Origin of the sequence: Aeromonas sp. 55A, from assembly GCF_051919665.1 — a bacterium.
In the GTDB taxonomy this organism is placed as follows: domain Bacteria; phylum Pseudomonadota; class Gammaproteobacteria; order Enterobacterales; family Aeromonadaceae; genus Aeromonas; species Aeromonas veronii.
Window position 1 is genome coordinate 4,078,660 of record NZ_JBQBEH010000008.1, and the last position, 115,343, is coordinate 4,194,002.

Here is a 115,343-nt window from a genome sequence, read left to right on the forward strand (position 1 = left end):
TAGCCGGAGAGCTTGCCCTTGGCGGTCAGGCTCCCTTTGTCCAGCCGATAGCTCGGCTCATCTTTGGCTGGCTTGTGAAGAGGCCAGCCGAGGCTCTTCCAGTCGAGGGCCACATCAAAAGGGAGATCCGGGTCGAGGGCGGCTAGCGAGCCCTTGAGACTGGCGGCGACCGGCCCTTTGGCCGACAACGCCAACCCCAGCTTGCCGACCGAACCGCTCAGCGCCAGCGTGGCCTGCTCACCCTGCAGCTCGCCATCCAGCAGCGCTTTGCGGGCCTTGGCATCCAGGGTCACCGCCAGCGGGTAGTCGTCACTGAGCTGGATGTGCCCCTTGAGCGCCAGATCGGCCATGGCGTGGCGCAGCGAGAGCTCGCGCACCTCGATGCGATCGTCGGCAGCAGTGGCCGACAGCAGAAGCTTGTCGAGCCCTTCAATCAGCTCGCCCTGCTTATATTGCACCCGGGTCGCGCTGACCCCTTCCAGCTGGATGGGGAAAGGAAGGTGAATGGCGGGCAGGAGAATGGGGGCTGCCTTTGCCGTGTTCGCAGCTGGCGCCCCTTTGCCCTGTTTGGCTGTCTCGGCGCTGGCCTTGTCGTTGCGCGCCACCGCAGCACCGGCTTGCTTCTCGTTAGCGGCCGGCTGCTTGGCGGATTTGGCTGCGCTGGCGGGTGCCGCGTCATCCAGCGTCACCGTCAGGTTATCGAGCACCGGGCCGCGTACAATCAGCCCCTTGCGGTTGAGGGTGGCGCCGATATCGAGGGACCCCAAGGTCACAGCCACACCGGGCACCGCCAGATCGAGATCGGCCACCTTGAGGCTGTCGACCTGAATTTTGAGGGGGAGCGGATGCCAGACAAAAGGCTCCGACGGCTCTTCCGGCGCAGGTTCGGAGTCGGCTACCTTGACCACCGGATGGGTCACCGCCAGGGATTTTATCCAGAGCTTGCCCTGCAGCAACTTGCCCAGATCCCAGTCGAGCACGGCGCGATCCACCGTTACATCCACCAGCTCATCCTGCCAGCCGGCCCCTTCCAGGGTCCAGCCATAGCCAAGCTGACCGGCAACCAGCTCCCCCTTGAGGGAAGGCAGCGCCCCCTTGGCCTGTTGCCACAACCACTTGTTGCCCTGATGGGTAAAGCCCAGCAGGCTGACGCCGATGAGCAGCAGGAACACCAGCCCCATCAGCCAGAGAAAGATGCGTTTTAGCCAGATCACAATGCAGACCCCCGCGCAAGATACAGCCGCAGCGGCCAAAGAAAAAAGCGTTTAGACAACATCATAATTCAGGCCCCAATGCGAAATGCAGCCGCAAGGGCTTGTCCTCCTCCGATACCCCGACCGCCAGATCCAGCCTGACCTGACCGATGGGGGTGACCCAGCGCACACCGACGCCGGTACCTATTTTCCAGGGCTCGCTGTAATCGGTGGTGGAGGTACCGCCATCCACAAACATGGCCCCCAGCCACTTCTCGCTGAAGCGGTAGTTGTATTCCAGACTGGCCACGCTGGTGTAGCGGCCACCGGTCAGCTTGCCATCCGGCCCGGTGGGGGAGATGCTCTCGTAACCAAAGCCGCGCACTGTCTGATCGCCACCGGTAAAGAAGCGCAAAGACGGCGGCACCAGCGAGAAGCTGTCACCTATAATGGCCCCCTGCTCTGCCCGCATCAGGAATCTGTGGTTATCGCCGAGGGTACGCAGCCACTTGCTGCGCCCCCACACCCGCATAAAGCTGATGTCGGAACCCCATCTGGGATCGGAGAACTCCAGCGTCAGCTGCTGGCGATCCCCCCAATCGGGCACCAGGGTGCCGCGCACCCGCAGTCGGGACCAGGAGACCCCGGGGATCAGCAGCAAGCTGTTCCCCTCGTCGGCGCCCTGGGTATAGATCTCGTTCTCCAGGCGGATAAAGACGTCCCGATCCCAGCTCTCCGGCCGCCGCGTCCAGCGGTGCACACCGATGGTAGTGAGATCGGAGCGGGTATCGTTGTTGTCCTTGTACTGGTAGCCGGTCTGGATGGAGTAGTAGTCCCGCAGCGGGTTGCCCACCGGGATCTGATAGTCGAAGCTGAGCTCGGCCTCCGGCGCCGACACCTTGGCGGTGGCAAACAGGCGGTGGCCGTAGCGGTTGACCCAGGGCTTCTCCCAGGTGGCACTCATCCGCGGCCCTACGTCGGTGGCATAACCGATACCGGTCTCGATTTCGTGATCGACCCGGTTATCCAGCGTCACCGCGATGGGCACCCGATAGTTGCTCGCCTCGCTCAATACCGGCTTGATATCGACCTGACGGAACAGCTTGGTGGAGGAGACATCCTGCGACATCTCGGCCAGACGGATGGCAAGATAGGGATCGCCGCTCTTGATGTTGATAAGCGGGCGAATAAGGTGAAGCGCTTCGGGGGTGGCATCGTAGCGGATCTCGCCAAAACGGTAGCGATGGCCCGATTCGAACAGAATAAAGATCTCCGCCGTCCCCTTGTCCGGGAACACCTTGACCTGACTCTTGCTCAGCTTGGCATCAAAGTAACCGCGGGCCAGCCCGAGGCTGCCCAGATCGGCCTTGATGGATTCATATTTGGCGTGGTTGAGGGGCTCGCCCTCTTTGAGGGGCAACTTGTCCAGCAGGGCGCTGTAGAGCTCGTCACTGCCCGCATCCCCCTCCAGCAGAATATCGAGGCGGGAGACGATGACCGGCTCCCCCTTGTCCACCTCAATCACCACTTTGGACGGGGTTTTCTTGTCGCGACTCAGGGTGATTTTCGGCTGGTAGTAGCCATAAACCTGCAGCGCCTTTTGCACGCTCTCGGTAATTTTTGCGCGGGCCGGGCGGTATTGCCGCTCCTGATAGACCGGCAGGGCATTGAGGTAGGCTTCAACGTTATCCTTGTTCTCCCCTTTCAACCCCTTGACCTGATAGGTGAGCTTGGCGGCAAACGCGGGCGAAGCCAGCAGCGACAGCAACAGGCCCACCCCCAGTACCCGCAGGCCGCGGCGAAACGCAGGGTCGGACAGTGAACACCCTGCCAGCAGGGATGAAATGCATCCTGTCAAAGGTCAATATTCCTGAATCTGTGGTGAAGGAAACCAGCGCCCTTTCGGGCCAACCCCGAATGCGGCGCAGCACGCCATGCCGTACATGGCCGTGACACAAAAATGCGCGCCAGAAAAATGGCGAACCTTATCCTAACATAGGCATCCGCCAGCGACAGCGCAGCTCCATTGGCAAATTCACCATATCTTTTAAGAGGTTGACCACAAATCACACATTTTGGTGACAATGACGCCGCCCGCTTTCCCGATGGAAGCGAATTGACCTGCCCTGAACAAGGCTCACCCCACCATCAGGCACCATTTATCACCTCTCCCCCTCTCTCTTTACCACCAGAAACCCACCACGACAGAGTTTGTCGGCATCACCCCCCCCTCACCGTTTAACAGGCCCGGCACACGCCAAAGCCCGCCGTAGCGGGTGATTAAGAATTGCTCGTTCAGCGCAATCGAATTATCCCGCTGCCTTTGCGAACGTCCCTCCCTCACACTTGAACCATCAACTGAAGGAGACACATCATGCATGCACGTAGCGAACAGATGGCTGACTATATTGCCGATCGTCTCGAGTTCATCACCTTTCTCGCCTGTTGCAGCGCCCTGCTGGCCCTGCTGACTGGCATGAGTGGTCAACAGGCGTTGGCCTTTACTGCCCTGAACCTGCCGTTTGGCCTCGGCATTCTGCTGGCGATGGCGATGCTGGCCCCCCTGCCCGTCCACTGGCGGCTGCCGGGCATCACCTTGCTGCTGGCAGGTTGCGCCCTGATGACCCTGCAACTGGGGGGTGAGTGGCTCAATCCGCTGGCCATCTGGAGCCTCTACGCCCTGCTCGGGCTGGAGATCATCTGGCAAGCGCGTCCCCGCGCCATGCAGGCCACCCGCGCTCGCCAATAATACGACCGATAAAGGGCGGGCTGTGATGGCTGACGCCGGTGGCAAATTGGGGTACTCTTGCGCCCCGATTTGCCACCACCCTTGGCGTTAACAACCTTCGCCATCACTCCCAGGAGCGCCCCGATGAAAAAAGCCTGTGCCCAGCACATTTTGGTCAAGACCGAAAAACAGTGTCTGGAGATCAAGGAGAAGATCGAGAAGGGAGCCGACTTCGGCCAGATGGCCAAGCGCTTCTCTACCTGCGCTTCTGCAAAACGCAGCGGCGATCTGGGGGAGTTCAATAAAGGGGATATGGTCAAGCCCTTCGACGATGCCGTCTTCAAGGGCGAACTGCTCAAGGTGCTGGGGCCGGTGCGCACCAAGTTCGGCTTTCACCTGATCAAAGTGCTCTATCGCAACTAAGTCATCGCAACTGACCATCTTCTCGGTGAAGCTCCCGTCAGGCGGGCTTCACCGACCTCTGCATCTTCCTCGCAAAACTGGCCAAAACCACGCCAAACTCTCATCAATTTACTAACGTTATCAGGCAATTAAGTTTATCCTTCTCGGCATTGTCCACATTCGACGATGGATCCCGTGCTATGCCCCGCTCTTGCTTGTGGCCCCTGCTGGCCTGGTTACTCCCGCTCGCTGGCGCCCTCGGCAGCCGCCTTCATCTCTGGCCATGGTGGATCGGTTTTGCGATCTGTCTCATCGGAGCCCTTGTCTCCCTGATCTTGCTGGTACGACTGCCCTGGAGCCGTAACCGCTACGCCAGCGGCCTTGGCGCCTTGCCGCTACTGCTACCCCTGACATTTGTGGCACAGGCGCTACGCATGCCGCTGAGCAACGATGTGAGCACAGATCCCTACAATCCCCCCCAGCTACGCTGGGCGGCAGAGCTCAGAACGGCGCAGGATCTGCCAATAAATAGCGCTCCGCTGAAAGCAGTTGAGGCAAAACCCGGTCCTCTCTTTACCAGGGCCTCTCCTGCCGAAGTGTTGATTGAAGCCAGCGAACTGATGCAGGAGCTGGGCTGGCAGGTACGACCCAGCCCGGATGGTCTGGATGCGGTGGTTACCACCGGCTGGTTCGGCTTTCAGGATGATGTGGCGCTGCGGGTCTTTGCTGGCCCCAAAGAGACCCGCATCGATATGCGATCAGCCTCCCGTCAGGGGCAAAGCGATCTGGGCACCAACCGGGCGCGGATCGAGGATTTCCTGACCCGCCTGAACGAGCGCCTCGGTCAGGCCTACAAACCCAACTTGAAACCGTAAGAGTGAAACAACAAGAAGGTAACTGATGCGCGTTGAGGTCAAACCCGACCGGGAATATGCCTGGTTTATCCGCCCCTTTTTCTGGCTGCAAAAACGCAACTATGGTCAGGTGCTTATTCCGGGCAAATGCTGGGGCCGCTCGCCGCGTCTCTTTGCCGCCGTCGCCACCCTCTACGGGGTCATCAACCGCAAGCGCTCCCCCATCGATCCCGTGCTGCGCTCGCTGGTGACGGTGCGGGTCTCCCAGCTCAACTGGTGTCGTTTTTGCGTCGACATCAACGCCATGACCCTGGTAAAGAGAGCAGGTTCAAGCGAGAAGGTGGAGGCGCTGGCCAACTGGCGCGAAAGCCCCTTGTTTGACGAGCGGGAAAAAGCGGTGCTCGACTACACAGAAGCGATGACTGGCCTCGATGGGGTGAGCGATGAACAGGCGGCCCGCCTCAAGCCCTGGTTAGACGACGATGCCATGGTGGAGCTGACCGGCCTTATCGCATTCCAGAACATGTCGGCCAAGTTCAACGCCGCCCTCGATATCGCGCCGCAGGGCTTCTGCCAGCTGCCGGTGCAACCGGAACGTCCTGCCCAGCCCGACAGCAAGGACGCCTGATGAACCGGACCCGCCTGCTGCTTGCACTGGTGATGGGGAGCCTTATCGGCACCTTTTTTGCCCTCGATCTTGGTCGTTACCTCAGCCTGGACGCCTTGCAGGCCCAGCAGGCGGCAGTGGCGCAATGGGTCGACAGCCACTTTGTCTCGGCCAGCCTGCTGTTCGTGCTTATCTATGTGCTAAGCACCGCCCTCTCCCTGCCCGGCGCCAGCCTGCTCACCCTGGGTGGCAGCGCTGTGTTCGGCGTCGCCTGGGGGCTGCTGCTGGTCTCCTTCGCCAGCACCATAGGCGCAACCCTGGCCTTTCTCAGCGCCCGTTTTCTGCTGCGTGACTGGGTCACCGCCCGCTTTGGCGACAAGCTGGCCACCTTTCAGTCCGGCATGGCGAAGGAAGGGGCCTTCTATCTGCTGAGCCTGCGCCTCATCCCCATCTTCCCCTTCTTTCTGGTCAATCTGCTGATGGGGCTCACCCCCATCAGAGTCAGCACCTACTACTGGGTCAGCCAGCTTGGCATGCTGCCCGGCACCTTCGTCTATGTGCTGGCGGGCAGCGAGCTTGGCCAGTTGACCAGCACCGGCAATATCCTCTCCCCCGGACTGATGGTCGCGCTGACCCTGCTGGGGCTGATGCCCTGGCTGGTCAAGAAATTAACCACACACCTCGCCCAACGGCGCCTGCTCGCCCCTTACTGTAAACCCGCTCGCTATGACTACAACCTGCTGGTGATCGGTGCAGGTGCAGGTGGGTTGGTCACCAGCTATATCGCGGCAGCGGTGAAGGCCAAGGTGGCGCTCATCGAGAAGCACAAGATGGGGGGCGATTGCCTCAACAGCGGCTGTGTCCCCTCCAAGGCATTGATCCGCAGCGCCCGCTTTGCCGCAGAGCAGCGCAAGGCCGACGAGCTGGGCTTTAGCCAAAGCCACTCCCGCGCCGATTTTGCCGCCGTGATGGAGCGGGTGGCTGAGGTGATCAAGGAGGTCGCGCCCCACGACTCCATCGAACGCTATCAGGGGCTTGGAGTGGAGTGCATCGAAGGAGAGGCGCGGCTGGTCTCTCCCTGGGAGGTGGAGGTTAACGGCCAGCGCCTCGCCAGCCGCCATATCGTTATCGCCACCGGCGCCCGGCCGCTGGTGCCCAAGCTGCCGGGGCTGGATCAGGTGCCTTACCTCACCTCGGATAGCCTCTGGCAGTTGCGCACCCCGCCGCGCCGCCTGCTGGTGCTGGGCGGCGGCCCCATCGGCTGCGAGCTGGCCCAGAGCTTCGCCCTGCTCGGCATTCCCGTGACCTTGGTGGAACTCTCGGAGCAACTGCTGCCCCGCGAAGAGAGAGAGGTAGCCGACGCCCTGGCCGGGCAGATGAGCCGCGATGGCGTGCAGCTACTCACCGGCTGGCGCGCCGAACGAGCCGACTATCTGCCCGCAGCCGATGGGGATCTCCCCATCCGGCTGCAACTGCGCCGGGGCGATGAGACACAAGTGGTGGAAGGGGATCAACTGCTGCTGGCACTGGGTCGGGTCGCCAATGTGAGCGGCTTCGGGCTCGAGGAGTTGGGAGTCGAGCTTGCCCCCCGCAGCACCATCGCAGTCGATGGCTTCCTTGCCACCAACTTCCCCAGCATACTGGCGGTGGGAGACGTAGCGGGCCCTTACCAGTTCACCCACTTTGCCGCCCATCAGGCCTGGTATGCGGCAGTAAATGCCCTGTTTGGCCAGTTCAAGCGCTTTCGGGCCGACTATCGGGTTATTCCGGCGGCCACCTACACCACGCCGGAGATTGCCCGGGTCGGCCTCAATCGCAAGGAGGCCGAGGCGCAAGGCATTCCCTTCGAGGCGACCCGCTTCGAGCTGGCCGAGCTGGACAGAGCCATTGCCGATGGGGAGCGCCAGGGTTTTGTCGAGGTGCTGACCGTCCCGGGCAAGGATACTATCCTTGGCGCCACCATAGTGGGCACTCACGCCGGTGAACGGATCGCCGAGTTCGTGCTCGCCATGCGTCACCGCCTCGGCCTTGGCAAGATCCTCGGCACCATTCACGCCTATCCCACCCTGATGGAGGGGAACAAATATGTGGCGGGTGAATGGAAACGGGCCCACCAGCCCACCCGGGTGCTGGCGTTGCTGGCCCGTTATCACCGCTGGCGCCGTGGCGCCTGACAATCAGGGAAACGTTTATGCTCAAGCCATTCTCACTGCTCGGCTCACACCTCAACTCTCGGCTCAAACAGCGGCTAAACGCCCTGCTGTGCGCCCTGCCACTGCTGGCCAGCGGCCCGCTGTTAGCCACTCCTGACGACAACTGGCAACAGACCCTTGAGGAGGCGAAGGGGCAGACCGTCTACTTCAACGCCTGGGGCGGCAGCCCGGAGATCAACGCCTATCTGGTGTGGGCCGGGCAGGAGCTGGCGCGCGACTATCAGGTCAAGCTGGTGCAGGTGAAGGTGGATGACATCGCCCAGAGCGTCAGCCAGTTGCTGGCCAACAAGCAGGCGGGCAAACAAGCTGGCGGCCCCATCGACCTGCTCTGGGTCAACGGCGAGAACTTCAAAGCGCTCAAGGAGCAGGGGCTGCTCGGCGCTCCCTTTACCGCCGAGCTGCCCAACATGGCGCATGTAGATAGCACTCTGCCGGTGAGTGAGGACTTCACCCTGCCGGTGGAAGGGCTGGAAGCCCCCTGGGGCATCGGCCAGCTCAATCTGATGGTCGATACCGAAGAGGTCGCCAGCCCGCCCACCTCGGCTGCAGCCCTGCTGGCGTGGGTCAAGGCCCATCCCGGTCGCTTCACCTATCCCAAGCCGCCCCAGTTCCATGGCTCCAGTTTTCTCAAGCAGATCCTGCTGGAGTTGACGCCAAACCCCGCCCCCCTCTATCGGGAGGCGACCGAGAGCGATTTTGCCCAACTCACCGCCCCGCTCTGGGCCTGGCTCGATGAGCTGCATCCGGCACTCTGGCGCAAGGGCAAACTGTTCCCCACCAGCGCCGCCGAAACCCGCCAGTTACTCGATGATGGCGAACTGGCCATGGCCATCAGCTTCAATCCGCAGGAGGCGCAGAGCGCCGCCCAGATTGGCGCCCTGCCCCCCAGCGTGGAAGCGGTAGCCATGGAGAAAGGGGCGCTCACCAACAGCCATTTTCTCGCCATCCCCTTTAACGCCAGTGCCCGTGCGGGTGCCAAGGTGGTGGCCAACTTCCTGCTGAGCCCGGCGGCGCAGGCGCGCAAGGCCAATCCGGCCTTCTGGGGTGATCCCAGCGTGCTGCGGGCCGATGCCCTGCCTGACCCCGCCAAGGGGCAACCGGCACTGCGCTTCAAAGCGGTGGCCGAGCCTCACCCCAGCTGGCAGCTCAAGCTGGAAGCGGCCTGGGCCGAGCGTTACGGTCACTGATGAGTGCCGCTGGTCACCCGCTTTCCCGCTCCCGACCGTGGCGCCAGTTGACACGCCACCCCACTATGAGTACGGGGATGGCGGTCATTTATCTGGCACTCTTCGTCATCCCATTGCTGGCGGGGCTGTGGCAACTGCTGGCGGAGGGGATGGCCGCCTCTCATCTCGCCTTGCTGCTGGCCCAGCCAGGCCTGTGGCACTCCGCTGCGCTGAGCCTGTGGATTGGCGCCGCCTCCACCCTCGGCAGCCTGCTGTTGACCTCCTTGCTGCTGGCCCACAGCGACAGCCGGGCTTTCGGGCTGCTCCGCCGCCTGCTCTCGCCCATGCTGGCCATGCCCCACGTCGCCTTTGCCATCGGTTTTGCCTTTTTGCTCGCCCCCTCCGGTTGGCTGCTGCGGCTCATCTCGCCAGCTCTGACGGGGTTTGATCTCCCCCCCGATTGGCAGACCATCCGCGACCCTTGGGGGCTCGGGCTGATTGCACTGCTCGTTTTCAAGGAGACCCCCTTTTTGCTGCTGATGGCGATGGCCGCACAACAGCCCATCTTGCTGGCACGCCAGCAGTGGCTGGGGGCAAGCCTTGGCTTTAGCGCCCCACAGATCTGGTGGCGCCTGCTGCTGCCCGCCCTCTGGCCCGCCCTGCGCCTGCCCATCTATGCGGTGGCAGCCTATGGAGTGGCGGTGGTGGATCTGGCCCAACTGCTCGGGCCTGACACCCCCGCCCCGCTGGCGGTGCGGTTGTGGCTCTGGTATCAGGACCCGGATCTGCTCTGGCGCGGCGCCACCGCCAGCGGCGCCCTGCTGCTGCTCGTCATCACGGCGCTGCTGATCGCCCTGCTCAGATTACTGGAGTGGCTTCATCAAGAGATGGGCAAAGGCTGCTGGCTCGATGGCAAACGGGCTGCGTCCCACTCCTTTGCCAACCGGCTCGCAGCAGGCTCTGCACTCACTCTGATCACCCTTAATCTGGCGGTGCTGGCGGCCCTGCTGCTCTGGTCACTGGCGCGCCGTTGGCCCTTTCCCTCCCTCTGGCCCAGCCAGTGGAGTAGTCACTACTGGCTGGATCTGCTGCCAACCCTGCTGCCGCTGCTGGCAACCAGCGCACTGCTGGCACTGGCGAGCGGCTTGCTGGCACTGGTGATGGCGGTGCTGAGTCTGGAGGCGCAAGCCGGCCGCCGCCCCTGGCCGCTCTGGCTTATCTGCTTGCCGCTGTTGCTGCCGCAAGCGAGCCTGCTGTTTGGCATCCGGCTCGGGCTAGACTGGCTTGCACATGACTCGATAAGCAGCGGCATTGGCTGGGGATGGGTGCTCTGGAGCCAGCTGTTGTTTGTCTTTCCCTATGTCTATTTGTGCCTGCACGGCCCCTATCGCCAGTTCGATCCACGGATCACCCAGAGCGCCCTGCTGCTGGGGGCAACGCCATGGCGAGCCTGGTGGCAAGTGAAAGCGCCGCTGCTGGCGCGCCCGCTGCTGTTTGCCTTCAGCGTCGGGGCGGCGGTGAGTTTGGCCCAGTATCTGCCGACCCTGCTCTTTGGTGCTGGCAGAGTGGTCACCATCACCACGGAAGCAGTGGCCATCGGCAGCGGCCTCAACCGGCGGCTGGCGGGGCTCTACGGCCTGCTGCAACTGCTGCTGCCACTCGTTATCTATTTGCTGGCGCTCTGGCTGCCAGCGCGGATCAATCCGGCGCTCAAGGGGGGCGGCTCACGATGAACTCTCACGATGGAAACAGCCATATGCTGAGCACCACGCCTCTTCGGCTTTACCTTGATGAAAATCTGCTGCTTTCGCTGCCCGCCCTGCAAGTGGCCCCCGGCGAGGTATTGACCCTGATGGGCCCAAGCGGCTGCGGTAAAAGCTCCCTGCTAGCGGGGCTGGCTGGAGTACTACCGAGCGCGCAGACAGATAGCGGCCCGATCCGGCTGGAGGGGGAGGTAAGGCTCGGCGAGCGGCCACTCAACGCCTTGCCACCGCAGGCACGGCGCATCGGCATGCTGTTTCAGGATGATCTGCTGTTTGACCATCTGACGGTGGTGGAGAACCTGATGTTCGGCATGCCAGCGACCATCAAGGGAAAACGTGCGCGGCGGGAAAAGGCACTGACAGCGTTAACGCAGGTCGCGCTGGCGGATCAGGCTGACAAGCTGCCGCAGCTGCTGTCAGGGGGTCAGCGAGCGCGGGTCAGTCTGCTGCGGGCACTGTTGGCCGAACCCGACACCCTGCTGCTGGACGAGCCCTTCTCCCGCCTCGACAAGCCGCTGCGGGCCGCCTTTCGCGAACTGGTGTTCGCGCAGATCAAGGCGCTGGCCATCCCCGCCATCCTGGTGACCCACGACGAAGAGGATGCGCCGGGCACCATACTCAATCTCACCGAATCCTGTTTTTAACCGAGGAGTTCACCTTGTTTGACCGCCACCTGATCCCTGTGATCCGCAGCCCCCTCACCCGGCTCGCCAAACCGCTCTGCCACGCCGGGATCAGCGCCAACCAGATAAGCCTCACCGGCTTTGCCATCGGCATGCTGGCGCTGCCGCTGCTGGCCTTTGGCTGCTATCAATGGGCGCTTGCAGCGATCCTTCTTAACCGTTTGTTGGACGGGCTCGACGGCGCCGTGGCGCGGGAAACCGGCATCACCGACTGCGGCGGCTTTCTCGACATCACGCTCGACTTTATTTTCTACGCCGCCGTGGTGCTGGGCTTTGCCCTCGCCGCCCCCGCCAATGCGCTACCCGCCGCCACCCTGCTGTTTGCCTTTATGGGCACAGGGTCGAGCTTTCTGGCGTTTGCCATCATGGCGGGCAAGCGGGGCATCGACAATCCGGTCTACCACCACAAATCCCTCTACTATCTGGGCGGCCTCACCGAGGGGAGCGAGACCATTGCCCTCTTTGTGCTGATGTGCCTTTGGCCCGCCGCCTTCGCCCCGCTCGCCTACGGCTTTGCCCTGCTCTGCGCCATCACCACCCTGACCCGGCTCTGGAGCGGCTACCACACGCTACGTCACCCCAAGCGCGAAACAGCACAGCCCTCACAGAAGGGCTAATCCATCGCACGATGAATTGGCGGCAAACAAGGCGCACGGAACACTTGCACGGAGATGGCAATGTTTTACCATGACGACACTTTTATCAGTCTCTTTGAGAACCCTATGCGTCGCCTTGCCTCTCTTCTCACTCTGTCGTTATTCCCCCTGCTCGGTGGCTGCAGCAGCGCCCCAGCGCCAAAGCCCGTTGTCGTCCCCCAGCCCAAGAGCGCCTTTATCAATCAGGCGCCATCGAGCAAACCCGTTTATACACAAGGGGTTAGCAAGGGGGACTTCGCCAACCGCCCCAACGTGGACCGGTTCGTCCAGAAGATGGTCGAGAAGCACGGTTTTGACAATGCCCAACTGCATCAGGTGCTGGCACAGGCAGAGCGTTACGACTGGATCATCCGCCTGATGGATGCCCAGGCGCCGACCACCGCCAAGCCCACTGGCCCGACCGGTGCCTGGAACCGTTATCGCGCCAAGTTCATCACCCCGGACAACGTACAGAACGGCGTCAACTTCTGGCGTGAATACGCAAGCGAGCTGAACCGGGCGGAGCAGATCTACGGGGTGCCGCCGGAGATCATCGTCGGCATTATCGGGGTCGAGACCCGCTGGGGCCGGGTGATGGGCAAGACCCGCATTCTGGATGCGCTGGCCACCCTGGCGTTTGATTACCCGCGCCGCGCCGAGTTCTTCACCAGCGAATTGGAAGCCTTCCTGGTGATGACCCGCGATGAAGGGATGGATCCCACCGAACCCAAGGGCTCCTATGCGGGCGCCATGGGCTACGGCCAGTTTATGCCCTCCAGCTTCCAGCGCTATGCGGTGGACTTTGACGGCAACGGCCACACCAACCTGTGGGATCCGGTGGATGCCATCGGCAGCGTCGCCAACTACTTCAAGGCCCATGGCTGGGAGAAAGGGCAACCGGTGGCGGTGCGTGGTCAGGGCCAGCTGCCCGGCTATGAGCACGGCTTCCAGACCCGCTACCCGGTCGCTACCCTGCGCCGCGCAGGGCTCACCCCCACCAGCACCCTCGGCAACCACAGCGAAGCGAGCCTGCTGCGCCTCGATGTGGGCACCGGCTACCAATACTGGTACGGTCTGCCCAACTTCTACACCATCACCCGCTATAACCACAGCACCCACTACGCCATGGCGGTATGGCAGTTGGGGCTGGCGGTGAAGGCGGCGCGCTGACAACTCGCTGGCATAAAACAGACAATGAAAAAGGAGCCATTATGGCTCCTTTGTTATATCCAACGTTCCACCCCATCAGGGGCTCAAGGATGGCTACCTGATTTAGACGCCTGCCTTGGCCAGTGCCGCGGAGACGATCTGCTGGGCCTCTTGCTGGATGAGGTCGAGGTGCGCGTCGCCCTTGAAGCTCTCCATGTAGATCTTGTAGATGGACTCGGTGCCGGAGGGGCGCGCCGCGAACCAGCCGTTCTCGGTCACTACCTTGAGACCGCCGATGGCGGCATCGTTGCCCGGCGCCTTGGTCAGCTTGGCGATGATGGGCTCACCCGCCAGGGTGGAGGCTTCTACCAGTGCCGGATCCAGCTTGGAGAGCACCGCTTTCTGGGCGCTGTTGGCCGGGGCGTCGATACGGCGATAGCTGGAGCGGCCAAACTTGGCTTCCAGTGCGTCGTAGTGGGCCTGCGGATCCTTGCCGGTCACCGCCAGAATTTCCGCAGCCAGCAGCGCCAGAATGAAACCATCCTTGTCGGTGGTCCAGACGGTGCCATCTTTGCGCAGGAAGGAGGCGCCCGCGCTCTCCTCGCCGCCAAAGCCGAACTCGCCGCTGTAGAGGCCATCCACGAACCACTTGAAGCCGACCGGCACCTCTTTCAGGGTGCGGCCAATCTCACCGGCAACCCGGTCAATCATGGAAGAGGAGACCAGCGTCTTGCCAACGGCTGCATCGGCAGACCAGCCGGTGCGATGGGTAAACAGATACTGGATTGCCACCGCCAGATAGTGGTTCGGGTTCATCAGGCCGGACTTGGTGACGATACCGTGACGGTCGTAGTCAGGGTCGTTGCCAAGGGCGATGTCGAACTTGTCTTTGAGGGCAATCAGGCTCGCCATGGCGAACGGGCTGGAGCAGTCCATCCGGATCTTGCCATCTTTATCCAGGGTCATGAAGGAGAAGGTCGGGTCGACCTTGTAGTTCACCACCTCGATGTTCAGGCCGTAGGTCTTGGCGATAACGTCCCAATAGGCAACGCCGGAGCCGCCCAGCGGATCGACACCGATCTTGATGCCTGCGTTCTTGATGGCATCCATATCCAGCACGTTCTTCAGATCATCCACATAAGGGGTGACATAGTCGTGCTCGACCACGAACGGGCTCTTGAGCGCCTCGGCGAACGGCATCCGCTTCACACCGGCCAGACCCGCTTCCAGAATGGCGTTGGCACGATCCTCCACCCACTTGGTGATCTCCCCTTCGGCGGGACCACCGTGGGGCGGGTTGTACTTGAAGCCACCATCTTCCGGCGGGTTGTGGGACGGAGTGATCACCACGCCGTCGGCGCGCGCTGCAGGCTTGCCTGCATTGTGGCGCAGGATGGCGTGGGAGATGACCGGAGTCGGGGTAAAGCCCATACCGGCTTGAATGCGAGTTTCAACGCCGTTGGCCGCCAGCACTTCGACGGCGCTGGCAAAGGCGGATTCGGACAGGGCGTGGGTATCCATGCCGACAAACAGCGGGCCAGTGATACCGGCCTGCTGGCGATACTCCACCAGGGCCTGGGTCACCGCCAGAATATGGGATTCGGTAAAGGCGCTGTGCAGGGCGCTGCCGCGGTGGCCGGAGGTACCGAAGGCAACTCGCTGCTCGGGGCGGCTCATGTCCGGCTTGTTGAGGTAGTAGGCGCTGACCAGACGGGGGATGTTGGTCAGATCGCTTAAACGGGCCGGTTGACCGGCGTGGGAATGCTGAGCCATGGCGTTTTCCTTGCGTAATGGCGGCCTTGCCGGGCAAGGCCTGAGTCTTGAAGAATCGTTAAATTGCGCCACACACCTGCGCGACCACCTCTTCGCCATAGCCCATGCTGGCCATCAGCTGGGCCACCATGTTCTGCTTGCGGCTGGTGTTGGTGTTGGTGATCACCCAGAACGGGGTCTCCGGTACCGGCTTGGGCTTGGTGGTGCTACCGCTGGCACGCAGAGCCTCGGGATCCTGCGAGAAATAGACGCGCTTGCGCCCCTTGATTTCGGTGGCCTGGGTAAAGCCTTCCGGGTTATCCCGGTAGAGGGTACTGAGCACCAGCATAAAGCGGTTGATGGACTTCTCTTCTTTTTGCAGCTCACCGGAATCGAGCAGGGCTTGCAGCCCTTGTTGGGTGGCTACCGTACTGGGCTGCGCGACGGCAACGGGCTCGGCAACCGGCACACCTTGGTTAGCAGGCTGTTCCAGCAGACGGCGCAGAATATCGGAGGCACTCTCACCAATGTGCCGGGTCTGGCTGGCGATATAGAAGTAGAGATCGTCATCAAGCTCGATGGTTTTCATAGGGATGCGCTGGACTCGTCGAAATTCGGATGCGGCGATTATACATAGGCAAACCCGACAGCCCAAGCAAGGGGCTGGCAGATGTACATGAATCTCATCGAGAATACGGCATAATAGCGGGCCAAGTGTGTGATCAGCCGCACTGATAGCCGATCCGGACAGGATTTTTTAGAAAAAAAACCACATAAAATCCCAATCCATTGGACGAAATCCTTTTCTTTCCAGTGCGTTAAATAAAACAGCGATACGCACCCACGACCGACAAGGTGTCATTTTGCAACAAAACAGCATATTGAACTTCAAGGAACAGGGTCAGGGCCCGGCGGTCATTCTGATCCACGGCCTGTTTGGCAGCCTCGACAACCTCGGCCTGCTGGCCCGTGCCCTCGGCGAACACTATCGGGTGGTCAGCGTCGATCTGCGCAACCACGGCGCCTCCTTTCATAGCAGCGAGATGAGCTATCCGGCCCAGGCAGCCGATATCCTGACCCTGATGGATCGGCTGAATATTGCCAAAGCGACCCTGATTGGCCACTCGATGGGAGGCAAGGTGGCGATGCAGGTCGCCAAGCTGGCGCCTGAGCGGGTGACCAAGCTGGTAGTGGCCGACATGGCGCCAGTCGCCTATCCCCATTCCCGCCACCAGAATGTGTTCGCCGGACTCAACGCCACCCTGCATACGCCGCCGCAAAGCCGCAGTGAAGCGGAAGCCATGCTGGCGCAGCATATTGAGCTCGCCGGGGTGCGCCAGTTCCTGCTCAAATCGTTCGCCAGAGGCGAGCATGGCTGGGGTTGGCGCTTCAATGTGCCCGCCCTTGAGCAAAACTACGCCAACATCATGGGCTGGCCAGAGGATGAGCATCGCTTCGAGGGGCAGGTGCTCTTTATCAAAGGGGGGGATTCTGACTATATGCAGCCCCAATACAGCGAGACGGCACTGGCCCAATTCCCGGCGGCAAAGGTGCGTGTCATCGCGGGTACCGGCCACTGGCTGCATGCGGAAAAACCGGCTCTGTTCAACAAATTGGTTGTGGATTTCCTGTCGACAGGCGGTTAACAGTTTCAAATCCTTTGTGATATAGTGCGCCGGTCATAAGGAGTGTGCGCAATCCATGCTAAGTGAACATATCGACCTGATCGAAAGTTTGGGCCTCAAGTTATTCTTTGTGGCCATTTTCATATTGATTGGCCTGGCCATTCAGGACGTGCTCAAGCGCGGCAACGTGCCCCGTTTCGGTCGTTTTATCGTCTGGTTGGTACTGTTTCTGGGTTGTGCGGGTTTTGTCGCCAAGGGGCTGATCGAACTGGGCTGGGAAGGCTCAGGACTCGGCTAACTTATTTTCATCTGTGATGTATGGCCAAACAGCAAACTGATCGAACAACACTGGATCTGTTCGCAAATGAGAAGCGCCCCGGCAGGCCAAAGACCAATCCACTCCCCCGCGAGACCCAGCTCAAGATCAACAAGCGTAACCAGCTTAAGCGCGATCGGGAAAATGGGCTGAAGCGGGTAGAGTTAAAGGTGGAGGCCGAGTTGCTGGAGCGCCTGAACCAACTTGCGTTACAACAGAACATCAGCCGAGCCGAGCTGATCCAATCTATCCTGAAACAACAGATTGAGTCCGCCTTTGCGGTGGACATTGCAGTCTGAGCGTTGAGCATTAACACCAAATACGGGTAACTAAACACTATGGCAAGTGTAGGTCTGTTTTTTGGCAGCGATACCGGTAACACCGAAGCTGTCGCCAAGATGATCCAGAAAGAGCTGGGCAAAAACCTGATTGAAGTCCGTGACATCGCCAAGAGCAGCAAGGCCGACATCGAGAGCTTTGATCTGCTGATGTTCGGCATCCCGACTTGGTACTACGGCGAAGCCCAGGCCGACTGGGACGACTTCTTCCCCGATCTGGGCGAAATCGACTTCACCAACAAGCTGGTCGCCATCTTCGGTTGCGGTGATCAGGAAGACTATTCCGAGTACTTCCTCGACGCCATGGGCACCCTGCGCGACATCGTCGAAGCCAAAGGCGCCATCATCATCGGTCACTGGCCGACTGCTGGCTACGAGTTCGAAGCCTCCAAGGCACTGGTCGATGACAAGCACTTTGTCGGTCTGGGTATCGATGAAGATCGCCAGCCGGAGCTGACCGCCGAGCGCGTCAAGGGCTGGTGCAAGCAGCTGCACGAAGAGATGTGCCTGGGCGAGCTGGAGTAATCCGCCTCCCCTCATACCTCTGACAACAAGGGCCCCGACGGGGCCCTTGTTGTATCTGCTTGTTGCGATGCCTGCCTTTATTCTTCCCTGTTATTCACCTCTGTGCTCCGGTTTGGCCCGCACATAGAGGGTGCGCTTGACCTGCGCCACCAGCTCGCCGCTCTTGTCTTGTACCGTCACCTCGAATTCGGGGAAGTGCTTGTTGCCACCTTCAGTCGCCGCCACGATTTCGGCCAGCTTGCCCTCGGTCAGGTTGAACTCGGCCACCAGCTTGCCCTTGCCCGGCTTGATGTAGTTGATGCTGCCCGCCTTGTCCCAGACGTAGTAGCGATTCTTGAAGTAGCCCATCAGCATCAGCGGATAGATGGGGTCCGTCATGGCAAACATGCTGCCGCCAAACTGGGTGCGGTTGGCATTCTTGTTCCACCAGCGGGATTTCAGGGTCACCCGGCAGTAGCGAAAGTCATCGCTCAGGGTCTCAATCTTGATACCGGCGCCCCAGAAGGGGGGCCAGGCGTTGAGTGCGCGGCGCACCCAGGCCGCATTGTCAAAAAGCCAATCCATGGATCTCATCCGACCAGAATGTGAAAGTTACATCTTATCAACATCTGCCATGCCAGCAAGTCGGACGACACGATTGATTATTTCAATCCAACCGGCCATTTATGGCTAAACCCCTTGAATTGCTGGGTTTATTTTTAGGGAGGCTACGACCTATAATGACAGGCCAAGCGAGTTCAAGGTTGCCATTCCTGCGGCAGTCCATCAGAATAACCCCACCTTCGAGAATGCGAATAAGTAGAATATGGCAGACAACAACCAAGCGTTAAAAAAGGCCGGGCTCAAGATCACCTTGCCCCGGGTCAAAATCCTGGAAATCCTGCAACAGCCGGACTGCCAGCACACCAGCGCCGAAGATCTCTATAAACGACTGATCGACCTGGGTGAAGAGATTGGTCTCGCTACCGTCTATCGCGTTCTCAACCAGTTTGATGATGCCGGTATCGTTACCCGTCACCACTTCGAAGGTGGCAAGTCGGTATTCGAGCTGGCCACTCAGGAGCACCACGACCATCTGGTTTGCCTGGACTGCGGCAAGGTGATTGAGTTCTCCGACGAAGTGATCGAACAGCGTCAGCGCGAGATTGCCAAGAAATTCAATATCCGTCTCACCAACCACAGCCTCTACCTCTACGGTCATTGTGCTACCGGTGAGTGCAAGCACGACGAATAAGTCGCCCGCGACTTGCAGATAACGGACAATAAAAAAGCCAGCTGATGCTGGCTTTTTTATTGTCCGGCGCAGGCCGTTGGCAGCACACAGGGCAGGGTCTCCCCTGCCCCATCGGCTTAGCCTTCGACTTTGCCCCAGGAGTCGCGCAGGGCAACGGTGCGGTTGAACACCAGATGCTCCGGGCTGGAGAGCTTGTTGTCGGCGCAGAAATAACCTTCACGCTCGAACTGGTAAGCCTGCTCCGGCTTGGCGTTCTTCAGGGAAGCCTCGACACGGGCACCCTCGATGATCACCAGGGATTCCGGGTTCAGCGCAGCTTCAAAGTCATCCTCGGCGCCCGGGTTCGGCACCTTGAACAGACGGTCGTAAAGACGCACTTCCGCTGGCAGGGAGTGAGTGGCGCTGACCCAGTGGATCACCCCTTTCACCTTGCGGCCATCGGCCGGATCCTTGCCCAGAGTCTCGGGGTCGTAGGAGCAGTAGATGCAGGTGACCTTGCCATCGGCATCTTTCTCGATGCGCTCGGCCTTGATCACATAGGCATTGCGCAGACGCACTTCCTTGCCCAGCACCAGACGCTTGAACTGCTTGTTCGCCTCTTCTTTGAAGTCCGCTTCATCGATGAAGATCTCGCGGGTGAAATTCAGCTCGCGGGTACCCATCTCGGCATTGCTCGGGTGGGCCGGGGCTGTCAGCACTTCGTCGGCAGCCAGGTTCTCGATGACCACTTTCACCGGATGCAGCACGGCCATGGCGCGCGGCGCATGCTCGTTGAGGTCTTCGCGGATGCAGGCTTCCAGCATGCTCATCTCGACGATGTTGTCCTGCTTGGTGACGCCGATGCGCTTGCAGAACTCGCGGATGGAGGCCGGGGTGTAACCACGACGACGCAGACCGGAGACGGTCAGCATGCGCGGGTCATCCCAACCATCGACGTGCTTCTCGGTCACCAGCAGGTTCAGCTTGCGCTTGGACATGACGGTGTATTCGAGGTTCAGACGAGAGAACTCGTACTGACGGGGGTGGCAGTCGATGGTGATGTTGTCCAGCACCCAGTCGTACAGACGACGGTTGTCCTGGAACTCCAGAGTACAGATGGAGTGGGTGATCCCTTCCAGCGCGTCCGAGATGCAGTGGGTGAAGTCATACATCGGGTAGATGCACCACTTGTCACCGGTCTGGTGGTGGTGGGCAAACTTGATGCGGTAGATAACCGGATCACGCATCACCATGAAGGGAGATGCCATGTCGATCTTGGCGCGCAGGCAGGCGGTGCCTTCGGCGAACTCGCCGTTCTTCATCTTGGCAAACAGCGCCAGGTTCTCTTCCACGCTGCGATCGCGGAACGGGCTATTCTTGCCCGGCTCGGTCAGGGTGCCACGGTACTCACGCATCTGCTCGGGCGTCAGCTCGTCCACATAGGCCAGACCCTTTTCAATCAGCTCGATGGCGTAGCCGTGCAGCTTGTCGAAATAGTCGGAGGAGTAGCAGATCTCGCCGTTCCACTGGAAGCCGAGCCACTGTACGTCCTGCTTGATGGACTCTACGTACTCGATATCTTCCTTCACCGGGTTGGTGTCATCGAAACGCAGGTTGCACTGGCCCTGATAGTCGCGGGCGATGCCGAAGTTCAGGCAGATGGATTTGGCGTGGCCGATATGGAGATAACCGTTCGGCTCGGGCGGAAAACGGGTATGCACTCTGCTGTGCTTACCGCTGGCCAGATCTTCATCAATGATCTGACGAATAAAGTTAGTTGGGCTGTTCGCCTGACTCATGGCTCACCTCAAAAAAGCGTCACTGGCGGAAGTTGTGCCGGCTGGCACCCTCATCCCCCCGCCGTCAAGCCGGGTATGATCCCTTATTACGGGCGCTGTCTCAACCTGAATTTGGCACTTCCGGGCCATTTCCCGACCATTGCGCCACTAAAAACGGCGTGGCTTGGCACATTGCACCCCAAATGAATAAAAAAGCCCCGCACGAGGCGGGGCTGAAAGTGATGAAAAACACAAAACAGACAATTACACACAACAAAGGCTCACACGCACAGTCAACCTTTCCCAAACCCGATGCGCCATCGCCCTTGGGAAAGGCGGGTCTTGCGACCCACCTCATGTTAACGGTTGACTGCTATCAGTTCAGTTCGGTGACGCGGCTGGTGCGCTTGCCATCAAAGCTGGTGGTACGCAGGTAGACCTTGCCATTCACGCTCGGCTTGGCCGCGGCGTCATAGGCACTCCAGTTGGTACCGTCCAGGCTGTACTGGATGGGCAGACCCGGCAGATCCACGTTCGCTTCCAGCACACCGTTCACTACCTTGGCACCCGGTACGGAGAGGCGGTATTCAACACCGGCCTGATCCAGTTTCGGCAGCACGCGCTGACCCAGTACGTTGGCAAACTGGTTCCACTCTTTGTTGAGGGTGGCCTTGTTGACGAACTTGGTCTCGCCGGAGAACTCGCGGTTCTTCACGTAATCCAGCTCGAAGCCACCTTTGTGCCAGGCACGCTCGGCCACGGAGAAGATACGCGGGTAGACCATGTACTCGTACTGAGCATCGGTACGCACGGTTTCACTCCACTGCTGACCGGAGATCCCCTTGAACTTGACCGGATCCTGGTCACCCTTGGCCACGAAGGCGTTGCCGTCGCGGTCAACCGAGGTCTCGGCGTTCTGCGGCAGGTTTTCCGGGGCGAAGGCAAACACCTTGCGAGTGTCGTTGAAACGGGTAGCCCAGTAGTAGCCACGCTCGGCCGGGTGTACTTCGTTCGGGAAGTCGAAGTAGAGGTAATCCGGGTTGGACAGCACAACTTGGTAACCCTTGTGAGCCCACTTCATCGCTTCATTGAAGCCACCCCAGTAGAGGGTTTCCCAGAAGTTGACACGGGTGTTGTCGGTGGCGAAGTCCTTGGCACCGCTGGCGTACTTCAGACCATCTTCCCACGCCTGCAGGGTAGAGAAGCCGCGGTCTTTGACCATCTGGCCCACTTCCTTGGCGAAGTAAACCGGCAGCTCGCCCACTTCCTTGATCTTGCCTTCGTCGATCATCTTCTGGCACATCGGGGACTTGCCAAACGGCTTGTCCTGCTTGCTGGAGTCGACGTTGCCTTTCCAGGCGACCAGCTCTTCTTTCTTGGTGACGGCCGGATCCTGATAGCCACCGCCCTGCATGATGTTCTTCGCCTCATCACCACCGTAGTGCCATGCGGTCAGCGGCTGACCGGCGGCCTGGTGCATCTGGGCAACTTCATCCATTACCTTGGCCACGAAGGTGGCAGCACCCGGCTGGCAAGGGTTGATGAAGGACATCTTGTCGTAGAACTGGACCGAGGTGACGTTGGAGGTGTCAGCCGGATCAGTCAGACGGAACTGGTTGGCTTCCGCTTCTTTGCCTTCCGCCATCAGACGCTTGTAGCGCGCTTCCATGGATACCACGGCAGCACGGGCGTGGGCCGGCATGTTGATCTCGGGGATCACGGTCACACCGCGGGCCTTGGCATAACGCACCAGATCCACGTAGTCAGACTTGCTGTAGAAACCGGAACCCTGGTTGTCGCTGGTCGGGCCGGAACCCAGTTGCGGCATCAGGCACTTGGTTTCGGACTCGTCGTGGCAACGCTTGCTACCGACCTGGGTCAGCTCCGGCAGACCCGGGATCTCCAGACGCCAGCCTTCATCGTTGGTCAGGCCAAGGTGCAGCACGTTGAGCTTCATGGCAGACATCTGGTCAACCAGCTTCTTCATGGTATCCAGACTGCGGAAGTGGCGGGCCACGTCGGTCTGCATGCCACGGTATTCAAAGCGCGGCGCATCCTCGACGGTCATCGGGCTCACCAGCTTGTCATCAACACCCAGCAGGGAGATCAGGGATTGTGCCCCCCAGAAGGCGCCATCGATGTCGCGACCCTGGATCACTGTGCCCTTCTGACCGATGGTCATGTCATAGCCTTCAGCCTGCTTGAGCTTGCTGCCGAGCTTGATGGTCACCGGGTAGCCGGTGTCGGAGAGGGTAACACCCAGCTTGGTCAGTTGAGCCTTCAGGGCCTCGGCGCGATCGCTCGGCAAGTCCAGGGCATTGAGTTTGATGGTGGAGAAGTCAACCTGCGGGCCAGCTTTGACTACCTGCTTCATCGGGGTCGGCAGGATCTGGTTGTCAATCTTGCCAGCCGGCAGCAGGGTGCTGGTCTGGTTGGCCGCGAAACGGGTCTCGCTGTTCATCAGGATGTTCTTGTCATCCTTGGTACGCTTCCAGCCATCAGCCGGCATCGGCTTCTCGTAGGTGCTGGCATCATTGATGTTGCTCATGCTGGCCAGTACTTTCGGCTCGGCACCTTCGCTGGCGACATACCAGTTCGGCATGATGTCAGATTCGAACAGTACCCAGTATTCCACCACCAGCGGCACTTCGACCGTAGCATCCTTGGCAAAGCCCTGGAACTTCTCGGTTGGCGTCAAACGATAGAGATCGCCGGTCAGGTGAGTGATGGTGAACTGGTCGTTATCCACACGCTGGATACGACGGATGGAGGAGACGTAGATGCTCCAGTCTTTGGAGGTGACGTCCGCACCGGTATTGGTCAGGTGCAGCTTGGCAACGCCACAGCTCGCCCACTCGGAACCCAGCGCCTGGCAATCGAGGCCGGCACCTGCACCGTCGTTGGTGACCACTTCATACTTGACCACCAGGTTGTTGGCGAGGGAGTCGACCACAGCCTGCTTGGCGGCATCGGCTGCCTGGACCTGGCTGACAAAAACGGTAGACATGGCAATGGCTAACAGAGAATGTTTCAAGTTCATAACTGCTGCTCTCATTTGAAGTAAAGGTTGGATTTTCTTGGCTTTTTTATATAGGGCCCCTGAGCGGGGCCCTTAGTTATGTCAACAATGGACTTAGACTTGAGGTGAGCGAGTCGCTCGATTAACGCAGGGCTTTCATCTCACCGGCGATGATTTCGGCCAATGGGCCCAGAATCACCTGCAGGTTCTGCTCACCGAGTTTGACCACACCGGCAGCACCCAGGGCTTTCAGCTTGCGCTCATCGACGATGCTGCGGTCTTTCAGAGTCAGACGCAGACGGGTGATGCAGGCATCGATGGAGACCAGGTTCTCTTGACCACCCAGCACTTCCAGGTATTGCTTGGCCAGCTCGGTACGGTTGGTAGATTGAGCGGCAGCCGGAGCAGTATCTTCGTCATCTTCACGACCCGGGGTTTTCAGGTTCAGCTTGGCAATCACTACGCGGAACACTGTGTAGTAGAGGCCGAAGAAGACCAGACCCTGAGGGATCAGCATGTACCAGTTGGTCGCCAGCGGGTTACGGCTGGAGAGCACCATATCCACCAGACCGGCACTGAAACCGAAACCGGCCATCCACTGCATGGAGGCAGCGATGAACACGGAGATACCGGTCAGTACGGCGTGGATGACATACAGTACCGGCGCCACGAACATGAAGGAGAACTCGAGCGGCTCGGTTACACCGGTGAAGAAGGAGGCAAAGGCAGCTGCGATCATGATGGAGGCAACTTTCTCTTTGTTCTCTTTCTTGGCGGAGTGGTAGATGGCCAGAGCGGCACCCGGCAGACCGAACATCATGATGGGGAAGAAGCCAGCCTGGTACATACCGACCACGCCTTTCACCTGCTCCAGGCTCTTGCCAGCGGCCAGAGCGGCATCGATGGTAGCCTGACCACCCAGGAAGTTCGGGATGTCGTTGATACCGGCCACGTTGAACCAGAACACGGAGTTCAGGGCGTGGTGCAGACCGATCGGGATCAGCAGACGGTTGAAGAAGGCGTAGATACCGGCACCGGTTGAGCCCAGGCTCACGATGGACTCACCGAAGGAGACCAGACCACCGTAGATTGCCGGCCATACGGCCATCAGGATGAAAGATACGACGATCATCACCACGGAGGTTACGATCGGTACCAGACGACGACCGGAGAAGAAGGAGAGTGCCTTGTGCAGTTCGACGCTGCTGAAGCGGTTGTACAGCTCAGCGGCGATAACACCACACAGGATACCCACGAACTGGTTGCTGATCTTGGCAAACGCGGCAGGAACCTGCTCCACCGGGATGCTCTTGATCTGGGCCACAGCGCCCGGGCTCAGCAGGGTGGTAACGACCAGGAAGCCGACCAGACCTGCCAGAGCAGCAGAACCGTCTTTATCCTTGGACATACCGTAAGCAACACCGACTGCGAACAGTACGGACATGTTATCGATAATGGCTGCGCCCGCTTTAATCAGGAAGGCAGCCAGCGCACTGTCACCACCCCAACCATTCGGGTCAATCCAGTAGCCAACCCCCATCAGGATCGCGGCGGCAGGCAATACCGCTACCGGCACCATCAGGGCACGGCCGATCTTTTGCAAATAACCGAGAATGTTCACGGTTCCTCTCCTTAGTTAATGTTTTTCTAGAAATTAAGTGCTTATCACGTTTGACGCATAAGCCAACAAGGCTTGATTGGCAGTCTAGGGCTTTTATTTCGCTGCGCAAATTAATAAACCGATAATCGTGATCGTTATCACCCAAACAAGATAAAGGTGGTGGATAGATGTGGCTTAGTTCGCAATCTTTATTTACGCTATAAAACAACTTGAATCCGTCTTAGCCAATTGCCACCGCCAAACCGGTCGCAACCCGACACAGAGGTATCCCATATGCGCCTGATCCCGTTGAAATCTGCCAGCCAAGTAGGCCTGTGGTCTGCTCGTTACATTGTTGACCGCATCAACGCGTTCAAGCCGACCAGCGATCGCCCGTTCGTACTGGGCCTGCCCACCGGTGGCACCCCGCTCAACACCTACAAGCGCCTGATCGAGTTGCACAAAGCCGGTGAAGTGAGCTTCCAGAACGTGGTCACCTTCAACATGGACGAATACGTCGGCCTGCCGGAAGATCACCCGGAGAGCTACCACAGCTTCATGCACAACAACTTCTTCAGCCACATCGACATTCGTCCCGAGAACATCAACATCCTCAACGGCAATGCCGAGGATCTGGTGGCCGAGTGCAAGCGCTATGAAGACAAGATCAAGTCCTACGGCAAGATCCACCTGTTCATGGGTGGCGTGGGTAACGACGGCCACATCGCATTCAACGAGCCGGCTTCTTCCCTCTCCTCCCGCACCCGGGTCAAGACCCTGACCGAAGATACCCGTATCGCCAACTCCCGCTTCTTCGGTGGCGATATGGAGCAGGTGCCCAAACTGGCCCTGACTGTGGGTGTCGGCACCCTGATGGATGCGGAAGAGATCATGATCCTGGTGACCGGCCACGGCAAGGCACTGGCCCTGCAGGCCGCAGTGGAAGGCAGCGTCAACCACATGTGGACCATCTCCACCCTGCAACTGCATCCGAAGGGAATGATGGTGTGCGACGAGCCCTCCACCATGGAGCTCAAGGTCAAGACCGTTCGCTACTTCCAGCAACTGGAAGCCGCCAACATCGGCCGTCTGTAAGGAGTCGTCATGTACGCATTGACCAACTGCACCCTCTACACCGGCAGCTGCGTGCTGACCGGCTACGGGGTGCTTATCGAGGGCGACAAGATTGTCGCCATCTCTCACCTGGCCGAGCTGCCTGCGGGCATCGAGCAGATTGACCTCAAAGGCGCCAACCTGACCGCCGGTTTTATCGACGTGCAGCTCAACGGCTGTGGCGGTGTGATGTTCAACACCGACATCACCACCGAAACCCTGGCGACCATGCAGGCGGCTAACCTCAAATCCGGAACCACCAGCTTCCTGCCGACCCTGATCACCAGTCCGGATGCCGACATGAAGCAGGCCGTTGCGGTGACCCGTGACTACATGGCTGCACACCCCAACGAGGTGCTGGGCGTCCATCTGGAAGGGCCTTACACCAACCTCAAGCGCAAGGGGATCCACCCTGCCGCGCAAATTCGCCAGCCAGCGGACGAGATGATCGACTTCTTCTGCGCCAACGCGGATGCCATCACCAAAATCACCCTGGCTCCGGAGCGCAACGAACCGGCCCATATCCGCCGTCTGGTGGAAGCGGGCATTCTGGTCTCGGCCGGTCACACTGCCGCCAGTTACGATCAGGCCATGGCCGGGTTCGATAACGGTATTCGCTTTGCGACCCACCTCTACAACGCCATGACCCCGACCCTCAACGGTCGCGAACCGGGCGTCGTGGGCGCCATCTATGATCGCAAGGATGTCTACGCGGGCATCATCGTCGATGGCCACCATGTGCACTGGGCCAACGTGCGTCTTGCTCACAAGGCGCTGGGGGAGCGACTGGTGCTGGTCACCGATGCCACCGCAGCAGCCGGAGCGCCGGAAGGCTTTGAGAAATTTGATTTTTGTGGCACCACCGTCTTTTTACGCGATGGTCAGTGTGTCGACGAGAATGGTACACTCGGCGGTTCCTCCCTCACCATGATTGAGGGGGTGGAAAATCTGGTCAAGCAGGTCGGATTACCGCTCGATGAAGCACTGAGAATGGCCAGCCTCTACCCCGCTCGCGCCATTGGATGGGACTCATGTCTCGGTAGTATCCAGGTCGGTAAAGTAGCCAACCTCACTGTCTTCGATCAGGACTTCACGGTCCGTGGGACCGTGGTTAACGGACACTACACACAACAGTGACATCATGACTGGCGGACAAATAGCAAACGTAGATCTTATCAAGCAGGTCAACAGTGCAGCCGTGTATCGGCTCATCGACCTGCAAGGCCCCATCTCCCGGGTCAAGATTGCCGAGTTGAGTCAGCTGGCCCCGGCCAGCGTGACCAAAATAACCCGGCAACTGATCGAGCATGGCCTGATCAAGGAGACCTCTCCGCAAGCCTCAACCGGCGGGCGGCGTGCCATCTCCCTGACCACCATCAAACATCGCTTTCAGTTTGTCTCTGCCAAGCTGGGCCGCGGCTACCTGCAACTGAGTCTCTATGACCTCGATGGCAAGGAGCTCGACCAGCACGTCATTCAGGTGACCGAGATCGACCAGCAACCCGTGGTCGACATGCTGCTGCGTGAGATTGGCGCCTTTATCGATGCCAACCGCGAACGTTGTCGCAACCTCATCAGCATCGCGCTGACCATGCCGGGTCTGGTCAACCCGGAATCCGGCATGGTCATCTACACCCCCAAGTACCACATCCGCAATCTGGGACTGGCGAAGCTGCTTGAGAACCACTTCAACCTCCCCTGCTACGTGGGCAACGACACCCGCTCGCTGGCGTTAGCCGAACACTTCTTCGGCGAGTCCCGCGACTGCATGGACTCCATTCTGGTGAGCGTCCACCAGGGGACGGGCTCGGGGATCATCACCAAGGGTCAGGTGTTCCTCGGCCAGAACCGCAACGTCGGCGAGATCGGCCATATCCAGGTCGAACCGCTCGGCAAGCGCTGTCACTGTGGCAACTTCGGCTGCCTCGAAACCATCGCCTCCAACGAAGCGATCATCGACAAGGTGAAGGAGCTCATCAGCCGCGGTCATCAGAGCGCGCTGCAGGAGAAGCACATCACCATTCAGGAGGTGTGCAAGGCGGCGCTGGCGGGCGATGAACTGGCCCGCAGCGTCATCGAGAACGTGGGTGAGCATCTGGGACGGGCGGTGGCTATTACGGTCAACCTGTTCAACCCGCAGAAGGTGCTGATCGCCGGTGAAATCACCGCCGCCGAAGAGATCCTCTTCCCGGCCATCCGTCGCTGCGTCGAGCATCAATCCCTGCCGAGCTTCCACCGTGGCCTGCCCATCGTGAAAGCCCGCTTCCAGAACCAGCCGACCTATGGCGGCTTTGCACTGGTCAAGCGCGCCCTGCTGGAGGGAGATCTGCTGCAGATCATCATGGAGCAGAAGTAAGACACTGATCTTGCGAGATAACCAAACGGCAGCCACTGGCTGCCGTTTTCTATTGTGTGCTTGCTGGCGATTTAGCCCGCACGACATGGCTTGAACAGATCCAGCTTGTTGTCGTAAACACTCGTCTGCACATCCATGATCCCCAGCATGGAGTGAAAGAGGTTGTCATGGGAGAAGCGCTGGCTGCTCGCCTCCGCCGCCAGGCAACCCATATCAAGCTGGCGATCGGCCTGTAACTGAGGCGAGAACCAGGTCAGCAGCGGCACCCGTGTCTGATCATCCGGCGCAAACTTGTATGGCGTGCCATGCAGATAGAGCCCCATGGCCCCGAGGGATTCACCGTGATCGGAGAGATAGACCAGTCCCACATCATACTGGCTCTCCAGCGACTTGAGCTTGTCGATCAGCAGCCCCACCACTTTGTCGGTGTAGCGGATGGTGTTGTCATAGGTATTGACCAGCTCTTCGTTGCTGCAGTTTTCAATGTCGCTGCGCGGGCAGTCCGGCATAAAGACGCGCTCGCTGGCAGGGTAACGACGGAAATAGGTCGGGCCATGGCTGCCCATCAGGTGAAAAGCCACCAGCTTGTTGCCCTTCATCTCGGCAATCTGCTGATCCAGCCCCTCCAGCAGCACCTCGTCATAGCAAGACTCCCCCTGACAGAGCGCAGGATAGGACTTGGGAAGGATCTCGATGGTCGGCACATTGCGGCACACCCCTTTGCAGCCGCCATCGTTCTCTTTCCACAATACCGAGACTCCGGCATGTTGCAGCACATCGAGCAGGCCGTCACGGGAGCTGGCAAGCTGGTCATCGTAGCCACGGCGCGTGAGGTTGGAGAACATGCAGGGCACCGAAACGGCGGTTGCTGTACCGCAGGAGCGCACATCCCTGAACGACACCACTCCCTGCTCTTTTGCCGTAAAGCTGTTGGTCGCCTTGCCATACCCGTTAAGGGAGTAGTTCTGGCTGCGCGCCGTCTCCCCCACCACCAGGAACATCAAAGTCGGCTTGCTTCCCCGGGCCACCACCCTGGCATCGGTCCCCAGATGCTGGTAGGGGAGCGGCGTGGCAAACAGCACATCCCGCCCATATTTGTAGAGGCCGTGCACATAGTTGGCAGGCACAATCTCTTTGGCCAGCGACTTGTTGTTGCGACCGACCGAGGCGTAATCCTGATAGTAAAGTGCCGCGACGCCCCCGATAAACAGCAGAGAGATAGCCAATACACCTGCCCGCAACGCCAACCCCTGATACCAGCGAGCCGGATAGCGGATCCGCAGTGACCAGAGCACCAGAACAGGCAGCAGCCCGGTCAGCAGAAACCAGAGCGCAACCGAGCCATTCAAATAGGCCCCCGCCTCACCACTGTTGGTCTCCACTATGTTCTGGATCATGCCGGCATCGAAGATGACGCCGTATTTGAGCATGGCGTAACTTACGATGGAGCCAGTCAGAATGAGCACAGTAAAAAAGGGCTTGAGCACAAACCGGAACGTGAAGGGAATAAACACGGCATTGAGCGCCGCGATCAGCACCAGCGGGATCGAGATGGCAAATCCGGCTTTGACATGGGTCAGGGCGCTGAGCACCGTATAGAAATGCAAAAAGATTGGCCAGTTCAGTACCAGGGCGAAAAAGAGCACCAGCAACAGATTGGTTTGCAGTACACCGAGAGTTACACGCATAAACAACTCCTACATACCGGCCTGCAGTGCAGCGGGCCGGCCAAGCCAACAAAAACGACGGGGCCAGCGTAGGAAGTAAAACTTAAGCGCGAATTAAGAAGAGAAGCACGGCGCTCGTGCGCCCCATCACAGCACGGGGTGCTCCGCTGCCCCGAAATGGATTTTTAGTTGTCTATCCATCGGATTTTGCTAGCTTGTTGAGTAGGCATTCATGAAATGCAGGTTAACCGATGGCACTGATCCAAGCCTCGATAGAGCAATTGAGAGTAGGCCACTATATCCATCTCCCCACGGGATGGACTAACCACCCGTTTATGTTCAATACCTTCAAGATCAAGGATCAGCAGCAACTCGACATTCTCCGTCATCTTGATCTCACCCTGCTGATGGTCGACCCCGACAAGAGCGATCTGCCTATCGAGCCACTGTTGCGTGGCGATATCCCCGATGCCGGGCCCGATCTCGAAGAGCTGGAGTCCCTGATTGATGCCGGCCCGCCCCCCTTTGACGAAAAGGCCTTTCGCCGCTCCATGCGCGCCGCCGACAAGGCCTTTGGCCAATCCATGAGCGAGCTACGCGATGCGCTCGGGGCACTCAACCTCAAACCGGATGAAGGGCTGGCCAACACCGCACAGATCGTCCGCAATGCCGCCTTCACCCTCAGTCAGCACGAGGGCCCCCTCGGGCTCCACCTGATCCGCAGTCCCCACACCGATGTCCTGCTGCAGCACAGTCTCAATGTGGCTTTCATTGCCATGTTGATGGCGCGCGAACTGGGGATGAATCCCATCGAGCTGGAAGAGACCGGGCTTGCGGGACTTATCCACGACATCGGCGAACTGAAAATTCCCAGCCAGATCACCCAAAAGCGTGGTGAGCTAAACAAGGCCGAGCAGAACTTCCTCAAGATGCATCCCCAGTACGGATTTGACATGCTGAACCAACTCAATGCCTTTGAGCCCAAAATTCGTCAGGTAGCCCATCTGCACCACGAACGGCTCGACGGTAGCGGTTATCCGCTGGGGATCAAGGGGGGGAGATCCCGCCGCTGGCGCGGCTGATCGGACTGGTCGACTTCTACGACGAGCTGCTTCATCCCCGCAACAGCGGCACGCCGGCGGCACCGAGTCAGGCCATCAGCCAGCTCTACAAGTTATCCCAGAAGAAGTTCGACCAGAATCTGGTCAAGTTGCTGGTCAAGGTGCTGGGGGTCTACCCGCCGGGATCCCTGGTGAAACTCTCCGACGAGAGCATTGCGCTGGTACTCTCTACCGAACCCACCATGCCCCTCAAGCCGAAGATCCTGCCCTATATCAAGGCCCAGCGGCCGGAAGCGGTCGCCATGATCGATCTGCGGGAAGATGAACGCACCATCAGTGCCTTTATCAAACAGGAGGAGCTGGATGAGGGACAGCGGCAGTTCTTCAATCTGACCCGCCGCTTCTGTTACTACTTTGCATTCTGAGTTATCCCCAGAAGCTGGGGATAACTCATTGGACAAACCGGAATAATTGCACGAATCCCCACCAACAGGTTGCCATCTGATCATGTATAAAAAACGCCCAGCCAGGGGGCCGGGCGGAGCATGCCACTTCCATGTGGCGTATCCGACGGATACATTCATGCTCTATCCATCAATAGCAATCTGTCGCCTCTTACACAAATATCAATTTAACATGCTGATTTAATGTAGTTTTATCCATTTGTTCTGGCAAACTGGCGGTCCGTTGCGACCCGCAGGGCCAACCGAACAAGATCTTGATCACACTTATTCACGGGCTGGTTGTTTTTTAGGCTGGCTGATGAGGCGCGTTTTTTATGCAGTTGGTTCTCTCTTTGTTACAGCAGATGAGCGTCAGCCTGGTGATCGCCTATCTCTTCTCGAAAAGCCCGCTGCTTCGCCCGCTTGCCAACTATTCAGTGAGGATTCCTCACAAGGTACTGATATACATAATATTTTCATGTTTTTGCATCCTCGGAACCTATGTGGGCCTCGATATCGACGATGCCATCGCCAACACCCGGGCGGTCGGCGCCGTCTTGGGGGGATTATTGGGGGGACCGCTGGTGGGCTTTCTGGTGGGGCTGACCGGCGGTCTGCACCGCTATACGCTGGGGGGATTTACCGATCTCGCCTGCGCCATCTCCACCACCTGCGAGGGGTTGCTCGGGGGCATAGTGCACTGGCGACTGATGCGCTCGGGGCGAACGGATGCCCTGTTTGAACCACGCATCGCCTTCTTTACCACTCTCTATGCCGAGATCATGCAGATGGTCATCATCCTGCTGGTGGCGACCCCGTTCGACAAATCCCTGCTGTTGGTACGCACCATCGCCACCCCGATGATTCTGGCCAACTCCTGTGGCGCGGCGCTCTTTATCAGCATGATCCGCGACCAGCAGCGGATGTATGAGAAGTTCTCCCGGGTCTTCTCCGCCAAGGCGCTCAATATCGCCAACCGTACAGTGGGGATCATGAGTCAGGGCTTTACCCCACAGGCAAGCAACAAGATTGCCCGCATCATTCAGGAGGAGACCGGCGTTGGGGCGGTCGCCATCACGGACACCGAGCAGATCCTCGCCTTTATCGGCACCGGCGAAGATCACCATCTGCCGGGCACCCCCATCGCGTCAGCCATCACCATGCAGGCCATCGCCCAGAACAAGGTGCTGTTTGCCGATGGCAACAGCCAGCCCTATCGGTGCAGCCTCTCCTCCGCCTGCCAGCTGGGCTCGGTGCTGGTGATCCCGCTGCAGGGGGACAAGGGGGTGATCGGCACCATCAAGCTCTACGAGCCGAAGAAGCGGCTGTTTCTCAAGATCAACCACACCCTGGGGGAAGGGATTGCCAACCTGCTGTCACAGCAGTTGCTGGCCGGTCGGCTGGAGCAGCATCAGCGGCTGCTGGTGCAGTCCGAACTCAAGCTGATCCAAGCCCAGATCAACCCCCACTTTCTGTTCAACACCCTCAACACCATCAGTGCCATCACCCGGCGCGATCCGGACAAGGCGCGGGATCTGCTGCTGCATCTGTCGCTGTTCTTTCGCAAGAACCTCAAACGCCAGAGCGGCCTTGCGACTCTGCAGGAGGAGCAGGAGCACTGCCAATCCTATCTGGAGATCGAGCTGGCCCGTTTTGGCGATCGGCTGACGGTGATAAACGAGATCCCGCCCCATCTGGCCACACTGCGACTGCCCAGCTTCACCCTGCAACCGTTGATCGAGAATGCCATCAAGCACGGCATCTCGACTCTGCTGGAGCAGGGGCGTATTCACCTCTGGACCGATGAGCATCCCACCAGCGTCACCATCCATGTGGAAGATAATGCAGGCACCTGGCAAGCACATCCCGCTGGCGACGGTCTGGGCATGACCATCGTAGACCGGCGACTGAAAAGCGCCTTTGGCGAGCGCTATGGCGTGACTATTGCGTGCGAGCCGGAACAGTGGACCCGGGTGTCGTTCACCATCCCCAAGGAGCAACCATGATCCGCACTCTGATAGTCGATGACGAACACTATGCCCGCGAAGAGCTGAGGCAGCAGCTGGCCTGCGATCCTGCCATCGAGATCGTGGGGGAAGCGGCCAACGCCATCGAGGCGCTGCCGCTTATTCAGCGCCTCAAGCCCGACGTGGTGTTCCTCGATATCCAGATGCCCAAGCTGAGCGGCATGGAGCTGGTCGCCATGCTCGACCCCCTGCCCCGCATCGTCTTTGTCACCGCCTTTGACGAATATGCCATTCAGGCCTTTGAAGAGAACGCCTTCGACTACCTGCTCAAGCCGGTGGAGCCCGCCCGGCTCGCCAAGACCCTCGCTCGCCTCAAGCAGGATATCTCCCCGCAGCCCATCGAGCGGCTGGCCCCGACTATCGAACATATTCCGGGCTATCTGCACAATCGGGTCAGGTTGCTGCCCATCGCGCAGGTGGAATATGCCTTCTCCGATCTGGGCGGGGTCCATGTGGCCTGTCAGGGCGAGCTGTTCCACACCCAGCTCACCCTCAAATCGCTGGAAGAAAAGAGCCCGCTGCTGCGCTGTCACCGCCAGTATCTGGTCTCCCCCAACGCCATCTTCGAGATCCGGCTGCTGGATAACCAGCTGGCAGAGATTGTCACCCCGAGCGGCGCCCGGGTGCCAGTCAGTCGTCGCTATCTCAAGGAGCTCAAAGATCAGCTGGGGCTGGACTGAGCCGCGGAGTGTGCGCCTGATCACAGCCGCCGACCGCTCGGCGCGCCAAAGCGCCGCTCGGGGAGTTTCACCTGCCAGTCAAGCGCAACCGTTTTAGACTCGCTCTGCACACTAAAAAATAACAATGCAGGAGCGTAGCAATGATCTGGTTCTTCCTCTGTGTCGGCTTACTTGTGGCCGGCTACTTCATATACGGCAAATTCATCGAACGGATATTCAGCCCGAAACCCGAGCTGAAAACCCCCGCCATCACCATGGCTGACGGGGTGGACTATGTCCCGATGTCGGACAAGAAAGTCTATCTGGTTCAACTGCTCAACATCGCAGGTGTCGGCCCCATCTTCGGCCCCATCCTGGGTGCCCTCTACGGCCCCGTCGCCATGCTCTGGATCGTCTTTGGCTGCATCTTCGCCGGTGCGGTACATGACTACTTCTCCGGCATGCTGTCGGTGCGCGCCAAGGGAGCCTCGGTGCCAACCGTGGTCGGTGAGCATCTGGGCACCGCCGCCAAGCACTTCATGAACCTGTTTGCCGTGGTGCTGCTGATGCTGGTGGGCGTGGTATTCGTGCTGAGCCCGGCAGGGCTGCTCGCCAACCTCACCTCCACCGATCTGGTCTACTGGATCGTGGCAATCTTTGCCTACTACATCCTCGCGACCATAGTCCCCATCGACAAGATCATCGGCCGCTTCTACCCCATCTTCGGCGCCCTGCTGGTCTTCATGTCGGTCGGCCTCATCGTTGGCCTGATCGCCTCCGGCAAAGGCTTCTACAATACCGGGATGGACTTCTCCAACCTGCACCCGACCGAACTGCCACTGTGGCCGCTTCTCTTCATCACCATCGCCTGTGGCGCGGTATCAGGCTTCCACGCCACCCAGTCACCGCTGATGGCGCGCTGCATGCAGAACGAAAAATCCGGCCGCTTCATTTTCTACGGTGCAATGATCGGTGAAGGGATCATCGCCCTTATCTGGTGCACCCTGGGTCTCTCCTTCTACGACAGCACCGAAGCGCTCAACGCTACCATGGCCAACGGCGGTCCGGCAGCCGTGGTGCACGAAGTCTCCACCAGCCTGCTCGGCACCGTGGGCGGCATTCTGGCCATCCTCGGCGTGGTGATCCTGCCCATCACCTCTGGTGACACCGCGTTTCGCAGTGCTCGCCTGATCGTGGCGGACTTCCTGAAGATGACCCAGAAGCCGCTGGCCAAGCGTCTGCTGATCGCCATCCCCATGTTTATCCTTGGCTTCATCATCTCCAAGGCTGAATTCGGGGTGATCTGGCGCTACTTCGGCTGGGCCAACCAGACCACCGCCGTCATCATGCTGTGGGCTGCGGCTGCCTACCTCATCAAAGAGGGCAAGCTGCACTGGATCTGCACCATTCCCGCCATGTTCATGACTGCTGTCGTGATCACCTATCTGGCCAACGCCCCCATCGGGTTCGGGCTGGAGATGGGGACCTCCACCATTATCGGCCTGACGGCAACGGCAGCCATTACCGTGGCCTTCCTGATGAAGTTCCGCCAACCATTGGTTAGCAATCCCAGTGAAGGGTGATGTCTGACTTGATGTGGTAAAAAAGGGGCCAAAAGGCCCCTTTTAAATTGACAAAAAAACCAATAAAACAACTCGTTATTCCCTTAAGCTCCTATACAGCACAAGCCCTTAAGATTCCGTGCGACCTGACGATAAATATGTGATTTTAAATTGCTTTCCCGAATATATGAATCAATGATAAAGCTGTGCTTAAAGCCAGTGGAGGTTATACATGTTCCTTGATTACTTTGCCCTTGGCCTGCTCGTCTTTGTCGCGCTGGTCATCTTCTACGGAATCATCGTGATCCACGATATTCCTTACGAAATCGCCAAACATCGGAATCATCCCCATCAGGATGCCATCCATGTTGCCGGCTGGGTCAGCCTGTTTACGCTGCATGTGTTGTGGCCTTTCCTCTGGATCTGGGCAACCATCTATCGCCCCGATCGCGGCTGGGGCTTTAACCAGCGCCTGCAAAAAGATGAAGATGATATCGCGGCCCTCAGAGAAGAGCTGGCTGAACTGAAGGGCCGTCTCAACCATATCGAACAGCAAGAGCAACAGGGATAAATCATGGACCTGCTACTGATCCTGACCTATACGGCACTCTGTGTAGCCATTTTCAAAATCTTCCGCATCCCGCTCAACAAGTGGACTGTTCCGACTGCCGCGCTGGGTGGTGTGGTGCTCATCGGCACCCTCATCATGCTGATGAACTACAACCACCCCTACTCCGAGATGGCGCGCAACTACTACCTCTCCACCCCTATCGTACCTCTGGTCAAGGGCCGGGTAGTCGAGGTACCGGTGCAAGCCAACCAGCCGGTGAAGAAGGGCGATGTGCTGTTTCGCCTCGATGACGAGCCTTTCAGACTGAAAGTGGAGAGCCTGAGCGCCCGACTTGATGCCAACAAGGATCAACTCAAGTCCATTGACGCCAGACTACGCTCCGCCAAACTGGACAGAGATCGCGCCAGTGACCTGATGCGCCGTGGCGTCGGCAAGCAGCGTGACCTCGACGTGACTCAGGCGAGCGTAGACGAGATCGCCGCCCAGATGGATCAGCAACGCGCCACGCTGGAAGATCTGCAGGCCCAGCTCGATGAAGCCAAATACCAGCTGGCCCAGACCGTGGTCTATGCCCCGAGCGATGGCCATGTGGTGCAGCTTGCCCTGCGTCCAGGCATGATCGCCACCCCGTTTATGTACCGTCCGGTGATGACCTTCATCCACAAAGATGAGACTGCCTATGTTGGCTGGTTCTGGCAGAACAGCATGCAGCGTCTGGCGGTGGGTGACGAGGCCGAAGTGGTGATTGACGGTATCCCCGGCAAGATCTTCAAGGGCAAGGTAACCGCCGTGATCCCGGCCATCGCCGCCGGCAACGTGCAGGCCAACGCCATGCTGCTGGATCAGACCAGCGCTATCCGCCCGGGCCGCATGCCGGTGCTCATCTCCATCACCGACCCCGAGTGGGCTAAGTATCAGGTGATTGCCGGTGCCAGCGGCCAGGCCGCCGTCTATACCGAGTATTTCCACCATGTTTCTGTAATGCGCAAAGTGCTGCTGCGCATGGCAAGCTGGATGAACTACCTCTTCCCCTTTCACTAAGCACGCAATGTATTCAACGGGCCGGCATCATGCCGGCCCGCTGTTTTTGTGACGGCAAGCACCCTATAATGGCGCCACCCTGCGCCGCACCATGCCCAAACGCCACGCCCCCATGTTCGTTCTCAGACCCTATCAGACCGACGCCGTCAACGCCGTGATCAGCCACTTTCGCAAACACCCGGATCCCGCCGTGGTGGTGCTGCCCACCGGGGCCGGCAAGAGTCTGGTGATTGCCGAGCTGGCCCGCAAGGCGCGCGGTCGGGTGCTGGTGCTGGCCCACGTCAAGGAGCTGGTGGAGCAAAACCACGCCAAGTACGAGGCGTGGGGGCTCAAGGCCGACATCTTCGCCGCCGGTCTGGATCGCAAGGAGGCGAGCGCTCAGGTGGTGTTTGGCTCGGTACAGTCGGTTGCCCGCAATCTGGATGCCTTCGACAGCGCCTTTTCGCTGCTGATCATCGATGAGTGCCATCGGGTCTCGCTCGATGATGACAGCCAGTACCATCAGGTGATCGACCACCTCAAGGCCGCCAATCCGGCCCTCAAGATCCTCGGCCTCACCGCCACCCCCTATAGGCTGGGGCTGGGCTGGATCTACCGGCGCCACTACCACGGCATGGTCAAGAGCCACGGCGAGCGGCTGTTCGGCGACTGCGTGTTCGAGCTGCCGCTACGCTTTATGGTCAAAAACGGCTACCTGACGCCGCCACGCATGGTGGATGCCCCCATCGTCCACTACGACTTCAGCAAGTTGGTGCCGCGGGAGAACGGCCTCTTTAGCGAGGCGGATCTCAACGGCGAGCTCAAGCGCCAGCAGCGGGTTACACCCCATATCCTGAGTCAGGTGCTGGAGTATGCCGCCGACCGGCAGGGGGTGATGATCTTTGCCGCCACCGTCGAGCATGCCCGTGAAATTCACGGCCTGCTGGGCGCCAGAGGCCAGCAGGCAGCCCTTATTACCGGCGAAACGCCGGGGCCGGAGCGCGATGCCCTCATCAACGCCTTCAAGGCGCGCGAGCTCAAGTTTCTGGTCAACGTGGCGGTGCTCACCACCGGCTTCGACGCCCCCCACGTCGATCTTATCGTGATGCTCAGACCCACCGAGTCGGTCTCCCTCTATCAGCAGATCGTGGGGCGGGGCCTGCGCCTCTCGCCGGGCAAGGAGGATTGTCTGGTACTCGACTATGCGGGCAACAACTTCAACCTGTTCGCCCCCGAAGTGGGGGAGCCTCGCCCCCACGCCGGCACCGAACCGGTGCAAGTGCCCTGCCCCGCCTGCGGTTTTGCCAACACCTTCTGGGGAAAAACCGACGAGGATGGCAAGGTGATCGAGCACTACGGCCGCCGCTGTCAGGGGCTGTTTGAAGATGACGAGGGCAACCGCGAGGAGTGCGACTACCGCTTTCGCGCCAAGATCTGCCCCGGCTGCGGTGCGGAGAATGACATCGCCGCCCGCCGCTGCCAGAGCTGCGATCAGCTGCTGGTCGACCCTGACGACAAGCTCAAAGAGGCGCTCAATCTCAAGGATTGCATGGTGATCCGCTGTGCGGGGCTAACCCTCACCGCAGGGCGCGGCAAACAGGGGGAGCGGCTGGAGGTGACCTACCACGATGAGGATGGGCTGACCCTCAGTGAATACTTCGGATTTCACTCCCCGGGCGCACGGCGCTTGTTTCAACAGCACTTTGTGCGTCATCATTGGCCCGCCCCGGGGCTGGAGCCTGAATTTGCCACCCTGGCGAGCGTGCTGGCCGCGCAAAGCCAGTTCCGTCATCCGGATTTTGTCATCGCCCGCAAATCGGGTCGCTTCTGGCAGATAAAAGAGAAAATTTTTGATTATGAGGGTCGCTATCGTACCGCCAACTCGCTGGCATGATGGCGACCGGCATACATGGCATGAATTGCGTTATCCCGTCGATCCCGCATCGGCTGGTTGAATTATCAGGGTCGGCACCACTGCCGGGCCCTTCGTCACGTTAGAGGATGTTATGCAGCGGCTGTTGATTGGTTTTTGTGCTCTCTTTTCTTCTCTGGCGGCTCATGCCGCCCCGCTGACGCCCCCTCAGGGTGGCCAGTACGCCATCATGGTGCAGGGCAATAACGGCGTCGAGTTCGCCCGCCACGCGGATCAAATGATCGCTCCAGCTTCCACCATGAAGGTGCTCACCGCGCTGGCGGCCCGCCTCGAGCTGGGTGCCGACTTCCGCTTCGCCACCGACATTCAGGCCCAACCCGGTGCCAAACAGGGTGACACCATCAACGGCGATATCTGGATCAACTTCGTCGGCGACCCCACCCTCTCCCGCATGGATCTGCTGGCCCTGTTCAAGCAGCTCGGCGTCACCAGCATCAAGGGGAATGTCTACGTCAACACCGGCGCCTACAACGGCTACGAACGCGGTAACGGCTGGTCGTGGGGGGATCAGACCCTCTGCTTCGCCGCGCCCGTCTCCTCGGTCATCATCGACAAGAACTGCGCCTACGGCACCATCACTGCCACCCAGATTGGCAAACCAGCGGTCGGCAACGTGGCCACCGGCGTGCCCATCGGCATCGGTGCCGACAACGTGGAGGTGATGAGCTATGGCGATATGGCACGCCAGTTCTGCGCACTGGAAGTGGACATGGCCAAGGGCAACTTCTACGAGCTCAAGGGCTGCATTACTCCGAACAAGGAGCCGCAGGGTCTGCGTTTCGCCATTCACGACGTGGAAGCCTGGGGCTGGGACAACATCCGCTGGGCGATGAACCGTGCCGGTATCAAGCATGATGGCCTGCTGCGGGTCACCCACAAGGCCCCGGAAGGGGCAGAGACCCTCGGCACCCACTACTCGGTCTCCCTGCCGGTAATGCTCGCCAAGATGCTGAAGAAATCGGACAACCTCTACGCCGATACCTTCCTCAAAACCGTGGGCCGTCACTACTACAACAAGCCGGGCAGCTATCGCAGCGGCACCATGGCGGTGCGCGCCATCCTGACCAAGAACGGCATCGATCTGGGCAATGCCACCCTGGCAGACGGCTCCGGTCTCTCCGCTCACAATCTCATCAGCGCCCGTCAGATGATGTCGGTGCTGAACTTCATCCAGAAAAATGATGCCGAGCTTGGCCTGATCAAGCTGCTGCCAAGCTCCCAGGTGGATGGCACCCTGGCGTGGCGGCGAAGCGTCACCGCCCCCATGATGAAGAACAAGGTACATGCCAAGACCGGCACCATCACCGGCACCTCCAATCTGGTAGGCTTTATCGACACGGCAGGCGGCCAGCGCAAGGCGTTCGTGATGTTCCAGCGCGGCCTGTCCCAAGATCCGGCCACCCATGAGCGCTACCGTGCCAGCAAGGCGCCGTGGCCCTGGACCGTATTCGAGAAGGGGGTGCTGGAGAGCATCTATCAGCAGCAGCCGATCCAGATCGCCGATGAGAGCTGAGCCAATAGGCCCACTCGAATCACGGTATCGATAATTTCGGCTTCAAGTCGCCACGAGGCAGGGCTATGCTGTTGCCTGCCTCATTTCAACGGCCATACATAAACGGCTTAAAAAACGGAGAGAAAATATGTTTGCAGTGATTTTTGGTCGCCCGGGTTGCCCCTACTGTGTCCGTGCCGTACAGATCGCCGAGCAGCTGACCGAACAGCGCGATGACTTCAAATTCCGCTACGTGGATATCCATGCCGAAGGGATCACCAAAGAAGATCTGGCCAAGAGCGCCGGCAAGCCGGTCAACACCGTGCCGCAGATCTTCCTGGACGAGCAGCACATCGGTGGCTGCACCGATTTCGAAGCCTACGCCAAAGCGAATCTGGGTCTCTACCAGTAATTCCAGCGGGTCATCCCTAGCGGGTTCGGGTTGACCGCCAGAGCGTAAAAAAATCCGGCGCCATCAGGCGCCGGATTTTTTTATTAGCGGAACTCGCACCATCCCTTGTCAGGAAGTCACAGACTGGGGTCAGGGAGTCACAGACTGGGCGGCAAAGCGCGCAATGATGGGGTTGTGATCCGAGCTGTCGGTGGCCGGTGAACTCACCTCGACCAGGTCCAGATTGCGGTAGTAGAGGTGATCCAGCGGGCGACCGAAGGCGGTGCGGCGCAAGTCAGGCACCGGCACGGCCTCTTGCAGCCCCAGCTCGTCCACCAGTTTGCTTAACCAGAACTGGCGCTTGTCGCTCCAAGTGTTGAAATCACCGGCCAGAATAACCGGCCCCTGATGGCGACGCACCAAGGCAGTCAAATCGTTGAGCTGCTCGCGGAAGGTAGCCATCCCCAGCTCGAAGTTGACCGCATGGATATTGATGACCATGACGCCATCAGGATCGCCCTGCAGCGGATAGAGGCTCACCAGCCCGGATTTGGGAATGCGCAGCAAGGGCTCGGGAGAGCGCACGCCACAGACGAACGCCTGCGGGGTCTTGGCCACCGTCATCACCCCGAACGACACGCCGCCCTGGGTGAAGGCTTGCAGCTGTTGCCAATGGAAATCACCGGCGCGCAGCCAGTCGAGCATATCGGGACGAGTGGCCGACTCTTGCAGCAGCACCAGATCCTGCCCCTTGGCATAACTGTCCATCCCTTCGCGCCAGTTTTTGCGCTGGCCCTTGTAGAGATTCCACACCGTCACCCCGAATTCACGGGGCAGCGCCGTGGTCGCCAACGCTACCAGCGGCGGACGCTGGCAGTCGAGTCCCGGCACAATCCCTTGAGCTGTGACCAGATGGTTCTGATCCGGCACCTCAAAACAACCTACCAACCCCAGGGTCAGCAGGGAGGTGCCAAGAATGCGATAACTATTTTTCATTGGCTAACAACCGCCCGCCTTTGCTTTTTGTTGCGACCATCACAAACGTCATCCACGCCGACTAAGCTGATAGTCCCTGTTCCACCCAACCAGAAGGACCTTGTCTCATGGCGAAAGAACTTCGGTACAACGTGACGTTTTATGATCAACAAGGAAATTGTCATCAAGTGGAGCTGTCCACCGTCTATCAGATAAGACGGGACCCTCAATGCGATCTCTGCCTGTTCGACACCCTGCAATATGTGGGCTCGGAAGAGATGCTGGAACGCATGATACGGCAAAAAACCGGGCTTGAGCAGGAAATATCCATCATCAATGCCCGGCTGATTTAATCAGGCACTCACCGGAACCGGGCGGGATTTGCCCTGTTCGTCGATGGCGACATAGGTGAAGATCCCCTCGGTCACGCAGTAGCGCTGGGCGTCGTTTTCCCGCAGTACCGGCTTGACCCACACCTCCAGCTTGAGCTTCATGGAGCTGCGGCCGATCTTCATGCAGCGGCCGTAGCAGCAGACCACATCACCCACCTTGACCGGACTGTGGAAGGTCATGCCTTCGACGGATACGGTACAAATACGTCCTTTTGCCAGCTCCTTGGCCATAATGCCCCCACCTATATCCATCTGGGACATGATCCAGCCACCAAAGATGTCGCCATTGGGGTTGGTATCGGCTGGCATTGCCAGGGTTCTCAGCAACAACTCCCCATCGGGGTGACGTTTTGTATCTACCATCATTACCGCCTCTCTCTCATGGATGGCGGCATGATAGGGGGCGATCACCCCCTTGGCAAACCTCAATTACCCGAGGCAGCGAGCTCGGCAAACCAGTGGGCCGGATCGGGCCAGCGATAGTTGAATCCCATCTGCTGACAAATCAGCTGACCGTCGATGGGCTGAAATTCACCGGCAGGCTCGATAAAGACCGGCACGGGCAGCCCCTGCTGACGCGCCGCAAAGGGGTAGAACTGCTCGCGGCGCGGATGCACCGGCGCGCTCAGGTTGAAGACATCTCCGTCCTTGCCCCGCTCCAGCAGCAAGATGCAGGCCGCCACCACATCGTCCAGATGGACCAGATTGACCGACTGGGCGCCGCCATCGAGAGTCTTGCCCGCCAGGAAACGGCCGGGATGGCGATCCGGGCCATAAAGGCCGGAGGGACGCACTATCATCACCGTCTCGAAACCGGCCGCCAGCACCGCCCGCTCCGCCGCCAGCATCCGCTCGCCACGGGCATGGCGGGGTTGGGGCTCTTCCCCCTCCTGCTGTCCTGCGCCCCATACCGAGGTGGCGCTGACAAACAGCACCCGCCGGGTGCCATTCGCTTTGGCCAACGCGCAGGCCCTTGCCACCGCCTGCGGATAGTCATCGGTCTTGCTGGGCGGTACGCAGATAACCAACGATTCGCAGGGGATGGGCCACGCATCCGACATATGGGCAGAAATCGTCAGCGGATGGGCGTTGATCCCCTCTCCCTGCAGACGTGCCGCCTTCTCGGCGCTGCTGACCGTCACCGCTACCTGCTTGCCTGCCGCCAGCAGAGCCCGCGCCAGCGGCAACCCCAGCCACCCCGCCCCCAGAATGCCGATCGTCCCGGCGAAATGTTGTTCTGTCATCGTCCCTTACTCCTGCTTAACGCTATTTGCCCCGCAGCTTACCTGCCACAGCATAAAAGGAAAGCCTCTCTACTGAACTTAAAAAGCCAATGCCTACTTTTACTTCGTTGTTCAACCTCCCATTAGAAGTTGAATGCAAACGGCCCTATGCTTTCAATAAAATACTTGTGGTAACGTTCGGTAAATTGCGGCCAAACCAACAACACCTAAGATTAAAATCAAAGAACACATAATATATGTGACAATAAATCCAACCTCACCTCTCTTAACTCTACACCACTCCAATTTCAATATATCCCCAGCAGGGTTAATTATTTTATCATTCATGATGTCATGATTCGGACATCTATTTTCGTTCAACGCTAACACAGCATCATCCAGTGACTTTAACAATTCGCAATTCAACTTTTTCAATCTTTTGTCAGAGTCATTCTTGTTAAGTCTTAAATGAATCATAATTTTATTCTGCAACAACAATCCATACGTATCGTAAAACTGCTGATCTAACTCCTTTCTCATGACTTCCTCATTCTGATCTCTGCTTCTGTCTCTTTTTTTCTGAAGAAATACACATTTATTAAAGTTGCTAATAAAGTTAGAAACTTCAGCGCGTAAATTGTTTATCCAATCCTGTCTAAAATCAGATATTTTTGAATGCTTGGAATTTAATTGAGAGAAAAAAGCAAACGCAGCAGTAAGCCATGCTGCGGCTAATGCAGCAGTCGCAACATATAGCGTATAAGTGTTTTGCATACCAACCTCTTTTCCAGTATTGAATTAACCACATAAAACAAAGCCATTAGATTTTATTAAAAGAATCCTGCCCAGCTTCTTCCAACATATCAACACCTTTCTTCACTACACATATTATGATGGTGATCAGATTGCAGAAATAGGCATCCATGACCTGCTAATAAAAAGCGGGCCAATAGCCCGCTTGGTTATATTTCACTCACCCTATCCTCACACCGGCGGATGGAAATGGCTGGCTTCGCGGGTGGCCATCTCCTCGTAGGTGGCCCACTTCTGCCACGCCACTTTTTGCGCTACCAGCATCAGCCGCTCGGCCTCCTCCGGATGGCTCTGGGCCAGCACCCGATAACGGGTCTCCTCCTGGCGGTATTCAGCGAGGGGGATGGAGGGGCGCAGGCTGTCGAGACTGAAAGGGTTCTGCCCCGATCTGCGCAATACCGGGTTGTAGCGCATCAGCGGCCAGTGACCGGAGGCCACGGCCCGTTTTTGCTGGGTCAGACCAAACTCCATATCGATGCCGTGGGCGATACAGTGGCTGTAGGCGATGATAAGCGACGGGCCCGGATAGGCTTCGGCCTCACGCAAGGCCTGCAGCGCCTGCTGCGGGTTGGCCCCGAAGGCGATGCGGGCAACATAGACGTTGCCGTAGGAGATGGCCTGCAACGCCACATCCTTCTTGGCCAGCGTCTTGCCCCCTGCCGCGAACTTGGCGACGGCACCGAGCGGGGTCGATTTCGACATCTGGCCGCCGGTGTTGGAGTAGACCTCGGTATCCATCACCAGCACGTTCACATCGCGCCCGGAGGCGAGCACATGATCGAGCCCCGATGAGCCGATGTCATAGGCCCAGCCATCGCCGCCGATGATCCAGACCGAGCGGCGTACCAGCTGATCGATAAGCGACAGCAGCTCGCGAGCCTTGCCGGATTTCACCTCTTCCAGCCGCTCCCGCACTTGCGCCACCCGGGTGCGCTGGGCGCGGATCTCCGACTCCAGCCGCTGCGGGGCATTGATAAGCGATTCGACCAGCGCCTCCCCCAGCTCCCCCTTCATCGCTTCGAGGGCCGCCACCGCTTGACCGTGATGCTGATCGGCGGTGAGACGAAAACCAAAGCCAAACTCGGCGTTGTCCTCAAACAGGGAGTTCGACCAGGCTGGCCCCTTCCCTTCGCCGTTCTTGGCCCAAGGGGTGGTCGGCAGGTTGCCGCCATAGATGGAGGAGCAACCGGTGGCGTTGGCCACCAGCATGCGATCGCCAAACAGCTGGGTCAGCAGCTTGAGATAGGGGGTCTCGCCACAGCCGGCGCAGGCACCGGAGAACTCGAACAAGGGTTCGAGGAACTGGGCACCGCGCACCGTGGAGAAATCCACCCGCTCGCGGGCAGGCCAGGGCAGGCTCTCGAACCAGCGCAGCGCCTGTTTCTGGCCAGCCAGATGGGGCGCCTTGTCCATCATGGTGATGGCACGCTCGCCCTCGTGTTCCTCATCGGCCCCGACCCGCACCGGACAGGCCTGCACACACTGACCGCAGCCGGTGCAATCTTCCGGATAGAGCTGCAATGTGTAGCGGCTATCGGGGAAGCCCTTGGCGGTGATGGGCACCGACTGGGCCGCCTCGGGGGCGGTCGCCAGCCAGTCCTGATGGTAGAACTTGGCCCGCAGCGCCGCGTGGGGGCAGACAAAGACACAGTTGCCACACTGGATGCAGATGTCCGAGTGCCAGATCGGGATCTCGCGGGCGATATCCCGCTTCTCGAAGCGACTGGTGGCGGTGGGATAAGTGCCATCCACCGGCAACATGGAGACCGGAATAAGATCGCCGCGCCCCGCCAGCATCTCGCCAGTGACCCGCTGGACAAACTCGCTGCCACCCGGTGCCAGTGGCAACGGATAGTCGCTGATCTGCTCGTCACCGGCCGGGATGGCCACCTTGCTCAAGTGAGCCAGGGTATCGTCCACCGCCGCGAAGTTGCGCGCCACCACCTCGGGTCCCTTGCGGGCATAACTCTTCTCGATGCTCTCCTTGATCAGCGCAATCGCTTCGTCCCGCGGCAAGATGCCAGCCAACGCGAAGAAGCAGGTCTGCATAATGGTGTTGATGCGATTGCCCATGCCGTTTTGCTCGGCCACCCGATCCCCATCGATGCAGTAGAGCTGGATATTGAGAGCGCGAACACGGGCGCGCAGCCGCTCGGGTAGCTGGCCCCACACCTTGTCCGCCTCATAGGGAGCATTTAGCAGCAGGGTCGCCCCTTCTGCGGCGTGTTCCAGCAGATCGACCGATTCAACAAAGCCCCACTGGTGGCAGCCGATAAAGCTCGCCTGCTCGATAAGCCAGGGGGCGTCGATGGGCTCGGGGCCAAAGCGCAGGTGGGAGACGGTGCGCGAGCCCGACTTCTTGGAGTCGTAGACGAAGTAGCCCTGGGCGTGGAACCCCTCCAGCTCGCCGATGATCTTGATGCTGTTCTTGTTGGCACCGACTGTGCCGTCGGCACCGAGGCCGAAGAAGAGCGCCCGCACCCGGCTGGCGGGCTCCAAATCGCCTATGGGGTGCCAGGCCAGACTGAGGCCCGACACATCATCGACGATCCCCACGGTAAAGCGCGGGCGCGGCGCATCTGATGCCAGCTCCTCGAACACCGCCGCGCACATGGCAGGGGTGAACTCTTTGGAGGAGAGGCCGTAACGGCCGCCACTGAGCCACGGCAACCGCTTGATAAGGCCGCGCTGCAAGCCGTCGATCAGCGCGCTCTGCACATCCAGCAGCAGCGGCTCGCCACCGGCGCCCGGCTCCTTGGTGCGATCCAGCACCGCCATGCGCCGCACGCTCTCGGGCAACGCATCGAGCAGCGCCTGTACCGGGAAGGGGCGATAGAGGCGAATGACCAGTACCCCGGTCTTGCGATCCTGCCGGTTGAGCCAATCCACTGTGGTGCGGGCGGTGGCCGCCCCCGAGCCCATCAGCACGATGACGTCGGTGGCATCGGTTGCGCCGTGATACTCCACCAGCCGGTAGTGGCGACCGGTCAGCTCGCCGAGATTGTCCATACACTGCTGCACCCGCGCCGGTACCGCTTCGTAGAAGGGGTTGACGCTCTCGCGGGACTGGAAATAGGTATCCGGGTTCTGGGCGGTGCCGCGCATCACCGGATGATCCGGGTTCAGCGCCCGGGCACGGTGGGCCCGTACCCAGTCGTTGTCGATAAGGGCGCGAATTTCATCCCGATGCAGGGCGGTGATCTTGTTCACCTCATGGGAGGTACGAAAGCCGTCGAAGAAGTGGATAAAGGGCACCCGGCACTGCAGGGTGACGCTGTGAGCGACCAAGGCCAGGTCCTGCGCCTCCTGCACCGAGCCGGAGGCGAGCATGGCAAAGCCGGTGCTGCGCGCCGCCATCACGTCCTGATGGTCGCCAAAAATCGACAGCCCCTGCGCCGCCAGCGAACGGGCCGCCACATGGAACACCGCCGAGGTCAGCTCACCGGCGATCTTGTACATGTTGGGCAGCATCAGCATCAACCCCTGGCTGGCGGTGAAGGTGGTGGCGAGCGCCCCCGCCTGCAGGGCGCCGTGTACCGTGCCGGCCGCCCCCCCTTCACTCTGCATCTCCACCACTGTGGGGATGTTGCCCCACAGGTTGGTCTGCCCCTCTGCCGCCCAAGCATCGGCCAGTTCGGCCATAGTCGAGCTCGGGGTAATGGGGTAGATGGCACACACTTCACTCAGCTGGTAGGCCACCCGGGCCGCGGCTTCGTTACCGTCGACCATGATCAGTTCATGTTTCATAGGGACTCCTCCGGTTGGCGCAGCTCGATGGCGTGACAAGGGCACTGATCATGACAGGCACCGCAGCCGGTGCAGCGCTCGGCATCCACCTGATAGCCTTTGCCCGGCCCCAGCTTGGCTATGGCCTGCTCGGGGCAACTGCCATAGCAGCCGTCGCACTCGAAGCAGTTGCCGCAGGAGTAGCAGCGCGCCGCCTCGTAGCGGGCGGCCACCTCATCCAGCCCGCCGATGATCTCGCCAAAGTCATCCCGCGCCCACGCCGGTTTGACCGGCTGACTGCTGGCGGGCGCGTAGGTCTGGAACCAGAGTTGCAACTGCTCCGGCCCCACCAGCGGGTAGGAGAGCGGTTTGTGGTAGTGGCGACCGCGCAGCCAGGCATCCATATGGCGTGCCGCCTTCTTGCCGTGGCCGGTGGCAATGGTAACGGTGCGCTCGGAGGGCACCATGTCGCCGCCCGCAAATAGCCCCGGCACATCCGTCATCAGGTTGCCCGCCACCTGTACGACCCCCTCCTTGTTGACCCGCACGCCGGGAATACTCTCCAGCACGCTCAAGTCCACCTCTTGGCCCAGCGCCAGAATAAGGGAGTCCGCTTCGAGGGTTTCAAACTTGCCGGTGGGCACCGGCTTGCCCTCGGCATCCAGCGCCATCACCTCCACTTCGATATTGGTGCTATCGAGCTGGCGGATAGTGCGCAGCCAGTTGATCTTGATCCCCTCCTCCTCGGCCTCGTCGGCTTCAAAGGCGTGGGCCGGCATATGGTCCCGGTCGCGGCGGTAGATGATCATTGCCTCTTCAACGCCCAAACGGCGGGCGGTACGGGCCGCATCCATAGCGGTATTGCCACCCCCATAAATCGCTACCCGCCGTCCCAGTTTGGGGGGCGGCAAGCCCTGCTCTTCGGCCAGACTGGCCTGCTCTAGGAAACTCACCGCATCGAGGATCTTGCCCGCTTCCCGGGCCGGAATATCGACCCGCTTGGCCAGATGGGCGCCGATGGCCATAAAGACGGCGTCAAAGCCCCCCTCGTCGCGCTCGCGCAGCACATCCTCCACCTTGTGGTTGAGGGTCAGCGTCACTCCGGCCGCCACGATACGGGCTACCTCCCGATCCAGCACATCGCGGGGCAAACGGTAGGCGGGAATACCGAAACGCAGCATGCCGCCAGCAAGCGGCCCCGCTTCGCGGATCTCCACCTGATGGCCGAGCCGGTTGAGGTGCCAGGCGCAGGAGAGACCGGAGGGGCCAGCGCCAATTACCAGCACCTTCTTGCCGCTGGCAGGGGCAGGTGGCGCAGGCTGCCAGCCACGGGCCAGCGCCTCGTCGCCGAGGAAACGCTCGATGGCATGGATGGAGACGGATTCATCCACCTGCCCGCGATTGCAGGCGCTCTCGCAGGGGTGATAACAGACCCGGCCATGAATGGCGGGCAAAGGGTTCTCTTCGATCAGGGTCTGCCAGGCCGCCTCAAAACGGCCGGCCTGCGCCAAAGAGAGCCAGGCCTGGATATTTTCTCCAGCCGGGCAGGCGTGATTGCAGGGTGGCAGGGCCGGCCGCCAGACGGGTAGCCGGGTACGCACCGGGCCTGTTCCCGTTTTCAGGGAGAGATCCGGCAATGGGGTCATGTCCAGTTGTTTGCTCATACATTGCTTTCTTCTTTTTGTGTGACAGGCCCCACCCGATGGCGCTTGATACCGTGTAGCCGAAGCGGACGGTGGCCGGATGGGGAAGAAGCGAAAGCGTTAGAAACTGGGAACTGAGTCGATAATGGCCGCTTTTTTGTACTGATTAGCGAATCAGGATCAAAAAATGTTGCATTTTATGGTTCATAGAGACCAGAACGTGACTCAAGTAACATCTTCTCCAGCTGACCGCTGGCTTTCAGTTTGGCGAGCCCCCGATTGAAGGTTTTGATCAGCTCGTCAGCGTTGGCACGCTTGCGGCTGATCAGCAGGTGACCTTCAACTTTCATGACCGGTTTTGAATGGGTTGCAAAGAGATCGACCGTACTGGCCGGGTAGAACTGACGCAGGGAGTAGTAGCCGACATCGATGTTCTCCAGCGTCAGGTCGGCGCGGCCGGAGAGCAGCAGATCAAAGCTCTGGCGCAGCCGGGTGACGAACTGCACCTGCAGCGGCACCTGCGCGATGGCTGCAAAAAAATCTGCATTGTAGGTATAGCCACTGACCGCAGCCAGCTTGCGATCCGCCAGATCCTGATAGCCGTGCCATTCCAGCGGATCGGATTTGAGATAGAACCAGACGTAGGTCTCGCTCAGGATGGGATCGCTGTAGAGATGGGTTTTGCGCCGCTCGCTCGACTCATACCAGTGGACTGTGCCATCCACCACTCCCTCCTCCGACAAGCGAAAGGCCCGCTTCCAGGGAAGAAACTGGAACTTGACGCTCACCCCTTCACTCCTGAATGCCTCGCTCACCACATGAGGGATCAGCCCCTGATATTTCAGCGTCTCGGAGCAGTAAGGGGGATACTCTCCCGTGGTCAGGGTCAGCTCCTGCGCCCAGAGCCCGTGGCAAAAAAGGCTCCCCGCCAGCAACCAGCTTATTTTCATCCCGATGCCCTCTTGTTCTGTTTTCCCAACTATAGACCGCCCCCTTGAAAGGATTGCCGGATCGCCGGGGAACCGTTATGTTCCACTTTTTCCAGGCGATCACGCCGCGTCACAAGGATATGAAGATGCCCAGGCTAGACAGCATTCACCTCTACCCCATCAAATCGACTGCAGGTATGCCGCTGGCTCGCGCCCGGGTGACCGAAGAGGGACTGGCAGGGGATCGCCGCTACATGGTGGTCAAACCGGACGGCACCTTTATCACCGCCCGTACCCATCCCCAGCTGCAACAGGTCGTGGCCACCCCCATCGAAGGTGGCTTGCAACTGCGCTATCCGGGCTTTGAACCGCTCACCCTGCAAGAGGTCGACTTCAGCCGCGCCCCGCAAGCTACCGGAGTCTGGAGCGACCGTTTCACCGCCCTGCACACCGACCCCAAAGCCGATGGGTGGCTGAGCCGGGTGGCAGGGGAAACGGTGCAACTGCTCTGGCTGGGTGAAACCTCTGATCGCTTTCGTGAAAAGACCGGCACCCGGGTCAGCTTTGCCGACGGTTATCCGCTGCTGCTGATAAGCCAAGCCTCCCTTGAGGATCTCAATCTGCGCTCCGATGCGCTGCATCAGATGAGCCAGTTCCGCACCAATCTGGTGGCAAACAATACCCAGCCCTTCGAGGAGGACAGCTGGGTGCGCATCCGCATCGGTGAGGTGGAATTCAAGGTGGTCAAGCCCTGCAGCCGCTGCATCATGACCACGGTGGAAGCAGGCACCGATCGTTTCAACGCCCTGAAAGAGCCGCTGGCCACCCTCACCCGCTACCGCCGTGGCGAGGATGGCGAGGTCTACTTCGGCCAGAACCTGATCGCCCTGAACGAAGGGTGGATTGAGGCTGGCAGCGAGATCGAGGTGCTGGAGCGCACCAGACCGGTGGTCTATCCCGCCGCCGCACCGAAGAAGCGGGAGCTGGTCTGCGTGGCCCGCGAACCGCTGGCGCGGGATCTGGAGACCTTCTGGTTCGAAGCCGCCGATGGCGAGCCCCTGCCCGACTACCTGCCGGGCCAGCATCTGCCCATCAGTCTCGATATCAAAAATGAACGGATCCAGCGGCGCTATACCTTGAGCTCCACGCCAGATCATCCGGAGCGTTACAGCATCAGCGTCAAGAAGGTAGAGGGGGGTCGCATCTCCCACTGGCTGCACCAGCAACTGCAGGTGGGCGACCGGCTGCTGGCCGCCAACCCCGCTGGCGAGTTTCACTTAGGGTCCGAGCGCAACCTACTGTTGCTCTCCGCAGGCTCCGGCGTCACCCCCATGCTGGCGATAGCGCGCACCCTGGCGCTACGCGGGGAACTGGAAGAGGTTCACTTTATGCACCTGTGCCGCAGCGAAGCGGACATACCCGCCGCCAGCGAACTGCATGCCATGGCGCAGCAGGGGATGACCCTCACCCTGATCCTTAGCCAGCCAGATAGCCACTGGCAGGGGCTGCAAGGACGACTCAATGATGAGCATCTGCAACGGATCAAAGGGCTGGCCGAAAAAGAGGTCTTTATCTGTGGCCCCCACGGTTTTATGGCCGATGCTGCCGCCAAAGTTGCGGCCCTCGGCGTTCCGACCGCACGGATCAGACAGGAGAGTTTTGGCGGCGCCATTCTCTCGGTGGCCCGCCCCCATCAGGCGGTGCAACTGCGTATCGGCGCCCAAGCCTTTACCGGCAACAATCAGGGCACAGTGCTGGATCAGGCCAACAAGCAAGGTGTAGAGCTGCCATGGAGCTGCCGCGCCGGCATCTGCGGCAGTTGCAAACAGACGCTGATCTCGGGCGAGGTGGATCACCCCGACGCCCCCGCCATCACCGCCGCCGAGCGGGCAGAGGGCAAGATCCTTGCCTGCTGCGCCGTGCCGCTCACAGACATCGTCATCAAATAAGGTGATCGAGCCACGAAAAGGCTGGCTGGGCCCCGATCCTGGCCGACCTTTTCCCCCCTGTCGACCCGCGGTTCCTCCATTCTCGTCTCTTTCTCGCCCCGCCTGCGCAACCATGCCGACGATGACTTCTATACTCACAGCAATAACAACAAAACCCCTCCGACGTAGCGGCCTTTGCCGTCTGACCAAGGGGGTTACCCGGTGAGAATAAGGACGCTCAAACCATGGAACAGAACAAACCCGCCTTTCAACTCAACCTCTTGCTCTCCGTCATCACCCTGATCCTGCTGTCACTGGTGTTTTTCGCCTACAGCTGGGCGGGTAAACAACTGGAAGAGAGTTATCGACAACAATATCTCTCCTACCTGCTGGCCGACGAGCTGCGCCAATCCTCCGATGACCTGACCCGACTCGGTCGCACCTACGTCATCACCAAGGATCCAGCCTACGAGCAGCAGTACATGCGGATACTGGCCATTCGCAACGGCGAACAGCCGAGACCGGATGGCTACAACCGTATCTATTGGGATTTTGTCGCGGCCAACGGCCAGAATCCTCGCCCCGACAGCAATGTTCGCCGCGGCCTGATCGATCTGATGAAGGATGCCGGTTTCACCGATGCTGAACTCGCCAAGCTCAACGAGGCCAAAAACAACTCGGATGCGCTGGTCAACACCGAGGTCGCCGCCTTCAAGCTGGTGCAGCAGACCGATGGCGATCCGGTTGCCAACCAGCAAAAAGCCATCGCCATGATGCATGACAAAGCCTATCACCAGAACAAGGGGCGCATCATGTCCCCCATCGATGACTTCTACGTGATGATGGAGCAGCGCAACCATGAGGCAGTCGAGAGCGCCATCGCCAATACCGACATGCTGCGCTATCTCTTTATCGCCCTCGGTCTGGTGTTGATGTTCTTCCTCTGGCGCACCTATCGCTCCCTGCTCGATCTGGTGGGCACCTCGGTCGAGCAGCTCAAGACCGATCTCCATATGATGGCGGAAGGGGACTTCTCGCGCCCCATCAAGGTGCCGCCAGGATCGAAAGAGAGCCTGATCGGTCTGCTCGGCAGTATGCAGACCACCCTCAAGGGGATCATCGCCAAGGTCTCCCACTCCACCGAGGAGTTGTCCCACTCTGCCGACAGCATCGCCCAAATTGCCGAGCAGACCGCCCAGTTTGCCACCGATCAGCAAACCAGCACCCAGACCATGGCCGCCGCCATCGAGGAGCTGGTGGTGAGCATCAGCCACCTCTCCGACAACGCCACCCATGCCGACGAGCTGAGCAAGGTCTCCGCCAATACCCTGGAGGAGGGTTCGGGGGTCATTAAAGAGACTCTCGGCAGCATCGAGAATATCTCCACCACAGTGGGGGATGCGGCCAGCACCATTTCCGAGCTCAACGGCCATACCCAGCAGATTTCGGAGATCATCGGGGTGATCCGCGGCATCGCCGATCAGACCAACCTGCTGGCCCTCAACGCGGCCATCGAGGCGGCGCGGGCCGGTGAACAGGGTCGCGGCTTTGCGGTGGTGGCCGACGAGGTGCGCAATCTGGCCAGTCGCTCGGCGGCCTCAACCCAGCAGATCACCGGGATGATCAGCAAAATCCAGAGCGGGGCCGATGCCTCCATCCGCAGCATGGAGAACACGGTCAACAACGTCTCTCGCGGGGTCACGCTGGCCAACCAGACCGGCGAGGCGATCGCCAGCATCCAGAGCCACGCCTCCAACCTCACCGGCCTGATGGGGGAGATCAGCCACACCCTGCGCGAGCAGTCCACCGCAGCCAACGAGGTGGTCTCTACCGTCGGCAACATCACCTCCCTCTCCGAGCAATCGGGGGATGCCGCCCGCCACGTGTCCCAAGAGGCGGCCAAGCTCAAGCAGCTGTCACGGGTACTGCGCCAGGAGATGGGACACTTCAAGCTTTAAAGAACGCTGAAAAGCAAAACGGCTGCCCGAAGGCAGCCGTTTTTTATTCGGGGTGATCCCACGTCATTCAGTATCTATCAACCACGCAGGGCGGCGATACGCTGCTCGATGGGCGGGTGGCTCATGAACAGCTCGCTCATGGAGCGCTTGCCGTTGATGCCAAAGGCCATCATGGAGCCTTCCAGCTGCGGCTCGGCACCGCGGGAGAGGCGCTCAAGGGCGGCAATCATCTTGTCGCGACCGGCCAGCTTGGCGGCACCGGCATCGGCACGGAACTCACGCTGACGGCTGAACCACATGACGATGATAGAGGCCAGAATACCGAACAGCATCTCCAGCACGAACACGGTGATCATGTAAGCAAAACCGCCGGTGCTGCTGCTCTCTTCCTCGTTGTTGGAGCTGAAGAAGTTGCTGATCACGCCAGCCACGATACGGGCGAAGAACATCACGAAGGTGTTCACTACACCCTGGATCAGGGTCAGGGTCACCATGTCGCCATTGGCCACGTGGCTAACCTCGTGGGCCAGTACAGCTTCCGCCTCGTCACGGCTCATGCTGTAGAGCAGGCCGGAGGAGACCGCCACCAGCGAATCATCGCGGCGGGCGCCGGTCGCAAAGGCGTTCATCTCGGGAGAGTCGTAGATCCCCACTTCCGGCATCTTGATACCCGCTTCGCGGGCCTGACGGGCCACAGTACTCACCAGCCAGTGCTCGGTCTCGTTACGGGGTTGCTCGATGACCTGGACGCCATAGCTGCGCTTGGCCATCCACTTGGACATCAGCAAGGAGATAAAGGAACCCCCAAAACCGAACACGGCACAGAACACCAACAGCCCGGAAATGCTGGACTTGTTGATCCCCAGAACCGAGAACAGGATATTGAGTACCACCCCCAGCACCAGCATGACGGCCAGGTTGGTCACCAGGAATAGCATAATTCGCTTCATATAGACTCCTTGTGAAGATAAGGGACATGACCGGGGATCACTCGGGATCCCCACCTGATCATGTTAATGTCGACATTCTAGGGAGATTCGATGAATGTTCGCTGAATATGCCGTCAAAGTAGCGGCGAGATATCGAGACGCCCCTGCAAATCGGCTTCAAGCGGATTGTTTATAAACGGAATTTCGCCGAGGAAGGGGGCTGGCAGCAAGCCCCTCAGGGTGTCCAGATTTTCCTGATAATGGCTCATGGAACCATGGAGCCGATTAATTACCCACCCCGCTACCGGCAACTGATCATTGCGAATGGCGGCAAAGGTGAGCAGCGCATGGTTGAGGCAACCCAGCTTGGCCCCCACCACCATGATCACCGCCATGTTCTCCTGCTTGACCCAGTCCGACAGCAGATGCTTGCGATCGAGCGGCAGATACCAGCCCCCTGCCCCTTCCACTACCGCCAGTTCGGCCCCGGCCTGTTCAATCTTGCGTAGCCCCTCGCTCAACCCCTGCATGGTGATAGGCTGGCGCGCCTCGCTGGCGGCTATGTGGGGCGCAATCGGCGGCTCATAGGCGAACGGATTGACCACCTCATAGGGCAGCGGCAGACTCGCCGCCTCCTGCAACAGAACGGCATCCAGGTTGCGCAGCCCGTCCGGGGTGCGGGCACATCCGGCCGAGACCGGCTTGTAACCCGCGCACTTGATTCCCTGTGCGCTGAATTCGCGCAGCAGGGTGCGCGCCACCAGCGTCTTGCCCACATCGGTATCGGTGCCGGTGATAAAGAATGATTTCATACGGTTCTCTCCTTGGCAGGGAGTGGCACACTGCCCTGCACACACTGCGATTCCTGGCGCTCAGCGAGGCTTGCTGAGACGGCCGAGGCACACCCGATAACTGGCGACCAGCCTGCCATCGGGCTGGCGAAACGCCTCATACGCCTGAGCCAGCTGCTGCAATCTGGCGCGACCACTCAGACCGGCCGGGGCGGCACTCCCCTGATTGTCGTTGACCTGATTGGCCCCAATCCCCTTGAGATCGCGCAACAGCTGCGGCAATTCAAGATAGGCGAGATCCCAGGTGATACAACGCAGCTCGGGAGCAGATACCCCAGCGCTAGCCAGCGCCTGCTCCAATTGTGGCAGGCTGAGGAAGCGATTGACATGGGCGCGACCATCAAGCTGCTGCCAGGCGGCTCGCAACTGCCAGAGCGACTCATCGAGCAGGGTCGAGAAAAAGATCTGGCCGCCCGGTTTGACCACCCGCAGCAGCTCGCCGAAAGCCTGGGCCGGACGCTCGCACCACTGCAGCGCCAGACTGGAGAAAATCCAGTCGAACGCGTTATCGGCGAAAGGAAGCTGCTCCGCATCGCCGCAGAGCAGGCGAGCACCGCTGCCACGCAAGGCGGCCTGCGCCAGCATGCCGGGGGCGAGATCCAGCCCCACCAGCTGGTGACAACGGTTCGCCAGTTGGGGCAAGAAAAAGCCGGTGCCGCAGCCCAGATCCAGCCCACTCACCGTCAGATCAGTGCCAACCAGCCTGTCTGGCATCCATTCCAGCAGCGCCTGACCCACCTCCTGCTGAAAGCGGGCGTGGGCATCGTAATGACGAGCGGCGGCGCCGAAACGGCGAGCAAGCTGCGCCTTGTCCACCGTTTGAAAACGCTCAGTCATGGTGAGCCTCCCCAAGCGTTGTAACTGCAGGGCAGACCCCCAAGGCATCGAGCAAGCGATCCACATCCTGCTCGCGGTGAGCCGCGCTCAGGGTAATACGCAGCCGGGCCGTACCGACTGGCACCGTGGGCGGGCGAATGGCGCCAGCCCAGACACCGCGATCCCGCAGCCGCTCGGCCAGTTGCAAAGCAGCAACGCTCTCCCCCACCAGCAGCGGCTGGATGGGGGTGTTGCTCGCCCCAAGCTGCCAACCCAACGCCTGTGCCCCTTGCCGGAAGCGAGCGATCAGCTGGCCAAGATGGGCGCGGGCCTCATCGGCGGCACGTACCAGTTCGATACTCTTGCTGACCGCACAGGCCTGCGCGGCGGGCATATGGGTGCTGTAGACATAATGGCGGGCGAAGTTGACCAGATACTCCACCAGTTCGCGACTGCCGCCGACAAAGGCACCGGCAACCCCGAGCGCCTTGCCAAAAGTGCCCATCTGGATGTGTACGCTGGCAGGAGCAACCCCCTGCGCCGCCAGCGTGCCGCGCCCCTCGGGCCCCAGCACGCCGAGGCCGTGGGCATCGTCGATCATCAGCCAGTTGCCGCTCCGGGCTGCGATCGTTGCAAGCTCGCGCCAGGGGCCTTGATCCCCGTCCATACTGAACACCCCTTCCGAGACAATCAGTCCGCGATTGGGCTCAAGCTGCCGTTCAAGGGCCGCCATATCGTTGTGGGCAAAACGCTTCATCTTGCAAGGGAGCTGGCTGCCCATCTCCTGCAAAGAGGCGTGGTTGAGTTTGTCCTGCCACAGCAGGTGTTCCTTGCCGAGCAGGGCTTTGAGCACCGCCTGATTGGCGGCAAAACCGCAATTGAACAGCAGTACCGCCTCCACCCCGAGCCACTCGGCCAGGGTCTCCTCAAGCTCTTGGTGGGCACGGCTATAACCGGTCACCAGCGGCGAGGCGCCGGAGCCCGCACCATAGCGCTCAATCCCCGCGTTGAAGGCGGTCTTGATGGCGGGATGATCTGCCAGCCCCAGATAGTCGTTGGCGGAAAAATTGAGGTAGTCGCGCCCCGCAACCCTGAGCCGCCCGCCACTCGCCCCGTCGGTCGCGATGCGGCGACGCAGCAGACCCACCTGCTCGCGCTCGGCCAGCGCCGCGCCCAACCCAAAGGGGCCCGTTACTGCAGGGCCGTTCATGACCGAGCGCCCCCTGCACGGGGGCGGGTGGCGTCATAAAACATTTCGGCAGGTTCGCTCTGGCGGCTCACCTCGGCCAGCAGCTCCTCTTCTTGAACCTGATCCGGCTTCTGGGCCCGCTGAGCGGGGCGAATGCCGAGTCGCTTGAACAGCTGCATATCGCTGTTCTCGTCCGGGTTGGGGGTGGTCAGCAACTTGCAGCCATAGAAAATGGAGTTGGCCCCGGCCATAAAGCACATGGCCTGCATCTGCTCATTCATCTTCTCCCGCCCGGCGGAGAGGCGCACATGGGAGGCGGGCATCATGATCCGCGCCACGGCGATGGTGCGGATAAATTCAAATGGATCGAGGTTTTCCTGATCCTCCAGCGGCGTCCCCTTTACCTTGACCAGCATGTTGATGGGCACACTTTCGGGGTGGCGCGGCAGATTGGCGAGCGCCATCAACAGGCCCGCCCGATCTTTCGCCTGCTCGCCCATGCCGACGATACCACCGGAGCAGACCTTCATGCCGGCGCTGCGCACATGCTCCAGCGTATCGAGCCGATCCTGATAGGTGCGGGTGGAGATGATCTCGCCGTAAAACTCCGGCGAGGTGTCGAGGTTGTGGTTGTAGTAATCGAGCCCCGCGGCCCCCAGACGCGCCGCCTGATCGGCGGTGAGCATCCCTAGCGTCATGCAGGTCTCCATCCCCAGCCCGCGCACCTCCTCGATCATCCGGATGATGTAGGGCATGTCCTTCTCTTTGGGATTGCGCCAGGCGGCCCCCATGCAAAAGCGTGACGAGCCGTTGGCCTTCGCTTCGCGGGCCCGCTCCAGCACCTTTTCCACCTCCATCAGCCGCTCGGCCTCAAGACCGGTGTGGTAACGGGCGCTCTGGGGGCAGTATTTGCAATCTTCCGGGCAGGCGCCGGTCTTGATGGAGAGCAAAGTACTCACCTGCACTTCATTCGGGTCAAAGTGGGCGCGGTGGACGGTCTGGGCCTGAAACAGCAGATCGTTGAACGGCAGGGCAAACAGGGCCTGAACCTCGGCGAGGGTCCAGTCATGACGAAGGGCGTGACCGCCCGCGGTGAGAGCATTCATACATGGCTTCCGGTTGTTATTAGTGGGATCCTGCGCCCGCCATCTTGGGATCGACGGCCACAAAACCCGCCGCCGGGCCCGCGCGCTCAAGGTGATGCGCAGTGCCAAGTGGCTGAAATTGTTGGCTAGTGTAGAGAGCACGCGTAGACTGTCAACACCGACCAGATCAAACCAATTGACAACAGAACAACAAATGACCAACCAAGAATTCGACCTGCACCACATCTGGCACCCCTATACCTCCCTCACTCACCCCCTGCCCTGCTATGAAGTAGCCAGCGCCAAAGGGGTGACTATCACCCTCAGCGACGGCCGTGAACTGGTGGATGGCATGAGCTCCTGGTGGGCTTGCGTGCATGGCTATCAGGTGCCGGAGTTGGACGCCGCCGCCACCGCCCAGCTCGGCAAGATGTCCCACGTGATGTTTGGCGGCCTCACCCACGCCCCGGCGGTCGAGCTCTGCCGCAAGCTGGTGGAGATCACTCCGAAGGGGCTTGATCGGGTATTTCTGGCCGATTCCGGCTCGGTAGCGGTGGAAGTGGCGCTCAAGATGGCCCAGCAGTACTGGCACGCCAAGGGGACGCCCAGAGCCAAATTTGTCGCCCTGCGCAGCGGCTATCACGGCGACACCTTTGGCGCCATGAGCGTCTGCGATCCCGATGGCGGCATGCATGAGCTCTACAAGGGATTCCTGCCGGAGCACCATTTTGTCGACGCGCCCAGCTGCCGCTTCCACGCCGAGTGGGACGAGCAGTGCGTGGTGGAGCTGGCGACGCTCATGGCGGATCATCACGAAGAGATCTCCGCCATCGTGCTCGAACCCATAGTGCAAGGCGCTGGCGGCATGCGCTTCTATCACCCCCGCTATCTGCAGTGGGTACGCGCCCTGTGCGACGAGTTCGGCGTGCTGCTGATTGCCGACGAGATTGCCACCGGCTTTGGCCGCACCGGCCAGCTGTTTGCCTGCGACTGGGCGGGGATCAGCCCCGACATCATGTGTCTGGGCAAGGCGCTCACCGGCGGCTACCTCACCCTCTCGGCGACCCTGACCACCGAGCAGGTCGCCCGCACCATCTGTGACGGCAAGGCGGGGGTCTTTATGCACGGCCCTACTTTTATGGGCAACCCGCTCGCCTGCGCGGTGGCCAACGCCTCCATCGAGTTGCTGCTGGCCTCACCGTGGCAAGAGCGGGTGCGCGCCATCGAGCATCAGCTGCGTACCGAGCTGGTGGAGCTGACCCTGTACCCGGCGGTCGCGGATGTGCGGGTGCTCGGCGCCATCGGGGTGGTGGAGATGAAAGAGCGGGTGGATGTGGCGCGCATCCAGCGCAAATTTGTCGAACTGGGCGCCTGGATCCGCCCCTTTGGCAAGCTGGTCTACCTGATGCCCCCGTTCGTCATCACCCCTGAAGAGCTGCGGGTATTGACCGGCGCCATCCGTCAGGCCATTTCCGAAGGCGAGTTTTAAGGCATGCAGCGGGCGGCCATCGCAGCCGCCCGTTTGACTACCGGCATTTGATATATAAAGAGGGCAACTTTATCCACTTCAGTGCAGTTTCACTTGCCGTAATGTGAGCAAAACACCAGACCTGAGGCCCCAAGAGGGGTAAACTGCTGCGGTTTTACCATCAAGAAAGACTGCTCATGCGCCTCTCCATTGCTGCCAAAATCAACTTTTTCCTGCTCTTCATCTTCTCCATGGTACTGGTCTTCTCCGCAGCCTATCAGGCGGTGCGCGAGCGCGATCTCATCCTGACGCTCATCAAGGAGCAGAGCCGCGAGCAGACCGAAGCCTACTTTGATGGCCTCAACATGCTGATGCTGATCGGCAAGATGGATGCCCGCGATACCCTGCGCGGCAAATTTCTCGACCACGCCCATGTGGAGGATGCACGCATCGTTCGTGGCGACGCGGTGAGCAAACAGTTCGGGCCGGGACGGGAGACAGAACAGGTAAAAGATGAGTTTGATGAGCTGGCTCTGGCGGGCAAAGGGAGTCTGGAGGTGGTGCACAACGGCATGCACAGCCGTCTGGTGGTCACCCGACCGCTGCTGGCCAAGAAGGATTTTCGCGGCACCGACTGCACCAGCTGTCATCTGGTGCCGGAGAACACCGTGCTTGGTGCGGTGCGCTTTGACTACTCCCTCGATTCGCTGTTTACCCGGGTCGAGCAGAATATTCTCACCTCGGCGCTCATTCTCACCGGCATCTTCGGGATGGGACTGCTGCTGACCCTCTGGGTCATCCGCACCTGGATCGTGCGCCCTCTCAACCAGTTGACCCGCTCCATGGAAGAGGCCACCGACCTGCACGACTTCGGCCACCGGCTGGAGGGAGATGACGGCGACGAGATTGGCCGGGTGGCGGTGGCCTACAACCAGATGCTCGACAGTGTGGAGCGCCAGCTCGGCAAGCGCACCAAGGCCAGCAGGCAGGAGCCGGATCAGCCCCGCTGAGGCGGGCGCTTAACCGACGTAGTAGAAGAGCAAGCTGGCGATCAGCACCAATAGCAGGATGGCCAGATTGACATGCCGGGAGTCATCCTGACGGCGGCTGCGCTTGCGCTCCAGCAGCAACACCGCCAGCGTCAGGGCGCAGCAGCTCCAGAGCCCGTAGACCAGCCAGGGGGTAAGGGCCGGGTCCCAATAATCGCGCACCTCGATCCCGCCATAGACCAGAAAACCGTAGGCAATTTCGGGACGGGCATAGTGGTAAAGGGAGAGCAGCACGATAAAGCCGCCCCAGCAGAGCATCACCAGCCCCTGCAACACCCGTGTCAGCCAATCTGGCCCATGCCGCCGATCTTTCACCCACCTCTCCTGCGCCCGTGACACTCTTGTTGAGTGAACCATGCCGAAAACCCCACCAGAGTCCGACATTTTTGCTTGTTTATCAAACCCGCGCGGGTAAGATTGACGGCTTAGTCTGCCATGGTGGGCCATCTGTGCCCGGGCCAGACTCCCTAGTGTTGCAAATAGCGCTGCAAGAACAAGCTGGAGACAATATTTCGATGACGCACGCATCCGTAGTAGATGTGCTGGCCGGTAAGTATCCGGTCGGCACCACCCAAACTGTCAAAGGGTGGATCCGGACTCGCCGTGATTCCAAGGCGGGGATCTCATTTTTGGCCATTTCCGATGGCTCCTGTTTCCATCCGGTACAGGCAGTTGTCCCCAATACCCTGGCCAATTACGAGAATGAAGTGCTGCGTCTGACCACTGCCTGCTCCGTGGAAGTGACCGGCGTGGTTGCCGCCTCTCAGGGCAGCGGCCAGGCTTTCGAACTGCAGGCGACCGAGGTGAAGGTAGTCGGTTGGGTCGAAGATCCGGACACCTACCCGATGGCTGCCAAGCGCCACAGCATCGAATACCTGCGTGAACAGGCCCACCTGCGCCCGCGCACCAACATCGTTGGCGCCGTGACCCGCGTTCGTCACTGCCTGGCGCAAGCCATCCACCGCTTCTTCCACGAAGAGGGTTTCCTCTGGGTTGCGACCCCGCTCATCACCGCCTCTGACACCGAAGGTGCCGGCGAGATGTTCCGCGTCTCCACTCTGGACATGGAAAACCTGCCGCGCACCGACGCCGGCAAGGTGGACTACAACGAAGATTTCTTTGGCAAAGAGGCTTTCCTGACCGTATCCGGCCAGCTGAACGCCGAAACCTATGCCTGCGCCCTCTCCAAGGTCTACACCTTCGGCCCGACCTTCCGCGCTGAAAACTCCAACACCAGCCGCCACCTGGCCGAGTTCTGGATGGTTGAGCCGGAAGTGGCCTTCAACGATCTGGAAGATAACGCCGCACTGGCCGAAGCCATGCTGAAGTATGTCTTCAACGCCGTACTGACCGAGCGTCGCGACGATCTGGAGTTCTTCGCCCAGCACGTGGACAAGGATGCCATCGGCCGTCTGGAGCGTTTCGTCTCCTCCGACTTCGCCCAGATCGACTACACCGACGCCATCGAAGTGCTGAAAAACTGCGGCAAGAAGTTCGAGTTCCCGGTCTCCTGGGGTATCGATCTCTCCTCCGAGCATGAGCGCTATCTGGCCGAGGAGCACTTCAAGTCTCCGGTGGTGGTGAAGAACTACCCGAAAGATATCAAGGCCTTCTACATGCGCCTCAACGACGACGGCAAGACCGTTGCCGCGATGGACGTACTGGCACCGGGCATCGGCGAGATCATCGGTGGTTCCCAGCGTGAAGAGCGTCTGGACGTGCTGGATGCCCGTCTGGCCGAGATGGGCCTGAACAAGGAAGATTACTGGTGGTATCGCGACCTGCGTCGCTTCGGCACAGTCCCGCACTCCGGCTTCGGTCTGGGCTTCGAGCGTCTGGTGGTCTACGTGACCGGCATGGGCAACGTCCGCGACGTGATCCCGTTCCCGCGTACTCCGCGTACCGCCGAGTTCTGATCAGCGGCATCTTGCCACTGCATTGCACAAGCCGACCTGTGGGTCGGCTTGTTTATTGTCACCGTTATGGGTGATACTCAGGATCAATCGGCACAAGGAACTCGTCGCCTATGGGATATCGCCTGCTGCTTTCGCTATTGCTGTCCTGCATGCCTGTTCAACTGTGGGCCGAGCCCGTTCGTCTGACCACCCTGGAGTGGCCCCCCTACACCAGCCAGAGCCTGCCCGATGGCGGCCTCACCGGTCATATCGTCAAACGTGCCTTTGCCGAGGCGGGACTGGAGGTGACGTTCGACTTCTACCCCTGGCAGCGGGCGGTACGGCTGGCGGCCGACCCGACCCAGCCTTATAGCGGCTATTTTCCAGATTACCTCTCCGACACCCTGCCGACCTTGTGGCGCAGCTCCCCCAGCGTAGGCGACAGCGTGCTGGGCATGGCGCAGCGCTCAGGCCCACCCATCCCCTGGCAGCAGCTCACGGATCTCGCCCCCTACCGGATCGGCGTGGTGGAGGGGTACGTCAACACCCGTGAATTCGATGCCCTGATGGCCAGCAAGCGCCTCAACACTGCCGCCGTCGATTCCGACCTGCTCAACCTGCGCAAATTGCAGCGCGACCGGCTCGATCTGGCGGTGATCGATCGGGATGTCTTTCACTGGCTCATCAACCATGATCGCAAGCTGAGCAGCGCCGGATTGCAATTTCACCCGAAGATCCTCGAACACAAGAGCCTGCACATCATGTTTCGTCCCGACCAGCAGGCGTTGCAGCAACGGGTGGCACAGGCCATTGCCAGATTGGATATTGCCAGGCTGAGCGAGGATTATCAGCGCCGCTATCTGCAGCAAGCCCCTGCGGCCAAGTGAGCAGACCCGCCGAAGTCAGCCCTTGCTGGCCAAAATAGCCTGAGCGCTGGCTTTTTCACCCTCTTCTGCCGCAATCGAGCCCTTTTTATGCCCCTCCCCTGCAGCCCTGCTGCTACTCTGTGCTGCCACCATGACCACCCGATGGCTTGGCCCCGAGTGATACCACTTGGTGACAAAAATGATGTTTTTGTTAGTACGTGGTTTTTAAGTGGTTTAATCAAAAATTCATCGAGTTATTGAAGTAACTCAATTTTTTCACTTTTTCAGGGGAGCAGAATAGTAACTAACCCTTTTGGGCTAAATAAAACAGACAATGACAATTCATGGTTCAGGCTACCCGCGGCAATATGGGTTGAATCACACGAGGTAACGGAATGATCTTGATGGAATTTTTGGTGGTACTCGGCTGCTTGCTGCTGGGTACCCGCTTTGGGGGCATGGGACTCGGTCTCATCAGTGGTATCGGTCTCTTCCTGCTGACCTTCGTCTTCGGCCTGGTGCCGGGCGAACCGCCTGTTCAGGTAATGCTGACCATTCTGGCGGTGATCGGCTGTGCCGCCACCCTGCAGACTGCCGGTGGCCTCAACCTGATGATGCAAGTGGCCGAGCGTCTGCTGCGCCGTCACCCGCAATACATCACTATCCTGGCGCCGCTCACCACCTGGACCCTCACCTTCCTGTGCGGTACCGGCCACGTGGTCTACACCATGTTCCCCATCATCGCTGACATCGCGCTGCAGAAGAACATCCGCCCCGAGCGCCCGATGGCCGTGGCCTCCGTTGCCTCCCAGATGGCCATCTGCGCCTCCCCGGTCTCCGTTGCTGTGGTCTCCATGGTTTCCATTCTGGCGGCCGGTCACGGTATCGGTCAGGCTTACGGCCTGCTCGACATCCTGATGATCGCCATCCCCTCCTCCCTGACCGGTGTCATCGTGGCTGCCCTGTGGAGCCTGCGTCGCGGCAAGGATCTGGACAAGGATGAAGAGTTCCAGGCCAAGATCAAAGACCCGGAGCAACGCGCCTTCATCTACGGTGGTGGCGAGACCCTGCTCAACACCAAGTTCCCGAAAGAGGCCTACTGGTCTACCTGGATCTTCTTCGCCGCCATCGCTGCCGTGGTATTGCTCGGCGCCAACGAAGGTCTGCGTCCGGTGTTCACCATCAAGGACAAGACCGGCCCGCTCTCCATGAACCTGGTGATCCAGATGATGATGCTGATCGCCGGTGCCATCATCCTGATGCGCTGCAAGGTCAAGCCGGGCGAGATCGCCAACGGTGCCGTCTTCAAGGCGGGCATGGTCGCCATCTTCTCCGTATTCGGGGTGGCATGGATGAGTGAGACCTTCTTCCAGGCTCACATGCCGCTGCTCAAAGAGACTCTGGCCCATGTGGTACAGGCCCAGCCCTGGACCTACGCTCTGGTGCTGTTCCTCATCTCCAAGCTGGTAAACAGCCAGGCCGCCGCCCTCACCGCCATCGCCCCCATGGGTCTGGCGCTGGGTGTGGAGCCAAAGCTGCTGATCGCCTTCCTGCCGGCGAGCTACGGCTACTTCGTGCTGCCGACCTACCCGAGCGATCTGGCCTGTATCGGTTTCGACCGCTCCGGCACCACCCGCATCGGCAAGTTCATCATCAACCACAGCTTCATCATTCCGGGGCTGATCGGGGTGGTGACCTCCTGCTCGCTGGGCTTTATCCTCACCAGCATCCTGCTCTAATCGCAGCGGCGTTTACCACGCTATTGCAATACAGGCCCCCGCTTCGGGGGCCTGCTTTTTCCCCGCTCCGTTACCTCAACCACTTCCCCGCCGCCATTTCCGGACACAATACCTTTACCTCTGCCCCCGCCGCTGGGTAGCATGCCCCCTCGTTCACCACCGGAATCTCATCCATGTCTCGCGTCATCCTGCTCTGGAGCGGTGGCAAAGATGCCATGCTGGCCCTCTGTCATGCCCGTCAAGCGGGCCATCAGGTGGTGGCACTGGCCACCTTTGCGCCGCCAGAGCCCCGATTTCTCGCTCACCCCTTGCCGCTGGTGCGCCGTCAGGCGGAAGCCCTCGGGCTGCCCCATCTGCTGGTCACCATAGAAGCGCCGTTCGCTCTCGGTTATGAGCGGGCACTGGCACGGCTCAAGGAGGAGTGGCAACTCGATGGCGTAGTCACCGGCGATATCGACAGCGTGGGGGGCGCACCAAACTGGATCCGCGAACGCTGCCAGCCGCTGGGGCTCACCGTCCACACCCCGCTCTGGCAGCAATCTCGTCAAGCCTTGCTGGCGGATCTGCTGGCCCGCGGCATCGTCGCCCACCTCTCCTGCGTCGATACCCGGGTGCTGGCTCCCGAGTGGACTGGACGCACCCTCGATGCCGCCACCCTCTGCGAGCTACAACAACTGGCAGAGCGCGAGGGCTTCGATGCCTGCGGCGAGCAGGGGGAGTACCACACCATGGTGACCGACGGCCCGGGCTTTGCCGCCCCGCTGCGCCTCGATGACTGGCTGGTGGCGCGGCAGGATCACCTGGCCTATCTGGCCGAACCGCAGGGGTAACGGCCGCAAGCAAGCAGCCAACTCACTTAGCGCGCGAAAAATCGAGATAAAAAAACGGGAGGCAACAGCCTCCCGTTTGGATTTGAGCGGACCAGTTTTGAGCGGGCCATGACGACCCGAACAAGGGATAGACCGGCTTATTTTGCCAGCTTGCCCAGCACCCGCTGCAGCAGGCGGATGCGCGGCTCGATGCTCTCCAGCAGCAGGAACTCCGCCTCCGAGTGGAAGCCGCCCCCCATGGGGCCGAAACCATCGAGGGACGGCACACCTGCGGCGGCGGTGAAATTGGCATCCGAGCCGCCACCGGCCTCCAGCCAGTTGAAGGGGATCCCCTCCTCTTTGGCTGCCGCCTCCACCAGCGCCATCAGCGCCTCGGTATCACCGCTCGGGCGCATCGCTGGCTTGAAGGTCTGGCGATCCACCTCGACCCGGCAGCCCGCGAGGAAGGGGTTGTTGGCCATAAAGGTGAGCCGATCGTGTACCGCAGCGGCCTCTTCGTTGCTCCAGAAGCGCAGATCGACGATCGCCTCTGCAAAGTCCGGCACCACGTTGACACCGGTGCCGCCCTGTACCACGCCGACGTTCATGGTGGTGCCCGTGGTCATGTTGACCTGCTCGTTGATGGCCAGCACCCAGTGCGCGAGTTCGGTGATAGCAGAGACACCTTCGGTCAGGGCCGAACCGGCGTGGGAGGCCTTGCCGTGGAAGGTGATGCGGTACTTGGCATTGCCCTTGCGGGCGCTGATGAGATCCCCGTTGGGACGGGCTGCCTCGGCCACCAGCACGCAGCCGCTCTGTTTGGCCTTCTCCACCAGCCAATCCTTGGACCAGGGAGAGCCAATCTCTTCGTCGCAGTTGTAGCAGACCAGCACCTTGAGCTTGGCCAACTGCGCCGGATCCATCTCTTTGAGGGCATACCAGATAGAGAGCAGGCCGCTCTTCATGTCCGAAACGCCGGGGCCAAAGGCTTGATTGCCTTCGATTTTCAGCGGGCGCTTGGCCGCCGTCCCCTCGGGGAAGACGGTATCCATGTGGCCGCACAGCATCACGTCGTAGTGATCGGCACCCGGCGCATTGGTGATCTCGAGGCAGGGACCGCACTCGGCAGCAAACTGGTGGCGAGTCACCTGCCAGCCGATGGCCTCATATTTCTCGGTCATGATGTCGGCCACTTTCGCTACCCCGGCCGGGGTGCGAGTACCGCAATCGAGGTTGATGAGCGGGGCCAGATCTGCCAGGTAGGCATCCAGAGAAAAAGCGTTGCGAGAGTCTGTCATTGTCATCTCCTGGGACGGGAGGGCAGGCCTCCCGTCCGACAGCCGAGTGAAAGGGGCGGACAGCTCGTGGCCGTCCGCCACCCGCTTACATAAACAGCAGATAATTTAGGGTCAGCGCCGTCACCAGCGCCCCCGCCATCGGCACGCTGGTGCGCTTGACCACGGTAAAGGGCGATACCTTGGCAATCCCCGCACAGGCGATCAGTACCGCTGCGATGGGAGAGACGGTGCGGCCGATACTGGAAGCGAGCTGCATCGGCAGCAGCATGGTCACCGCAGGTACGCCAAACTTGGCCGCCACCGCCGGTGCCAGGGTCGAGAAGCTGAGGAACGCCGCGTTGCCGGAGCCCATGATGACCGCCGCCACCATGATCAGCGCCACCATCACCAGGGTCATCAGACCGCTGCCGATACCGGCATTGCTGGCAGAGTGCAGCAGGGTATCGATGGCACCGATGGCCTTGAGGGATTCGGCAAACAGCTCGGCACAGACGATGAGCGCCACCACGGGGCCAAACACCTTGCCCATGCCATCGAGGAAGCTCGACAGCCCGGCAAACGCGGTACGCACCGAGCGGCTACGCAGCAGCTCGCACAGCATGCCGATAAAGACCGACAGCAGCATGGCCACCTCCACGCTCATCTTGATGTCGCTCACCAGCAGCTTGGAGAAGGTCATCATCAGCACGAAGGGGATGATCGGCAACAGGGCATACCAGGTGGGCGCCTGCACGCTCTCGGTGCCCTGCTCGTCCAGCTCGGCGTGATCGCCACGATGGAGCGCAGGATCCCAGCCATCCTTGCGATCGCAGTGACGCTGCCAGAAGAAGTGCAGCACCATGGTCACCAGCAGCATGGGGGCCACCAGCCAGATCTGGTAGTCAACAAAATAGCTGGTCGGATCCATGCCGGATTGACCGGCGGAGAAGATGGCGTTGGTCTGGGTCGGGCCAATTTCAAACGCCTGGGAGGTGGCGATGACACCACAGGCGGAGGCCGGGCTGATGCCGAGATTGCGCATCACCGGATACATGGTGACCATCAACAGCAGGCCAAGGCCGGTGGCGGAGGTGACGAACAGGGAGACGAATACCGCCACCAGATAACAGATAGAGAGCATCAGGTAGCTTGACTGGATGCCCGCCACCGGCTTGACCGCCACCCGCACCAGCGCCTGGGAGGCCCCGATATGGGACATGTAAGTGGCAAAACCCGCCACCGCCATGATGGTGAGGCCGAGGCCCGCCGCGCGGTAGGAGAAGATCCCCTTGAACACTTCGAACAGGTCGAACAGGGCGAAACCGGTGCTCTTGTCAGCGGGGAGAATAGGGTGCAGCCCCAGCCAGTAGGCCACTGCAAAAATGGCCATGCCCGCCAGCGCCAGCACCGCCTGCGGGTTGTAATCCTTGATAATGCCGTAGACCACGGCGACCAGAACGAGCAAGACGAATAAAAGTTCCAATATTCACTCCTGATAAATTTATCGAATAGCGAAATCTAGTGATCTGACCACTGTTTGCCTTTGATCCCTATCAATAAAGGTGCCGTCACCGTGATTCATTAGCATAATATGTCGGCCATGTAACAATTTTTCGTTATTTCAACTGCCGGAAAACCTTTATCACCCCATATCCGGGAATTGTGTGACGCGACTCCCCTCTTTTTTGCGTTGGATCAACATATGACGGCGCCGAACTGGCGAAGATGCGCTTCGACATATAGCGACCATTTCGCGCCGGAGAGAGTTATGACAAGCCAAGCCACCGCAGGTGCTTCGACCTGCGACTACAAGCTGTGGGACATCCTCGTCGAGTCTGCAAAGGAACGCACTACCATTCGTTACTCCAAACTGGCCAAGCAGGCCGGGCTGGAGCAGTGCCAGGATGAACTGCGCACCCTGCTGCAACGCATCCGCATGTACTGCACCGAAAACAACCTGCCGATCCTCTCCGCCATCGTGGTGGACGACGTGGGCAAATACACTGGCCTCTCTTCCAGCCTGCCTGATGCACCCTGGGAACGGGCCCGGGTCTTTGACCATGAGTGGACCACCCTGCACTGATTGAGGTGCTTGATAATGCCGACCAAAACGCGCCCGCTGGCGCGTTTTGGCTATCTGGCGTTTGCCCCCTTCTCTTTTTCTCCTGCAATAGTCGATCTTCTCCCGCAATAGCCGCCCCATTGGGCACGCCCGCCCCACTGCTTCTGACCTTGTGCTCAAAATCGCCGTTCAAGTGTGACCAGTTCCGGTAAAACCCGCGAGCCGGACCATCGGCGTTGCCATGGGATTGCCACAATGCCAGAATCGGGCCCTTGCACTGCGTTGATTCGGATTTTCGGGACGCGGCCCACGGCCAGCGCCCACAAGAGAAGGACTCCCCATGGCCATCACCCTCTATGGCATCAAGAACTGCGACACCATCAAGAAAGCCCGCAAGTGGCTGGATGAGGCCGGTATCGACTACCGCTTTCACGACCACCGCGCCGACGGCCTGAACCCGGACGATCTGGACAGCTGGCTGGCAAAACTCGGCTGGGAAGCCCTGCTCAACAGCCGCGGCACCACCTTCCGCGCCCTGCCGGATGAGGCCAAACAGGGGCTCGACACCGCCAAGGCGCGCGCCCTGCTGCTGGAACATCCGGCCATGATCAAGCGCCCGCTGCTCGACCGTGACGGCGAACTGACCCTGGGTTTCAAGGCTGATCACTACCAATCCCTCTTCTCCCGTTAAGGACAACTAAGGACAACTGATGTCGGATGTCATCGCACTGGCCAAGGATCTGATCCGCCGCCCCTCCGTTACCCCCCTCGATGAAGGGTGCCAGACCCTTATGGCGGAGCGCCTCGCCAGGATCGGGTTCGTTATCGAGCCCATGGTGTTTGAGGACACCACCAACCTCTGGGCCCGCCGTGGCAGCGAGGGGCCACTGTTCTGCTTCGCTGGCCACACCGACGTGGTACCCGCCGGGCCGCTGGACAAATGGCACACCCCGCCGTTCGAGCCGACCATCAAGGATGGTGTGCTCTACGGCCGTGGCGCCGCCGACATGAAAGGCTCGCTGGCTTCCATGGTGGTGGCGGTAGAGCGCTTCGTGGCCGAGCATCCGGATCACACCGGGTCCATCGCCTTTCTGATCACCTCCGATGAAGAGGGGCCCTTTATCAATGGCACCACCCGGGTGATCGACACCCTGGAGGCCCGCAACGAGAAGATCCGCTGGTGCATCGTCGGCGAGCCCTCCTCCACCGCCGTGGTCGGGGATGTGGTGAAGAACGGCCGCCGCGGCTCCATCACCGGCGATCTGCTGGTGCGCGGGGTGCAGGGCCATGTGGCCTATCCCCATCTGGCGGACAACCCCATTCACAAAGCCGCGCCAGCGCTGGCCGAACTTGCCGCCACCGTGTGGGATGAGGGCAACGCCTACTTCCCCCCCACCAGCTTCCAGATCGCCAACATCTCGGCCGGCACCGGCGCCTCCAACGTCATTCCGGGCGAGCTGAAGGTGCAGTTCAACTTCCGCTTCAGCACCGAACTGACCGACCTGGATATCCGCGAGCGGGTCGAAGCGCTGCTGGATAAACATGGCCTCGATTATCAGCTGAACTGGACCCTCTCCGGCCAGCCATTCCTCACCGACACCGGCGCGCTGCTCGATGCCGCCGTGGCGGCCATCGAGGCGGTGAACGGTCAGCGACCGGCCCTGCTCACCACCGGCGGCACCTCCGACGGGCGCTTTATCGCCCCCACTGGCGCCGAGGTGATTGAGCTTGGCCCCGTCAACGCCACTATTCACAAGGTGAACGAGTGCGTGAAGGCGGACGATCTGGATCTGCTGGCGGACATGTATCAAGGGGTGCTCGAGAGATTGCTGGCATGACGCAGGAACAACTACTGGGGCTCGACGAGAGCCACCTTATTCTGGTGGGGCGCGGCCCCCATCGTCTGACTGCCGCCACCGCCGCGGCCTTCAACGACATGCAGGTGGCAGCCGCCTATGAGGGGTTCAACCTGCAGGCGGCCTCCAGCTGGCGCAGCTTCGAGCGCCAGCTCGCCATCTGGAATGGCAAGTGGCGCGGCGAGCGGCCGCTGCTCGATGCCAACAGCCAGCCCATCGATGCCCTGCAACTCTGCGAGACAGAGCGGCTGCACGCCATTTTGCGCTGGAGCGCCCTGCCCGGCACCAGTCGTCACCACTGGGGGACCGATCTCGACATCTACGACCCGGACTGTTTGCCTGCCGATACCAAACTGGCACTGGAGCCCTGGGAGTATGAAGCCGGGGGCTGGTTTGCGGATCTCAGCGAGTGGCTCAGCGACCATATGAGCGACTTCGGCTTCTTCCTCCCTTATGCCAAACCGGTCGGGGCACAGAGCGGGGTCGCCTACGAGCCCTGGCATATCAGCTTCTCGCTGGAGTCCGACGAGCAGCGGCTCGATCCGGCGGCACTGGCGCTTTGTCTGCAACAGGCGGATATTGAAGGCAAGTCGACCATATTGGCCAACCTTGATGAAATTTTGGCCCGTTATGTCACCACCTGTCCTGACGAAAGGAAAATCCCATGAATCTCTGGCTGTGGATAGGGTTGCCGCTGCTGTTCCTGCTCGGGCTGTTTCTCAATGCCATCAAAGACATGAAACGGCTGGAGAAGCAGTTGCCCAACTACAAGGACAAGATCCGCGAAGTGAAGGATGACGAGGACGACTGAATCCCGCCCCATCCCGTGGGGAGCGCCCTTGTGCTCCCCTCTCCCTCTGCTGTGCCGTTTCGCTTTTCCCCGCCCTCTCCTCCCTGCGCATCCTTAAATCGACGCTCCTTTGACTCCGCTTTCGTTAACCCCTTCACAGTCAGAATATGGCGCGGCCATGCTGAAAAAAGGGATGAAAAATGTAAGAAAGTGCAAATTGATGCACAAATAAGCCACACAAGGGGGGCCTAACTGCATATAATGTGCCTACTTTGCACATTACCAGGAAGGAGTTCGCCCTTGGATGCCGCTACCATCAACAGTTTCTTTTTTGTCGCTGCCCTGTTGGTGGGAGCCAGCGTACTGTTGAGCGCCCTCTCTTCCCGCCTCGGTATTCCCATTCTGGTTATCTTCCTCGCCGTCGGCATGCTGGCCGGTGAAGATGGCCCCGGTGGCATCCACTTCGCTGACTACTCCATCGCCTATCTGGTGGGCAACCTGGCGCTCGCCATCATTCTGCTCGACGGCGGCATGCGCACCCGGGTCTCATCGTTCCGGGTGGCGCTCTGGCCTGCCCTGTCGCTGGCGACGGTCGGTGTGGCCATCACCACCGGCCTGACGGGGCTCGCCGCCGCCTGGCTGTTTGACCTCAACCTGATGCAGGGGATGCTGATCGGCGCCATCGTCGGCTCCACCGATGCGGCGGCGGTCTTCTCCCTGCTTGGCGGACGCAGTCTCAACGAGCGGGTGAGCGCCACTCTGGAGATCGAGTCAGGCAGCAACGACCCCATGGCAGTGTTTCTTACCGTCACCCTCATCGAGGTGCTCGCCACCGCCCAGCAAGGGCTGGATGGGGGCTTCCTGCTGCTGCAACTGGTCAAGCAGTTCGGTCTTGGCGCCGGGATCGGCCTTGGCGGCGGCTGGCTGCTGTGGCGCCTCATCAACACCGCCCGCCTGGCGCCGGGGCTCTATCCGCTGCTCACCGTCAGCGGCGGCCTGCTGATCTTCGCCCTCACCACGGCGGTCGGTGGCAGCGGCATTCTCGCCATCTATCTCACCGGTCTGTTGCTCGGCAACCTCGCCCTGCGCAGCCGCAGCACCACATTGTCGGTGCTGGACGGTCTGACCTGGCTCAGCCAAATCGGCATGTTTCTGGTGCTGGGGCTGCTCGCCTCACCCCACAAGCTGCTGCCCATCGCCCTGCCCGCGCTGGCGCTGGCGATGTGGATGATCCTGTTTGCCCGCCCGGTGTCGGTCTGGATCGGGCTGCTGCCGTTCAAGAACTTCGCCCCCCGCGAGCGCTGGTTTATCTCCTGGGTCGGCCTGCGCGGCGCCGTGCCCATCATTCTGGCGGTGTTCCCCATGATGGCGGGGCTGCCCAACGCCCAGCTCTACTTCAACGTCGCCTTCTTCGTGGTGCTGGTTTCGCTGATTTTGCAGGGCAGCTCGCTACCGCTGGCCTCAAAACTGGCGCGGGTGGAGGTACCAGCACCACCGTCGCCCATCAACCGCTCGGGGCTCGAGATCGATCTCGACAGCCAGTGGGAGACCTTCGTCTACCAGCTGGGGGAGGAGAAGTGGTGCATCGGCTCGCCACTGCGGGATCTGCAGATGCCCGCCGGCACCCGGATCTGCGCCCTGTTTCGTGGCCGCGAGCTGCTCCACCCCTCAGGCAGTACCTGTCTGCAGGCCGATGACATCCTCTGCGTCATCGGTCACGAACGTGACCTCCCCGCCCTCGGTCAGCTCTTTAGTCAGGCACCGGAGCAAGATCTCGGCCCCCGCTTCTTCGGTGACTTCCTGCTGGAAGCGGCGGCACGGCTGGTGGATCTCGCCCCTCTTTACGGGCTGGATGTGAGCGAGGTGGCGGATCAGACACTGGGCGATTTTATTGCCAGTCAGTTGGGCGATAATCTGGTGGTCGGTGACAACATCGAATGGCAGGGCCTGATCTGGACCGTGGCCGAAATGGACGAGAGCGTGCCGAGCAAGATCGGGGTGCGCTTTCAGGAAGAGGACCCGGTCTGACTGACCGTCCCGTATCAAGTCCCCAGCAAGAAGGGAGAGAGTTATGCCATATCAAAGTTTGCTGTCCGGCCCCCTGCCCCCCGCTGCCAATCTGGGGGTCATTGAAGGCTTTTTTGGCAAGGGATGGAGCTGGCAGGCCCGCGCCCGCTACGCCCAGTGGCTGCCACGCCACGGTTACGGTTTCTATATCTACGCCCCGAAAGAGGATGGCTATCTGCGCAAGCACTGGGCCCTCCCCTGGCCCGAGCAGCAGCAGGCCGATCTCGCCGAACTGGCGCGCCAGTGCCGCGCCAACGGCCTCGCCTTCGGGGTGGGCTTGAGCCCCATGGGGGCTCATCACGACTACGATCGCAAACGCTCGGCGCTGCTTGAGAAAGTGCGCCTCATCGACGAGATGCTGCAGCCTGACATTCTGGCAGTGCTGTTTGACGACATGAAGGGGGATACCCCGGATCTGGCGCACCATCAGCTCATCATCGCCCACGACATCGCGGCTCACAGCAAGGCGACCCGCCTCATCTTCTGCCCCAGCTACTACTCGACCGATCCGGTGCTGGAGAAGGTGTTTGGCGCCATGCCTCCCCACTATCTGGAGGAGCTTGGCGAGCGGCTCGATCGCCGTTTCGAGATCTTCTGGACCGGCCCCAAGGTCTGCTCGACCGATTATCCGGCGGTACACCTCAAACAGGTGACCGAACTGCTCGGCCGCAAGCCCTTCCTGTGGGACAACTACCCGGTTAACGATGGCAGCAAGGCGAGCAGCTACCTGCACCTGCGCGCCTTCGAGAACCGCCCCGCCGAGCTGGCGGAGCTGGTCTCTGGCCACGCGGTCAACCCGATGAAACAGGCGGCGCTGTCAGCCCTGCCCCTCGCTACCCTGCCAATGAGCTACCGACTCGGCAAGCAGTATGACCCCGACAAGGCGCTGCATGCCGCCCTCAACGCCACCTGCGGCCCGCAGATCTCGGCGATGATCGAGGCCGACCTGCCGCTGTTTCAGGATCTGGGGCTGGCACAGCTCACCCCCGAGCAGATTGCCGCCCTCAAGGCGCGCTATCTGCCGTTTCGTGACCAATCCTGCGTTGACGAAATCGTGCGCTGGCTGGACGGGGAGTATGTGTTCGACCCCGACTGCCTGACCGACTAACCCCCCCCTGCGGGGGCAGAAAGGAGGTTGTATGGATGCACACCTGCTTTACCAGAATCTGGCGGTGATCGCCGCCTTCTTGCTGGTCTACAGCCTGATCGCGGGGCGCTTCGAATCAAAACTGGTCAACGGCCCCCTGCTCTTTCTGCTGACCGGCTGGCTACTGGGGCCGGGAGGGCTGGAGCTGCTCTCCCTCTCTATCGACAGCGCTGGCATCAAGCTGCTGGCCGAGCTGACGCTGGTTATCGTGCTGTTCAACGATGCCGCCAACACCAACTGGCAGGTATTGCTGGCCAACCGCCAGCTCCCCATCCGGCTGCTGCTGATTGGCCTGCCCCTCACCCTGCTTTGTGGCGCCCTGTTTGGCCACTGGATCTTCCCCGACCTGCCACTGCTGGAGATGGCCATCCTCTCCACCATTCTTGCCCCCACGGATGCGGCGCTCGGCAAGGCGGTGGTGAGCAACCCCGCGGTGCCTGCACCTGTGCGTGAAGGGCTCAATCAGGAGAGCGGCCTCAACGACGGCATCTGCGTGCCGGTACTGCTTCTACTGCTGGCCCTTATCGCCCCCACAGAGCAACACGCAGGCACCGCCACGCTGGCCATCACCCTGATGCTGGAGGAGATCGGCATTGGCCTGCTGGTCGCCTTTGTGCTGACCAGCCTCACCATCCGGCTGTTGAAAATCTCCTATCTCAATGGCTGGCAACTGCCACTCTGGCGTCAGCTCACCATGCCGGGCCTGGCCCTGCTCTGCTTTGCGCTGGCCCAGACTCTGGGGGGCAGTGGCTTTATCGCCGCCTTTGTCGGCGGCCTCTTTATCGGCCACCGCCTCGGCGAGCACAAGCACGCCTATATGGACAGCTGCGAAGGCTACGGCGACCTGCTCTCCGTGGTGATCTGGATGGTGTTTGGCGCGACCCTGATGCCCATTCTGCCGGAGCTGCTGCACTGGCAATACTGGCTCTATGCCATTGCCAGCCTCACCCTGCTGCGGATGGTGCCGGTTTGGCTGAGCCTCATCGGTACCGGCCTCAAGCCGGAGCTCAAGCTCTTTATCGGCTGGTTCGGGCCGCGTGGCCTTGCCAGCATCGTCTTTGCGGTGATGGTGCTGCAAAACGAGCCAGCCCTGATTGGCCAGCGTCCCATCATCGCCACCGTGCTCTGCACCATCATATTGAGCGTCATCCTGCACGGCCTCACCGCCAACCCCTGGGTCGAGCGTTTCAAGCCTCGCTAAGCCACCCGGCGCCCATTAAAAATGCCACCGACCGGTGGCATTTTTCTTTTCTGGCGAGAGTCACTGACAGCTCTTACCCGAGCGCCAGCCAGACCCCCACCCCCAGCATCAGGGTACCGGCGATACGGTTCATCAGGGTGACATTGCCGCTCTTGGCAAGGAAGTGGCGCAGGGTGCGGCCACCGCTGGCGTAGAGCAGCAGACAGGAGAACTCGATGACCAGGATCAGCGCCACCAGCGCGCTGATCTGCGGCGCCATCGGCTTGTCGGCAGAGATAAAGGGGGGCAGCAGGGAGATCATGAAGGCCCACCCCTTGGGATTGGCGATGGCGGTGACAAAGCCCTGCAGCGCCAACCCCATGGCGCTGGTCTGCTGACCGGCCGAGAGATCCGCCGGAATGGCCATCTTCCCCTTGGCCTGCCACATCTGGATGCCGAGCCACACCAGATAGGCCCCCCCCACATATTTGAAGGCGGCGAAGATCCCCGGATAGTTGAGCATGATGGCTGCCACCCCGATCACCGACAGCACCGAGACCAGCCCGACACCGATCAGCTCCCCCCACATCATGTGCAGAGTACGGCGCACCCCCAGGCTCATCCCCAGCGTCATCGACAGGGTCATGCACATGCCGGGGGTCACCGAGACAAAGAAAAAGGTCGGGATAAACAGAGCCAGAATGGCCGGATCGATCCAGCTGGACACAACACACCTCCATATGACGAGAGCGGGAAATCACGAAAACGGGACAGGATTGACACAACCCAGCCAGTTGTACCACATATTCATGGGATAAAGCGCTCAATCATGCCTAAACGGCTCCTTTCTCACAAGAAAAAACCTTTTCTTCAGCACATTTCAGCAATAAAAGCCTGTGACAGCTCCTGACGTGCATGTGTAAGATGTCGGCTCCTCCAATTCCGGATTAGAGTCATTTATGTCATTGAATAATCTATCAATACGTGTCCAGGTCTTGATACCTTTGCTGCTGGCCAGCCTGCTGATGATGGTGATGATCGCCATCAGCAAACAGGGTTTGGATGAAGCCATCAATGACATAGATGAGACGACCCAGAGCGTGGTCCAGCACAAGGACGATATTGCCAAACTGATCCACGCCACCTACCGGCTACGCACCAGCGCCATCTATGGCCTCTACGATGCCAAGCTATTTGCTGCACTGCCCGCAAACCTCAACAGCGCCGAGCAGGAGATCAACGCCATCCTCGGCCGTCTGGTGCTCCCCGGTGCCGAGCAGGATAACCGTCAGGTCGCTGCCGCCCTGCAGGCCTACCTCAGCCATACCCGCAGCAACATGCTGCCGCTGCTGGCGCAAAAACATCAGGGTGGCGGCGATACGGTCGCCTACGAGGCGGCTCGCCTCCATTTCCGCGAGCTGGGTGAACAGCTGATCAAGCAGATCGACAGCATGTCCGCCCACATCAACCAGCTGATCCAGCAAGAGCTGGCCGAAGAGCAGGCCCACTACGACGCCACCCTGCTGCGTACCCTGCTGCTCACCGCCGGTACCCTGCTGGCGGCGCTGATCTGCGGCTGGGTCCTCTCCGGTCGCATCGTCAGCCCCATCGGTCAGCTGCAAGAGGTGATGCACGCCGTGGCGCAAGGGCGCTTCAACATGCGCGCCAAAGCGGAGGGCAACAACGAGCTGACCCGTCTGGCCAAAGATATCAACCTCACTCTGGGGCAACTTGGTAGCACCATCGAGAACCTGACCGGGATCAGCAACAGCGTCGCCTCCGCGGCCACCGAGCTGGCCGCCGTGATGACCCAGTCAGAGGCCAATGCAAAGCAGCAGCACAGCGAGATCGAACAGGTCGCCTCCGCCGTGACCGAACTCTCCAGCACCGCTGACAACGTCAACCACAACGCCGCCATCGCCGATGAGCTGGCGCGCGATGCCAACAGCCGGGTTGAGCAGGGGCTCGCCCTCTTTACCGAAAGCATTGCCGCCAACAGCCGGATGGCGGGCAGTCTGGAAGATGCCGCCGCCATCGTCGCCCGCCTCAAGACCCAGTCCGAGCAGATCGGCAAGGTGATTGAAGTGATTCAGGGGATCTCCGAGCAGACCAACCTGCTGGCCCTCAACGCGGCCATCGAGGCGGCCCGTGCCGGTGAAACCGGGCGCGGTTTTGCCGTCGTCGCCGACGAGGTGCGGATGCTGGCGGCCCGAACCCAGGCCTCCACCAAGGAGATCCAGGCCATCATCGAGCAGCTGCAGAGCCAGTCCCAGTCCGCCAACCAGGGGGTTCAGGAGACGCTGGAGATCCTCGAGAACAACCAGCGCCTCTCCGCGCAGGTACAGGATCTGCTGAGCGGTATCACGGGGGCGGTGCGCCAGATCAACGATGCCAACGCCCAGGTGGCCACCGCCGCCGAGGAGCAGTCCTGCGTCACTGCCGACATCAATCGCAACATCACCAACATCCACGAGATCGTGAGCCAGAGCTCCGCCGGCATCAGCCAGAGCGCCAGCGCCAGCCACGAACTGTCGGAGCTGGCCGAGCAGCAGCGAAAGCAGCTCTCTCACTTCCAGCTCTGACACGCTGCCGGAAAGATAAAAAGAGGCCTTCACAGGCCTCTGGATAGCAATAAAGCCCCTTATTTTATAAATAAGGGGCTTTATTTATTCGGCCACATATCCCTTCGCACACTCCCCTTACGCCTCCATACAGTGTCAATCAACACGTTTTTCCCCTCCTCCGGTAACCGTCCGAACAACGCATTGCGACAGGTTTAACCACGAAGCATGGTGCAGGAGGCAGTTGTTTTAAACGCCATTTTTTGGCAGTTGGTGCCATAAGGGGCTGGGCTGTGGGGGCAAATGTGAGTATGGTAGAGGCACGTCACTCCCCCTCACGTGAGACCATCATGAGCCTGAGATTCAAGAAACCCGCTTTTATCGCCCTGGGGCTCATTGCCCTCGTTTCCGCCACCTGGCTCGACTACTACCTGCCGGAGCACACCATCGCCACCATCACCGGGGTCGAGGTGAAACGCACCGACAAGGATGGCCCCATCAGCCAGAAGAACCCGGCTGACGGCCCCACTACCGATGTCTACTACATCTACACCGAGCGCCCCGGCGAGAAGATCCGGGTGTTCCGCAACGAAGATACCGAGTGGGGCTGGCCCTTCTACTTCAAGTTCAACGCCGCCGACGTACAGGCCAAGGCCAAGTCGATGGAGTTTGAAAAACGGCTCGCCATCATCACCTCCTACGGCTGGCGCATCAACATGTTCTCCATGTTCCCCAACGTCACCAAGATTGAGAGCACCGAGCCTGACGCCTCCACCTGGAGCTTCTTCCGCTGGTTCTGGTTCGGCCTCTGGGCACTGGTGATGGGGAAAGCCGCCATCGCAACCTGGCGCTACTTCGATCGTCTCGAGGACGAGCTATGAGCGAGCCGAGCAAGACCCGCACCAGCTTCTACCGCCGCCTCTACGTGGCCTGGCTGATCAGCCAGGGCACGGATACGGTGCCCGCCATCATGGAGGCGACCGGCATGCCACGCCGCACAGCGCAGGATACCCTGACGGCGCTGGCCGAACTCGATATCAGCTGCGCCTTCGAGCAGACCGAGGGGGCTCGCCACCTGCAGGGACACTACCGCATCAGCGACTGGGGCCCCATCAATCCGGCGTGGATCAAGGCTCAACTGCCGCTTATCAAAGAGACGTTGAGCTATCCCTGATCCGAGTGTTATGCGCTTCACATAAACAAATCAGCTACATCTGCAAAAATTTAAAAGGATGAAAATTGAGCAAGGTGATTCTAAAAGGCTTCATTGTTGTGCCACAAGCTGAGTTAACTGCTGTTATCAATGAGCTAGACAATCATATTCGTTTGACGAGATTAGAGGATGGTTGTCTGATTTTTGAAGTCACGCAAAACGAAGAAAACCAGTATCGGTTCGATGTATATGAAGAGTTTAAAGATCAAACTGCTTTTGATAGGCATCAGCTAAGAGTTAAATCGTCTAAGTGGGGTAAAGTTTCTGTTAATGTTGAACGTTATTATGAAGTTACTGTGAGTTGAACATAACAAACACCTCGAGAAGGAATGCCAACGCGTGCCGTGCCAGCCCCTTAGGCAGGCGAAGGGGAACAAAATAGAGGGGCCAGCCGGCAAGGCTGGCCCCTCTATTTTCAGGCCGATGGCGTGACAGGTCACCCTACTCGGGCATGACCGAATCCTCAAGCTCCCCGTCAGACTCGCCGCGGGTGCAGTCGATGATGGAGCGCTTGGGGTTGTTGGGATCGCGCAAAAGCAGAGGGGCTGAGCCCTCGTTGTGCTTCTGCTCGTCGCTAAACTCGCTGCCGTAGGCGTTGTGGGTCAGCCGGCGGGCATTGGCGATGGGGGTATCAACAAAGAGGGCGTGCACTTCGAAGCTGGAGGCGGGCACGATAAAACCGACCACCGGCAGGCCGTGCAGCTCCTCGTGCACCTTGTACCAGGCAAAGCCGTCGCTCACCTTGTAGGGGGTGTAGTTGGCCAGTTGTAGATTGGCGGGCCTGCCCGTCTCATCCACATAGAGATCGGTAAATTCACAGGTCGCCAGCCCCTGCCACATCCGCTCGAACGGCGTCGCACAGCCTGTCAGTTGCAACCCGGCCAGCAGCACCAAGCCTCTCTTCCACATTCCCCGCCCCTTCTTGCAAAAATGAACCGGCGCTCAGTCAAACGCCCGCAGCCGCGTCACCAGCAGATCGATAAAGCCCGGACGATCCAGCCCCAACAATACCAGCGCATTGGCTGGCTTGCCGGTCAGGCCATAACGATCCACCACCGTCATCCCCACGGTATGCTCCCCGCTGGTCTCGATATCGACCCAGCACTCGACCCCGTGGAACAGCTCGGGAGCCAGCAACCAGGCAATGGTACAGGGGTCGTGGAGCGGCGCACCAGCAAATCCCCACTTGGGATCCCGATGGTAGATCATGAAAAAGTCGAGCAGACCGGCCACACACTGGGCCACCGGATTGGTGATGGCGCGTACCCGTTCGATATCCTCGTCCATCACCTGCGCCTCATGGGTCACATCGAGGCCGCACATGGTGATGGGGATACCCGACTTAAAGACCATATCGGCCGCTTCCGGGTCCACATAAATATTGAATTCCGCCGCCGGCGTCCAGTTGCCAGCCCCAGCGGCGCCCCCCATCAATACGATGCGGGCAATCTTGGGTTTGAGCTCGGGATGAGCCGCCAGCAGCAGGGCGATATTGGTCATCGGCCCAGTCGGCACCAGAGTCACGGGCTCCGGGCTCTCGCGCAGGCACTTAGCCATCAATTCAAGCCCAGTCATGGCCTGCGGCGCAAAGGCAGGATCAGGCAGTTTGGGGCCATCGAGCCCAGATTCGCCATGGACGTTGTCGGCGATAATCAGCTCGCGGGCCAGTGGTTTCGGCGCCCCGGCCGCCACCGGAATATCGTCCCGTCCCAGCAGGGTGAGAATGCGCAGGGCATTGTTGAGGGTCTTGTCCGGCGTCTGGTTGCCCGCGCTGGTGGTAACCGCCAGCACCTTCAGTTCAGGGCTGGCCAGCGCCAGAATCAGGGCGATGGCATCGTCGTGGCCGGGATCACAATCGAGAATAACGGGCAGTGCCATGGGATGAGTCCTTACAACATAACAGGGAGCCATACCTTAACAAGCAAGCCTCGGATTAACTCGGGAGGGGGTCACAAAACGGGGCCTTGTTGCTGACCTGGGCGGTTTGCACGGCACGCCACCTAGCTCAACACAGCTCACTATCAAAAGTTTGTATGGCGTCATGCCGTTCATTTTCCGAGGCAGCACACCGCCCATTCGCCCGGCCGCGCCGGTTCGGGTATGATCGCACCCCATTTCCAGCCTGTGCCACCTATGTCCGTTATCGTCGACACCTTTATTGCCCCGCCCTGCAATGCCGCCATCGAGATCCTGTTCGAGGATGAACACCTGCTGTTCATCAACAAGCCGAGCGGCCTGCTGAGTCTGTCAGGCAAAAATCCGCAGAACCTCGACTCGGTGCACTATCGCTTGGTGCAGGATTACCCCGGCTGCACCCTGGTGCATCGCCTCGATTTTGGCACCTCAGGCATCATGGTGGTCGCCAGAAACAAGGCCATCAATGCCCTGCTCTGCCAGCAGTTCAGTCAACGGGCGGTGAGCAAGGCCTACAGCGCCCTGCTCTGCGGTCATCTGATTGACGACGAAGGAGTTATCGACGCCCCCATCGCCAAGGATCCGGCCCTCTTTCCGCTGATGAAGATTTGCGCCGCCAGCGGCAAACCCGCCCGCTCCCGCTATCGGGTGACTGAGCGGCTGACACAGCAGATGCAGGGGCAAACCGTTCCCCTGACCCGGGTGAGGTTGGTGCCAGAGACCGGCCGCACCCATCAACTGCGCATCCACAGCCAGCTGCTGGGCCACCCCATCCTCGGCTGCGATCTCTATGGCGGCCTGCTGCCACCCGGCTGCGAACAGGCGCCGCGGCTGATGCTGCATGCCAGCGAGCTGGATTTTGCTCATCCGGTGAGCGGCGAGCCGATGCAGATCCGCTGTGCAGCGCCTTTTTAGGGGCAATAGGTAGAGGCTGCCAGCAGAGACAACCAGCGCAAGTGCGACGGGATCAGTGAAAGGGGTGACGGAAGAGGAAAAGCGGTAAACGGCAGATAAAGATAGGGGCCGCGCTTTCGCAACGGCCCCCACCCCCCACTCGGTACTCTTTGTTACAAAGAGGGCTATCAGATCAGCTTGCGGGCAGCGCCCAGTACGATCTTGATGGCATCAGATTCGGTCTTCGCCATGGTTTCGGCGTTCGGAATTTCCTGCTGGGTACGGTTGACGATAACGCCAGCCACCATACCGGCACGCAGGCCCTGGCTGGAGCACATGGTCAGCAGGGTTGCGGACTCCATCTCATAGTTCAGCACGCCCATGGCTTGCCACTCTTTCATGGAACCTTGGAAACGGCTCACTACGCGGCCGGATACGGTGTCGTAACGCTCCTGACCCGGGTAGAAGGTGTCAGAGGAGGCAGTCACACCGATGTGCAGCTTGGAGCCCATCTCTTTGGCGGTGTTCACCAGCGCAGTGGTGCAGTCGAAGTCGGCAACAGCCGGGAACTCCATCGGAGCAAAGTGCAGGCTGGCACCGTCGAGGCGCACGGAACCGGTGGTCACGATCACGTCACCCACGTTCAGGTGCGGCTGGATGGCGCCAGTGGTACCGATACGCAGGAAGGTGCGGATACCCAGCTGGGCCAGCTCTTCTACTGCGATAGAGGTGGACGGGCCACCGATACCGGTAGAGCAGATGATCACGGCCTTGCCGTCCATCTCGCCGCGCCAGGTAGTGAATTCACGATGGCTGGCCAGGTGCACCGGGTTATCCAACAGCTCTGCGATACGCTTCACGCGCTCGGGGTCACCGGGGACGATCGCCAGGGTGGCGCCTTGCAGATCCGCTTTCTTCAAACCCAAGTGAAATACATCAGACATATTGGACTCCTGGTTGCCCCCTGCCAGCATGGTCAGGGCACAAGTTAAGATGATTCTTTATGATACTTTCAAGCCTTTACCCCCCTCTTCGGGGAGGCGCCAACTATGGTCGAAAGCGCTTTCCAATTCCTTGAAGCGCCTCACACTTCCACGCATTGACAGTGACAAACATTGCGCAAAACGTTTGCTAACTCAATGAAATAATTGACAAACGTTTTTCTGCAAATCGAGTTGGATGCGGGAAAGTCAAGCCTGGTTCAGCGCTTAATTAACGACTCGTGATCGACCCCGTAAAGTTGTAAACAAGATGCTTTTGTATCCCTTTCTAGATGGTAGCCTAGCTCTTAACTACCACTTAATGGCTAACTATAGGAAGTCCATCATGGCTACATTCAAGTTCTATATTCCCGCTATCAACCTGATGGGTGCCGGCTGTCTGCAAGAGGCTGCCGCCGATATCAAGGGTTACGGCTATCGCAAGGCGTTGATCGTCACCGACAAAATTCTCAACCAGATCGGCGTGGTCGCCAAGCTCACCACCCTGTTGGCTGAACATGGCATTGAAAGCGCAGTTTTCGATGAGACCAAACCTAACCCCACCACCAGCAACGTTGAAGCGGGTCTGGCGATGATCAAGGCCAAAGGCTGTGATTGCGTCATCTCGCTGGGTGGCGGCTCGCCCCACGACTGCGCCAAGGGCATCGCGCTGGTCGCCGCCAACGGTGGCAGCATCAAGGATTACGAAGGGGTGGATCGCTCCGCCAAGCCGCAGTTGCCGCTTATCGCCATCAACACCACCGCCGGTACCGCTTCCGAGATGACCCGCTTCTGCATCATCACCGACGAAGCGCGCCACGTGAAAATGGCCATCATCGACAAGCACGTTACCCCGCTGATGTCGGTCAACGATCCCGAGCTGATGCTGGCCAAGCCAGCTGGTCTCACCGCCGCCACCGGTATGGATGCCCTGACCCACGCCATCGAGGCCTATGTCTCCACCATCGCCACCCCGGTGACCGATGCCAGCGCCGTGATGGCCATCGAGCTGATTGCCAAGCACCTGCGCACCGCCGTCAACCACGGCGATGACCTGTATGCCCGCGAGCAGATGGCCTATGCCCAGTTCCTGGCCGGCATGGCCTTCAACAACGCAAGCCTGGGCTACGTGCACGCCATGGCCCACCAGCTGGGCGGCTTCTATGACCTGCCCCACGGTGTCTGCAACGCCGTGCTGCTGCCCCATGTTCAGGCGTTCAACGCCCAGGTGAGCGCGGCTCGTCTGAAGGATGTGGCCCGCTACATGGGGGTAGACGTGAGCGCCATGAGCGACGAACAAGGCGCCGCCGCTGCCATTGCCGCCATCAAGCAGCTGGCGCTGGATGTGAAGATCCCGGCGGGTCTGGAGCAACTCGGCGTCAAGGCCGATGACTTCGATACCCTGGCCAGCAACGCCCTGAAAGATGCCTGCGGCTTCACCAACCCGAAACAGGCGAGCCACGAAGAGATCGTCGCCATCTTCCGCGCGGCGATGTAAAGGCCACCGGATTGCCAGAAAGGGTCGCAGTGCGGCCCTTTTTATTGGCTGATGGATCAATGGCTTTTTACTTCCGTGGAGGGAGTCGGTATGATTTGCCGAGCCAAAAAGACTGTATGGATGATCTGAACTCGATATGCGGATGAAACACCTGATTGCCGCGGCTTTGACCGCCCTCACCCTCTCCGGTTGCAGCCTGGTCTATCGTATCGATATTCCCCAGGGCAACTATGTGGAACAAAAACAGGTCGACAAACTGCGCCAGGGGATGACCCGCGAGCAGGTCAGCTATGTACTGGGAACCCCCATGCTGCGTGACGGCTTTGACCCCAACACCTGGTACTACCTCTATGAATTCCAGCCGGGCCACGGCGACAAAGAGCGCAAAGAGCTCACTGTCACCTTCGCCAACGACAGGCTGACCACAGTGACGGGTGACTTCCCGCTGCCAGCAGCTTTCAATACCCCGCTCTGATATCCCGCAAAACCGGCCTCGCGCCGGTTTTGTTTTATCCAGCCCCGCGTAATTCATCCTGCCCGACAACACTGCGTCATTTCTCCCCATTGCAGCTGCCTGCAAATTGCCTGATGCTGATGAGCAGCCACCATGGCATCAACACCATCGAATGACACAGGGAGAATCCCCATGAGCCGGATCCTGATTGCCGGAGCCAGCGGCCTGATCGGTCGCGAACTGGTGCAGCAACTGCCTGCCGAACATGAACTGACCCTGCTCTGTCGCAAGCCGGGCAAGGAGGCGCACCACTGGCTACCGGTCAATTTTGATGATCTGGCCAGCGTTACCCTCTCCCGCCCGGTGGATATCGCCTTCTGTGCCCTCGGCACCACCCGCAAGGAGGCGGGCTCTGCCGAGGCGTTTCGCCGGGTCGATCTCGACTATGTGGTCGCCTTTGCCGAGCTGGCCCGCCGTCACGGCTGTCAGCGCCTTATCGTGGTCTCGAGCATGGGGGCCAGCGCATCGTCCCCGGCTCTCTATCCGCGTACCAAGGGAGAGATGGAGCAGGCCCTGCAGGCCCAATCCTGGCCACGGCTCGCCATCGTGCGGCCCGCCATGCTGCTCGGGGATCGCCAGCCACCGCGCCTCTCCGAGCAGATCTTTCAGACCATCTATCCGCTGTTTCGGCCACTGCTGGTGGGCAAGCTCGCCCGCTGGCGCGCCATCGAGGCCAGTCAGGTGGCTCGCGCCATGATCGCCCTCTCGAAACTGCCCGCCGGGTGCGAGATTGTCGAGAACGAGCAACTGCTGGCCCTCTGAACTAGGCCTTCCCCACTACTTACGCACAGTGCTGCAAAAACAAAAGAGCAAGCCAATTGGCTTGCTCTTTTGTTTATCTGTTGGCGAGGTACCCTGCCAGCCTCTTGCCATCACAGGCCGCGCTCGACTGTCAGGGCAACATCCATCAACCGCGAATATGGTCGATAAAGGCGTCGATCTGCTCGCGAGTGCAGGCAGGGTTCATAAATACCGCCTTCTCCCCGGCGATGTAGGAGTACTTGCCGCGGGCGTCATAGTCGGAGTGAGCCACCGCCTCCACCCAGTTGGTGTAGAGCCCCACCTTGCCGCGCCCCTTGAACAGGCTGCGGTGGTAGTCGGTGTTGCGCTGCAGTCGCGCCTTGTAGGCAGGGTCGCTGGAGCGGGCCAGCTCGAAGGCGAACTCGGCCTCTGGATCGCTCACCCACTCGGGGTTGTAGATCTTGAAGCCGACGCTCGGCCCCTGGTTCTCCTGCGCCACCAGCTTGACGTTGCCAAGCTGGCTCAGGCGATAGCGGAAGTAGTTGGCATTTTGCAGGCAGTGGGCCAGCACGGTGCGATACCCCTCGACCCCCATATAGTTGAGCGCCGCATAGGCACCAAACAGACCGCTCGCGCCGCGGGAGCACTCGATGGTGGATTGCAGGTGGGTCTGGCCCTGAATGTCCCGCTCGAAGTAGGAGAAGTTCTCCGGGTCATTCTCCATCGCCTTGAGGTCATCCTGCTCTTTAATCATCACCAGACTGGAGGTGTAGGGTACACAGCCCCACTTCTGGAAGTCGACGGTGAAGGAGTCGGCATATTTGAGCTCGGCAAAGCGCGCCACGTTGCGCTCGATCCCCGCCAGAGTCGCGCTGTTGATGGCGAGCGGGTTGGCGGCAAAGTCGTAACCCAGGAAGAAGATCATCGACCAGCCGATGGCGGCATCGACGTGGATGTGAGGTTTGACCGCCACCTCAAACTGCTCGCACAAGCGATTGCGCAGCTCGAACACGGGTTTCACCTGATCGACCCCGAAGGTATCGGTGGTGCCCATGGTGAGCATGATGGCGGGCACCACGTGCTTCAGGGCAAAACAGGCGGTCAGGGTGCGCTCGAGGTGGTCGAGATCGATGTCATTGTTCTCGCCGACCTGAATGCGGATGGTCTTGTTCTCGATATCGACCCCGAGCAGGGAGAGGTTGGTGATGTTGGAGTAGTGACCGCCCTGGGAGTTGATGATGCGGTAATCCTGATAGTGGCCTAGCCCCTTGTGCTTGGCCTCCGGCAAGGTTTTGCGAATGCCGAGCAAGTAGCCATAGAGGTTACAGAAGGTCCCCCCCTGGGTGAAGATGCCGGTGGCCCGCTCGGGGTCATAGCCTGCCAGCAGCGCAATCTGGCGCACTACCTTTTTCTCCAGCTCCTCGGCCACTCCGGCATATTCGGAGTAGACCAGATTGGGGTTGGCCAGAATGCCCAGCTGGGCGCCGTAGATGGCGGGATCTGCCGACATGGTGATGACGTTCTCGACGCTGGAGGGGTTCTCCCAATCCTTCGATAGAGCAGCGGCAAACAGCAGCTCGGCCATCGGCTCGCCCGGGGTGCGCATGGTGGCGGGCACCGGCATGGTCTCGCAGAGATCGGCCAGGCGGGCACGGCCATCAGGCCAGGCATTCAAACGGGCATCGGGGGCCAAGCCACGGGCCCGAAATTCGTTGAGGGTGGCAAATCCGGGTTCGCGAAAAACGGGCCAGAGATCGGGATTACGCGAGAAAAAGTTGGCTTTGACGGTGGCGAAACGGGCGGAAAAATCGGGGTGGACGGCATTGACGCTTTCGTCTTGCAGATAAACTAAGTCACTCATTTTTATACCATTAGTACAGCAAATGTGCGGCCGTTATACCCCTGTACCAGCGGGGTAGACAGCGACAATATCTAATGGCCTACCCTACTTTTTGTCATGTATCAGCCATCACAAGGGCTGGCAAAAAGGCGCCTTTGAGGCGCCTCTTTATATTTCGTGATCTTGCTCCCATCATGGCTGACAGCGCCCTCACTAACGAACCGCCATCAGTGCAGTGCCCCCTCAACGCAGGGAGGTCAACAGCCACTCGGCAAACTCCCCCAGCTCGCTCTGCTGCTGCGGGTAGGCCGCCAGCCAGGGCTGCAGGCGCGCGGCGACAGCGTCCAGTCGATAGCCGCAACCCGCCAGCTCGGCCGCCAGCCGATCAAACGGGGCCGGCTCCAGAGTATCGCTAAAGAGCTGCGCCCGGGTGATGACCCCTTTCTCCACATCAAAGTGCAGCTCCACCCCGCCCCAGCTGAACCGCTCCTCCAGCAGATGGCTGAACGCCGGGGCATGACCGTAGTTCCACTCCCAACTGCGCTGACGGGCGAAGGTCTCGGCAAAGCCCGGCAGATCCGGCATCAGCTCGGTGGAGATATGCTCGGGCTCAACTCGCGCGCCGTAATGGTGGAAAAAGGCCTCCTGCAGCGCCTCGCTCATCTGTTGATGGTCGATCCCCGGTAGCAGTTCGCACAGATTGGCCACCCGGCTGCGCACCGAGGTGATCCCCTTGGCCGCCAGCTTCTTGGGGTCGGGGTTGAGGTAGTTGGCAAGGCGGCCGAGATCGGCGTCCAGCAGCAGGGTGCCGTGGTGAAACCCGCGATCCAGAGTCTCCCGATAGGCCGACCCCGATACCTTGCGCTCCCCGTCCGGGGTGGCCACCAGCAGATCGTTGCGACCGGAGGCAAGCGCCTCGATCCCCAATCGCTTGAGCCCGTCCAGCACGATGGCGGTGGAGACGCTCTTGTCATACTCCGGCTTGCCCGCCATGAAGGTGAAGCAGCTGTTGCCAAGGTCGTGGAACACGGCGCCGCCACCGCTGCTGCGACGCGCCAGGGTCACCCCGTCCTCTTCCATGCGGCGGGTGTTGCACTCCTTCCACGGATTCTGGGCACGACCGATCACCACGGTATTGGCGTTGCGCCAGAGGAACAGCACCCGCTGGCCGGGGTCCATCTGGCGGAAGATGCACTCCTCAACGGCCAGATTGAACAGGGGATCGTGAGAGTCGGAGACAAGCAGACGCAAGCGGGACATAAAAAGACCTTATCCGGAACTGGGGACAGCATGATAACACTGACGGGGTACCATCACTGAGCCGTTGTACATTAACCGGTGCGCAGCAGCCGCGATACATTTGCGTCACACCTGACTGCCCCATAAAAGTATCTATTGATATAACGACACAGCTTGACGTGAAACCACGAAAAAAATGCAGTCAAGCCACAATGACAACGATAAAAACGGGAAAAAGTGGCTAGAATGCGACCACTTCGATAGGCCATATGACTCTCTTATTGGTCACATAACTTGCAAAAAAACGGCATGTATCCATCCCGTGTGATGAACGACACAAAAATGACTTCCCAACCCCCCTATACCCCATTGCAAACGCCTTTTCTCCCCTTGCAGGTGACACAAAATTGCTTGAATCTAGCCTAGACACCGCTCCCGAGAGAAACGTTGTATGACGGAGAACGCAGCCCCCCGCCAGCCCTTCAGCTGGTTTATGCCAATGCTGGTCGGTATGGTCATCGCGACCCTGACCTCTTCCCCCGTGCGAGCCGGCGAGCAGGTCATCGTCCAGTTGCCGTGGCAACACCAGTTCCAGTTTGCCGGTTACTACGCGGCTATCGCCAAAGGGTTTTATCGGGAGGCCGGTCTGCATGTCACCCTGCGCGAAGCGGACTCCCGCACCGATGTGGTCAGCGAGGTGATCTCGGGAAAGGCCCAGTTTGGCATCAGCGGCAGTGACCTGCTGCTGGATCGGGCTGCCGGTCGCCCGGTGGTGGTGCTCGCCGCCCTGCTGCAGCACTCGCCGCTGGTTCTGCTCACGCTGGATCGGCCAGATATTCGCAACCCGGCCGATCTGGCCAACAAGCGACTGATGCTGGAGCCTGGCTCCAACGAGCTGCTGACCTACCTTTCTCACCAGACCCGCAGCCGCGACTGGGTCACCCTCCCATACAAACAGGGGATACAGGCACTGCTGGCGGGCAAGGTGGATGCCATCAGCGCCTACAGCACTACCGAGCCCTTCTATCTGCAACAAAAAGGGATCCCCTATCGGGTTTTCAGTCCGCGCACCATCGACTTCGACTTCTACGGCGACAACCTGTTTACCTCCGAACGGGAGCTGATCACCCGACAGGATCGGGTCTACGCCTTCCAGCAGGCCAGCCTCAAGGGGTGGCGCTATGCGATGGACCACCCCGACGAGATGATCAACCTGATCATGGAGCAGTACCCGACCGGGGCTGGCCGTGAACAGCTGGAGTTCGAGGCTCGCGAAACCAGAGAGCTGATGCAGCCAGATCTGATCGAACCTGGCTACATGCAGCAGGAGCGCTGGCTGCAGATCGCCAAAACCTATCTGGAGGCGGGCATGCTCACGGTATTGCCCAACCTCGACCGCTTTATCTACGACCCGGCGCAGGAGCGGCTGCGCCAGCAACGGCAACTGCTCGACAAGAGCGTGGCGGTGGCCATGCTTATCACCTTTACCCTGATGACCCTGCTCGGCATCTTCTTGCACCTCTATCTGCGCCTGCGTGAGGAGGCGCGGGATCGCCAGCGGCTGACCCGTGAACTGGCCCAGAGCGAGCAGCACTATCGCTTCGTGGCGGAGAACAGCGCCGATGTGATCTGGACCATGGATGCCGCCAGCTTGCGCTTTCGCTACGTCAGCCCGGCTATCGCCCCCCTGAGCGGCTACGAGGCCCACGAGCTGTTTGCCCTGCCCCTCAAACAGCTGCTGCCGGATGCCTCAAGGCAACTGCTGCGCGAGGAGATCTCCGCCACCCTGGAGGCATGGCAGCGGGGAGAACATGACCAGACCCGCCGGGTCATTCGCACCCAGCTGCGCCACAAGGATGGCCATCTGGTGGCGACCGAGACCATCACCACCCTCCATGGCAACCACAATGCCCAGCCGGAGGCGATCCTCGGGGTCACCCGGGATATCACCGAGCGGGCAGCGCGAGAGGAGATGATGCGCCGCCTCGCCTTCTACGACCCCCTCACCGGGTTGCCCAATCGCCGCTTGCTGCAGCAACGGCTCAAGGAGCTGATGGAGCAGGAGACGCCCCGTCCGCTGGCATTGATGTTTATCGATCTCGATCACTTCAAGCCGATCAACGACACCTTCGGCCATGAGACCGGGGATATTCTGCTCAATATGGTGGCCGAGCGGATGAGCCACTGCGTGCGCAAACAGGATCTGGTGGCACGGCTGGGGGGCGACGAGTTCGTTATCTTGCTGCCGGAGAGTGGCGACGAAGTGCTGGCGGTGGCCGACAAGCTGCACCAGCAGCTGCGCCATCCGTTCCAGCTGGAGGGGCAGGAGCTGCTTATCTCCAGCAGTATCGGGCTGGCGCTCTATCCCGAGCACGGGGAGGATGCCAAAACCCTGATGCACCACGCCGATCAGGCCATGTATCAGGCGAAGAATCGCGGCCGCGGCCGGGTCTGCCTCTATACCGAGGGCCTTGATCCCGAGCAGGGCGCCCTGCTGTGGCAACCCGGCCACGAGTGCGGTCACCCGCGCATCGATGCCGAGCATCGCCAGCTCTTCGTATTGACCAACCGGCTGCTGGAGCGGATGAAAGATCAGCACGAGGATCCGGCCCCGTTTCTGGAGAGTCTGGAGAGCCTGTTCGACATGGCCCGCCATCACTTCGCCTTTGAAGAGCAGATGCTGGCGGAGATCGACTATCGGGAGCTCGTCAGCCACCGTCAGGATCACCAGCGCCTGCTCAACAAAGCAGGCCAGCTGCTGCACGCCGCCAAAGCGGGGACTCTGGGCAACGACGAGCTGCTCAACTTCATCATTCAGGAGCTGGTGGTCGGCCACATGAGTCAGGCCGATCGCCGCTACTTCCCTCTGTTCAGATCTGAGCGCAGCCTGTCGGTTGCGGAGGGGGTCACCTAGTCCCCCCTGTTCAGCCCCGAGCGTAATGCGCCTCTTGCGAAAGGGGCAACCTAGTCACCGCGCAGGGCAACCACGGGGTCGAGACGCACTGCCCGCAGCGCGGGGGCGACCCCGGCCAGCAGACCCACCAGGGCGCTGCAACCGAGCGCCAGCAGCAGATAGAGAGGATGGAGGGTGAGCGGCAAGCCGGCCGCCAGCAGGGTAAGCAGCAGCTTGAGCCCCCCGAGCAGCGCCAGCCCCATGGCCCCGCCCAGCAGCGCCAGCACCACGGCTTCGAGCAGGAACAACAATAGAATGCGCCGCCGTGGACAACCCAGCGCCATCAGCAGACCCACCTCGGGGATCCGCTCCTGCTGGGCGATGCTCATGATGCTGAAGATACCGACCGCCCCGATCAGCAGCGAGATAATGCCGAGCCCGCCAACCGCCAGCTTGATGATGGAGAGGATCTTGTCGAGGCTGGTCAGCATGTCCTGCTGGGAGGTGAGGGTGAAATCCTCGGCGCCGTGGCGGGCGATCAGCAGCCGCCTGATCTGGGCGGTGATCTCGGCCTCCGTCTGCCCTGCGCGATAGATGACGTCGATCTCCTGCAGCCCCTCCTTGTTGAACAGCGCCTGAGCGTGAGCAGCGGGCAGATAGATCATGTCGTCCAGATCAAAGCCGAGAAATTGCCCTTTGGGAGCCAGCACCCCAGCCACCCGAAAACGGCGATCACCGGCGCGCAGCAGGTTCCCCGGTGCATCGCCACCGGGGAACAGCTCTGCTGCCACCTTGGCACCCAGCACCGCATAGGCGCGGGGCATGGCACTGTCATCCGCAGGCAGAAAACGCCCCTGCACCAGGGTGAGTCGCCAGCCGGAGAGCGCCGCCGGACCTGTGCCCAAAATGGCGGTGCTGCGAGTCAATCCGCGGCTGCGCACCTCCCCCTGCCCCTGCACTACAGGGAGCGCAGCCTCTACCCCTGCCAATCTGGCGAGGGCATCGGCATCCTCCAGCAGCAGGGGACGGCTGCTGGAGAGGATGCCGGGCGGGCCGCCGGCGGTTTCGGTCTTGCCCGGGGTCACGGCGATCAGCCGGGTGCCAAATTGGGAGAAGCTGTCGAGCAGATAGAGCCTGAGCCCCTCGCCGATGCCGGTGAGCAGGGTCACCGAGGCGATCCCGATGGCGATGCCGAGCGCAGACAGCAGGCTGCGACTGCGCCCCGCCAGCAAGGCGCGCCAGAGCCAGAACAGCAGATCGGCGGCGCGCATCAGCCACCGCTCCACTGCCCGCTGCGCAGGCTGCTGACCGGATCTTGCCGTGCCGCCCGGGAGGCGGGCAGCCAGCTAAAAAACAGCCCGGTCAGCAGGGCCGCCGGTATGGTGCAGAGAGTCGCGAGCAGAGGGACCGCCGCCGGAAATCCGGGCCAAATCACTCCGGCGAGGCCAACAAGGGCATAGCCCAACACAGTGCCAAACAGCGCGCCACTGCCGCTCAGCAACAGCGCCTCCCACAAAAACAGCTGGCGGATCTGGTGGCTGTCGGCCCCCAGCGCCTTGAGCAGGCCGATCTCGCCGGTGCGCTGGCGGGAGCTGATCAGCGCCAGATTCATCATCATGATGCCGGAGACCAGCAGGCTGATGGCGCCGATGCCGGCAACGGCCAGGGTGAGAGTCGAGAGAATGGTGGAGAAGGTGGCCAGCATGGCGTCACGGCGCACCACTGTCACATCGAGCACCCCGTGGCGCGCCTGCATCAGCTGCTCCAGTCTCTTGACCAGCGGCGGCACCGCTTGCCCCGCCAGCGGCTGGATCAGCAGCCGAAACAGCCCCTCGGTATTGAACAGCCGCATGGCGCTGCCGACCGGGATCAGCGCGGCTTCCGCCATGTCCATCCCCAGATTGCTGCTCTGGCTGGTGAAGACCCCCACCACCCGAAAGCGACGATTGTCAAAACGCAGCCACTGGCCGACCGGATCGGCCTGACCAAACAGCTCACGGGCCACCACGGCCCCGAGCAGGACGGCCGGGCGATCCTCTGCGGCATCCCCCGGCAGCCAGCGGCCGGAGAGCAGCTCCAGCCCGTGGGTATCGCGCAGCCCGTTGCTGCTGCCAAGCAGCATGGTCTGGCGCAGCCGCGCCCCCTGCTTGGCCTCGGCAAAGCCCATCACCAGCGGCACCAGCCGCACGTTCGGCTGATGCTGGCCAAGGTAGTGCATGTCATCGAGAGTGATCTGCCGCAGACTGTTGCCGGTGACCGGCGGCAGCCCGCCGGTGGTCTCCTTGCGGCCCGGGAACATCACCAGCAGATCCTTGCCAAGGGAACTGAACTGGTCGGCCACATAGCGCCTCGCCCCCTCTCCCAGCGCGGTGAGCAGCAGCACCGAGGTGACGCTCAGACTCACCGCCAGGATCAAGACCAGCGCCCGTGAACGCTGGCGCAGCAGGGCCACGGCGGCAAAGCGGATCACATCGGGCCGCCGCATTCAGCCACCGCCGCTATCAATGTTGATGCGGCCATCGTTCATCAGGATCCGCCTGCCCGCCCGCTCACCGAGGCGCGGATCGTGGGTCACCACCACCAAGGTAATACCCTGCTCCTGGTTGAGTCCCTCCAGCAGGGTAATCACCTCCTCCCCTGAGCGGGAGTCGAGATTGCCGGTGGGCTCGTCGGCCAGGATCAGCCGCGGCGCCATCGCCATGGCCCGGGCGATGGCTACCCGCTGACGCTGACCGCCGGATAGTTCGGCAGGGCGGTGTCCGGCCCGGTTTTCCAACCCCAGCTCCCCCAGCAACTGCTGGCTTCGGCGATGGCGCTCGGCGGGGGCGATCCCGCACAGCATCAGCGGCAGCTCGACGTTTTCACGGGCGGTGAGGCGGGAGATGAGGTGAAACGACTGGAACACGAAACCGATGCGATGGCCGCGCAGCTGGGCCAGCGCCGGCTCTGACAGGGTGGCGGTATCCTCCCCTCCCAGCCAGTAACGCCCCTCATCGGGCCGATCCAGCAGCCCCAGCACATTGAGCAGGGTCGATTTACCGGAGCCAGAGGGGCCCATCACCGCCAGATACTCCCCCTCGGCAACTCGCAGAGAGACGCGATCGAGGGCGGCCACTTCGCTCCCCCCCAGAGTGAAACGACGGCTGACGGCATCAAGGCGAATGAGATCACTCATCCGTCTGCTCCGTGGCGGCACTGAAAGGGCCCTCCCCGACAATCTGTCCGGGCTGGGCTGCCAGCCGATCACCGGCGGCGAGCCCCTCGGCCACCTCAATCCAGTTCCAGTTCTCCACACCCCAGCGGGGTACCACCCGCACCAGCTTATCCCCTTCCAGCCGCAGCACGCTGCCATCGTCAGCCCGGCTGCTGGCCGCTACCCGCAGCACATCGGTGGCGCGGGTCACCTCGACTTCAAGGTCGGCGCTGTAGCCAATAAGCAGGGGGACATCGGTGGGCAGGGCAGTGAGCGCCGCCTCCACCTCCACGGTGCGGGCCTGCTTCTCCAGCTCCTTCACATAGGGGGCGATGCGGGTCACGGTGGCGGCAAAATCGCGCCCGGGCATGGCATCGAGCAGCACCCGGGCTGACTGGCCCACCTTGAGGCGGGCAGCATCCACCTCATCGATGGGGGCTGAAACATAGAGACAGCGATCGTCGATAAGATCGATAACCGGGGGCATGGCCACTCCGGGCGGTGAGGGGGTCATGTATTCACCCAGCTTGCTGTTGACCTCCGCCACCACTCCGGCAAACGGCGCCAGCAGGCGGCGCTCGCTCAAGCGAGCCTCCACCTGGGCGACCTGCGCCTCGTCGACCCGCTCCTGCTGACGGGATGCCTGACAGACATAGCGGCGGGTATCGGCCAGATTCTGGGCCTGCTCGGCGAGGGTGCGGGAGGTGAGGTTTTTGGCCAGCAAGGTGCCCAGCCGGTTGGCCTCCCGCTCGTAGTAGGCCGCCTCGCTGCAACGCTCCTCGCGCTGGGTCTTGCCGAGCGCCTGCTGGGCGCGGGCCCGGGCGAGATCGGCGTGAATATCGTCACTCCAGAGGGTCAGCAGCAGATCTCCCCGGGCTACCCGCTCCCCGGCCTTGACGGCGATCTGCTCCACCACGCCGCCACCGGGCAGACTGAGTCCGGCCCGCTGACACGACTTGATGGTGCCGGCCCGGGTGTTGACCACAGTGACCAGCACATCCCCCCGCCCGACCTCAGCCAGCCTGATCGGCGTCGGCTGCGGTCGCCACCACCATGCCACAGCAGCCACCGCTACCACAGCGCCACTTCCCCACCACAACCAACCTCTCTTCATCGCGCATCCTTTCGCTAGTGACTCCCGTCATGAGCGTCGGGAGAGCAGGGCATAATAGAGCAAGGGTATCACCACCAGGGTGAGCAAAGTGGAGACCAGGATCCCGAAAATCAGGCTGATGGCCAGTCCGTTGAAGATGGGATCATCGAGGATAAACAGAGCCCCGATCATCGCCGCCAGCGCCGTCAGCATGATGGGTTTGGCCCGTACCTGCGCCGCTTCGATCACCGCCTGCTCGAACGCCACCCCGGCGCTGCGCTGCTGCTCGATAAAGTCCACCAGCAGGATGCTGTTGCGTACGATGATCCCGGCCAGGGCGATCATCCCTATCATCGAGGTGGCGGTAAACTGGGCCCCCAGCAGGGCGTGGCCCGGCATCACCCCTATGATGGTGAGCGGAATGGGGGCCATGATGATGAGCGGCACCAGATAGGAGCGGAACTGGGCCACCACCAGCAGATAGATGAGGATCATCCCCACTCCGTAGGCGATACCCATGTCGCGGAAGGTCTCGTAGGTGATCTTCCACTCCCCGTCCCACAACAGCGCCACCTCTCCCAGTTTATCCGGCTGCTGCACGTAATACTGGGGCAGGTCGATATCGGCACCGGCAGCAAACATGCCGTAGAGCGGGCTGTCGGTGTGGCCGCCCATGTCGGCCACCACCATCACCATGGGCTGCATGTTCTTGTGCATGATATAGCTGGGGGCCACCTCATCACGGCGACTCACCAGCTCGGAGACCCGCACCAGCTGGCCGCTCTGGCTGCGCACCTTGAGGGCCAGCACGCCCGCCAGATCCCGTTTGTCACCGGGAGCCAGTTCGATGCGGATCGGCACCGGATACTTGGCACCGTGCCCCTGCAGCCAGCTGGCATCCTGATAACCCACCCCACCATTGAGAGTGCTCACCAGATCCCCGAGATCGACCCCGAGCAGGGCCGCCTTGCTGCGATCCACCACCAGCCGCCACTTGGGCTGCGGGTCGGTCAGATAGATATCCACATCCACCAGATCCGCCGTGGCCACAAAACGGGCCTGTACGGCGCGAGCGGCCGCTTCGCGGGCGGCCTGAGTCGGGCCATAGATCTCGGCAACGATGGGGGACCAGACCGGCGGGCCGGGCGGCACCTCAACGACTTTCAGGTTGCCCCCTGCCGCACTGGCGATGGCCTGCAGCGGCTCCCGAACCGACTGGGCAATCTGGTGGCTACTGCGATCCCGCTCATGCTTGTCCACCAGATTGACCTGAATATCCCCCACGTTGGCGCCGCTGCGGATAAAGTAGTGGCGCACCAGCCCGTTGAAATTGATGGGGGCGGCGGTGCCGGCATAGACCTGGTAATCCTTCACCTCCTCCACCTTGGCAATCTCCCGCCCGACCGCCAGCAGGGTGCGCTCGGTCTGCTCCAGGGTCGCCCCCTCCGGCATATCGAGCACCAGCTGAAATTCCGACTTGTTGTCAAAGGGAAGCATCTTGAGCACCACCCACTGCACCACCGGCATGGCGGTAGCGGCCCCGACCAACAGCAACACCGCCAGCCAGAGCTTGCGTCTGGCGCGCTTGGCGCCATCACCGATCAGGAAAGGGGTCATCAGCCGGTGAAAAAGACCCGCCTTGGCCTCGCCGTGGGCACCGTGCGCCTCCCCCTTGAGCAAATGGCTCGCCAGCCAGGGGGAGAAGATAAAGGCCACCAGCAGGGAGATAAGCATCCCCATGCTGGCATTGATGGGGATGGGGCTCATGTAGGGGCCCATCAGGCCACTGACAAAGGCCATCGGCAGCAGGGCCGCGATGACGGTCAGGGTCGCCAGTATGGTCGGCCCCCCCACCTCATCCACCGCCCCCGGTATCAGATCCTTGAGCGCCCCCTTGCCCAAACCGCGATGGCGGTGGATGTTCTCCACCACGACTATGGCGTCATCCACCAGAATGCCGATGGAGAAGATCTGCGCGAACAGCGACACCCGGTTGAGGGTAAAGCCCCAGGCCCAGCTGGCAAACAGGGTCAGTGCCAGGGTGATGACGATGGCAACCCCCACCACCAGCGCCTCGCGCCACCCCATGCTCACCAGCACCAGCAGCACCACCGCTGTGGTGGCAAAGATCAGCTTGCCGATGAGGGTGTTGGATTTGGTCTCGGCGGTGACGCCGTAATCCCGGGTCACCGTCACCTCAACCCCGGCAGGGATCAGCCGGTTCTGCAAACTTTCGACCCGCGCCTCTACCCGTTTGGCCACATCGACCGCGTTCTGGCCCGGCTGCTTGCCGATGGCCAGGGTCACCGCCGGATAGCTGCGATTCCCCAGCCCCATCCAGCTGCGCTTGGTCGGGGTCTCCTGGCCCAGAGAGACCCTGGCCACCTCCCCCAGATAGACCGGCTTGCCGTCGTGCAGCCCTACCACCAGCTCTCTAGCCTCCTGCTCGCTTTGCAGGAACTGCCCCACCTGCACCTTGATCTCACTGTTGTTCTGCTCGATAGCCTGTGTCATGCCTACCTGATTGGCGGCCGCCAGTCGCTGGCTCAGCTCGCCCCAGCTGATGCCGTGGGCGCTGAGGGCCGCCGGATCCGGCATCACCCGCAACACGGCGCTCTGGCTGCCCAGCGTGTAGATATCGCGGGTACCGGGAATGCGCTTGAGTTCGGTCTCCAGCTCATGGGCGACCCGGGTCAGCTCGGGTGCCCCCAGTTGCTTGCTCCCCTCTTTGCTCCAATCTTTGCTCCATAAGGTCAAACTGACGATGGGGACATCATCGATCCCCCGGGGTTTCACCAGCGGCTGACCGACTCCGATCCCCTGTGGCAACCAGTCGCGGTTGGAGTCGAGCTGGTTGTTGAGATCGACGATTGCCTGTTCGCGGCTCACCCCTACCTTGAATACCACCACCAGCAGGGCGCCATCGGGTTGGGAAAAAGAGTAGAGGGTATCAATGCCCTTTATCTGGGAGACCACCTGCTCGGCAGGGGTAGTGACGAGAGAGGCCACTTCAGCCGGAGTGGCTCCCGGGAAAGGGATATAGACATCGGCGAAGGTGACATCAATCTGCGGCTCCTCCTCCTTGGGGGTCACCAGCACTGCAAACAGGCCGAGCAACAGCCCCACCAGCGCCAGCAGCGGCGTGATGGCCGAGCCCTGAAACAGCGCAGCCAGCCGACCGGCAGGCCCTAGCCTCTCCTTGTTGCCGTTCTGCTCGCTACTCATGGGCCACCTCCTGCTGCTGCGCCCAGGCATCTGGAGCCAGCTTGTCACCGGCTTGCAGTCCGGCCAGGATCTCGCACTGTCCCTCGACACAATGGCCGACCCGCACCGGCGTCAGGGCCCAGCCCGCGGGCTGCTGCAGATAGACGCCGTTGAACTCCCCTTGCCGCAGCAGGGCGCGATCCGGCACCTGCAACACCTGACGTTCACCCTGTTTGAGCTGCACCTTGAGCCACATGCCGGGCAATACCCCGGCGGTTTGCGGCGGCAAGTCGAGGCGCAACCTGAAAGCGTGGCTCTGGCTGTCGGCATAGTTGAAGCGGGTCAATTTGACCGGGGTAACAGACTTGCCATCCGGCAGCAGCACCTGCACATCCGCAGGCTCACGAGCCAGCGTCAGGGCGGATTGGGGCAACTCCACCTCCACCCGCAAGGTGTCGAGAGAGAAGCCGGAGAGCAGCGGGGTACCGGGGGCGACAGTCTCCCCCAACTCCACCAGCCGTTTGGTCACCACTCCGGCGTAGGGCGCCAGAATGCGGGTATAACCGTAGGCCTCGCGGGCTTGAGTGAGAGCCGCATCGGCAGCATTGACCTCGGCGCGGGCGGCGCGATCCGTCGCCTGGGCATTGTCGAGCTGGGCGCGGGTGATCACCCCCTTGGCAATCAGCGCCTGAAAACGGGCAAGCTGGCGCTCGGCTTCCACTTGCTGAGCCTGCGCCCGCGCCAGCCGCGCCTCGGCACCCGTGACGGCGGCAAACTGCTCCTTGCCGCTGATCTCCAGCAGCGGCTGCCCCGCTTGCACCTGATCGTTTACATCCACCAGCATGCGGGAGACCCGGCCGCTGGTCTGGGCCGCCACCGTCCCCTGATTGATGGCACTGACGGTGCCATCCAGCGTCAGCCAGTCGGTCACCGGCTGTGGCGCCACTGTCAACAAGGGCTCTGGCTCCCCGTCCGCGGCAAGGACCCGGGGGGATGTCATGGCCTGCGATGTCATCACCAACATGGTGATCCCCAGCAACCGGATCTTTTCCATCATCACACTCCTTCCCTGGCATCATCAATCACTTCACGGGATCAGGCGGTATGGGACTGGCGCACCTTATCCTTCCCCCGAGCTGGCGCCTTGGCCAGCACCCTGGCCAGTCCTTTGTCAAACAGCAAGATCCCGGCCACCATGGCCGCTATAAACAACATTATCATGGGCTGCCCGCTGGAAATGAGACTCAGAGTAGGCCCCGGGCAGATACCCACCAATCCCCAGCCGATGCCAAACAGCGCAGCCCCGCCGATCAGCCTGCGCTCGAGCCGAGGAGCTGGTACGGCGGCGATGGGCTCCCCCAGCACACTCTGGCGGCGGGGTTTCACCAGCAGGAAGTAACCCGGCATAAAGACCAGCAGGGCGCCCCCCATCACGAAGACGAGGCTGGGATCCCAGGCCCCGGCCAGATCGAGAAAACCGGTGACCCGGGCGGGATCCATCATGCCGGAGATGGCCATCCCCAGTCCGAACAACACACCCGCAAACAAACTTGTCAGCAACTTCATGGCAATCAGCCCCTTACAGCAGATGATGAGTGACGAAGACGGTGATAAAGCCAGCCGCCATAAAGGTCAGGGTGGCGACGATGGAGCGCAGGGAGAGCCGCCCCATGCCACAGATGCCGTGGCCGCTGGTGCAGCCATTGCCAAGACGGGTACCGATGCCAACCAGCAGACCGGCCAGCAGCACTACAGGCCAGCCGGGCAAGGTGGTGAATGCGGGCATGGTGGACCAACCCAGAGTCAGCGCCAACCAGGCGCCCGCCCCGAGCCCCAGCAGAAATAGCACCCGCCACGGCGTACGGTGTTGCAGCGCACCGGCCAGAATGCCGCTGATCCCGGCAACCCGGCCGTTGAACAACATCAGGATCAGGGCCGACAGCCCCGCCAGCATGCCACCGCCCAAAGAGAGCAGCCATTGGCTTTCCATCATCAAGATTCCTTATTTTCCGAGTGACAAAAATGGGTTTGCAGCGCCCCCAGCACATCGGCAGCCGCCTCGCTCACCAGCGAGTAGTAGATCTGCTGGGAGACCTTGCGCGAACGGATCAAGCCGTAGCGCTTCAATACCGAAAGTTGCTGGGAGAAAGCCGACTGCCCGAGTTGGCTATGGGCCAGCAGCTCCCCGACCCCCTTCTCCCCCTCCACCAGCTGGCAGAGCACCATCAGGCGTTCGGGATGAGCCAACGCCTTGAGCAGGGAGGCGGCGGCTGTCGCATGTCTGTTCATCTCGTCGAATTGGCTCATAAGAGTAAATTAGCGATTGCTGATATTTGCTCTATTGTATAAAACAACACTAAATTAGCAACATCTAAAGTAGATAAGGAGAAAGACCATGACAGTAGATAACGGAGTCAGAATCGTCGCGGGTTGCATGTTGCTGCTCTCGCTGATCCTTACCAGCTGGGTTCATCCGGGCTTTGTCTGGTTGAGTGCCTTTGTCGGGGTCAACCTGATCCAGAGCGCATTCACCGGTTTCTGCCCGGCAGCGATGATCCTCAAACGGATAGGATTTAAATAAACGGGTCGGATGACCCGGCTCATATGAGCGTGTAATAAACGCAGGAGGCTGAACATGGCAACGGTAATCGTCATCGGCGCGGGTCTGGGGGCATGTCTGCCGCCTACGAACTCAAGGCCGAACTGGGCAAGCAGCATGAGGTGATCCTCATCAATGACAAGCCGAACTTTGAATTCACCCCCTCCAACCCCTGGATTGCCGTCCAGTGGCGGGAGCGCAAGGAGACCTCGATCCCCATCGAACCCCATGTGAAGAAAAAGGGGATCCGCTTTATCCATGCCGCCCTGACCGAGCTGCAACCGGCGGCGCAGCAGCTCACCCTCTCCGATGGCCAGACCCTGCGTTACGACTTTCTGGCGATCTGTACCGGTCCGGCCCTCGCCTTTGACGAGGTGGCAGGGGCTGGCCCCGAATCCGGTGGCACCACCAGCGTCTGTACCCTCTCCCACGCCGAAGAGTGCCGCCACAGTGTCAGTGCCCTGGTCGATGAGCCCGGCCCTGTGATTGTCGGCGCCATGCCGGGCGCCTCCTGCTTCGGTCCCGCCTACGAGTACGCATTCATCCTCGATCGCCACCTGCGCGACAAGAAGGTGAGAAAAAATGTGCCCATGACCTTTGTCACCAGCGAGCCCTACATCGGCCATCTGGGTCTCAACGGCGTGGGTGACTCCAAGGGGATGCTGGAGAGCGAATTGCGGATGCGCGACGTGCAGTGGATCTGCAATGCCCGCACCGTGGCGGCGCAAGATGGCCAGATGACGGTGGAGGAGCTGGACGATGAGGGCAACATCAAGCGCACCCACACCCTGTCCTACAAACACGCCATGATGCTGCCCGCCTTTGTCGGCATTGCGCCGCTGCGGGGCATCGAGGGGCTGGTCAATCCCCGCGGCTTTGTCATCGTCGACGAACACCAGCGCAATCCCGCCTTCCCGCAGATTTACGCCGCCGGGGTCTGCATCGCCATTGCCCCGCCGCACAAGACGCCGGTACCAACCGGGGTGCCCAAGACCGGCTATATGATTGAGGCGATGGTGCGCACCCTGAGCCACAACATCAAGGCGGAGCTCAGCGGCCAACCGCCGGTGACCAAGGCAGTATGGAATGCCATCTGTCTGGCGGACATGGGGGACACAGGTGCCGCTTTCGTCGCCATGCCGCAGATCCCGCCGCGCAACGTCGCCTGGTTCAAGAAAGGAAAGTGGGTCCATCTGGCCAAGATCGCCTTCGAGAAATACTTCCTGCACAAGATGCAGGTGGGCGATACCGAGCCCATCTACGAGAAACTGATGCTCAAATACCTTGGCATCGACAAGACCGAATGACCCCGCAGACCCGGCCCTCGCCGGGTCTCTTTTTACGGCCCTGCGCGGCAAAACGGGGCTTTCGATTATGTTTCAAGATGTTGCTGCGGGCGGTGCGGGGTTTACCCTGCCTGCCGCCTCGGCTATCATTCGAGCCTCTTATCAATAGCGGAGACCATCAGTGGGCAACTCATCAAGTGACAGTTGTAGACCGACCCTCATCGTCGGTACCAAGGTCGCGAGCTAGCCGCAGGTCTTTCTCTGCCGCATGCTCGCAACCCTGCGAGAAGCGGAAATCCACTCCCCTCTTCTCCCTTTTTACACTTGACGTCTGACAACCAGTGGCCAACCGCCACGGTCGCCATGCCTGCATAGTTTCTGCTTCCCACAAGGAGGCTGCTATGCGTTTTATCTCAATCAAACCGGCTGCGGATCGCGCGGTCGCAACAGGTTCTGTTGCTACCCGTGCTCACCCCCTGTTGAGCCGGCTCGGCCGTGGCATGTTGCCACGCTGGCTGGGCGGCAAAGCGCGCCTGCACCACTACCGGCTGCAGATCCGCTGTGAGGATCGCGCCGATATGGAACAGGTGCTGGATATGGTGAACCACACGTTGCAACCGGCGGGGCTGCAACCGATGCAATCGATGAAGCCGGGTCGCGGCGGCGGGCGAGAGCTGGTGCTCAACCTGCAGTGCACCCCGCCCCAGCGACGCTATCTGGTGCAGTTTGTTCATCAGGTCGGGGTGGCACATCCGGTGCGCTGGCAACTGCGCCCGCGCATCGACTGCGATCCCGAACTCAACTGACCGCACACCTGCGTTAACCACAGTGAAAGGGGCCAGCCACGCTGGCCCCGCTTGTTGCGTCCTCTCCGAGCGTCAGGGCATCTGATGGTGCTCGCGCCCCGGGACGCCGCGTTTTTGTTTGTCTGCTGGCCATCCGCGCAATCATCCCCTGATCCATCCGCCTCCCGGCGTTTCATCGTGGATTGCACCAAACCAGCACTTATCAGAAGGAGTACGCCATGAAGATGTGGCAACAAATTGACATGATCTCCCTGCTCGACACCCTGGCCAGCCTGTTGCTCGCCTTTGTGCTCGGCAGTCTGGTCGGGCTGGAGCGCCAGTACCGCCAACGTACCGCGGGCCTGCGCACCAACGTGCTGGTCGCCGTAGGGGCCGCCCTGTTCGTCAGTCTGGCCCAGCGTATCTATGACTTGCACGGCGGCAACTACAACGTGGTCCATGTGGTGGCCTATATCGTCTCCGGCATCGGCTTTCTCGGCGCCGGCGTCATCATGCGCGAGTCGGGCAATATCCGCGGCATCAACACCGCAGCCACCCTCTGGGGCGTAGCAGCGGTCGGCGCCGCCTGTGGCGCCGGGCTCGCCATGGAGGCAATTCTGGGCGCCCTGTTCGTGCTGGCCGCCAACACCCTGCTGCGACCGCTTGTCAATCAGATCAACCGCCGCCCGGTGGACAATACCGACACAGAAGTGACCTACAAGGTGACGGCCCTGACCCAGCGTGAACATCAAAAAGAGGTGCTGCACTGGCTCGAGGAGATGCTGGAGCAGGCCAACTACCCCTTGAGCGAACTCGATATCGAGCCGTTTGGCGAGGGGGATCTGGAGATCTCGGCGGTGCTGCTGGCTACCTCCATCGATGGCGACGAGCTGGATGCCCTGATGCAAAAGCTGGCCATCCACCCCCATATCAAGCAGGTGTTCTGGCGCACCAGTACCACCGACTGAGCTGCAGGTCAGAGGAACGAGCCACCCGCCAACAGCAAAAAGCCCCGCCAGCAATGGCGGGGCTTTCTCATATGGATGGGCGAAGAGTCGCTAGCGGCGACTGCGCCAGCGCACCCTGGGGGTGATCACCTGGGCGGTCTGTGCGGGAGGATTGCCCGCAATCAGTTGCTGCATCAGCTCGAAAGCGGCGAGGGCCAGCGCCGGACAATCCTGCGCCACCGAGTCGATGCGCATGGGAATGCAGTCGAGCAGGTCGTGATCATCGAAGGTGCACAGCCGCATGCCCGTCTCCATCAACCCCGCCTCGTTGAGGTAGCGCAGTACCCCTTCCAGCAGGGTAAAGGAGGCGGTAAAGAGCCCCCTAGGGGGCGCTCCCAGCTCGGCCACCAGCTCGGCCATCAGTTGATAACCGGAGCTCGGCTGATAGTCGCGATGACGCACCCGGGCGGCATCGGCTTCAAAACCGGCGCGATGGAGCCCCAGCTCATAGCCCGCAAGCCGGTGACGGCTGGGGGAGAGATCCAGCAGGCCGCCGAAGTAGTAGATCTGCTCGCCGCACTCGCTGGCCATGTCCCGCACCAGCTCTGCGGTCGCCTTGCAGGCATCGGAGATCACCATGGGCAGGCGCGACTCGCCGATATGGCGGTCGAGCTGCACCACCGGCAGGCGGTCGTGGATGCGGGCATAGATGTCATCGCTGTGGCCGCTGGAGGCGACAATCAGCCCATCCACCTGGCGGCTGATGAGGTTGTCCACCACCCGCTGCTCGAGGGCGGGATCATCCTCGGAGCAGGCGATCAGCAACTGGATGCCCGCCTCCCGGCAGTGGGCCTCAAGGGCGCGGGCGATGCGGGCAAAACCGAAGTTGGTGAGATCGGGGATCACCAACCCCCAGGTGTAGCTGCGGGTCTCGCGCAGGGAGCGGGCATGAAAGCTCGGCAGGTAGTGACACTCCTCCGCCACCGCCTGAATGCGCTTGCGGGTATCGTCGGCAATGCGGTACTCCGCACTCTTCCCGTTGAGCACCAGACTGGCGGTCGCCTTGGACACCCCCGCCAGTTCGGCGATCTGGGCAATCGTGATCCGTTTCTTCTTCTCCACCTGGCCTCCCGGCTGACTAGAACCGGGCTATTGTACTAGGCATGCCGACAGCGGCCAGTGATTGAGGCAAATTTTGCAGCCATCATCGCCGTTGCCTGATGATAGTTGCGGCTTCTCCCCGGGGAAGTAGCGCGCCGACAGGCTGTGTCGCCCCTCATCGATGAAACACTCCAGACTGGAGCGATCGCACAGCACGGTGATCCGCCCGCCATCCCATGGGCTGCTGCGGGTCTCCCACGCTCCGCTCTGCCAGTTCTGGCGCCGCAAGGTGAGGCGCCCCGGCTGCCACACCAACTCGGCCACGGCACCGAACCAGAGGCTCCCCTCACCACACAGGTCCAGATCGAGCCAGGCCGAGTCGATGGCCAGCCCCGGAAATTCGCCAAGCGTCCCCTCGAAACGGGTCAACTCTCCCTTCAATGCCGCGAGCTCGGCCACCGGCCGCTGGCAGAGCCACTCATCCTGCCAGAACAGCTCCCGCGGGCAGCTCATCTGGTGGAGCCAGCCGTGAGCGATCGTAGGCTGACTCATCTCGTTCTCCTCCGGCAGCCCCAGCCAACCGAACAGGAGGCGGCGACCCTGAGTGTCCAGGGTAGTTTGCGGCGCATAGAACTCGAAGCCCCGATCCAGCTCGTGGAAAGCCCCGTGCTCGAAGCGCTCGCCGTCGAAGTTGCCCGCCAGCCAGCCGCACTGGTAGAGGTTGCGATAATCCTCGCCTGCCGGGGCAATCCCCTGCGGGCAGCTGATCAGCACATGGAGCTCCCCCAACGGGAAGAGATCCGGGCACTCCCACATATAGCCAAACTCACCCAGCCCCCCTCGCCCGCTACCGGCGATGGGGCCCACCCGCTGCCAGCTTTGCAGGGTGTCGCCGCGATAGAGCAGCACTTCCCCCTTGTCATCCAGGGTGCGCGCGCCCAGCACCATCAGCCACTGCAGGCCGTCGTGCCACACCTTGGGGTCGCGCACGTGGCCGCTGTAGCCTGCGGGCAGGTCCAGAACGGGCCCCAGCTTCTCGAAGCCCCCCTCAGTGTCGGCGCGGGCCAGACACTGATAGGCGGTGCGGCTGCCATCCGGGTATTTGACATTGCCGGTGTAGATAAGGGTCAAACGCCCCTGCTCATCGCTCACCGCCGAGCCCGAATAGCAGCCGTGGCTCTCATAGGCTTCGGTGGGCAAGAGCGCCACCGGCTCGTGGTGCCAATGCAGCAGATCGGTGGAGGTGACATGGCCCCAACCCTTGTTGCGGTGCTCGCAGCCCAGCGGATTCCACTGGTAGAAAAGGTGGTAGCGCCCGTCGTGCTCGATAAAGCCGTTGGGATCGTTAAGCAGCCCCACCGGGGCTGCCAGATGCCAGCGGGGCCGATGGGGATCGGCCGCCGCCTTGAGCTGTCCGGCCAGCAGCGACCGGACAATCTGGTTGAGAAGATCGCTTTCCTTCATCACTCCACCTTGTACTTGAGCAGGTAGGATGCAGCGAAGGCGGCGCCAAAGGCGATCACCAGCCCGATGATGTAGTGAATAAGGCTCATGGGCTGGACGATGGCCATGCCGGGAATACCGGTCAGCCCCACCGCCGTCATCCCCACCTTGGCCGCCACCACGTAGGCGCCGCCGCAGGCCCCGCCAAACAGACCGGCGAGAAAGGGTTTGATGTAACGCAGGTTGACCCCGAAGATCGCCGCTTCCGTGATACCCAGCAGGCAGGACATGGCCGCCGGCACGGTAATGGCCTTGATCTTCACATCGCGGGTCTTGAAATAGACCGCGAGGCAAGCCCCGCCCTGTGCCACGTTGGCCATGGCCCAGATGGGCAGCAGGAAGTTGACGCCAATTTGCGGATTGGCCAGCAGCCCCGCCTCGATGGCGTGGAAGCTGTGATGGATGCCGGTGATGACGATAAGCGAGTAAGTGCCGCCAAATACCAGCCCCGCCAGCCAGCCCGCCTGCTCATAGAGGGCGCTCAGACCGAACGAGATGCCATCCCCCAGCACCCGACCCGCCGGGCCGATAAAGAGCAGCGCCACGAAACCGGTGATGATGACGGTGAGGAACGGCGTGAGGATCAGATCCAGCGCATCCGGAATGCGCTTGCGCAGCTGTTTCTCCAGATGGGACATAAACCAGACAGCCAACAGTACCGGGAAGACGGTGCCCTGATAGCCGATCATCGCCACATCGAGCCCGAAGAAATCCATGGTCTTGAAGCCACCGGCCACGCCCCAGGCGTTAGTCAACGCCGGGTGGGTGAGGATGCCGCCAAGAGTCGCCCCGAGGTACGGATTGCCACCAAACTCCCGCGCTGCCGTAAAGCCGATCAGAATGGGCAATATGATAAAGGCCGCCGAGCTGAACATGTCGAGCATCACAAACAGGGCGCTGTCGGCATTGGCCCAGCCGTAGGTGCGCACCATGCCGAGCAGCCCCATCAGCAGACCTGAGGCGACGATGGCCGGAATGATCGGCACGAAGATGTTGGAGAGGGTTCGCGCCAACCGCTGGGCCACGTTGAGCTTGGCCGCCGCCATGTCGGTCAGCTCCGCCTTGCTGGCGGTGCCGGTACCGGTCAGCGCCACAAACTCCGCATAGACCTTGTTGACCAGACCGGTGCCGAAGATCACCTGAATTTGGCCCGCGTTGCTAAAGCACCCCTTGACCCCCTCCAGCTTGTCGATGGCGGCCTTGTTTACCTTGCTGTCATCGGCCAGCACCAACCGCAGCCGGGTGGCGCAGTGGGCTGCGCTGACGATATTCTCCTTGCCCCCGAGCAGGGGCACCAGATCCTTGGCTATCGCACTGATATTCATATTCTTCCTCTTATGACCCGCCACGCTGGCGGGCCCTTGTCACATGAGAGTAGGGGCTGTCGAGCCGGGCTTCTAGCCGTAGCTCAACAGCCGCTTGCGTCTGATCGCAAAAAGGCATCCAGTTCGGAGCGGGTCGGCAGCGCCGTCATCGCCCCCTTGGCGGTGGTGGCGAGCGCCCCGCAGCCGTGGGCCTGAGCCAGGATGGCGGGTAGCTCAGCCAGAGTCGGCAGCGACGAGCGCCCGGCCAGCGCCGCCAGCAGACCGGCGACGAAGGCATCCCCCGCCCCCGTGGTGTCGATGGGCGTCACTTTCTGCCCCACCCACTCCAGCAACTCGCCATCAAGGCGAGCCACTACCCCGGCCGCCCCTCTGGTCACCAGCACCAGCGCCGGGCCAGAGAGAGTTGCAAGCCCGGAGACCAGTTCATCCTCGCCACTCAGCAGTTGCAGCTCCTCGATGGAGAGCTTGACCACATCCGCCCGCCCGATGGCCTGACGTACCAGCGGCAGCATCTCGGCGGGGTTGCCCCACACCTCGGGGCGCAGGTTGGGGTCGAAACAGACCCGCCCGCCTGCCGCCTTGATGGCCGCCATGGCCTGCAGGCAGCTGGTGCGCACCGGCTCGTTGGCGAGCGCGATGGAGCAAGTGAGCAGCCACTGACCGGCGTCGAAGCGGGGCAACTCATTTGGGGTGAGGAACTGGTCGGCGCTGGGACGCACCATAAAGGTGAAGCTGCGCTCCCCCTCGTCATCCAGTTCTACCAGCACGGTAGAGGTGCGATGGTCAGGATCGAGCCGCAGCGCACCGATATCCACCCCCTCCCCACTCAGGGTGTCGGCCATAAAGCGGCCGAACGGATCGGCGCCGACCCGGCCGATAAAGGCCGCATCGCCACCCAGCCGTGCCACACCAACCGCCACATTGGCGGGCGCGCCACCCGGACACTTGAGGTAGTGCAACGCCCCTTCCGGGATCAAGTCCACCACCGCATCCCCCATTACCCACACACGATTCGTCACCTTGCTACTCCACTGCTGCATCGGATCCACGGTCAAACCCGAACTCTGTTCTGTTGGCTGGCATTATCAGCTAAACCGTTTTAGCCAACCAATAGATCTCGGCACCGACTGCCATTTTTGTGATCGGGATAACGAACTAGAACCAGGTTTCCATCTGTACGCCAAAGTTCCACTCGCCACCGGCGGTGAAGTTGCTCTGGCCCATGGCATCGTCGCTGGCGTAGTTGTCGAGCTCGGAGGACCAGTCCATCCAGCTGGCGAACACCCGCAGTTCGGGCCGTTCGAAGAAGCCGGCGGTCTGCGCCTTGAAGGTGGGGGCGAAGGTGAGCTTGGTGAAGTTGCCATTCACCGCCTGGCGTCCCTTGTAACCCTTGGGATCGAGATCCATGTACTGCCAGGCCGCCTCGTAGACCAGCTCGACGTTCTGGCTCAGCACCTGCGCCACCCGGGTATTGAAGGTAAGCCAGCGGTACTCATCCCCTTTCACGTAGCGATCCTGACTCTGCTCGGCCAGCAGGGCCGGGGCAAAACGCCAGCGCGAGTTGAGATCGGTAGCGCCAAACACGGCGACCCGCACTGCATCGGCGTCCGCCAGCAGCTCGCTGTCAGAGCCCAGCCCCTTGACCTCGGCCCCCAGCCCATGACCGTACAGCACCGCCGCCTTGGCAAAACCGGGGTTGATGCCAAAGAAGCTCTCGCCGTGGTAGGCCAGCAGGGTGTGTGCCCCCTTGTCCGCCGCCTCGCTGCCCGCCCCCTTGTCATTGATGCGGGCGTCATTGTCCTTGGCCGAGAGACCGTTCACCATCCACTGCCAGTTACCGACGCGGTTGTTCATGGTGAGGATGTAGCTCTCGATATCGGAGAGACCGCTGGCGCTGATGTCGCCGTAATCCCGGCCATAGAGAGAGAAGTTGGCCTTCCAGCTGTCGGCCAGCTGCACGTCGTAGACGCCGCCGCCGGTACCGGCCAGGAACACCACGTCGGAATCGAGCCAGTGGATGTCAAAGTTGTCCCGATCAAAGCGCTTGCCCGCCCACAGCACCGCATTCTTGAAAGGGCCGTCGAAGCTCGCCAGATTGCCGATCTCGGCAAACACCTGACGGGTATTGAGGCTCGAATCGCTGGCGGTCCAGTCGTTGCTGGTCTCCACCCCGTCAGCCAGCATCAGCTTGTAGCGGGCCCAGCTGCCATCCTCGAAGGTCTGGGTTTTCAGCAGGTTGGCCTCCATGTAGGTGTCATCCTCGTTGCCAAGGCGACCGACGGCCCCGCCCACCGAACCGGCCGGGGTGATGTAGGGGCCGCCGCGCCCACCGTTGCCATTGCTGTTGACCAGGAGGCCCGAGCGGGCATAGCCGTGAAACTCGAAGCCCTGGGCACCAGCGGTCTTCTCATCCACCTTCTGGCTGCGGTTGTTGGCCACCTGCGCCTGCTCGCTCGCCGCGCTCGCTTTCACTTCCGCCTGACTGGCACGGCTCTCTGCTGCCTCGGCTCTCGCTTCGGCCGCCTGTACCCGCGCCTCCAGCACCGCCAGTCTGGCCTCGACACTTTCACCTGCGACACTCGCCTGCGCCGCCCACAGCGGGCTGCTCATCCCCAATCCCAGCGCTACCGCCAGCGCCAACTTGCTCTTGAACATCATCATCTTCCTCACCTGTCATCTGTGGCCCGGAGGGGCGCTGTTGTTATCGACAGCCAGAGCATAGCTAAACCAGTTTAGCCAACTCAATACGACAACTAAACCGTTTCAGCAACAGTGTGAGCGGGATAACATTTGTACAGCAGGAATTGGCGGGAGTTGTGAGGAGGATCCCTCATCAGGATCCACTCAATAGGGCGGATCCTGGCTAAACGGCGGGCAAAAAAAGAGCCGGCACAAGGCCGGCTCTGTTTATTCGGGTCGCTGAAATCAGCTGGTCAGATCGTCGAAGAAGCGTTTCACCCCTTCGAAGAAGCCTTCCGATTTCGGCTTGTGGGTCTTGGCAGCGGCGCCGCTGAAGGATTCGTCCAGCTGGCGCAACAGCTCTTTCTGCTGCTCGGTGAGGTTGACCGGCGTCTCGATCACCACCTTGCACATCAGATCCCCAACCTGGCCGGAGCGTACTGACTTCACGCCCTTGCCGCGCATGCGGAACATCTTGCCGGTCTGGGTCTCCGGAGTGACCTTGAGCTTGACGCGGCCATCCAGGGTCGGCACTTCGATCTCGCCACCCAGGGCGGCTGCGGTGAAGCTGATGGGCACTTCGCAGTAAAGGTTGTTGCCGTCACGCACGAAGATCTCGTGCTCTTTGACGTGCACCTGTACGTAGAGATCCCCTGCCGGAGCCCCTGCCTCCCCCGCTTCCCCTTCACCGGAGAGACGGATGCGATCGCCGGTATCGACGCCCGCCGGAATTTTCACCGACAGGGTCTTGGTGCGCTGGTAGCGACCTTCACCGTGGCACTTGCGGCACGGATCTTTGATGATCTTGCCGCGACCGTGACAGTG

At 60.9% G+C, this 115,343-nt stretch carries 101 protein-coding genes and 1 pseudogene (2 of these 102 only partly in view); 57 read left to right on the plus strand and 45 right to left on the minus strand.

The window, feature by feature from the left end:
* Together tamB and tamA are read right to left on the minus strand one after the other, a co-directional pair.
* A protein-coding gene (tamB, locus tag ACTG2G_RS22685; protein WP_429204181.1) for an autotransporter assembly complex protein TamB crosses the window boundary here: on the minus strand, positions 1-1,214 show its 5' end (the start). The gene continues 2,587 nt to the left of window position 1, outside the view; 1,214 of the gene's 3,801 nt are visible here — the first part of the coding sequence; the start codon lies at positions 1,212-1,214; its stop codon lies beyond the left edge, outside the window.
* 61 nt (positions 1,215-1,275) lie between these two features.
* Positions 1,276-3,051, minus strand: a complete 1,776-nt coding sequence (gene tamA / locus ACTG2G_RS22690; RefSeq protein WP_421386327.1) for an autotransporter assembly complex protein TamA — start codon at positions 3,049-3,051, stop codon at positions 1,276-1,278.
* A 516-nt stretch (positions 3,052-3,567) separates the two neighbouring features.
* On the opposite strand from tamA, the gene ACTG2G_RS22695 reads away from it, so the two are divergent.
* The 10 genes from ACTG2G_RS22695 (at position 3,568) to mltB (ending at position 13,414) form a co-directional block, all read left to right on the plus strand.
* Positions 3,568-3,942, plus strand: coding sequence for a hypothetical protein (locus ACTG2G_RS22695; protein WP_421386326.1), 375 nt, complete (start codon positions 3,568-3,570; stop codon positions 3,940-3,942).
* A gap of 123 nt (positions 3,943-4,065) precedes the next feature.
* The gene (locus ACTG2G_RS22700; protein WP_005334269.1) at positions 4,066-4,344 is read left to right on the plus strand and encodes a peptidylprolyl isomerase; all 279 of its coding nucleotides are present in this window, start codon (positions 4,066-4,068) and stop codon (positions 4,342-4,344) included.
* 179 nt (positions 4,345-4,523) lie between these two features.
* Positions 4,524-5,198: a DUF1499 domain-containing protein gene (locus tag ACTG2G_RS22705; RefSeq protein WP_421307771.1), complete on the plus strand. Its 675-nt coding sequence runs from the start codon at positions 4,524-4,526 to the stop codon at positions 5,196-5,198.
* 25 nt (positions 5,199-5,223) lie between these two features.
* A complete protein-coding gene (locus tag ACTG2G_RS22710; protein ID WP_421386325.1) occupies positions 5,224-5,805 on the plus strand; it encodes a carboxymuconolactone decarboxylase family protein in 582 nt (193 codons plus the stop codon).
* Positions 5,805-7,958 carry an FAD-dependent oxidoreductase gene (locus tag ACTG2G_RS22715; RefSeq protein WP_429204177.1) on the plus strand — a complete coding sequence of 718 codons (2,154 nt, stop codon included), beginning with the start codon at positions 5,805-5,807 and terminating at the stop codon, positions 7,956-7,958. The genes ACTG2G_RS22710 and ACTG2G_RS22715 overlap by 1 nt, the downstream gene beginning before the upstream one ends.
* A gap of 17 nt (positions 7,959-7,975) precedes the next feature.
* Complete coding sequence (locus ACTG2G_RS22720) at positions 7,976-9,184, plus strand: ABC transporter substrate-binding protein (RefSeq protein ID WP_421386323.1); 1,209 nt, start codon at positions 7,976-7,978, stop codon at positions 9,182-9,184.
* A 77-nt stretch (positions 9,185-9,261) separates the two neighbouring features.
* Positions 9,262-10,896, plus strand: coding sequence for an ABC transporter permease (locus ACTG2G_RS22725; RefSeq protein ID WP_421386322.1), 1,635 nt, complete (start codon positions 9,262-9,264; stop codon positions 10,894-10,896).
* A 23-nt stretch (positions 10,897-10,919) separates the two neighbouring features.
* Positions 10,920-11,570 (plus strand): ATP-binding cassette domain-containing protein, encoded by a 651-nt coding sequence (locus ACTG2G_RS22730; protein WP_429204175.1) that lies wholly within the window; start codon positions 10,920-10,922, stop codon positions 11,568-11,570.
* Between the two features lie 14 nt (positions 11,571-11,584).
* Positions 11,585-12,226 (plus strand): CDP-alcohol phosphatidyltransferase family protein, encoded by a 642-nt coding sequence (locus tag ACTG2G_RS22735; RefSeq protein WP_421386320.1) that lies wholly within the window; start codon positions 11,585-11,587, stop codon positions 12,224-12,226.
* Between the two features lie 105 nt (positions 12,227-12,331).
* Positions 12,332-13,414: a lytic murein transglycosylase B gene (gene mltB / locus ACTG2G_RS22740; RefSeq protein ID WP_227340870.1), complete on the plus strand. Its 1,083-nt coding sequence runs from the start codon at positions 12,332-12,334 to the stop codon at positions 13,412-13,414.
* Positions 13,415-13,516: 102 nt separating this feature from the next.
* On the opposite strand, the gene pgm is transcribed toward mltB, so the two are convergent.
* Complete coding sequence (gene pgm / locus ACTG2G_RS22745) at positions 13,517-15,166, minus strand: phosphoglucomutase (alpha-D-glucose-1,6-bisphosphate-dependent) (protein ID WP_167564959.1); 1,650 nt, start codon at positions 15,164-15,166, stop codon at positions 13,517-13,519.
* Positions 15,167-15,224: 58 nt separating this feature from the next.
* Positions 15,225-15,734 (minus strand): replication initiation negative regulator SeqA, encoded by a 510-nt coding sequence (gene seqA, locus ACTG2G_RS22750; RefSeq protein WP_267528557.1) that lies wholly within the window; start codon positions 15,732-15,734, stop codon positions 15,225-15,227.
* Between the two features lie 274 nt (positions 15,735-16,008).
* On the opposite strand from seqA, the gene ACTG2G_RS22755 reads away from it, so the two are divergent.
* From ACTG2G_RS22755 to fldA, 4 genes are read left to right on the plus strand one after another with little or no spacing between them, the layout of a single operon-like run.
* A complete protein-coding gene (locus ACTG2G_RS22755; protein ID WP_421386319.1) occupies positions 16,009-16,791 on the plus strand; it encodes an alpha/beta fold hydrolase in 783 nt (260 codons plus the stop codon).
* A 55-nt stretch (positions 16,792-16,846) separates the two neighbouring features.
* Positions 16,847-17,068 carry a DUF2788 domain-containing protein gene (locus tag ACTG2G_RS22760; RefSeq protein WP_005334296.1) on the plus strand — a complete coding sequence of 74 codons (222 nt, stop codon included), beginning with the start codon at positions 16,847-16,849 and terminating at the stop codon, positions 17,066-17,068.
* 20 nt (positions 17,069-17,088) lie between these two features.
* The gene (gene ybfE / locus ACTG2G_RS22765) at positions 17,089-17,385 is read left to right on the plus strand and encodes a LexA regulated protein (RefSeq protein WP_005334297.1); all 297 of its coding nucleotides are present in this window, start codon (positions 17,089-17,091) and stop codon (positions 17,383-17,385) included.
* 39 nt (positions 17,386-17,424) lie between these two features.
* Entirely contained in the window at positions 17,425-17,949 is a 525-nt protein-coding gene (fldA, locus tag ACTG2G_RS22770; RefSeq protein WP_005334298.1) for a flavodoxin FldA, read from the plus strand.
* Between the two features lie 90 nt (positions 17,950-18,039).
* Here the strand turns inward: fldA and ACTG2G_RS22775 are convergent, their stop codons facing one another.
* Positions 18,040-18,513, minus strand: coding sequence for a DUF4442 domain-containing protein (locus ACTG2G_RS22775; protein WP_005334300.1), 474 nt, complete (start codon positions 18,511-18,513; stop codon positions 18,040-18,042).
* A 241-nt stretch (positions 18,514-18,754) separates the two neighbouring features.
* Between ACTG2G_RS22775 and fur the strand changes: the two genes are divergently transcribed.
* Positions 18,755-19,183 (plus strand): ferric iron uptake transcriptional regulator, encoded by a 429-nt coding sequence (gene fur, locus ACTG2G_RS22780; protein WP_005334301.1) that lies wholly within the window; start codon positions 18,755-18,757, stop codon positions 19,181-19,183.
* Between the two features lie 116 nt (positions 19,184-19,299).
* On the opposite strand, the gene glnS is transcribed toward fur, so the two are convergent.
* From glnS to nagE, 3 genes are all read right to left on the minus strand, one after another.
* The gene (gene glnS, locus ACTG2G_RS22785) at positions 19,300-20,961 is read right to left on the minus strand and encodes a glutamine--tRNA ligase (protein ID WP_421386318.1); all 1,662 of its coding nucleotides are present in this window, start codon (positions 20,959-20,961) and stop codon (positions 19,300-19,302) included.
* Positions 20,962-21,316: 355 nt separating this feature from the next.
* Positions 21,317-23,980, minus strand: a complete 2,664-nt coding sequence (locus ACTG2G_RS22790; protein WP_421386317.1) for a beta-N-acetylhexosaminidase — start codon at positions 23,978-23,980, stop codon at positions 21,317-21,319.
* A gap of 121 nt (positions 23,981-24,101) precedes the next feature.
* Complete coding sequence (nagE, locus tag ACTG2G_RS22795) at positions 24,102-25,580, minus strand: N-acetylglucosamine-specific PTS transporter subunit IIBC (RefSeq protein WP_021231106.1); 1,479 nt, start codon at positions 25,578-25,580, stop codon at positions 24,102-24,104.
* A gap of 273 nt (positions 25,581-25,853) precedes the next feature.
* Here nagE and nagB point away from each other — a divergent pair, with 273 nt between their 5' ends.
* The 3 genes from nagB to nagC are packed head-to-tail and all read left to right on the plus strand — an operon-like array spanning position 25,854 to position 29,028.
* The gene (gene nagB / locus ACTG2G_RS22800; protein WP_005334308.1) at positions 25,854-26,654 is read left to right on the plus strand and encodes a glucosamine-6-phosphate deaminase; all 801 of its coding nucleotides are present in this window, start codon (positions 25,854-25,856) and stop codon (positions 26,652-26,654) included.
* A gap of 9 nt (positions 26,655-26,663) precedes the next feature.
* Positions 26,664-27,809 (plus strand): N-acetylglucosamine-6-phosphate deacetylase, encoded by a 1,146-nt coding sequence (gene nagA, locus ACTG2G_RS22805; protein ID WP_421386316.1) that lies wholly within the window; start codon positions 26,664-26,666, stop codon positions 27,807-27,809.
* Between the two features lie 4 nt (positions 27,810-27,813).
* Positions 27,814-29,028: a DNA-binding transcriptional regulator NagC gene (gene nagC / locus ACTG2G_RS22810; protein WP_257124651.1), complete on the plus strand. Its 1,215-nt coding sequence runs from the start codon at positions 27,814-27,816 to the stop codon at positions 29,026-29,028.
* A 71-nt stretch (positions 29,029-29,099) separates the two neighbouring features.
* Here nagC and ACTG2G_RS22815 read toward each other — a convergent pair whose 3' ends face one another.
* The gene (locus ACTG2G_RS22815) at positions 29,100-30,716 is read right to left on the minus strand and encodes a phosphoethanolamine transferase (protein WP_270660480.1); all 1,617 of its coding nucleotides are present in this window, start codon (positions 30,714-30,716) and stop codon (positions 29,100-29,102) included.
* Positions 30,717-30,946: 230 nt separating this feature from the next.
* Between ACTG2G_RS22815 and ACTG2G_RS22820 the strand changes: the two are divergent.
* The 9 genes and pseudogenes from ACTG2G_RS22820 (at position 30,947) to ACTG2G_RS22860 (ending at position 41,875) form a co-directional block, all read left to right on the plus strand.
* Positions 30,947-32,181 (plus strand): annotated as a pseudogene (locus tag ACTG2G_RS22820) (HD-GYP domain-containing protein).
* A gap of 353 nt (positions 32,182-32,534) precedes the next feature.
* The gene (locus ACTG2G_RS22825) at positions 32,535-34,205 is read left to right on the plus strand and encodes a LytS/YhcK type 5TM receptor domain-containing protein (RefSeq protein WP_421386315.1); all 1,671 of its coding nucleotides are present in this window, start codon (positions 32,535-32,537) and stop codon (positions 34,203-34,205) included.
* Positions 34,202-34,906 carry a two-component system response regulator BtsR gene (btsR, locus tag ACTG2G_RS22830; protein WP_005350523.1) on the plus strand — a complete coding sequence of 235 codons (705 nt, stop codon included), beginning with the start codon at positions 34,202-34,204 and terminating at the stop codon, positions 34,904-34,906. The genes ACTG2G_RS22825 and btsR overlap by 4 nt, the downstream gene beginning before the upstream one ends.
* 140 nt (positions 34,907-35,046) lie before the next feature.
* The gene (locus ACTG2G_RS22835) at positions 35,047-36,468 is read left to right on the plus strand and encodes a carbon starvation CstA family protein (RefSeq protein WP_019445441.1); all 1,422 of its coding nucleotides are present in this window, start codon (positions 35,047-35,049) and stop codon (positions 36,466-36,468) included.
* A 211-nt stretch (positions 36,469-36,679) separates the two neighbouring features.
* Positions 36,680-37,018, plus strand: a complete 339-nt coding sequence (locus ACTG2G_RS22840; RefSeq protein WP_005344404.1) for a DUF3302 domain-containing protein — start codon at positions 36,680-36,682, stop codon at positions 37,016-37,018.
* A gap of 3 nt (positions 37,019-37,021) precedes the next feature.
* On the plus strand, positions 37,022-38,059 hold the full coding sequence (locus ACTG2G_RS22845) for an HlyD family secretion protein (RefSeq protein ID WP_019445440.1): 1,038 nt from the start codon (positions 37,022-37,024) through the stop codon (positions 38,057-38,059).
* Between the two features lie 112 nt (positions 38,060-38,171).
* Entirely contained in the window at positions 38,172-39,932 is a 1,761-nt protein-coding gene (locus ACTG2G_RS22850; RefSeq protein WP_439985925.1) for a DEAD/DEAH box helicase, read from the plus strand.
* A 112-nt stretch (positions 39,933-40,044) separates the two neighbouring features.
* The gene (gene dacB / locus ACTG2G_RS22855) at positions 40,045-41,484 is read left to right on the plus strand and encodes a D-alanyl-D-alanine carboxypeptidase/D-alanyl-D-alanine endopeptidase (RefSeq protein ID WP_005350510.1); all 1,440 of its coding nucleotides are present in this window, start codon (positions 40,045-40,047) and stop codon (positions 41,482-41,484) included.
* Between the two features lie 94 nt (positions 41,485-41,578).
* Positions 41,579-41,875, plus strand: a complete 297-nt coding sequence (locus ACTG2G_RS22860; RefSeq protein WP_223849348.1) for a GrxA family glutaredoxin — start codon at positions 41,579-41,581, stop codon at positions 41,873-41,875.
* Positions 41,876-42,004: 129 nt separating this feature from the next.
* Here the strand turns inward: ACTG2G_RS22860 and ACTG2G_RS22865 are convergent, their stop codons facing one another.
* Complete coding sequence (locus ACTG2G_RS22865) at positions 42,005-42,850, minus strand: endonuclease/exonuclease/phosphatase family protein (protein ID WP_216979116.1); 846 nt, start codon at positions 42,848-42,850, stop codon at positions 42,005-42,007.
* Between the two features lie 107 nt (positions 42,851-42,957).
* On the opposite strand from ACTG2G_RS22865, the gene ACTG2G_RS22870 reads away from it, so the two are divergent.
* Positions 42,958-43,182, plus strand: a complete 225-nt coding sequence (locus tag ACTG2G_RS22870) for a hypothetical protein (RefSeq protein WP_005344394.1) — start codon at positions 42,958-42,960, stop codon at positions 43,180-43,182.
* Here the strand turns inward: ACTG2G_RS22870 and yciA are convergent, their stop codons facing one another.
* The 6 genes from yciA to ACTG2G_RS22900 all read right to left on the minus strand — a co-directional run bounded on the left by yciA (position 43,183) and on the right by ACTG2G_RS22900 (position 51,576).
* Complete coding sequence (gene yciA / locus ACTG2G_RS22875) at positions 43,183-43,587, minus strand: acyl-CoA thioester hydrolase YciA (protein ID WP_005337875.1); 405 nt, start codon at positions 43,585-43,587, stop codon at positions 43,183-43,185. It abuts the gene before it with no gap.
* Between the two features lie 59 nt (positions 43,588-43,646).
* Complete coding sequence (locus ACTG2G_RS22880) at positions 43,647-44,465, minus strand: NAD-dependent epimerase/dehydratase family protein (RefSeq protein ID WP_439985864.1); 819 nt, start codon at positions 44,463-44,465, stop codon at positions 43,647-43,649.
* A 153-nt stretch (positions 44,466-44,618) separates the two neighbouring features.
* Complete coding sequence (locus ACTG2G_RS22885) at positions 44,619-45,218, minus strand: hypothetical protein (RefSeq protein ID WP_257697734.1); 600 nt, start codon at positions 45,216-45,218, stop codon at positions 44,619-44,621.
* Between the two features lie 210 nt (positions 45,219-45,428).
* A complete protein-coding gene (gene nifJ, locus ACTG2G_RS22890) occupies positions 45,429-49,004 on the minus strand; it encodes a pyruvate:ferredoxin (flavodoxin) oxidoreductase (protein WP_439985865.1) in 3,576 nt (1,191 codons plus the stop codon).
* Entirely contained in the window at positions 49,001-50,647 is a 1,647-nt protein-coding gene (locus ACTG2G_RS22895) for an NAD(P)-binding protein (RefSeq protein ID WP_257124646.1), read from the minus strand. Before ACTG2G_RS22895 ends, nifJ begins: the two co-directional genes overlap by 4 nt.
* A 176-nt stretch (positions 50,648-50,823) precedes the next feature.
* Positions 50,824-51,576, minus strand: coding sequence for a substrate-binding periplasmic protein (locus ACTG2G_RS22900; protein WP_115544057.1), 753 nt, complete (start codon positions 51,574-51,576; stop codon positions 50,824-50,826).
* 77 nt (positions 51,577-51,653) lie between these two features.
* Between ACTG2G_RS22900 and ACTG2G_RS22905 the strand changes: the two genes are divergently transcribed.
* Together ACTG2G_RS22905 and ACTG2G_RS22910 are read left to right on the plus strand one after the other, a co-directional pair.
* Complete coding sequence (locus ACTG2G_RS22905) at positions 51,654-53,504, plus strand: hybrid-cluster NAD(P)-dependent oxidoreductase (protein ID WP_257124645.1); 1,851 nt, start codon at positions 51,654-51,656, stop codon at positions 53,502-53,504.
* 224 nt (positions 53,505-53,728) lie between these two features.
* Complete coding sequence (locus ACTG2G_RS22910) at positions 53,729-55,441, plus strand: methyl-accepting chemotaxis protein (RefSeq protein WP_439985867.1); 1,713 nt, start codon at positions 53,729-53,731, stop codon at positions 55,439-55,441.
* 77 nt (positions 55,442-55,518) lie between these two features.
* Here the strand turns inward: ACTG2G_RS22910 and htpX are convergent, their stop codons facing one another.
* The 5 genes from htpX to bioB all read right to left on the minus strand — a co-directional run bounded on the left by htpX (position 55,519) and on the right by bioB (position 60,332).
* Entirely contained in the window at positions 55,519-56,391 is an 873-nt protein-coding gene (gene htpX / locus ACTG2G_RS22915) for a protease HtpX (RefSeq protein ID WP_005337890.1), read from the minus strand.
* A 113-nt stretch (positions 56,392-56,504) separates the two neighbouring features.
* A complete protein-coding gene (bioD, locus tag ACTG2G_RS22920) occupies positions 56,505-57,182 on the minus strand; it encodes a dethiobiotin synthase (protein WP_005337893.1) in 678 nt (225 codons plus the stop codon).
* A gap of 60 nt (positions 57,183-57,242) precedes the next feature.
* Positions 57,243-58,058: a malonyl-ACP O-methyltransferase BioC gene (gene bioC / locus ACTG2G_RS22925; RefSeq protein WP_439985868.1), complete on the minus strand. Its 816-nt coding sequence runs from the start codon at positions 58,056-58,058 to the stop codon at positions 57,243-57,245.
* Positions 58,051-59,247, minus strand: a complete 1,197-nt coding sequence (gene bioF, locus ACTG2G_RS22930) for an 8-amino-7-oxononanoate synthase (protein ID WP_439985869.1) — start codon at positions 59,245-59,247, stop codon at positions 58,051-58,053. Before bioF ends, bioC begins: the two co-directional genes overlap by 8 nt.
* Entirely contained in the window at positions 59,244-60,332 is a 1,089-nt protein-coding gene (gene bioB, locus ACTG2G_RS22935) for a biotin synthase BioB (RefSeq protein ID WP_439985870.1), read from the minus strand. Before bioB ends, bioF begins: the two co-directional genes overlap by 4 nt.
* A 193-nt stretch (positions 60,333-60,525) precedes the next feature.
* Between bioB and bioA the strand changes: the two genes are divergently transcribed.
* Both bioA and ACTG2G_RS22945 read left to right on the plus strand, forming a co-directional pair.
* Positions 60,526-61,800: an adenosylmethionine--8-amino-7-oxononanoate transaminase gene (gene bioA, locus ACTG2G_RS22940; RefSeq protein ID WP_439985871.1), complete on the plus strand. Its 1,275-nt coding sequence runs from the start codon at positions 60,526-60,528 to the stop codon at positions 61,798-61,800.
* 176 nt (positions 61,801-61,976) lie between these two features.
* Entirely contained in the window at positions 61,977-62,789 is an 813-nt protein-coding gene (locus tag ACTG2G_RS22945) for a HAMP domain-containing protein (RefSeq protein ID WP_439985872.1), read from the plus strand.
* A 9-nt stretch (positions 62,790-62,798) separates the two neighbouring features.
* On the opposite strand, the gene ACTG2G_RS22950 is transcribed toward ACTG2G_RS22945, so the two are convergent.
* A complete protein-coding gene (locus ACTG2G_RS22950) occupies positions 62,799-63,143 on the minus strand; it encodes a hypothetical protein (protein WP_005359354.1) in 345 nt (114 codons plus the stop codon).
* 200 nt (positions 63,144-63,343) lie between these two features.
* Between ACTG2G_RS22950 and asnS the strand changes: the two genes are divergently transcribed.
* The 4 genes from asnS to ACTG2G_RS22970 all read left to right on the plus strand — a co-directional run bounded on the left by asnS (position 63,344) and on the right by ACTG2G_RS22970 (position 68,158).
* The gene (asnS, locus tag ACTG2G_RS22955; protein ID WP_043818544.1) at positions 63,344-64,744 is read left to right on the plus strand and encodes an asparagine--tRNA ligase; all 1,401 of its coding nucleotides are present in this window, start codon (positions 63,344-63,346) and stop codon (positions 64,742-64,744) included.
* 110 nt (positions 64,745-64,854) lie between these two features.
* The gene (locus ACTG2G_RS22960; protein WP_252656439.1) at positions 64,855-65,610 is read left to right on the plus strand and encodes a substrate-binding periplasmic protein; all 756 of its coding nucleotides are present in this window, start codon (positions 64,855-64,857) and stop codon (positions 65,608-65,610) included.
* 374 nt (positions 65,611-65,984) lie between these two features.
* Positions 65,985-67,328 (plus strand): anaerobic C4-dicarboxylate transporter, encoded by a 1,344-nt coding sequence (locus ACTG2G_RS22965; RefSeq protein WP_005337916.1) that lies wholly within the window; start codon positions 65,985-65,987, stop codon positions 67,326-67,328.
* 173 nt (positions 67,329-67,501) lie between these two features.
* The gene (locus tag ACTG2G_RS22970; protein ID WP_047437533.1) at positions 67,502-68,158 is read left to right on the plus strand and encodes a hypothetical protein; all 657 of its coding nucleotides are present in this window, start codon (positions 67,502-67,504) and stop codon (positions 68,156-68,158) included.
* 137 nt (positions 68,159-68,295) lie between these two features.
* On the opposite strand, the gene ACTG2G_RS22975 is transcribed toward ACTG2G_RS22970, so the two are convergent.
* Together ACTG2G_RS22975 and dcuC are read right to left on the minus strand one after the other, a co-directional pair.
* Positions 68,296-69,435 (minus strand): M20 family metallopeptidase, encoded by a 1,140-nt coding sequence (locus ACTG2G_RS22975; RefSeq protein ID WP_047437531.1) that lies wholly within the window; start codon positions 69,433-69,435, stop codon positions 68,296-68,298.
* Positions 69,436-69,520: 85 nt separating this feature from the next.
* Complete coding sequence (gene dcuC / locus ACTG2G_RS22980; protein ID WP_005350454.1) at positions 69,521-70,897, minus strand: C4-dicarboxylate transporter DcuC; 1,377 nt, start codon at positions 70,895-70,897, stop codon at positions 69,521-69,523.
* 285 nt (positions 70,898-71,182) lie between these two features.
* Here dcuC and ACTG2G_RS22985 point away from each other — a divergent pair, with 285 nt between their 5' ends.
* The 8 genes from ACTG2G_RS22985 (at position 71,183) to ACTG2G_RS23020 (ending at position 78,537) form a co-directional block, all read left to right on the plus strand.
* Positions 71,183-71,497: a hypothetical protein gene (locus ACTG2G_RS22985; RefSeq protein ID WP_005337929.1), complete on the plus strand. Its 315-nt coding sequence runs from the start codon at positions 71,183-71,185 to the stop codon at positions 71,495-71,497.
* 319 nt (positions 71,498-71,816) lie between these two features.
* Positions 71,817-72,167: an ArsC family reductase gene (locus tag ACTG2G_RS22990; protein ID WP_005337930.1), complete on the plus strand. Its 351-nt coding sequence runs from the start codon at positions 71,817-71,819 to the stop codon at positions 72,165-72,167.
* 19 nt (positions 72,168-72,186) lie between these two features.
* Complete coding sequence (gene dapE / locus ACTG2G_RS22995; RefSeq protein WP_439985873.1) at positions 72,187-73,314, plus strand: succinyl-diaminopimelate desuccinylase; 1,128 nt, start codon at positions 72,187-72,189, stop codon at positions 73,312-73,314.
* Positions 73,311-74,000: a M15 family metallopeptidase gene (locus ACTG2G_RS23000; protein ID WP_100654124.1), complete on the plus strand. Its 690-nt coding sequence runs from the start codon at positions 73,311-73,313 to the stop codon at positions 73,998-74,000. Before dapE ends, ACTG2G_RS23000 begins: the two co-directional genes overlap by 4 nt.
* Positions 73,997-74,143, plus strand: coding sequence for a hypothetical protein (locus ACTG2G_RS23005; RefSeq protein ID WP_005337933.1), 147 nt, complete (start codon positions 73,997-73,999; stop codon positions 74,141-74,143). Before ACTG2G_RS23000 ends, ACTG2G_RS23005 begins: the two co-directional genes overlap by 4 nt.
* A gap of 279 nt (positions 74,144-74,422) precedes the next feature.
* On the plus strand, positions 74,423-76,150 hold the full coding sequence (locus ACTG2G_RS23010) for a potassium/proton antiporter (protein ID WP_043818568.1): 1,728 nt from the start codon (positions 74,423-74,425) through the stop codon (positions 76,148-76,150).
* A gap of 43 nt (positions 76,151-76,193) precedes the next feature.
* A complete protein-coding gene (locus tag ACTG2G_RS23015; protein ID WP_335836726.1) occupies positions 76,194-77,297 on the plus strand; it encodes a beta-N-acetylglucosaminidase domain-containing protein in 1,104 nt (367 codons plus the stop codon).
* A gap of 31 nt (positions 77,298-77,328) precedes the next feature.
* Positions 77,329-78,537 carry a cation:proton antiporter gene (locus ACTG2G_RS23020; protein ID WP_005350441.1) on the plus strand — a complete coding sequence of 403 codons (1,209 nt, stop codon included), beginning with the start codon at positions 77,329-77,331 and terminating at the stop codon, positions 78,535-78,537.
* A gap of 73 nt (positions 78,538-78,610) precedes the next feature.
* On the opposite strand, the gene ACTG2G_RS23025 is transcribed toward ACTG2G_RS23020, so the two are convergent.
* Positions 78,611-79,243 (minus strand): LysE family translocator, encoded by a 633-nt coding sequence (locus tag ACTG2G_RS23025; RefSeq protein ID WP_005344345.1) that lies wholly within the window; start codon positions 79,241-79,243, stop codon positions 78,611-78,613.
* Between the two features lie 232 nt (positions 79,244-79,475).
* Between ACTG2G_RS23025 and ACTG2G_RS23030 the strand changes: the two genes are divergently transcribed.
* The 4 genes from ACTG2G_RS23030 (at position 79,476) to ACTG2G_RS23045 (ending at position 82,595) form a co-directional block, all read left to right on the plus strand.
* Complete coding sequence (locus ACTG2G_RS23030) at positions 79,476-81,098, plus strand: methyl-accepting chemotaxis protein (protein WP_439985874.1); 1,623 nt, start codon at positions 79,476-79,478, stop codon at positions 81,096-81,098.
* Positions 81,099-81,427: 329 nt separating this feature from the next.
* Positions 81,428-81,958 (plus strand): DUF1523 family protein, encoded by a 531-nt coding sequence (locus ACTG2G_RS23035; protein ID WP_041208367.1) that lies wholly within the window; start codon positions 81,428-81,430, stop codon positions 81,956-81,958.
* Positions 81,955-82,251, plus strand: coding sequence for a winged helix-turn-helix domain-containing protein (locus ACTG2G_RS23040; protein ID WP_005337957.1), 297 nt, complete (start codon positions 81,955-81,957; stop codon positions 82,249-82,251). The genes ACTG2G_RS23035 and ACTG2G_RS23040 overlap by 4 nt, the downstream gene beginning before the upstream one ends.
* Before the next feature lie 74 nt (positions 82,252-82,325).
* Positions 82,326-82,595, plus strand: coding sequence for a putative quinol monooxygenase (locus ACTG2G_RS23045; RefSeq protein ID WP_234879884.1), 270 nt, complete (start codon positions 82,326-82,328; stop codon positions 82,593-82,595).
* A 136-nt stretch (positions 82,596-82,731) separates the two neighbouring features.
* Here the strand turns inward: ACTG2G_RS23045 and ACTG2G_RS23050 are convergent, their stop codons facing one another.
* Positions 82,732-83,199 carry a hypothetical protein gene (locus ACTG2G_RS23050; protein WP_245148425.1) on the minus strand — a complete coding sequence of 156 codons (468 nt, stop codon included), beginning with the start codon at positions 83,197-83,199 and terminating at the stop codon, positions 82,732-82,734.
* Between the two features lie 33 nt (positions 83,200-83,232).
* The gene (rihA, locus tag ACTG2G_RS23055) at positions 83,233-84,168 is read right to left on the minus strand and encodes a pyrimidine-specific ribonucleoside hydrolase RihA (RefSeq protein WP_335836722.1); all 936 of its coding nucleotides are present in this window, start codon (positions 84,166-84,168) and stop codon (positions 83,233-83,235) included.
* A gap of 222 nt (positions 84,169-84,390) precedes the next feature.
* Here rihA and ACTG2G_RS23060 point away from each other — a divergent pair, with 222 nt between their 5' ends.
* Positions 84,391-85,119, plus strand: coding sequence for an RluA family pseudouridine synthase (locus ACTG2G_RS23060; protein ID WP_335836721.1), 729 nt, complete (start codon positions 84,391-84,393; stop codon positions 85,117-85,119).
* Positions 85,120-85,286: 167 nt separating this feature from the next.
* Here the strand turns inward: ACTG2G_RS23060 and udp are convergent, their stop codons facing one another.
* Entirely contained in the window at positions 85,287-86,042 is a 756-nt protein-coding gene (udp, locus tag ACTG2G_RS23065) for a uridine phosphorylase (RefSeq protein WP_005337975.1), read from the minus strand.
* A 382-nt stretch (positions 86,043-86,424) separates the two neighbouring features.
* Here udp and yiaY point away from each other — a divergent pair, with 382 nt between their 5' ends.
* From yiaY to ACTG2G_RS23080, 3 genes are all read left to right on the plus strand, one after another.
* Positions 86,425-87,576, plus strand: a complete 1,152-nt coding sequence (gene yiaY, locus ACTG2G_RS23070; protein WP_429098464.1) for an L-threonine dehydrogenase — start codon at positions 86,425-86,427, stop codon at positions 87,574-87,576.
* Between the two features lie 136 nt (positions 87,577-87,712).
* The gene (gene bamE, locus ACTG2G_RS23075; protein WP_005337980.1) at positions 87,713-88,051 is read left to right on the plus strand and encodes an outer membrane protein assembly factor BamE; all 339 of its coding nucleotides are present in this window, start codon (positions 87,713-87,715) and stop codon (positions 88,049-88,051) included.
* 171 nt (positions 88,052-88,222) lie between these two features.
* Positions 88,223-88,852 (plus strand): NAD(P)H-binding protein, encoded by a 630-nt coding sequence (locus ACTG2G_RS23080; RefSeq protein ID WP_439985875.1) that lies wholly within the window; start codon positions 88,223-88,225, stop codon positions 88,850-88,852.
* A 145-nt stretch (positions 88,853-88,997) separates the two neighbouring features.
* Here the strand turns inward: ACTG2G_RS23080 and ACTG2G_RS23085 are convergent, their stop codons facing one another.
* Both ACTG2G_RS23085 and ACTG2G_RS23090 read right to left on the minus strand, forming a co-directional pair.
* Positions 88,998-90,692, minus strand: coding sequence for a pyridoxal phosphate-dependent decarboxylase family protein (locus ACTG2G_RS23085; protein WP_439985876.1), 1,695 nt, complete (start codon positions 90,690-90,692; stop codon positions 88,998-89,000).
* Between the two features lie 222 nt (positions 90,693-90,914).
* Entirely contained in the window at positions 90,915-91,931 is a 1,017-nt protein-coding gene (locus ACTG2G_RS23090) for a lipoate--protein ligase A (protein ID WP_421386293.1), read from the minus strand.
* A gap of 430 nt (positions 91,932-92,361) precedes the next feature.
* Here ACTG2G_RS23090 and ACTG2G_RS23095 point away from each other — a divergent pair, with 430 nt between their 5' ends.
* On the plus strand, positions 92,362-94,824 hold the full coding sequence (locus tag ACTG2G_RS23095; RefSeq protein ID WP_439985877.1) for a diguanylate cyclase domain-containing protein: 2,463 nt from the start codon (positions 92,362-92,364) through the stop codon (positions 94,822-94,824).
* Positions 94,825-94,874: 50 nt separating this feature from the next.
* On the opposite strand, the gene ACTG2G_RS23100 is transcribed toward ACTG2G_RS23095, so the two are convergent.
* The 9 genes from ACTG2G_RS23100 to ACTG2G_RS23140 are packed head-to-tail and all read right to left on the minus strand — an operon-like array spanning position 94,875 to position 104,600.
* Positions 94,875-96,074 (minus strand): ABC transporter permease, encoded by a 1,200-nt coding sequence (locus tag ACTG2G_RS23100; RefSeq protein ID WP_199428184.1) that lies wholly within the window; start codon positions 96,072-96,074, stop codon positions 94,875-94,877.
* A complete protein-coding gene (locus ACTG2G_RS23105; protein WP_439985878.1) occupies positions 96,074-97,288 on the minus strand; it encodes an ABC transporter permease in 1,215 nt (404 codons plus the stop codon). Before ACTG2G_RS23105 ends, ACTG2G_RS23100 begins: the two co-directional genes overlap by 1 nt.
* Positions 97,289-97,978 carry an ABC transporter ATP-binding protein gene (locus ACTG2G_RS23110; RefSeq protein ID WP_158113186.1) on the minus strand — a complete coding sequence of 230 codons (690 nt, stop codon included), beginning with the start codon at positions 97,976-97,978 and terminating at the stop codon, positions 97,289-97,291.
* Positions 97,971-99,110, minus strand: a complete 1,140-nt coding sequence (locus ACTG2G_RS23115) for an efflux RND transporter periplasmic adaptor subunit (protein ID WP_216951330.1) — start codon at positions 99,108-99,110, stop codon at positions 97,971-97,973. Before ACTG2G_RS23115 ends, ACTG2G_RS23110 begins: the two co-directional genes overlap by 8 nt.
* Before the next feature lie 27 nt (positions 99,111-99,137).
* A complete protein-coding gene (locus ACTG2G_RS23120) occupies positions 99,138-102,314 on the minus strand; it encodes an efflux RND transporter permease subunit (protein WP_439985879.1) in 3,177 nt (1,058 codons plus the stop codon).
* The gene (locus tag ACTG2G_RS23125) at positions 102,307-103,347 is read right to left on the minus strand and encodes an efflux RND transporter periplasmic adaptor subunit (RefSeq protein WP_439985926.1); all 1,041 of its coding nucleotides are present in this window, start codon (positions 103,345-103,347) and stop codon (positions 102,307-102,309) included. The genes ACTG2G_RS23120 and ACTG2G_RS23125 overlap by 8 nt, the downstream gene beginning before the upstream one ends.
* A 41-nt stretch (positions 103,348-103,388) precedes the next feature.
* On the minus strand, positions 103,389-103,859 hold the full coding sequence (locus ACTG2G_RS23130) for a DUF6691 family protein (RefSeq protein ID WP_439985880.1): 471 nt from the start codon (positions 103,857-103,859) through the stop codon (positions 103,389-103,391).
* Between the two features lie 13 nt (positions 103,860-103,872).
* Positions 103,873-104,286, minus strand: a complete 414-nt coding sequence (locus ACTG2G_RS23135; protein ID WP_168176940.1) for a YeeE/YedE family protein — start codon at positions 104,284-104,286, stop codon at positions 103,873-103,875.
* On the minus strand, positions 104,286-104,600 hold the full coding sequence (locus ACTG2G_RS23140; RefSeq protein WP_005338008.1) for an ArsR/SmtB family transcription factor: 315 nt from the start codon (positions 104,598-104,600) through the stop codon (positions 104,286-104,288). The genes ACTG2G_RS23135 and ACTG2G_RS23140 overlap by 1 nt, the downstream gene beginning before the upstream one ends.
* Before the next feature lie 88 nt (positions 104,601-104,688).
* Between ACTG2G_RS23140 and ACTG2G_RS23145 the strand changes: the two genes are divergently transcribed.
* The 4 genes from ACTG2G_RS23145 to ACTG2G_RS23160 all read left to right on the plus strand — a co-directional run bounded on the left by ACTG2G_RS23145 (position 104,689) and on the right by ACTG2G_RS23160 (position 107,931).
* The gene (locus ACTG2G_RS23145) at positions 104,689-104,874 is read left to right on the plus strand and encodes a YgaP family membrane protein (RefSeq protein ID WP_100654141.1); all 186 of its coding nucleotides are present in this window, start codon (positions 104,689-104,691) and stop codon (positions 104,872-104,874) included.
* 92 nt (positions 104,875-104,966) lie between these two features.
* Entirely contained in the window at positions 104,967-106,199 is a 1,233-nt protein-coding gene (locus tag ACTG2G_RS23150) for an NAD(P)/FAD-dependent oxidoreductase (protein ID WP_439985881.1), read from the plus strand.
* Positions 106,200-106,579: 380 nt separating this feature from the next.
* Positions 106,580-106,984, plus strand: coding sequence for a hypothetical protein (locus tag ACTG2G_RS23155; protein WP_068976643.1), 405 nt, complete (start codon positions 106,580-106,582; stop codon positions 106,982-106,984).
* Positions 106,985-107,202: 218 nt separating this feature from the next.
* A complete protein-coding gene (locus ACTG2G_RS23160) occupies positions 107,203-107,931 on the plus strand; it encodes an MgtC/SapB family protein (RefSeq protein WP_005338018.1) in 729 nt (242 codons plus the stop codon).
* A gap of 90 nt (positions 107,932-108,021) precedes the next feature.
* Here the strand turns inward: ACTG2G_RS23160 and ACTG2G_RS23165 are convergent, their stop codons facing one another.
* The 6 genes from ACTG2G_RS23165 to dnaJ all read right to left on the minus strand — a co-directional run.
* Positions 108,022-109,032 (minus strand): substrate-binding domain-containing protein, encoded by a 1,011-nt coding sequence (locus ACTG2G_RS23165; protein WP_139740684.1) that lies wholly within the window; start codon positions 109,030-109,032, stop codon positions 108,022-108,024.
* A gap of 27 nt (positions 109,033-109,059) precedes the next feature.
* Positions 109,060-110,475 (minus strand): glycoside hydrolase family 32 protein, encoded by a 1,416-nt coding sequence (locus ACTG2G_RS23170; RefSeq protein WP_335836710.1) that lies wholly within the window; start codon positions 110,473-110,475, stop codon positions 109,060-109,062.
* Positions 110,475-111,839 carry a sucrose-specific PTS transporter subunit IIBC gene (locus ACTG2G_RS23175; protein WP_043818633.1) on the minus strand — a complete coding sequence of 455 codons (1,365 nt, stop codon included), beginning with the start codon at positions 111,837-111,839 and terminating at the stop codon, positions 110,475-110,477. The genes ACTG2G_RS23170 and ACTG2G_RS23175 overlap by 1 nt, the downstream gene beginning before the upstream one ends.
* A gap of 83 nt (positions 111,840-111,922) precedes the next feature.
* Positions 111,923-112,879 (minus strand): aminoimidazole riboside kinase, encoded by a 957-nt coding sequence (locus ACTG2G_RS23180; RefSeq protein WP_439985882.1) that lies wholly within the window; start codon positions 112,877-112,879, stop codon positions 111,923-111,925.
* A gap of 115 nt (positions 112,880-112,994) precedes the next feature.
* Entirely contained in the window at positions 112,995-114,500 is a 1,506-nt protein-coding gene (locus ACTG2G_RS23185; protein WP_439985883.1) for a carbohydrate porin, read from the minus strand.
* 264 nt (positions 114,501-114,764) lie between these two features.
* Positions 114,765-115,343: the 3' portion of a molecular chaperone DnaJ gene (dnaJ, locus tag ACTG2G_RS23190; RefSeq protein WP_005338032.1), read on the minus strand. It continues 564 nt past the right edge of the window; the window shows 579 of its 1,143 coding nt (coding positions 565-1,143); its start codon lies beyond the right edge, outside the window; the stop codon is at positions 114,765-114,767.

Bases quoted from the DNA above. Each gene is read 5' to 3' on its own strand.
- ACTG2G_RS23120 (WP_439985879.1), bottom strand. From the start codon at position 102,314: ATGAGTAGCGAGCAGAACGGCAACAAGGAGAGGCTAGGGCCTGCCGGT.
- nagA (WP_421386316.1), top strand. From the start codon at position 26,664: ATGTACGCATTGACCAACTGCACCCTCTACACCGGCAGCTGCGTGCTG.
- bioF (WP_439985869.1), bottom strand. From the start codon at position 59,247: ATGAACGGCCCTGCAGTAACGGGCCCCTTTGGGTTGGGCGCGGCGCTG.
- bamE (WP_005337980.1), top strand. From the start codon at position 87,713: ATGCGGATGAAACACCTGATTGCCGCGGCTTTGACCGCCCTCACCCTC.
- ACTG2G_RS23050 (WP_245148425.1), bottom strand. From the start codon at position 83,199: ATGTGGAAGAGAGGCTTGGTGCTGCTGGCCGGGTTGCAACTGACAGGC.
- bioB (WP_439985870.1), bottom strand. From the start codon at position 60,332: ATGAATGCTCTCACCGCGGGCGGTCACGCCCTTCGTCATGACTGGACC.
- ACTG2G_RS23160 (WP_005338018.1), top strand. From the start codon at position 107,203: ATGAAGATGTGGCAACAAATTGACATGATCTCCCTGCTCGACACCCTG.
- ACTG2G_RS22845 (WP_019445440.1), top strand. From the start codon at position 37,022: ATGGACCTGCTACTGATCCTGACCTATACGGCACTCTGTGTAGCCATT.
- ACTG2G_RS23115 (WP_216951330.1), bottom strand. From the start codon at position 99,110: ATGAAGAGAGGTTGGTTGTGGTGGGGAAGTGGCGCTGTGGTAGCGGTG.
- ACTG2G_RS22775 (WP_005334300.1), bottom strand. From the start codon at position 18,513: ATGGATTGGCTTTTTGACAATGCGGCCTGGGTGCGCCGCGCACTCAAC.
- ACTG2G_RS22695 (WP_421386326.1), top strand. From the start codon at position 3,568: ATGCATGCACGTAGCGAACAGATGGCTGACTATATTGCCGATCGTCTC.
- ACTG2G_RS23185 (WP_439985883.1), bottom strand. From the start codon at position 114,500: ATGATGATGTTCAAGAGCAAGTTGGCGCTGGCGGTAGCGCTGGGATTG.
- pgm (WP_167564959.1), bottom strand. From the start codon at position 15,166: ATGGCTCAGCATTCCCACGCCGGTCAACCGGCCCGTTTAAGCGATCTG.
- ybfE (WP_005334297.1), top strand. From the start codon at position 17,089: ATGGCCAAACAGCAAACTGATCGAACAACACTGGATCTGTTCGCAAAT.
- ACTG2G_RS23135 (WP_168176940.1), bottom strand. From the start codon at position 104,286: ATGATGGAAAGCCAATGGCTGCTCTCTTTGGGCGGTGGCATGCTGGCG.
- udp (WP_005337975.1), bottom strand. From the start codon at position 86,042: ATGTCTGATGTATTTCACTTGGGTTTGAAGAAAGCGGATCTGCAAGGC.
- ACTG2G_RS23000 (WP_100654124.1), top strand. From the start codon at position 73,311: ATGACGCAGGAACAACTACTGGGGCTCGACGAGAGCCACCTTATTCTG.
- nagB (WP_005334308.1), top strand. From the start codon at position 25,854: ATGCGCCTGATCCCGTTGAAATCTGCCAGCCAAGTAGGCCTGTGGTCT.
- nifJ (WP_439985865.1), bottom strand. From the start codon at position 49,004: ATGAAACATGAACTGATCATGGTCGACGGTAACGAAGCCGCGGCCCGG.
- ACTG2G_RS23020 (WP_005350441.1), top strand. From the start codon at position 77,329: ATGGATGCACACCTGCTTTACCAGAATCTGGCGGTGATCGCCGCCTTC.
- ACTG2G_RS22835 (WP_019445441.1), top strand. From the start codon at position 35,047: ATGATCTGGTTCTTCCTCTGTGTCGGCTTACTTGTGGCCGGCTACTTC.
- rihA (WP_335836722.1), bottom strand. From the start codon at position 84,168: ATGGCACTGCCCGTTATTCTCGATTGTGATCCCGGCCACGACGATGCC.
- ACTG2G_RS23145 (WP_100654141.1), top strand. From the start codon at position 104,689: ATGACAGTAGATAACGGAGTCAGAATCGTCGCGGGTTGCATGTTGCTG.
- ACTG2G_RS23005 (WP_005337933.1), top strand. From the start codon at position 73,997: ATGAATCTCTGGCTGTGGATAGGGTTGCCGCTGCTGTTCCTGCTCGGG.
- ACTG2G_RS22700 (WP_005334269.1), top strand. From the start codon at position 4,066: ATGAAAAAAGCCTGTGCCCAGCACATTTTGGTCAAGACCGAAAAACAG.
- ACTG2G_RS23060 (WP_335836721.1), top strand. From the start codon at position 84,391: ATGATCGCACCCCATTTCCAGCCTGTGCCACCTATGTCCGTTATCGTC.
- nagC (WP_257124651.1), top strand. From the start codon at position 27,814: ATGACTGGCGGACAAATAGCAAACGTAGATCTTATCAAGCAGGTCAAC.
- ACTG2G_RS22870 (WP_005344394.1), top strand. From the start codon at position 42,958: ATGGCGAAAGAACTTCGGTACAACGTGACGTTTTATGATCAACAAGGA.
- ACTG2G_RS23180 (WP_439985882.1), bottom strand. From the start codon at position 112,879: ATGCAGCAGTGGAGTAGCAAGGTGACGAATCGTGTGTGGGTAATGGGG.
- ACTG2G_RS23140 (WP_005338008.1), bottom strand. From the start codon at position 104,600: ATGAGCCAATTCGACGAGATGAACAGACATGCGACAGCCGCCGCCTCC.
- glnS (WP_421386318.1), bottom strand. From the start codon at position 20,961: ATGAGTCAGGCGAACAGCCCAACTAACTTTATTCGTCAGATCATTGAT.
- ACTG2G_RS22905 (WP_257124645.1), top strand. From the start codon at position 51,654: ATGTTCCACTTTTTCCAGGCGATCACGCCGCGTCACAAGGATATGAAG.
- ACTG2G_RS22725 (WP_421386322.1), top strand. From the start codon at position 9,262: ATGGCGGTCATTTATCTGGCACTCTTCGTCATCCCATTGCTGGCGGGG.
- ACTG2G_RS23080 (WP_439985875.1), top strand. From the start codon at position 88,223: ATGAGCCGGATCCTGATTGCCGGAGCCAGCGGCCTGATCGGTCGCGAA.
- ACTG2G_RS22910 (WP_439985867.1), top strand. From the start codon at position 53,729: ATGGAACAGAACAAACCCGCCTTTCAACTCAACCTCTTGCTCTCCGTC.
- ACTG2G_RS23040 (WP_005337957.1), top strand. From the start codon at position 81,955: ATGAGCGAGCCGAGCAAGACCCGCACCAGCTTCTACCGCCGCCTCTAC.
- ACTG2G_RS23110 (WP_158113186.1), bottom strand. From the start codon at position 97,978: ATGAGTGATCTCATTCGCCTTGATGCCGTCAGCCGTCGTTTCACTCTG.
- btsR (WP_005350523.1), top strand. From the start codon at position 34,202: ATGATCCGCACTCTGATAGTCGATGACGAACACTATGCCCGCGAAGAG.
- ACTG2G_RS22990 (WP_005337930.1), top strand. From the start codon at position 71,817: ATGGCCATCACCCTCTATGGCATCAAGAACTGCGACACCATCAAGAAA.
- ACTG2G_RS22815 (WP_270660480.1), bottom strand. From the start codon at position 30,716: ATGCGTGTAACTCTCGGTGTACTGCAAACCAATCTGTTGCTGGTGCTC.
- dacB (WP_005350510.1), top strand. From the start codon at position 40,045: ATGCAGCGGCTGTTGATTGGTTTTTGTGCTCTCTTTTCTTCTCTGGCG.
- ACTG2G_RS23035 (WP_041208367.1), top strand. From the start codon at position 81,428: ATGAGCCTGAGATTCAAGAAACCCGCTTTTATCGCCCTGGGGCTCATT.
- ACTG2G_RS23130 (WP_439985880.1), bottom strand. From the start codon at position 103,859: ATGAAGTTGCTGACAAGTTTGTTTGCGGGTGTGTTGTTCGGACTGGGG.
- ACTG2G_RS23170 (WP_335836710.1), bottom strand. From the start codon at position 110,475: ATGAAGGAAAGCGATCTTCTCAACCAGATTGTCCGGTCGCTGCTGGCC.
- ACTG2G_RS22900 (WP_115544057.1), bottom strand. From the start codon at position 51,576: ATGAAAATAAGCTGGTTGCTGGCGGGGAGCCTTTTTTGCCACGGGCTC.
- fur (WP_005334301.1), top strand. From the start codon at position 18,755: ATGGCAGACAACAACCAAGCGTTAAAAAAGGCCGGGCTCAAGATCACC.
- mltB (WP_227340870.1), top strand. From the start codon at position 12,332: ATGCGTCGCCTTGCCTCTCTTCTCACTCTGTCGTTATTCCCCCTGCTC.
- ACTG2G_RS22885 (WP_257697734.1), bottom strand. From the start codon at position 45,218: ATGCAAAACACTTATACGCTATATGTTGCGACTGCTGCATTAGCCGCA.
- ACTG2G_RS22850 (WP_439985925.1), top strand. From the start codon at position 38,172: ATGTTCGTTCTCAGACCCTATCAGACCGACGCCGTCAACGCCGTGATC.
- yiaY (WP_429098464.1), top strand. From the start codon at position 86,425: ATGGCTACATTCAAGTTCTATATTCCCGCTATCAACCTGATGGGTGCC.
- ACTG2G_RS23150 (WP_439985881.1), top strand. From the start codon at position 104,967: ATGTCTGCCGCCTACGAACTCAAGGCCGAACTGGGCAAGCAGCATGAG.
- ACTG2G_RS23100 (WP_199428184.1), bottom strand. From the start codon at position 96,074: ATGCGCGCCGCCGATCTGCTGTTCTGGCTCTGGCGCGCCTTGCTGGCG.
- htpX (WP_005337890.1), bottom strand. From the start codon at position 56,391: ATGAAGCGAATTATGCTATTCCTGGTGACCAACCTGGCCGTCATGCTG.
- dapE (WP_439985873.1), top strand. From the start codon at position 72,187: ATGTCGGATGTCATCGCACTGGCCAAGGATCTGATCCGCCGCCCCTCC.
- ACTG2G_RS22730 (WP_429204175.1), top strand. From the start codon at position 10,920: ATGCTGAGCACCACGCCTCTTCGGCTTTACCTTGATGAAAATCTGCTG.
- ACTG2G_RS22965 (WP_005337916.1), top strand. From the start codon at position 65,985: ATGATCTTGATGGAATTTTTGGTGGTACTCGGCTGCTTGCTGCTGGGT.
- ACTG2G_RS23085 (WP_439985876.1), bottom strand. From the start codon at position 90,692: ATGAGTGACTTAGTTTATCTGCAAGACGAAAGCGTCAATGCCGTCCAC.
- ACTG2G_RS22840 (WP_005344404.1), top strand. From the start codon at position 36,680: ATGTTCCTTGATTACTTTGCCCTTGGCCTGCTCGTCTTTGTCGCGCTG.
- ACTG2G_RS22880 (WP_439985864.1), bottom strand. From the start codon at position 44,465: ATGACAGAACAACATTTCGCCGGGACGATCGGCATTCTGGGGGCGGGG.
- fldA (WP_005334298.1), top strand. From the start codon at position 17,425: ATGGCAAGTGTAGGTCTGTTTTTTGGCAGCGATACCGGTAACACCGAA.
- ACTG2G_RS23155 (WP_068976643.1), top strand. From the start codon at position 106,580: ATGCGTTTTATCTCAATCAAACCGGCTGCGGATCGCGCGGTCGCAACA.
- ACTG2G_RS22720 (WP_421386323.1), top strand. From the start codon at position 7,976: ATGCTCAAGCCATTCTCACTGCTCGGCTCACACCTCAACTCTCGGCTC.
- ACTG2G_RS22710 (WP_421386325.1), top strand. From the start codon at position 5,224: ATGCGCGTTGAGGTCAAACCCGACCGGGAATATGCCTGGTTTATCCGC.
- bioD (WP_005337893.1), bottom strand. From the start codon at position 57,182: ATGAAATCATTCTTTATCACCGGCACCGATACCGATGTGGGCAAGACG.
- ACTG2G_RS23030 (WP_439985874.1), top strand. From the start codon at position 79,476: ATGTCATTGAATAATCTATCAATACGTGTCCAGGTCTTGATACCTTTG.
- ACTG2G_RS22970 (WP_047437533.1), top strand. From the start codon at position 67,502: ATGTCTCGCGTCATCCTGCTCTGGAGCGGTGGCAAAGATGCCATGCTG.
- ACTG2G_RS22705 (WP_421307771.1), top strand. From the start codon at position 4,524: ATGCCCCGCTCTTGCTTGTGGCCCCTGCTGGCCTGGTTACTCCCGCTC.
- ACTG2G_RS23095 (WP_439985877.1), top strand. From the start codon at position 92,362: ATGACGGAGAACGCAGCCCCCCGCCAGCCCTTCAGCTGGTTTATGCCA.
- ACTG2G_RS23175 (WP_043818633.1), bottom strand. From the start codon at position 111,839: ATGAATATCAGTGCGATAGCCAAGGATCTGGTGCCCCTGCTCGGGGGC.
- ACTG2G_RS22895 (WP_257124646.1), bottom strand. From the start codon at position 50,647: ATGAGCAAACAACTGGACATGACCCCATTGCCGGATCTCTCCCTGAAA.
- ACTG2G_RS22985 (WP_005337929.1), top strand. From the start codon at position 71,183: ATGACAAGCCAAGCCACCGCAGGTGCTTCGACCTGCGACTACAAGCTG.
- bioC (WP_439985868.1), bottom strand. From the start codon at position 58,058: ATGACTGAGCGTTTTCAAACGGTGGACAAGGCGCAGCTTGCTCGCCGT.
- asnS (WP_043818544.1), top strand. From the start codon at position 63,344: ATGACGCACGCATCCGTAGTAGATGTGCTGGCCGGTAAGTATCCGGTC.
- ACTG2G_RS23105 (WP_439985878.1), bottom strand. From the start codon at position 97,288: ATGCGGCGGCCCGATGTGATCCGCTTTGCCGCCGTGGCCCTGCTGCGC.
- ACTG2G_RS23015 (WP_335836726.1), top strand. From the start codon at position 76,194: ATGCCATATCAAAGTTTGCTGTCCGGCCCCCTGCCCCCCGCTGCCAAT.
- ACTG2G_RS22945 (WP_439985872.1), top strand. From the start codon at position 61,977: ATGCGCCTCTCCATTGCTGCCAAAATCAACTTTTTCCTGCTCTTCATC.
- ACTG2G_RS22825 (WP_421386315.1), top strand. From the start codon at position 32,535: ATGCAGTTGGTTCTCTCTTTGTTACAGCAGATGAGCGTCAGCCTGGTG.
- ACTG2G_RS22715 (WP_429204177.1), top strand. From the start codon at position 5,805: ATGAACCGGACCCGCCTGCTGCTTGCACTGGTGATGGGGAGCCTTATC.
- bioA (WP_439985871.1), top strand. From the start codon at position 60,526: ATGACCAACCAAGAATTCGACCTGCACCACATCTGGCACCCCTATACC.
- ACTG2G_RS22975 (WP_047437531.1), bottom strand. From the start codon at position 69,435: ATGACAGACTCTCGCAACGCTTTTTCTCTGGATGCCTACCTGGCAGAT.
- ACTG2G_RS23090 (WP_421386293.1), bottom strand. From the start codon at position 91,931: ATGTCCCGCTTGCGTCTGCTTGTCTCCGACTCTCACGATCCCCTGTTC.
- ACTG2G_RS22960 (WP_252656439.1), top strand. From the start codon at position 64,855: ATGGGATATCGCCTGCTGCTTTCGCTATTGCTGTCCTGCATGCCTGTT.
- ACTG2G_RS22790 (WP_421386317.1), bottom strand. From the start codon at position 23,980: ATGAACTTGAAACATTCTCTGTTAGCCATTGCCATGTCTACCGTTTTT.
- seqA (WP_267528557.1), bottom strand. From the start codon at position 15,734: ATGAAAACCATCGAGCTTGATGACGATCTCTACTTCTATATCGCCAGC.
- yciA (WP_005337875.1), bottom strand. From the start codon at position 43,587: ATGATGGTAGATACAAAACGTCACCCCGATGGGGAGTTGTTGCTGAGA.
- ACTG2G_RS23125 (WP_439985926.1), bottom strand. From the start codon at position 103,347: ATGGAAAAGATCCGGTTGCTGGGGATCACCATGTTGGTGATGACATCG.
- ACTG2G_RS22865 (WP_216979116.1), bottom strand. From the start codon at position 42,850: ATGAAAAATAGTTATCGCATTCTTGGCACCTCCCTGCTGACCCTGGGG.
- ACTG2G_RS22760 (WP_005334296.1), top strand. From the start codon at position 16,847: ATGCTAAGTGAACATATCGACCTGATCGAAAGTTTGGGCCTCAAGTTA.